The sequence below is a fragment of the Streptomyces sp. PSU-S4-23 genome, assembly GCF_055632315.1.
The window spans coordinates 6,435,156-6,550,498 of record NZ_JBVMUU010000002.1; the positions used below are offsets into that span (position 1 = coordinate 6,435,156).

The 115,343-nt window shown below is 71.0% G+C and carries 90 protein-coding genes, 1 tRNA gene and 3 rRNA genes (2 of these 94 cut by a window edge); 65 read left to right on the forward strand and 29 right to left on the reverse strand.

All coding sequences use genetic code 11. The annotated features are described in order from the left end of the window. A protein-coding gene (locus ACZ79I_RS29375; RefSeq protein ID WP_471501043.1) for a hypothetical protein crosses the window boundary here: on the forward strand, nucleotides 1-194 show its 3' portion. 259 nt of this gene lie to the left of the window's left edge; only the last 194 of its 453 coding nucleotides appear in the window; its start codon lies beyond the left edge, outside the window; the stop codon is at nucleotides 192-194. Between the two features lie 183 nt (nucleotides 195-377). Here ACZ79I_RS29375 and ACZ79I_RS29380 read toward each other — a convergent pair whose 3' ends face one another. Both ACZ79I_RS29380 and ACZ79I_RS29385 read right to left on the reverse strand, forming a co-directional pair. Beyond that, nucleotides 378-935 carry a PH domain-containing protein gene (locus ACZ79I_RS29380; RefSeq protein ID WP_471501045.1) on the reverse strand — a complete coding sequence of 186 codons (558 nt, stop codon included), beginning with the start codon at nucleotides 933-935 and terminating at the stop codon, nucleotides 378-380. Nucleotides 936-1,070: 135 nt separating this feature from the next. After that, nucleotides 1,071-1,307, reverse strand: a complete 237-nt coding sequence (locus tag ACZ79I_RS29385) for a hypothetical protein (RefSeq protein ID WP_471501047.1) — start codon at nucleotides 1,305-1,307, stop codon at nucleotides 1,071-1,073. A 234-nt stretch (nucleotides 1,308-1,541) separates the two neighbouring features. Here ACZ79I_RS29385 and thyX point away from each other — a divergent pair, with 234 nt between their 5' ends. The 8 genes from thyX (at nucleotide 1,542) to ACZ79I_RS29425 (ending at nucleotide 11,780) form a co-directional block, all read left to right on the forward strand. Further along, the gene (gene thyX / locus ACZ79I_RS29390; RefSeq protein ID WP_471501049.1) at nucleotides 1,542-2,282 is read left to right on the forward strand and encodes an FAD-dependent thymidylate synthase; all 741 of its coding nucleotides are present in this window, start codon (nucleotides 1,542-1,544) and stop codon (nucleotides 2,280-2,282) included. 209 nt (nucleotides 2,283-2,491) lie between these two features. Then, nucleotides 2,492-3,391, forward strand: a complete 900-nt coding sequence (gene dapA / locus ACZ79I_RS29395) for a 4-hydroxy-tetrahydrodipicolinate synthase (RefSeq protein ID WP_471501051.1) — start codon at nucleotides 2,492-2,494, stop codon at nucleotides 3,389-3,391. A gap of 127 nt (nucleotides 3,392-3,518) precedes the next feature. Continuing rightward, nucleotides 3,519-5,204, forward strand: a complete 1,686-nt coding sequence (locus tag ACZ79I_RS29400) for a ribonuclease J (protein ID WP_471501053.1) — start codon at nucleotides 3,519-3,521, stop codon at nucleotides 5,202-5,204. Nucleotides 5,205-5,729: 525 nt separating this feature from the next. Next, nucleotides 5,730-7,254: ribosomal RNA gene (locus ACZ79I_RS29405) — 16S ribosomal RNA — on the forward strand. Between the two features lie 275 nt (nucleotides 7,255-7,529). Then, nucleotides 7,530-10,652 (forward strand): 23S ribosomal RNA (locus tag ACZ79I_RS29410). Between the two features lie 80 nt (nucleotides 10,653-10,732). Next, nucleotides 10,733-10,849 (forward strand): 5S ribosomal RNA (gene rrf / locus ACZ79I_RS29415). Together the 16S, 23S and 5S rRNA genes form the textbook arrangement of a ribosomal RNA operon. 112 nt (nucleotides 10,850-10,961) lie before the next feature. Next, nucleotides 10,962-11,624 (forward strand): DegT/DnrJ/EryC1/StrS family aminotransferase, encoded by a 663-nt coding sequence (locus ACZ79I_RS29420; RefSeq protein ID WP_471505308.1) that lies wholly within the window; start codon nucleotides 10,962-10,964, stop codon nucleotides 11,622-11,624. Between the two features lie 83 nt (nucleotides 11,625-11,707). Further along, nucleotides 11,708-11,780 (forward strand) — tRNA-Thr (locus ACZ79I_RS29425). A 78-nt stretch (nucleotides 11,781-11,858) separates the two neighbouring features. Here ACZ79I_RS29425 and ACZ79I_RS29430 read toward each other — a convergent pair. After that, nucleotides 11,859-14,606: a SpoIIE family protein phosphatase gene (locus ACZ79I_RS29430; protein WP_471505310.1), complete on the reverse strand. Its 2,748-nt coding sequence runs from the start codon at nucleotides 14,604-14,606 to the stop codon at nucleotides 11,859-11,861. A 378-nt stretch (nucleotides 14,607-14,984) separates the two neighbouring features. On the opposite strand from ACZ79I_RS29430, the gene ACZ79I_RS29435 reads away from it, so the two are divergent. The 10 genes from ACZ79I_RS29435 (at nucleotide 14,985) to ACZ79I_RS29480 (ending at nucleotide 30,045) form a co-directional block, all read left to right on the forward strand. After that, nucleotides 14,985-20,465, forward strand: coding sequence for a HAMP domain-containing protein (locus ACZ79I_RS29435; protein WP_471501055.1), 5,481 nt, complete (start codon nucleotides 14,985-14,987; stop codon nucleotides 20,463-20,465). 277 nt (nucleotides 20,466-20,742) lie between these two features. After that, nucleotides 20,743-21,423, forward strand: a complete 681-nt coding sequence (locus ACZ79I_RS29440) for a response regulator (RefSeq protein WP_381077078.1) — start codon at nucleotides 20,743-20,745, stop codon at nucleotides 21,421-21,423. Between the two features lie 134 nt (nucleotides 21,424-21,557). Continuing rightward, nucleotides 21,558-24,296, forward strand: a complete 2,739-nt coding sequence (locus ACZ79I_RS29445; protein WP_471501057.1) for a DNA translocase FtsK — start codon at nucleotides 21,558-21,560, stop codon at nucleotides 24,294-24,296. 302 nt (nucleotides 24,297-24,598) lie between these two features. Next, on the forward strand, nucleotides 24,599-25,468 hold the full coding sequence (locus ACZ79I_RS29450; protein ID WP_471501059.1) for a helix-turn-helix domain-containing protein: 870 nt from the start codon (nucleotides 24,599-24,601) through the stop codon (nucleotides 25,466-25,468). Nucleotides 25,469-25,591: 123 nt separating this feature from the next. Continuing rightward, nucleotides 25,592-27,064, forward strand: a complete 1,473-nt coding sequence (gene rimO / locus ACZ79I_RS29455; protein WP_471501061.1) for a 30S ribosomal protein S12 methylthiotransferase RimO — start codon at nucleotides 25,592-25,594, stop codon at nucleotides 27,062-27,064. Further along, nucleotides 27,061-27,834 carry a CDP-diacylglycerol--glycerol-3-phosphate 3-phosphatidyltransferase gene (gene pgsA, locus ACZ79I_RS29460; RefSeq protein ID WP_471501063.1) on the forward strand — a complete coding sequence of 258 codons (774 nt, stop codon included), beginning with the start codon at nucleotides 27,061-27,063 and terminating at the stop codon, nucleotides 27,832-27,834. Before rimO ends, pgsA begins: the two co-directional genes overlap by 4 nt. Then, the gene (locus ACZ79I_RS29465) at nucleotides 27,831-28,376 is read left to right on the forward strand and encodes a CinA family protein (protein ID WP_471501065.1); all 546 of its coding nucleotides are present in this window, start codon (nucleotides 27,831-27,833) and stop codon (nucleotides 28,374-28,376) included. Before pgsA ends, ACZ79I_RS29465 begins: the two co-directional genes overlap by 4 nt. 109 nt (nucleotides 28,377-28,485) lie before the next feature. Beyond that, nucleotides 28,486-28,863, forward strand: a complete 378-nt coding sequence (locus ACZ79I_RS29470) for a helix-turn-helix domain-containing protein (protein WP_468243172.1) — start codon at nucleotides 28,486-28,488, stop codon at nucleotides 28,861-28,863. Between the two features lie 246 nt (nucleotides 28,864-29,109). Beyond that, a complete protein-coding gene (locus ACZ79I_RS29475; RefSeq protein WP_471501067.1) occupies nucleotides 29,110-29,580 on the forward strand; it encodes a Dps family protein in 471 nt (156 codons plus the stop codon). A 201-nt stretch (nucleotides 29,581-29,781) separates the two neighbouring features. Continuing rightward, entirely contained in the window at nucleotides 29,782-30,045 is a 264-nt protein-coding gene (locus tag ACZ79I_RS29480) for a hypothetical protein (RefSeq protein ID WP_381077096.1), read from the forward strand. Between the two features lie 183 nt (nucleotides 30,046-30,228). On the opposite strand, the gene ACZ79I_RS29485 is transcribed toward ACZ79I_RS29480, so the two are convergent. From ACZ79I_RS29485 to ACZ79I_RS29495, 3 genes are read right to left on the reverse strand one after another with little or no spacing between them, the layout of a single operon-like run. Further along, nucleotides 30,229-30,990, reverse strand: coding sequence for an SDR family NAD(P)-dependent oxidoreductase (locus ACZ79I_RS29485; RefSeq protein WP_471501069.1), 762 nt, complete (start codon nucleotides 30,988-30,990; stop codon nucleotides 30,229-30,231). Nucleotides 30,991-31,023: 33 nt separating this feature from the next. After that, the gene (locus ACZ79I_RS29490) at nucleotides 31,024-31,866 is read right to left on the reverse strand and encodes an Fpg/Nei family DNA glycosylase (RefSeq protein ID WP_471501071.1); all 843 of its coding nucleotides are present in this window, start codon (nucleotides 31,864-31,866) and stop codon (nucleotides 31,024-31,026) included. A 31-nt stretch (nucleotides 31,867-31,897) separates the two neighbouring features. Beyond that, nucleotides 31,898-36,862, reverse strand: coding sequence for an ATP-dependent helicase (locus tag ACZ79I_RS29495; protein WP_471501073.1), 4,965 nt, complete (start codon nucleotides 36,860-36,862; stop codon nucleotides 31,898-31,900). A 109-nt stretch (nucleotides 36,863-36,971) separates the two neighbouring features. Between ACZ79I_RS29495 and ACZ79I_RS29500 the strand changes: the two genes are divergently transcribed. The 3 genes from ACZ79I_RS29500 to ACZ79I_RS29510 are packed head-to-tail and all read left to right on the forward strand — an operon-like array spanning nucleotide 36,972 to nucleotide 38,964. After that, nucleotides 36,972-37,964, forward strand: a complete 993-nt coding sequence (locus tag ACZ79I_RS29500; protein WP_471501075.1) for an AraC family transcriptional regulator — start codon at nucleotides 36,972-36,974, stop codon at nucleotides 37,962-37,964. After that, on the forward strand, nucleotides 37,865-38,638 hold the full coding sequence (locus tag ACZ79I_RS29505) for an AzlC family ABC transporter permease (protein ID WP_471501077.1): 774 nt from the start codon (nucleotides 37,865-37,867) through the stop codon (nucleotides 38,636-38,638). The genes ACZ79I_RS29500 and ACZ79I_RS29505 overlap by 100 nt, the downstream gene beginning before the upstream one ends. A gap of 17 nt (nucleotides 38,639-38,655) precedes the next feature. After that, the gene (locus ACZ79I_RS29510; RefSeq protein WP_471501079.1) at nucleotides 38,656-38,964 is read left to right on the forward strand and encodes an AzlD domain-containing protein; all 309 of its coding nucleotides are present in this window, start codon (nucleotides 38,656-38,658) and stop codon (nucleotides 38,962-38,964) included. A gap of 93 nt (nucleotides 38,965-39,057) precedes the next feature. On the opposite strand, the gene ACZ79I_RS29515 is transcribed toward ACZ79I_RS29510, so the two are convergent. Next, nucleotides 39,058-40,011, reverse strand: coding sequence for a hypothetical protein (locus ACZ79I_RS29515; RefSeq protein WP_471501081.1), 954 nt, complete (start codon nucleotides 40,009-40,011; stop codon nucleotides 39,058-39,060). A gap of 80 nt (nucleotides 40,012-40,091) precedes the next feature. Between ACZ79I_RS29515 and ACZ79I_RS29520 the strand changes: the two genes are divergently transcribed. Beyond that, entirely contained in the window at nucleotides 40,092-40,286 is a 195-nt protein-coding gene (locus tag ACZ79I_RS29520; protein WP_471501083.1) for a DUF3046 domain-containing protein, read from the forward strand. A 59-nt stretch (nucleotides 40,287-40,345) separates the two neighbouring features. Continuing rightward, nucleotides 40,346-41,560, forward strand: coding sequence for an AI-2E family transporter (locus ACZ79I_RS29525; RefSeq protein WP_471501085.1), 1,215 nt, complete (start codon nucleotides 40,346-40,348; stop codon nucleotides 41,558-41,560). An 18-nt stretch (nucleotides 41,561-41,578) separates the two neighbouring features. Here ACZ79I_RS29525 and ACZ79I_RS29530 read toward each other — a convergent pair whose 3' ends face one another. Further along, nucleotides 41,579-42,379, reverse strand: coding sequence for a hypothetical protein (locus ACZ79I_RS29530; protein ID WP_471501087.1), 801 nt, complete (start codon nucleotides 42,377-42,379; stop codon nucleotides 41,579-41,581). Next, nucleotides 42,379-42,636 carry a hypothetical protein gene (locus ACZ79I_RS29535; RefSeq protein ID WP_471501089.1) on the reverse strand — a complete coding sequence of 86 codons (258 nt, stop codon included), beginning with the start codon at nucleotides 42,634-42,636 and terminating at the stop codon, nucleotides 42,379-42,381. The genes ACZ79I_RS29530 and ACZ79I_RS29535 overlap by 1 nt, the downstream gene beginning before the upstream one ends. A 333-nt stretch (nucleotides 42,637-42,969) precedes the next feature. On the opposite strand from ACZ79I_RS29535, the gene recA reads away from it, so the two are divergent. The 3 genes from recA to ACZ79I_RS29550 all read left to right on the forward strand — a co-directional run bounded on the left by recA (nucleotide 42,970) and on the right by ACZ79I_RS29550 (nucleotide 45,897). Next, nucleotides 42,970-44,094, forward strand: coding sequence for a recombinase RecA (gene recA, locus ACZ79I_RS29540; protein WP_471501091.1), 1,125 nt, complete (start codon nucleotides 42,970-42,972; stop codon nucleotides 44,092-44,094). 3 nt (nucleotides 44,095-44,097) lie between these two features. After that, nucleotides 44,098-44,862: a recombination regulator RecX gene (gene recX, locus ACZ79I_RS29545; protein ID WP_471501093.1), complete on the forward strand. Its 765-nt coding sequence runs from the start codon at nucleotides 44,098-44,100 to the stop codon at nucleotides 44,860-44,862. Nucleotides 44,863-45,225: 363 nt separating this feature from the next. Then, the gene (locus ACZ79I_RS29550) at nucleotides 45,226-45,897 is read left to right on the forward strand and encodes a hypothetical protein (protein WP_471501095.1); all 672 of its coding nucleotides are present in this window, start codon (nucleotides 45,226-45,228) and stop codon (nucleotides 45,895-45,897) included. A 10-nt stretch (nucleotides 45,898-45,907) separates the two neighbouring features. Here the strand turns inward: ACZ79I_RS29550 and ACZ79I_RS29555 are convergent, their stop codons facing one another. From ACZ79I_RS29555 to ACZ79I_RS29575, 5 genes are all read right to left on the reverse strand, one after another. Further along, nucleotides 45,908-47,623, reverse strand: coding sequence for an FAD-dependent monooxygenase (locus tag ACZ79I_RS29555; protein WP_471501097.1), 1,716 nt, complete (start codon nucleotides 47,621-47,623; stop codon nucleotides 45,908-45,910). A 175-nt stretch (nucleotides 47,624-47,798) separates the two neighbouring features. After that, complete coding sequence (locus ACZ79I_RS29560; protein WP_471501099.1) at nucleotides 47,799-48,695, reverse strand: amino acid ABC transporter permease; 897 nt, start codon at nucleotides 48,693-48,695, stop codon at nucleotides 47,799-47,801. Beyond that, a complete protein-coding gene (locus tag ACZ79I_RS29565) occupies nucleotides 48,692-49,357 on the reverse strand; it encodes an amino acid ABC transporter permease (RefSeq protein ID WP_471501101.1) in 666 nt (221 codons plus the stop codon). Before ACZ79I_RS29565 ends, ACZ79I_RS29560 begins: the two co-directional genes overlap by 4 nt. A gap of 78 nt (nucleotides 49,358-49,435) precedes the next feature. Next, nucleotides 49,436-50,281 (reverse strand): glutamate ABC transporter substrate-binding protein, encoded by an 846-nt coding sequence (locus ACZ79I_RS29570; protein WP_471501103.1) that lies wholly within the window; start codon nucleotides 50,279-50,281, stop codon nucleotides 49,436-49,438. A 228-nt stretch (nucleotides 50,282-50,509) separates the two neighbouring features. After that, a complete protein-coding gene (locus ACZ79I_RS29575) occupies nucleotides 50,510-51,286 on the reverse strand; it encodes an amino acid ABC transporter ATP-binding protein (RefSeq protein ID WP_381077137.1) in 777 nt (258 codons plus the stop codon). A gap of 268 nt (nucleotides 51,287-51,554) precedes the next feature. On the opposite strand from ACZ79I_RS29575, the gene ACZ79I_RS29580 reads away from it, so the two are divergent. Both ACZ79I_RS29580 and ACZ79I_RS29585 read left to right on the forward strand, forming a co-directional pair. After that, nucleotides 51,555-52,241, forward strand: coding sequence for a response regulator transcription factor (locus ACZ79I_RS29580; RefSeq protein ID WP_471501105.1), 687 nt, complete (start codon nucleotides 51,555-51,557; stop codon nucleotides 52,239-52,241). Between the two features lie 10 nt (nucleotides 52,242-52,251). Continuing rightward, nucleotides 52,252-53,679 (forward strand): sensor histidine kinase, encoded by a 1,428-nt coding sequence (locus tag ACZ79I_RS29585; RefSeq protein ID WP_471501107.1) that lies wholly within the window; start codon nucleotides 52,252-52,254, stop codon nucleotides 53,677-53,679. Here ACZ79I_RS29585 and ACZ79I_RS29590 read toward each other — a convergent pair. Next, entirely contained in the window at nucleotides 53,658-54,656 is a 999-nt protein-coding gene (locus ACZ79I_RS29590; protein WP_471501109.1) for a TAXI family TRAP transporter solute-binding subunit, read from the reverse strand. The genes ACZ79I_RS29585 and ACZ79I_RS29590 overlap by 22 nt on opposite strands. A gap of 106 nt (nucleotides 54,657-54,762) precedes the next feature. Between ACZ79I_RS29590 and ACZ79I_RS29595 the strand changes: the two genes are divergently transcribed. Then, a complete protein-coding gene (locus tag ACZ79I_RS29595) occupies nucleotides 54,763-55,167 on the forward strand; it encodes a pyrophosphohydrolase domain-containing protein (protein ID WP_471501111.1) in 405 nt (134 codons plus the stop codon). 28 nt (nucleotides 55,168-55,195) lie between these two features. On the opposite strand, the gene ACZ79I_RS29600 is transcribed toward ACZ79I_RS29595, so the two are convergent. Further along, nucleotides 55,196-55,423: a hypothetical protein gene (locus tag ACZ79I_RS29600; RefSeq protein WP_381077150.1), complete on the reverse strand. Its 228-nt coding sequence runs from the start codon at nucleotides 55,421-55,423 to the stop codon at nucleotides 55,196-55,198. 170 nt (nucleotides 55,424-55,593) lie between these two features. Here ACZ79I_RS29600 and miaB point away from each other — a divergent pair, with 170 nt between their 5' ends. Both miaB and ACZ79I_RS29610 read left to right on the forward strand, forming a co-directional pair. Next, complete coding sequence (gene miaB, locus ACZ79I_RS29605; protein ID WP_471501113.1) at nucleotides 55,594-57,123, forward strand: tRNA (N6-isopentenyl adenosine(37)-C2)-methylthiotransferase MiaB; 1,530 nt, start codon at nucleotides 55,594-55,596, stop codon at nucleotides 57,121-57,123. A gap of 142 nt (nucleotides 57,124-57,265) precedes the next feature. Then, entirely contained in the window at nucleotides 57,266-57,985 is a 720-nt protein-coding gene (locus tag ACZ79I_RS29610; protein ID WP_471501115.1) for a class III extradiol dioxygenase subunit B-like domain-containing protein, read from the forward strand. 207 nt (nucleotides 57,986-58,192) lie between these two features. On the opposite strand, the gene ACZ79I_RS29615 is transcribed toward ACZ79I_RS29610, so the two are convergent. After that, the gene (locus ACZ79I_RS29615; RefSeq protein WP_471501117.1) at nucleotides 58,193-58,462 is read right to left on the reverse strand and encodes an antitoxin; all 270 of its coding nucleotides are present in this window, start codon (nucleotides 58,460-58,462) and stop codon (nucleotides 58,193-58,195) included. A 26-nt stretch (nucleotides 58,463-58,488) separates the two neighbouring features. Further along, nucleotides 58,489-58,779 (reverse strand): hypothetical protein, encoded by a 291-nt coding sequence (locus tag ACZ79I_RS29620; protein ID WP_471501119.1) that lies wholly within the window; start codon nucleotides 58,777-58,779, stop codon nucleotides 58,489-58,491. A gap of 182 nt (nucleotides 58,780-58,961) precedes the next feature. On the opposite strand from ACZ79I_RS29620, the gene miaA reads away from it, so the two are divergent. From miaA to ACZ79I_RS29655, 7 genes are all read left to right on the forward strand, one after another. Continuing rightward, nucleotides 58,962-59,900: a tRNA (adenosine(37)-N6)-dimethylallyltransferase MiaA gene (miaA, locus tag ACZ79I_RS29625; protein ID WP_471501121.1), complete on the forward strand. Its 939-nt coding sequence runs from the start codon at nucleotides 58,962-58,964 to the stop codon at nucleotides 59,898-59,900. 102 nt (nucleotides 59,901-60,002) lie between these two features. After that, a complete protein-coding gene (locus ACZ79I_RS29630; protein ID WP_471501123.1) occupies nucleotides 60,003-60,497 on the forward strand; it encodes a hypothetical protein in 495 nt (164 codons plus the stop codon). 120 nt (nucleotides 60,498-60,617) lie between these two features. After that, complete coding sequence (gene dapF / locus ACZ79I_RS29635; protein ID WP_471501125.1) at nucleotides 60,618-61,487, forward strand: diaminopimelate epimerase; 870 nt, start codon at nucleotides 60,618-60,620, stop codon at nucleotides 61,485-61,487. A 428-nt stretch (nucleotides 61,488-61,915) separates the two neighbouring features. After that, on the forward strand, nucleotides 61,916-64,102 hold the full coding sequence (locus ACZ79I_RS29640) for a RelA/SpoT family protein (protein ID WP_471501127.1): 2,187 nt from the start codon (nucleotides 61,916-61,918) through the stop codon (nucleotides 64,100-64,102). A gap of 176 nt (nucleotides 64,103-64,278) precedes the next feature. Beyond that, nucleotides 64,279-64,995, forward strand: coding sequence for a nucleotidyltransferase family protein (locus ACZ79I_RS29645; protein ID WP_471501129.1), 717 nt, complete (start codon nucleotides 64,279-64,281; stop codon nucleotides 64,993-64,995). Continuing rightward, entirely contained in the window at nucleotides 64,992-65,279 is a 288-nt protein-coding gene (locus ACZ79I_RS29650) for a BON domain-containing protein (protein ID WP_471501131.1), read from the forward strand. The genes ACZ79I_RS29645 and ACZ79I_RS29650 overlap by 4 nt, the downstream gene beginning before the upstream one ends. Further along, nucleotides 65,276-66,043 carry a metallophosphoesterase family protein gene (locus tag ACZ79I_RS29655; protein WP_471501133.1) on the forward strand — a complete coding sequence of 256 codons (768 nt, stop codon included), beginning with the start codon at nucleotides 65,276-65,278 and terminating at the stop codon, nucleotides 66,041-66,043. The genes ACZ79I_RS29650 and ACZ79I_RS29655 overlap by 4 nt, the downstream gene beginning before the upstream one ends. 260 nt (nucleotides 66,044-66,303) lie before the next feature. On the opposite strand, the gene ACZ79I_RS29660 is transcribed toward ACZ79I_RS29655, so the two are convergent. After that, entirely contained in the window at nucleotides 66,304-66,762 is a 459-nt protein-coding gene (locus tag ACZ79I_RS29660; protein WP_471501135.1) for an SRPBCC family protein, read from the reverse strand. Between the two features lie 177 nt (nucleotides 66,763-66,939). Between ACZ79I_RS29660 and ACZ79I_RS29665 the strand changes: the two genes are divergently transcribed. Next, nucleotides 66,940-68,442, forward strand: coding sequence for a M1 family metallopeptidase (locus tag ACZ79I_RS29665; RefSeq protein ID WP_471501137.1), 1,503 nt, complete (start codon nucleotides 66,940-66,942; stop codon nucleotides 68,440-68,442). Between the two features lie 170 nt (nucleotides 68,443-68,612). Then, nucleotides 68,613-70,103 (forward strand): GTPase HflX, encoded by a 1,491-nt coding sequence (hflX, locus tag ACZ79I_RS29670; protein ID WP_471501139.1) that lies wholly within the window; start codon nucleotides 68,613-68,615, stop codon nucleotides 70,101-70,103. A gap of 216 nt (nucleotides 70,104-70,319) precedes the next feature. Here the strand turns inward: hflX and ACZ79I_RS29675 are convergent, their stop codons facing one another. Both ACZ79I_RS29675 and ACZ79I_RS29680 read right to left on the reverse strand, forming a co-directional pair. After that, on the reverse strand, nucleotides 70,320-71,525 hold the full coding sequence (locus tag ACZ79I_RS29675) for a trypsin-like serine peptidase (protein WP_471501141.1): 1,206 nt from the start codon (nucleotides 71,523-71,525) through the stop codon (nucleotides 70,320-70,322). A 206-nt stretch (nucleotides 71,526-71,731) separates the two neighbouring features. Then, complete coding sequence (locus ACZ79I_RS29680) at nucleotides 71,732-72,958, reverse strand: trypsin-like serine peptidase (protein ID WP_471501143.1); 1,227 nt, start codon at nucleotides 72,956-72,958, stop codon at nucleotides 71,732-71,734. 345 nt (nucleotides 72,959-73,303) lie between these two features. Here ACZ79I_RS29680 and ACZ79I_RS29685 point away from each other — a divergent pair, with 345 nt between their 5' ends. The 4 genes from ACZ79I_RS29685 to ACZ79I_RS29700 all read left to right on the forward strand — a co-directional run bounded on the left by ACZ79I_RS29685 (nucleotide 73,304) and on the right by ACZ79I_RS29700 (nucleotide 79,857). Next, nucleotides 73,304-74,773 carry a diaminobutyrate--2-oxoglutarate transaminase family protein gene (locus ACZ79I_RS29685; protein WP_471501145.1) on the forward strand — a complete coding sequence of 490 codons (1,470 nt, stop codon included), beginning with the start codon at nucleotides 73,304-73,306 and terminating at the stop codon, nucleotides 74,771-74,773. A 122-nt stretch (nucleotides 74,774-74,895) separates the two neighbouring features. Beyond that, on the forward strand, nucleotides 74,896-76,854 hold the full coding sequence (locus ACZ79I_RS29690; RefSeq protein WP_471501147.1) for an IucA/IucC family protein: 1,959 nt from the start codon (nucleotides 74,896-74,898) through the stop codon (nucleotides 76,852-76,854). A 26-nt stretch (nucleotides 76,855-76,880) separates the two neighbouring features. Further along, nucleotides 76,881-77,732, forward strand: a complete 852-nt coding sequence (locus tag ACZ79I_RS29695; RefSeq protein WP_471501149.1) for a GNAT family N-acetyltransferase — start codon at nucleotides 76,881-76,883, stop codon at nucleotides 77,730-77,732. Nucleotides 77,733-77,883: 151 nt separating this feature from the next. Continuing rightward, a complete protein-coding gene (locus ACZ79I_RS29700) occupies nucleotides 77,884-79,857 on the forward strand; it encodes an ATP-dependent DNA helicase (protein ID WP_471501151.1) in 1,974 nt (657 codons plus the stop codon). A gap of 138 nt (nucleotides 79,858-79,995) precedes the next feature. On the opposite strand, the gene lexA is transcribed toward ACZ79I_RS29700, so the two are convergent. Further along, nucleotides 79,996-80,775: a transcriptional repressor LexA gene (gene lexA, locus ACZ79I_RS29705; protein WP_388379209.1), complete on the reverse strand. Its 780-nt coding sequence runs from the start codon at nucleotides 80,773-80,775 to the stop codon at nucleotides 79,996-79,998. 518 nt (nucleotides 80,776-81,293) lie between these two features. On the opposite strand from lexA, the gene nrdR reads away from it, so the two are divergent. Both nrdR and ACZ79I_RS29715 read left to right on the forward strand, forming a co-directional pair. Further along, nucleotides 81,294-81,857 (forward strand): transcriptional regulator NrdR, encoded by a 564-nt coding sequence (gene nrdR / locus ACZ79I_RS29710; protein ID WP_471501153.1) that lies wholly within the window; start codon nucleotides 81,294-81,296, stop codon nucleotides 81,855-81,857. A 150-nt stretch (nucleotides 81,858-82,007) separates the two neighbouring features. Beyond that, on the forward strand, nucleotides 82,008-84,890 hold the full coding sequence (locus ACZ79I_RS29715; RefSeq protein ID WP_471501155.1) for a vitamin B12-dependent ribonucleotide reductase: 2,883 nt from the start codon (nucleotides 82,008-82,010) through the stop codon (nucleotides 84,888-84,890). A gap of 216 nt (nucleotides 84,891-85,106) precedes the next feature. Here the strand turns inward: ACZ79I_RS29715 and ACZ79I_RS29720 are convergent, their stop codons facing one another. Both ACZ79I_RS29720 and ACZ79I_RS29725 read right to left on the reverse strand, forming a co-directional pair. Continuing rightward, nucleotides 85,107-86,186, reverse strand: coding sequence for an endonuclease/exonuclease/phosphatase family protein (locus ACZ79I_RS29720; RefSeq protein WP_471501157.1), 1,080 nt, complete (start codon nucleotides 86,184-86,186; stop codon nucleotides 85,107-85,109). A 23-nt stretch (nucleotides 86,187-86,209) separates the two neighbouring features. Continuing rightward, complete coding sequence (locus tag ACZ79I_RS29725) at nucleotides 86,210-86,644, reverse strand: M15 family metallopeptidase domain-containing protein (protein ID WP_471501159.1); 435 nt, start codon at nucleotides 86,642-86,644, stop codon at nucleotides 86,210-86,212. 351 nt (nucleotides 86,645-86,995) lie between these two features. On the opposite strand from ACZ79I_RS29725, the gene ACZ79I_RS29730 reads away from it, so the two are divergent. Together ACZ79I_RS29730 and ACZ79I_RS29735 are read left to right on the forward strand one after the other, a co-directional pair. Then, a complete protein-coding gene (locus ACZ79I_RS29730) occupies nucleotides 86,996-87,700 on the forward strand; it encodes a response regulator transcription factor (RefSeq protein ID WP_471501161.1) in 705 nt (234 codons plus the stop codon). Further along, complete coding sequence (locus ACZ79I_RS29735) at nucleotides 87,693-88,811, forward strand: sensor histidine kinase (protein WP_471501163.1); 1,119 nt, start codon at nucleotides 87,693-87,695, stop codon at nucleotides 88,809-88,811. Before ACZ79I_RS29730 ends, ACZ79I_RS29735 begins: the two co-directional genes overlap by 8 nt. 224 nt (nucleotides 88,812-89,035) lie before the next feature. Here the strand turns inward: ACZ79I_RS29735 and ACZ79I_RS29740 are convergent, their stop codons facing one another. Beyond that, a complete protein-coding gene (locus ACZ79I_RS29740) occupies nucleotides 89,036-89,569 on the reverse strand; it encodes a TerD family protein (RefSeq protein ID WP_471501165.1) in 534 nt (177 codons plus the stop codon). A gap of 152 nt (nucleotides 89,570-89,721) precedes the next feature. On the opposite strand from ACZ79I_RS29740, the gene ACZ79I_RS29745 reads away from it, so the two are divergent. The 3 genes from ACZ79I_RS29745 (at nucleotide 89,722) to ACZ79I_RS29755 (ending at nucleotide 92,011) form a co-directional block, all read left to right on the forward strand. Continuing rightward, nucleotides 89,722-90,327, forward strand: a complete 606-nt coding sequence (locus tag ACZ79I_RS29745) for a YdbC family protein (protein WP_471501167.1) — start codon at nucleotides 89,722-89,724, stop codon at nucleotides 90,325-90,327. Nucleotides 90,328-90,433: 106 nt separating this feature from the next. Beyond that, nucleotides 90,434-91,093 carry a histidine phosphatase family protein gene (locus ACZ79I_RS29750; protein ID WP_471501169.1) on the forward strand — a complete coding sequence of 220 codons (660 nt, stop codon included), beginning with the start codon at nucleotides 90,434-90,436 and terminating at the stop codon, nucleotides 91,091-91,093. Between the two features lie 12 nt (nucleotides 91,094-91,105). Continuing rightward, entirely contained in the window at nucleotides 91,106-92,011 is a 906-nt protein-coding gene (locus tag ACZ79I_RS29755; RefSeq protein ID WP_471501171.1) for an ADP-ribosylglycohydrolase family protein, read from the forward strand. Between the two features lie 270 nt (nucleotides 92,012-92,281). Here the strand turns inward: ACZ79I_RS29755 and ACZ79I_RS29760 are convergent, their stop codons facing one another. Then, nucleotides 92,282-93,829 carry an MFS transporter gene (locus ACZ79I_RS29760; RefSeq protein ID WP_471501173.1) on the reverse strand — a complete coding sequence of 516 codons (1,548 nt, stop codon included), beginning with the start codon at nucleotides 93,827-93,829 and terminating at the stop codon, nucleotides 92,282-92,284. A gap of 196 nt (nucleotides 93,830-94,025) precedes the next feature. On the opposite strand from ACZ79I_RS29760, the gene ACZ79I_RS29765 reads away from it, so the two are divergent. The 3 genes from ACZ79I_RS29765 to ACZ79I_RS29775 all read left to right on the forward strand — a co-directional run bounded on the left by ACZ79I_RS29765 (nucleotide 94,026) and on the right by ACZ79I_RS29775 (nucleotide 96,161). Further along, complete coding sequence (locus tag ACZ79I_RS29765) at nucleotides 94,026-94,622, forward strand: TetR/AcrR family transcriptional regulator (RefSeq protein ID WP_471501175.1); 597 nt, start codon at nucleotides 94,026-94,028, stop codon at nucleotides 94,620-94,622. Nucleotides 94,623-94,781: 159 nt separating this feature from the next. Further along, nucleotides 94,782-95,483: a ribonuclease HII gene (locus ACZ79I_RS29770; protein ID WP_471501177.1), complete on the forward strand. Its 702-nt coding sequence runs from the start codon at nucleotides 94,782-94,784 to the stop codon at nucleotides 95,481-95,483. A gap of 69 nt (nucleotides 95,484-95,552) precedes the next feature. Beyond that, nucleotides 95,553-96,161: a hypothetical protein gene (locus tag ACZ79I_RS29775; protein ID WP_471501179.1), complete on the forward strand. Its 609-nt coding sequence runs from the start codon at nucleotides 95,553-95,555 to the stop codon at nucleotides 96,159-96,161. 419 nt (nucleotides 96,162-96,580) lie between these two features. On the opposite strand, the gene ACZ79I_RS29780 is transcribed toward ACZ79I_RS29775, so the two are convergent. Continuing rightward, nucleotides 96,581-97,216: a hypothetical protein gene (locus tag ACZ79I_RS29780; RefSeq protein ID WP_471501181.1), complete on the reverse strand. Its 636-nt coding sequence runs from the start codon at nucleotides 97,214-97,216 to the stop codon at nucleotides 96,581-96,583. A gap of 231 nt (nucleotides 97,217-97,447) precedes the next feature. After that, entirely contained in the window at nucleotides 97,448-99,862 is a 2,415-nt protein-coding gene (locus tag ACZ79I_RS29785; protein WP_471501183.1) for a RecQ family ATP-dependent DNA helicase, read from the reverse strand. A 133-nt stretch (nucleotides 99,863-99,995) separates the two neighbouring features. Here ACZ79I_RS29785 and ACZ79I_RS29790 point away from each other — a divergent pair, with 133 nt between their 5' ends. The 7 genes from ACZ79I_RS29790 to ACZ79I_RS29820 all read left to right on the forward strand — a co-directional run bounded on the left by ACZ79I_RS29790 (nucleotide 99,996) and on the right by ACZ79I_RS29820 (nucleotide 110,904). Beyond that, nucleotides 99,996-101,642, forward strand: coding sequence for a DUF4192 domain-containing protein (locus tag ACZ79I_RS29790; protein WP_471501185.1), 1,647 nt, complete (start codon nucleotides 99,996-99,998; stop codon nucleotides 101,640-101,642). Nucleotides 101,643-101,987: 345 nt separating this feature from the next. Continuing rightward, a complete protein-coding gene (locus ACZ79I_RS29795; protein ID WP_471501187.1) occupies nucleotides 101,988-103,997 on the forward strand; it encodes a glycogen debranching N-terminal domain-containing protein in 2,010 nt (669 codons plus the stop codon). Between the two features lie 131 nt (nucleotides 103,998-104,128). Further along, nucleotides 104,129-104,887, forward strand: coding sequence for an NUDIX hydrolase (locus tag ACZ79I_RS29800; protein WP_471501189.1), 759 nt, complete (start codon nucleotides 104,129-104,131; stop codon nucleotides 104,885-104,887). Nucleotides 104,888-105,021: 134 nt separating this feature from the next. Beyond that, on the forward strand, nucleotides 105,022-106,761 hold the full coding sequence (locus ACZ79I_RS29805) for an ATP-binding cassette domain-containing protein (protein ID WP_471501191.1): 1,740 nt from the start codon (nucleotides 105,022-105,024) through the stop codon (nucleotides 106,759-106,761). Between the two features lie 162 nt (nucleotides 106,762-106,923). Then, nucleotides 106,924-107,811: a FadR/GntR family transcriptional regulator gene (locus ACZ79I_RS29810; RefSeq protein WP_471501193.1), complete on the forward strand. Its 888-nt coding sequence runs from the start codon at nucleotides 106,924-106,926 to the stop codon at nucleotides 107,809-107,811. 618 nt (nucleotides 107,812-108,429) lie between these two features. Then, the gene (locus ACZ79I_RS29815) at nucleotides 108,430-109,962 is read left to right on the forward strand and encodes an RNA polymerase sigma factor (protein ID WP_471501195.1); all 1,533 of its coding nucleotides are present in this window, start codon (nucleotides 108,430-108,432) and stop codon (nucleotides 109,960-109,962) included. A 123-nt stretch (nucleotides 109,963-110,085) separates the two neighbouring features. Continuing rightward, nucleotides 110,086-110,904 (forward strand): serine protease, encoded by an 819-nt coding sequence (locus tag ACZ79I_RS29820; protein WP_471501197.1) that lies wholly within the window; start codon nucleotides 110,086-110,088, stop codon nucleotides 110,902-110,904. A gap of 217 nt (nucleotides 110,905-111,121) precedes the next feature. Here the strand turns inward: ACZ79I_RS29820 and ACZ79I_RS29825 are convergent, their stop codons facing one another. Beyond that, nucleotides 111,122-111,352, reverse strand: a complete 231-nt coding sequence (locus ACZ79I_RS29825; protein ID WP_471501199.1) for a DUF7455 domain-containing protein — start codon at nucleotides 111,350-111,352, stop codon at nucleotides 111,122-111,124. Nucleotides 111,353-111,790: 438 nt separating this feature from the next. Between ACZ79I_RS29825 and ACZ79I_RS29830 the strand changes: the two genes are divergently transcribed. The 3 genes from ACZ79I_RS29830 to ACZ79I_RS29840 form a co-directional block, all read left to right on the forward strand. After that, nucleotides 111,791-113,914, forward strand: a complete 2,124-nt coding sequence (locus ACZ79I_RS29830; RefSeq protein WP_471501201.1) for a DNA gyrase/topoisomerase IV subunit B — start codon at nucleotides 111,791-111,793, stop codon at nucleotides 113,912-113,914. Nucleotides 113,915-114,571: 657 nt separating this feature from the next. Further along, complete coding sequence (locus ACZ79I_RS29835; RefSeq protein WP_471501203.1) at nucleotides 114,572-115,096, forward strand: DUF1453 domain-containing protein; 525 nt, start codon at nucleotides 114,572-114,574, stop codon at nucleotides 115,094-115,096. Further along, on the forward strand, nucleotides 115,093-115,343 hold the beginning of the coding sequence (locus tag ACZ79I_RS29840) for a sensor histidine kinase (protein ID WP_471501205.1). It continues 901 nt past the right edge of the window; 251 of the gene's 1,152 nt are visible here — the first part of the coding sequence; it begins with the start codon at nucleotides 115,093-115,095; the stop codon falls past the right edge of the window. The genes ACZ79I_RS29835 and ACZ79I_RS29840 overlap by 4 nt, the downstream gene beginning before the upstream one ends.

Below are 115,343 nucleotides of genomic sequence, written 5' to 3' on the forward strand. Positions count from 1 at the left end.
GCGGCCGGATCGACCGCGACTCGGCCGACGAGGTCTTCGCCAGGCGCAAGGCGGAGACGGAGGCGGCCCCGGACGACTGGCGCAGCTGGTTCCGGCTGGCGATCGCCTACCACGACGCCCGCGACACGCCTCGCGCCCGCAAGGCGATGCAGCGGGCGATCGCCCTGCACGACGGCAAGACGGCCGAGGCGTGAGCGGCACCGGACCGGGTACCGCTCATCGGGCCCCCGGTCCGTAGGACGCCCCGCACGGGCACCGGGCCCGCGGGCGGCGAGGGCGCCCGAGGGGCGCCCGGGAGGGTGCTCCGACGAAGGGACCGTCGGCACGCTCGGGCCTCCCGGCGGCTTCGGCGGCCCGGCCCCTTCTCGCCGGACGTGTCAGCCCCTGCGGTACTCCGCGGCCCACGCCTCGACCGTGTCCGCCGCGCGGTCGAAGGCCTGCGGACGCGCCAGGAAGTCGGCGCCGTGCGTGGTCAGCAGCGGCGGCACGTCCTCGGGAGAACGGCTCCTGCGCACGAGGACCAGGGCCTGGCCCTGCACCGTGCGCGGCAGACCGAGCCAGCGCACCGGCTGCTGCACCGTCCGTACCGAGACGACCTGCGCCCAGGGCGCCGTACGCGTGGCGAAGAAGCCCACGCGGCGCAGCCCCCGTGCGCTCACCCAGACGCCCATGCGCAGCAGCCGCAGGGCGCCCGCGATGACGACGAGAGCTATGCCGAGAACCATGCCGGCGCCGCTCGGTGTGCCCGTGAGCGCGATGATGACCGCCGCGAACAGCACGAAGGAGGCGAGGAGCAGCAGCAGCGCGGCCGCGCCCACCCGCCAGGGGCCGGGGCGGTAGGGGCGCCGCCAGCGGTCGCGGTCGTCGTAGGGCAGCGGGAGATCGTCCGCTGCCGGGTCGGAAGCACGGTCGGCCGTCAGGAAAGGCAGGGGCACGACTGATCCTCACTCGGTCCATGGGGCGGCTGTGCCTGGTGAGGCTATCGAGCCGTGTCCGCCCCCACCACCCTCGGGGGTCCAAGGGGGTACCGGAGGGGGCCGCCTCCGGCGCCGGCCCGGCGGCGGGGTGCCTCAGCGTCCGTGGGAGGCCACGGAGCGCTGCGTCGCCGCGGGCGACTCGTGCGACATGGAGGGCAGGCCGATCACCAGGGCGCCCACGAGCCCCGCGACGACGGTGAGCCCCAGCAGCCACCGCCCGGCCGTCTCACCGGCGGACGCGCGTCGGCGGGGCGGGGGAGCGACATTGCTGCGGAACGAGTCGGCTTCGGCGAGGAAGGCGAACGGTACGTGCTCGCGCCGACGGGACATGGGAGCGCTTCTCCTTCGAGGGTCGTGGGATCCGGTGTACCTGAAGAGCGACGGATGCGAACAAACAGCCGTCACTTACACGGACGAGCGAGTATCGCAAAAGGTGCCCTCTTTCGCCGATTTCGCTGATGTTCGCCGGTGAATGTCGCGGCCCGGTACCGATCGCCCCGTTGTCGGTGACGGGCCGTAGAGTGGGCGCCGCCCGAGCTTGTGATGGGAAGGACCCTCTACGCCGTGACCGACACCCCCGCCGACGACCTCAAGCCCAGCTTCCGCAGCGACGTCACCGTCGAGCTGGTCAAGCACAGCGCGGCCGACTCCGACGTGCTGTGGGCCGCCCGCGTCTCCACCGCCGGCGAGCAGTCCCTGGAGGAGCTGAGCAAGGACCCCGAGCGCTCCAAGGGCCTGATCAACTTCCTGATGCGGGACCGGCACGGCAGCCCCTTCGAGCACAACTCGATGACGTTCTTCGTCAGCGCCCCGATCTTCGTCTTCCGCGAGTTCATGCGGCACCGGGTGGGCTGGTCCTACAACGAGGAGTCGGGCCGCTACCGGGAGCTCCAGCCGGTCTTCTACGTCCCCGGAGAGGACCGCAAGCTCGTCCAGCAGGGTCGCCCGGGCAAGTACGAGTTCGTGTCGGGCACCGAGGTGCAGCACGAGGTCATGCAGCGTTCGATGCAGGAGTCGTACATCCAGGCGTACGAGCGCTACCAGGAGATGCTCGCGGCCGGCATCGCCCGCGAGGTCGCCCGTTCGGTCCTCCCGGTGGGCCTGTTCTCCTCGATGTACGCGACCTGCAACGCCCGCTCGCTGATGCACTTCCTCGGCCTGCGGACCCAGCACGAGCTGGCCAGGGTGCCCTCCTTCCCGCAGCGGGAGATCGAGATGGTGGGCGAGAGGATGGAGGCGGAGTGGGCCGGGCTCATGCCGCTCACGCACGCCGCCTTCAACGCCAACGGGCGCGTGGCCCCGTAGCGCGCCCCGAGCCCGGCCGAGGACAGATGTACGGATCAGCCGAGCGAAGTGTCCGTATTGCGGCATTTCGAGAAGTTCATCTAGCCTGATCAAACGGACCCGGCACTGCCTGAACCCCCGAGCAGGCAGTGCCGGGTTCCATCTTTGTCCGGACTTTTGCCGCAACCCGAGGGAGGACCGCGCCCGGGGCAGCGAGTAGCGTGTTACCCATGGCTCCGACCTCCACTCCGCAGATCCCCTTCGGGCGGATCCTCACCGCCATGGTCACGCCCTTCACGGCGGACGGCGCACTCGACCTCGACGGCGCCCAGCGGCTCGCCGCCCATCTGGTGGACGCAGGCAACGACGGCCTGATCATCAACGGCACCACCGGCGAGTCCCCCACCACCAGCGACGCGGAGAAATCGGATCTTGTACGAGCCGTTCTGGAGGCGGTCGGCGACCGCGCCCACGTCGTGGCCGGGGTCGGCACGAACGACACCCACCACAGCGTCGAGCTGGCGCGCGCGGCGCAGAAGACCGGAGCGCACGGCCTGCTGACCGTCACGCCCTACTACAACAAGCCCCCTCAGGAAGGTCTCTACCGGCACTTCAAGGCCATCGCCGACGCGACCGACCTGCCGGTCATGCTCTACGACATCCCGGGCCGCAGCGGCGTGCCGATCAACACGGAGACCATCGTCCGTCTCGCCGAGCATCCGCGGATCGTCGCCAACAAGGACGCCAAGGGCGACCTCGGCCGCGCCAGCTGGGCCATCGCGCGGTCCGGCATCGCCTGGTACTCCGGTGACGACATGCTCAACCTGCCGCTGCTCTCCGTGGGCGCGGTCGGTTTCGTCTCGGTCGTCGGCCACGTCGTCACACCCGAGCTGCGCGCCATGGCCGACGCCTATGCGAGCGGTGACGTCCAGAAGGCGCTGGAGATCCACCAGAAGCTGCTCCCGGTCTTCACCGGCATGTTCCGCACCCAGGGCGTCATGACCACCAAGGCCGCGCTCGCCCTCCAGGGCCTGCCCGCCGGACCGCTGCGTCTGCCCATGGTCGAGCTCACGGCCGATGAGACCGCCCAGCTCAAGATCGATCTTGCCGCCGGCGGGGTACAGCTCTGACACGGACTTCACAACTGAATAGGCAGGGCACACGCGCCTGCACCCCACACCGACAACTGCTTTTGCACGAACGTCACGCGCGCCACGTGCCCTACAGGGACGTGGCGCGCGTGGTGAGGAGAGTCTTTTGAGTCATCCGCATCCTGAACTCGGCCCGCCGCCGAAGCTCCCCGAAGGCGGTCTGAGGGTCACCCCGCTCGGCGGCCTCGGGGAAATCGGCCGGAACATGACCGTGTTCGAATACGGGGGCCGCCTGCTGATCGTCGACTGCGGAGTGCTCTTCCCCGAGGAGGAGCAGCCCGGGATCGACCTGATCCTGCCCGACTTCTCGTCCATCCGCTCCCGCCTGGACGATGTCGAGGGCATCGTGCTCACGCACGGCCACGAGGACCACATCGGCGGCGTCCCGTACCTGCTGAGGGAGAAGCCCGACATCCCGCTGATCGGCTCCAAGCTGACCCTCGCCCTGATCGAGGCGAAGCTCCAGGAGCACCGCATCCGCCCGTACACGCTCGAGGTCGCCGAGGGCCGGCGCGAGCGCATCGGCCCCTTCGACTGCGAGTTCGTCGCGGTCAACCACTCCATTCCGGACGCTCTCGCGGTGGCCATCCGCACCCCGGCCGGCATGGTCGTCCACACGGGCGACTTCAAGATGGACCAGCTGCCGCTGGACAACCGTCTGACGGACCTCCACGCGTTCGCACGGCTGAGCGAAGAAGGCATCGACCTCCTCCTCGCCGATTCCACCAACGCCGAGGTCCCGGGCTTCACCCCGCACGAACGCGACATCTCCAACGTCCTGCGCCAGGTCTTCGCGGGCGCCCGCAAGCGGATCATCGTGGCGAGCTTCGCCAGCCACGTCCACCGCATCCAGCAGATCCTGGACGCGGCACACGAGTACGGCCGCCGGGTCGCCTTCGTCGGCCGCTCCATGGTCCGCAACATGGGCATCGCACGGGACCTGGGCTATCTGAAGGTGGCGCCGGGACTGGTGGTGGACGTCAAGACCCTGGACGACCTGCCGGACAGCGAGGTCGTCCTGGTCTGCACGGGCTCGCAGGGCGAGCCGATGGCGGCCCTGTCGAGGATGGCGAACCGGGACCACCAGATCCGCATCGTCGGGGGCGACACCGTGATCCTCGCGTCGTCGCTCATCCCCGGCAACGAGAACGCGGTGTACCGCGTGATCAACGGCCTCACCCGCTGGGGTGCGAACGTCGTGCACAAGGGCAACGCCAAGGTGCACGTCTCGGGCCATGCGTCCGCGGGCGAGCTGCTGTACTTCTACAACATCTGCCGGCCGAAGAACCTGATGCCGGTCCACGGCGAGTGGCGCCACCTGAGGGCGAACGCCGAGCTGGGCGCGCTGACGGGCGTGCCGCACGACCGCATCGTCATCGCCGAGGACGGCATCGCCGTCGACCTCGTCGAGGGCAAGGCGAGGATCTCCGGCAAGGTCCAGGCGGGCTACGTGTACGTCGACGGCCTCTCCGTCGGCGGCGTCGGCGAGCCCGCGCTCAAGGACCGCAAGATCCTCGGGGACGAGGGCATCATCTCCGTCTTCGTGGTGGTGGACTCGTCGACGGGCAAGATCACCGGCGGACCCCACGTCCATGCGCGAGGCTCGGGCATCGAGGACTCGGCCTTCAACGATGTGATCCCGAGGATCACGGAGACGCTCGAACGGTCGGCGCAGGACGGGGTCGTCGAACCCCACCAGCTGCAGCAACTGGTGCGCCGGGTCCTGGGCAAGTGGGTCTCGGACACCTACCGGCGCAGGCCGATGATCCTGCCCGTGGTCGTAGAGGTCTGACACCTCGTCACGACGCCGCGCGGGTGAACTCGGAGCGGGGCGCCTCGATTTGCATCGAGGCGCCCCGCTCCAGTACGTTTACGACTCCGCCACCAGGGGAACCCGGCGCAGTCGTGCGTCCGGGACCCGACCCTGCGGGGCGGAAATCCCGACTCAGAACCTCTGATAAAGTCGGGATCGCCGGAAAGGGAAACGCGAATGCGGGAACCTGGAAAGCGCCGAGGAAATCGGATCGAGAGAGATCTGATAGAGTCGGAAACACCGAAGGGAAGCGCCCGGAGGAAAGCCGTGAGAGTGGTTCTCGTGGTGAGTACGAAGGAAGCGTCCGTTCCTTGAGAACTCAACAGCGTGCCAAAAGTCAACGCCAGATATGTTGATGCCCCGTCTGTCGGAGCGTTGTGTTCCGATGGTCGAGGTTCCTTTGAAACAACACAGCGAGGACGCTGTGAACCACTGGGTTATTCCTCTGGTGGTTCCGCTCTCGTGGTGTCGACCGGTGGTATTCATTTACCGGCCGGGTAAGCATTCACGGAGAGTTTGATCCTGGCTCAGGACGAACGCTGGCGGCGTGCTTAACACATGCAAGTCGAACGATGAAGCCCTTCGGGGTGGATTAGTGGCGAACGGGTGAGTAACACGTGGGCAATCTGCCCTGCACTCTGGGACAAGCCCTGGAAACGGGGTCTAATACCGGATACGACCCGGGGAGGCATCTCCTTGGGTGGAAAGCTCCGGCGGTGCAGGATGAGCCCGCGGCCTATCAGCTTGTTGGTGAGGTAACGGCTCACCAAGGCGACGACGGGTAGCCGGCCTGAGAGGGCGACCGGCCACACTGGGACTGAGACACGGCCCAGACTCCTACGGGAGGCAGCAGTGGGGAATATTGCACAATGGGCGCAAGCCTGATGCAGCGACGCCGCGTGAGGGATGACGGCCTTCGGGTTGTAAACCTCTTTCAGCAGGGAAGAAGCGCAAGTGACGGTACCTGCAGAAGAAGCGCCGGCTAACTACGTGCCAGCAGCCGCGGTAATACGTAGGGCGCAAGCGTTGTCCGGAATTATTGGGCGTAAAGAGCTCGTAGGCGGCTTGTCGCGTCGGTTGTGAAAGCCCGGGGCTTAACCCCGGGTCTGCAGTCGATACGGGCAGGCTAGAGTTCGGTAGGGGAGATCGGAATTCCTGGTGTAGCGGTGAAATGCGCAGATATCAGGAGGAACACCGGTGGCGAAGGCGGATCTCTGGGCCGATACTGACGCTGAGGAGCGAAAGCGTGGGGAGCGAACAGGATTAGATACCCTGGTAGTCCACGCCGTAAACGGTGGGCACTAGGTGTGGGCCACATTCCACGTGGTCCGTGCCGCAGCTAACGCATTAAGTGCCCCGCCTGGGGAGTACGGCCGCAAGGCTAAAACTCAAAGGAATTGACGGGGGCCCGCACAAGCGGCGGAGCATGTGGCTTAATTCGACGCAACGCGAAGAACCTTACCAAGGCTTGACATACACCGGAAACATCCAGAGATGGGTGCCCCCTTGTGGTCGGTGTACAGGTGGTGCATGGCTGTCGTCAGCTCGTGTCGTGAGATGTTGGGTTAAGTCCCGCAACGAGCGCAACCCTTGTCCCGTGTTGCCAGCAGGCCCTTGTGGTGCTGGGGACTCACGGGAGACCGCCGGGGTCAACTCGGAGGAAGGTGGGGACGACGTCAAGTCATCATGCCCCTTATGTCTTGGGCTGCACACGTGCTACAATGGCCGGTACAATGAGCTGCGATACCGCAAGGTGGAGCGAATCTCAAAAAGCCGGTCTCAGTTCGGATTGGGGTCTGCAACTCGACCCCATGAAGTCGGAGTCGCTAGTAATCGCAGATCAGCAGTGCTGCGGTGAATACGTTCCCGGGCCTTGTACACACCGCCCGTCACGTCACGAAAGTCGGTAACACCCGAAGCCGGTGGCCCAACCCCTTGTGGGAGGGAGCTGTCGAAGGTGGGACTGGCGATTGGGACGAAGTCGTAACAAGGTAGCCGTACCGGAAGGTGCGGCTGGATCACCTCCTTTCTAAGGAGCACATAGCCGACTGCAGGCAAATGTCCTGCACGGTTGCTCATGGGTGGAACGTTGACTACTCGGCACACTCGGTCTGCTCTTCTTCCTAGTACTGCTTCGGCGTGGAACGGAAGGTGGAGGGGTGAGGGTGTCGGGCACGCTGTTGGGTGTCTGAGGGAATGGATTTCTCCTCAGTCGCCGGCCCCAGTGAACTCGGACCGTGGTGGTTCGGGGTGGTGGGTGGTTGGTCGTTGTTTGAGAACTGCACAGTGGACGCGAGCATCTGTGGCCAAGTTTTTAAGGGCGCACGGTGGATGCCTTGGCACCAGGAACCGATGAAGGACGTGGGAGGCCGCGATAGTCCCCGGGGAGTCGTCAACCAGGCTTTGATCCGGGGGTTTCCGAATGGGGAAACCCGGCAGTCGTCATGGGCTGTCACCCACTGCTGAACACATAGGCAGTGTGGAGGGAACGAGGGGAAGTGAAACATCTCAGTACCCTCAGGAAGAGAAAACAACCGTGATTCCGGGAGTAGTGGCGAGCGAAACCGGATGAGGCCAAACCGTATGTGTGTGAGACCCGGCAGGGGTTGCGCATGCGGGGTTGTGGGTTCTTTCTTCTGCGGTCTGCCGGCCGTGGGACGAGTCAGAAACCGTTGATGTAGGCGAAGGACATGCGAAAGGTCCGGCGTAGAGGGTAAGACCCCCGTAGTCGAAACGTCAGCGGCTCGTTTGGAAGATACCCAAGTAGCACGGGGCCCGAGAAATCCCGTGTGAATCTGGCGGGACCACCCGCTAAGCCTAAATATTCCCTGGTGACCGATAGCGGATAGTACCGTGAGGGAATGGTGAAAAGTACCCCGGGAGGGGAGTGAAATAGTACCTGAAACCGTGTGCCTACAAGCCGTGGGAGCGTCGGGCATCAGCTTGCTGGTGTCTCGTGACTGCGTGCCTTTTGAAGAATGAGCCTGCGAGTTTGCGGTGTGTTGCGAGGTTAACCCGGGTGGGGTAGCCGTAGCGAAAGCGAGTCCGAAGAGGGCGTTTTTAGTAGCACGCTCAAGACCCGAAGCGGAGTGATCTAGCCATGGGCAGGTTGAAGCGGAGGTAAGACTTCGTGGAGGACCGAACCCACCAGGGTTGAAAACCTGGGGGATGACCTGTGGTTAGGGGTGAAAGGCCAATCAAACTCCGTGATAGCTGGTTCTCCCCGAAATGCATTTAGGTGCAGCGTCGTGTGTTTCTTGCCGGAGGTAGAGCACTGGATAGGCGATGGGCCCTACCGGGTTACTGACCTTAGCCAAACTCCGAATGCCGGTAAGTGAGAGCGCGGCAGTGAGACTGTGGGGGATAAGCTCCATGGTCGAGAGGGAAACAGCCCAGAGCATCGACTAAGGCCCCTAAGCGTACGCTAAGTGGGAAAGGATGTGGAGTCGCACAGACAACCAGGAGGTTGGCTTAGAAGCAGCCACCCTTGAAAGAGTGCGTAATAGCTCACTGGTCTAGTGATTCCGCGCCGACAATGTAGCGGGGCTCAAGCGTACCGCCGAAGTCGTGTCATTGCAGCATGAGGGTTAACGCCTGTTGTGATGGGTAGGGGAGCGTCGTCTGCCGGGTGAAGCGGCACTGGAAGGTAGTCGTGGACGGTTGACGAGTGAGAATGCAGGCATGAGTAGCGATTCACACGTGGGAAACGTGTGCGCCGATTGACTAAGGGTTCCTGGGTCAAGCTGATCTGCCCAGGGTAAGTCGGGACCTAAGGCGAGGCCGACAGGCGTAGTCGATGGATAACCGGTTGATATTCCGGTACCCGCTGTGGAGCGTCAAACATCGAGCATCGTGATGCTAAGGCCGTGAAGCCGCCGGGTGCGTCTTCGGACAATCTCGGAGTGGTGGAGCCGCCGGACCAAGCGGTTAGTAGGTGAGTGATGGGGTGACGCAGGAAGGTAGTCCATCCCGGGCGGTGGTTGTCCCGGGGTAAGGGTGTAGGCCGCAAGGTAGGTAAATCCGCCTTGTGTGTGGCTGAGACCTGATGCCGAGCCGATTGTGGTGAAGTGGATGATCCTATGCTGTCGAGAAAAGCCTCTAGCGAGTTTCATGGCGGCCCGTACCCTAAACCGACTCAGGTGGTCAGGTAGAGAATACCGAGGCGTTCGGGTGAACTATGGTTAAGGAATTCGGCAAAATGCCCCCGTAACTTCGGGAGAAGGGGGGCCATGCCTGGTGATCGGATTTACTCCGTGAGCTGGGGGTGGCCGCAGAGACCAGCGAGAAGCGACTGTTTACTAAAAACACAGGTCCGTGCGAAGCCGTAAGGCGATGTATACGGACTGACGCCTGCCCGGTGCTGGAACGTTAAGGGGACCGGTTAGCTCACTTTCGGGTGGGCGAAGCTGAGAACTTAAGCGCCAGTAAACGGCGGTGGTAACTATAACCATCCTAAGGTAGCGAAATTCCTTGTCGGGTAAGTTCCGACCTGCACGAATGGCGTAACGACTTCTCGACTGTCTCAACCATAGGCCCGGTGAAATTGCACTACGAGTAAAGATGCTCGTTTCGCGCAGCAGGACGGAAAGACCCCGGGACCTTTACTACAGTTTGATATTGGTGTTCGGTTCGGCTTGTGTAGGATAGCTGGGAGACTGTGAAGCTCCAACGCCAGTTGGGGTGGAGTCGTCGTTGAAATACCAGTCTGGTCGTGCTGGATGTCTAACCCGGGTCCGTGATCCGGATCGGGGACAGTGTCTGATGGGTAGTTTAACTGGGGCGGTTGCCTCCTAAAGGGTAACGGAGGCGCCCAAAGGTTCCCTCAGCCTGGTTGGCAATCAGGTGTTGAGTGTAAGTGCACAAGGGAGCTTGACTGTGAGACCGACGGGTCGAGCAGGGACGAAAGTCGGGACTAGTGATCCGGTGGTGGCTTGTGGAAGCGCCGTCGCTCAACGGATAAAAGGTACCCCGGGGATAACAGGCTGATCTTCCCCAAGAGTCCATATCGACGGGATGGTTTGGCACCTCGATGTCGGCTCGTCGCATCCTGGGGCTGGAGTCGGTCCCAAGGGTTGGGCTGTTCGCCCATTAAAGCGGTACGCGAGCTGGGTTTAGAACGTCGTGAGACAGTTCGGTCCCTATCCGCTGTGCGCGTAGGAGTCTTGAGAAGGGCTGTCCCTAGTACGAGAGGACCGGGACGGACGAACCTCTGGTGTGCCAGTTGTTCTGCCAAGGGCATGGCTGGTTGGCTACGTTCGGGAGGGATAACCGCTGAAAGCATCTAAGCGGGAAGCCTGCTTCGAGATGAGGACTCCCACCCACTTGATGGGGTAAGGCTCCCAGTAGACGACTGGGTTGATAGGCCGGATCTGGAAGCCTGGTAACAGGTGGAGGTGACCGGTACTAATAGGCCGAGGGCTTGTCCTCAGTTGCTCGCGTCCACTGTGTTGGTTCTGAAACCACGAACAATCCCGCTGTCACGCGGTGGGTTGTGTGTTTCGTAGTGTTTCGGTGGTCATAGCGTGAGGGAAACGCCCGGTTACATTCCGAACCCGGAAGCTAAGCCTTACAGCGCCGATGGTACTGCAGGGGGGACCCTGTGGGAGAGTAGGACGCCGCCGAACGAATAGTGAGAGCTGGTCCCTGAACTTCGGTTCGGGGACCAGCTTTTTTGCGTTGCGCGTCACTTTGCGTTCACTTTGCCGTATCAGCATCCGAGCCATGGGTACAGCTGGAATGCTCGGGGCCGCGGGCGTGGGTCCCGGTGACGAGGTCATCGTGCCGGCCTTCGGGACCATCGAGGTGGCGGAGGCCGTGACCCTGGCCGGTGCGACAGCGGTCTTCGCCGACATCGACCCCTTGACGTACTGCCTCGACCCCGCCGCCGTCGAGGCCGTGGTGACCCCGCGGACCGCCGCTGTCGTGGTGGTCCACCGATTCGGGCGGCCAGCCGACGTCACGGGGCTGCACGAGGTCGGGCAGCGGCACGGGCTTCTGGTGCTGGAGCAGGGGGAGTCCGAGACGCCGTACGCCGAGGTGGCGCAGCGCCGCGAGCGGGCCGCCTATCTCGACCGGCGGCTGCGGGGCGTGCGGACGCCTGAGAGTGCGGGTGGGCACACCTACCAGCAGTACGTCGTGCGCGTACCGGGCAACGGGCGACCCGACCGGGACGCCTTCGCCGGGGCCGTGAGAGCCAGGGGAGTCGCGTGCGGGGTGCCGGTGAAGACACCCGTGCACCGTATGCCGGGCTTCCGTCGCGATGTCTGTCTGCCCGAGACCGAGCGGGCCGCCGGCGAGACGCTCTCGCTGCCGGTGGACGGCTCGCTGACGAAGCGTGAAATGCAGCGGATCGTCTCCGTGTGCAACGCGCTGGGCGGACTGCTGCAACCCGCCTTCTGAGACGTTGCCAGCGGTTGGGAGCACACGTCTGTTCGGGGTATGCTCTCTTCCGTTGCCGCCGGGAATCCCCGAAAAGGCGACAGGCCCCTATAGCTCAGTCGGCAGAGCGTCTCCATGGTAAGGAGAAGGTCAACGGTTCGATTCCGTTTGGGGGCTCCGGCAGAAACGGCCTCGCCCGGCAGGGCGGGGCCGTTTTCCATGTGAGGACCGGGTCACCCGGTCCGGGACTTTCCCTCAGTCCTTCGGAAGGCCCGGAACGCGCATCGCGAGAATGGCCATGTCGTCCGAGGGGGCGTCGGAGGCGAAGCGCTCCACCGCACGCATGATGCGGGCGGCCACCGCGCCCGCCGTGAGGCCCGTGCAGGTCGTCAGGACGTCCGCGAGACCGTCGTCGCCCAGCATGCGCGTGCCCTCCCGGCGTTCGGTGACGCCGTCCGTGACGCACAGCAGGACATCACCCGGATCGAGCGTCACCGTCTGCTCGTACAGTTCGAGGTCCTCCATGACACCGAGCAGCGGCTGCGGTTCGGCGGCCGGCTCCACCGTGCCGTCCTGGCGCAGCCGCAGGGGGAGCGGATGGCCCGCGCAGACCACCTTCAGGAGCGCGCTGCCGTCCTCTTGCGGCCACAGCTCGCCGTAGAGCAGCGTCAGGAAGCGGCTGCGGGCGCCCTCGTCGAGGATGGCGGAGTTGAGGCGCTCCAGGACCGCCGGGCCGCCGAAGCCCTCGCGGGCCAGCAGACGCAGGGCGTGGCGGGCGAGGCCCGTTACGGCGGCCGCCTCCGGTCCCGTACCGCAGACGTCGCCGATGGCGAAGCCGTACGCACCGTCGCGGATCGGGAACAGGTCGTAGAAGTCGCCGCCGACCTCGTTGCCCTCGCCGGCCGCGCGGTAGATGACCTCGACCTCGACCCCGTCGACGCGCGGCAGCTCGGGCGGCAGCAGGCTGCGCTGGAGGGACTGGCTGATGGCCGTGCGCTCCGAGTAGAGCCGGGCGTTGTCCAGTGCCAGGGCGGCCCGGCGGCTCAGGTCCTCGGCCAACTCCAGGATCTCCTGGCGGAAGTGTTCGTCCGTCGGCTTGCCCAGCGTCAGCATGCCGATGACGCGGTTGCGGGCGACGAGAGGCAGGACGACGGTTTCCCCGCCCACCGCCGAGGCCGTCGACAACGTCGTGCCGATGCCGGAGCTGACCGTCGTGGGCTCGCCCAGGCCCAGGCTGCGCATGGAGGTGCGGAGCGCCGCCCGGTGCGCGGCCTCCGCGGGCGCCGTCCACACCCGGGCACCCGGCGTGGGGATCGGCTCCGGCGGCGGAATCTTCGCCAGGAGGGCCTTGAGGCCGTCGATGCGCTCCTCGTCCTCGTGCAGGACGTACGAGAGGTAGGGCTCGGACGCCTGGTCCGCGATGGTGTAGACCGCGCACCAGGTGGCCAGGGTCGGGATCGTCATCTGGGCCATGAGCGCCAGCGTCTGGTCGCGGTCCAGGGTGCCCGCGAGGAGGTCGGACGCCTCGACGAGGAAACTCAGGGAGCCGCGGCGCAGCCGCTCCAGTTCGCCGAGGCGCGCCGATTCCACGGCGAGGGCGATGCGGTCGGCCGCGAACTGCAGGCGCAGCGCCTCCTCGTTGGAGTAGCGGGTGGGCGCCTCGGCGGCCACGCCGAGGGAACCGGTGAGGCGGCCCTCCACCTTCAGGGGCACCGTCACCACCGAACGCATGCCCGTGCCGGACAGCAGCGGGACGGCACCCGGGACGGCCGTCAGGTCGTCGTGGACGGCCGGCATGCGGGCCGAGCCGTAGCGGCCGGGGCCGGCCTCGACCGGGACGCGGGCGAAGCGCTGGCGGGCGGAGGGCAGGCCGGTGGAGGCGCGGACCTCAAGCTCCGTCTCGTCGTCGGTGGCCAGGAGGAGGAAGGCGGCGTCGCCGTCGAGCATGTCGCGGGCGCGTTCCACCGTGCGCTGCAGCAGGCCGTCGAGGTCGTCCGGTGCGGGGGAGCCGATGAAGACCTCGAAGGGGTCCGTTGCCTGGCCGTCCGAGGAGGTCGTCGGGTCGGGGGCGGGTCCGCGCAACGGGGTCTGCAGGACGGCGCGTTCGTGGTCTCGTACGAGCAGGCAGACCGTGGACGGTTCGCCGGCCGTGTCCCGGACGCGCAGATGCGAGGCGTAGACGGGGATGACACGGCCGTCGGCGCCGCGGACGCCGTAGCTGCCCTCCCAGCGCGAGAGCTGGAGTGCCTCGGCGATGCCGGTGCCGGTGCCGGGGGTGTGCGGCCACGCCGCGAGGTCGGTGAGCGGTTTGCCGGTGACCTGCTCGGCCACGTACCCGAACAGGTCCTCCGCGTCCTCGCTCCAGGAGGTGAGGCAGCCGGCGCGGTCGATCTGGAGGACGGCGACGCGGACCCGGCCGTCGGCGAGCGGCAGCAGGTCGGCGGGCAGCGAGGGACCCGCCGCGCGTGTGCCCACCGGGCGTTCGGGGAGATCGAGTTGGAACCAGACCTGCTTGTGCGTGGGCGTGTACTCGACGCCCCAGCGGCCGGCCAGGGCGGCGCACAGCTGCAGGCCGCGGCCGCCCTCGCGGTCGGGGCTGCCCATGTTGACTGCGGTCGACTGCAGTGGGATCTCGCGTTCCGGATACCGGTCGGCCACCTCGATGCGGACGCCGTCGTCGCTGCGCAGGCACAGCACGTCCGCGGAGGTGCCCGCATGGACGACGGCATTGGTGACCAACTCGCTGGTGAGGACCACCGCGTCGTCGACGATGTCGGCGAAGCCCCAGCCCTGGAGTGTGTCGCGGACGAAGGAGCGGGCGGTCGCGACCGATCGTCCGACGGGCTCGAAGCTGGCGGCCGCGCGCGCGGTGATCACAGAACTCCTCGTCCGGTTGTCGACGTGCAGGGCTCCCGTGCCGACCCGTTCCTGCCGAGGCAGCTGCTGGTCTCCTGTCTGCCGGGGATCCTGGGGTGGTCCCCCGGGACGCAGTCCGGTGGTCATGGTGCGGTGCCCCTCCGATGCCTGCCCGCTCGTGCTCGTGCCACCGCCCAGACCGGTCGGACCGGTGCGGCTGGACAGCCGCATGCAAGGTTACTTACCTTCGCGGTCCATGCGGATGCCGGTCGCGGGTGTTTACGTCCGTAGGGTGTGCGGAGCGTGTGCGAAGCTGCCGAACTGTTATGGCCTGGTTCGGGCATGGTGAAACACTGGGCAAGCTTGAGGTGTGGGTCCGGGCAGGCCGAGTGACTTCTGTCAGGCCGGGCAGGAGCACGCGCGTGCGCCTGGTACATGTGGGGCGGCGCTACGCGTCGGTGACCGGTATGTCCAGCGGTAACTCTGAGCACAGCAGTGAAGGTCGACCCCTGCGGGAGGGACACAGTGGAGTCTGGCGCAGCGACGCGGGCCACGAAGACGCGCGCAAAAGGCGGACAGTCCCTGAGCAACCAGCGCAAACAGCGCAATGGAACCACCGCGGTGGACACGGCGGCCCTCAACCGGCTGCTGGCGGCCCTCGTGTCGATGAGGGACGGCAATTTCCGGAAGCGGCTGACGGTCTCCGGCGACGGGGTGATGGCCGAGATCGCCGCAGTCTTCAACGAGGTGGCCGACCGGAACCTGCATCTGACCGGCGAGCTGGCGCGGGTGCGGCGTATGGTGGGGCGCGAGGGCAAGCTCACGGAGCGGCTGGAGACGGGGGCCAGCGAGGGTTCCTGGGCGGCCGCCATCGACGCCTCCAACGCCCTCGTGGACGATCTCGTACGCCCCGTCTCCGAGGTCGGCCGGGTGCTGACCGCGGTGGCCGAGGGTGATCTGTCGCCGCGCATGGAGCTGCGGACGGCGGGGCCGGACGGGACCGGGCATCCGCTGCGCGGCGAGTTCCTGAAGGTCGGCCGCACCGTCAACAATCTCGTCGACCAGCTGTCGACGTTCACCGACGAGGTCACCCGGGTGGCCAGCGAGGTGGGCACCGAGGGCAAGCTGGGCGGGCAGGCGCGGGTGCGCGGGATGTCCGGTTCCTGGAAGGACCTCACGGACTCCGTCAACACGATGGCCTACCGGCTGACCGCGCAGGTGCGCGACATCGCTCTGGTGACCACGGCCGTCGCCAAGGGCGACCTGTCGCGGAAGGTCACGGTCCACGTGGCCGGCGAGATGCTGGAGCTGAAGAACACCGTCAACACGATGGTGGACCAGCTGTCCTCGTTCTCCTCCGAGGTGACGCGGGTCGCCCGTGAGGTGGGCACCGAGGGCGAGCTGGGCGGCCAGGCGCAGGTGCCCGGGGTGGCCGGCGTGTGGAAGGACCTCACCGACTCGGTGAACCTGATGGCGGGCAATCTGACCGCTCAGGTACGCGGGATCGCGGAGGTGACGACCGCGGTCGCCAACGGCGACCTGTCCCGGAAGGTGACCGTCTCGGCGCGCGGCGAGGTCGCCCAGCTCGCCGAGACGATCAATCAGATGACCGAGACGCTGCGCACCTTCGCGGACGAGGTCACCCGCGTCGCCAACGAGGTCGGCGGCGAGGGCCGGCTCGGCGGCCAGGCGAATGTGCCGGGTGCGGCGGGGACGTGGAAGGACCTCACCGATTCGGTGAACACGGTCTTCCGGAATCTGACCACCCAGGTGCGGGACATCGCCGCCGTGACGACGGCCGTCGCCAGCGGCGATCTGTCGCAGAAGGTCACCGTCGACGTGGCCGGCGAGATGCTGGAGCTGAAGAACACCGTCAACGGGATGGTGGACCAGCTGTCCGCCTTCGGTTCCGAGGTCACCCGGGTGGCGCGGGAGATCGGCGTCGAGGGCGAGCTGGGCGGCCAGGCGCAGGTGCCCGGCGCCGCCGGCACCTGGAAGGACCTCACCGACTCGGTGAACACCGCCTTCCGCAACCTGACGGGCCAGGTCCGCAACATCGCCCAGGTGACGACGGCGGTGGCCAACGGCGATCTGTCGCAGAAGGTCACCGTGGACGTCTCCGGCGAGATGCTCCAGCTGAAGAACACCGTGAACACGATGGTGGACCAGCTCTCCGCGTTCGCCGACCAGGTCACGCGCATGGCCCGGGACGTCGGCACGGAGGGCCGCCTGGGCGGCCAGGCCGTGGTGCCGGGCGTCAGCGGCACGTGGAAGGAACTCACCGACTCCGTCAACTTCATGGCGGGCAACCTCACCTCCCAGGTGCGGCAGATCGCCCAGGTCACCACGGCGGTGGCCCGCGGTGACCTGTCGCAGAAGATCGACGTGGACGCGCGCGGCGAGATCCAGGAGTTGAAGAACACCGTCAACAACCTGGTGGACCAGCTCTCCGCCTTCGCGGAGCAGGTCACGCGGGTGGCCCGTGAGGTGGGCACCGAGGGCCGGCTCGGAGGTCAGGCGCAGGTGCCGGGCGTCGCCGGCGTGTGGCGAGATCTGACCGACTCCGTCAACGGCATGGCGGGCAACCTCACCACCCAGGTGCGCAACATCGCCCAGGTGGCGACCGCGGTGGCCCGGGGCGATCTGTCGCAGAAGATCGATGTGGACGCGCGCGGCGAGATCCTGGAGCTGAAGAACACCATCAACACGATGGTCGACCAGCTCTCGAACTTCGCGGAGCAGGTCACGCGGGTGGCCCGCGAGGTGGGCACCGAGGGCATCCTGGGCGGTCAGGCCGAGGTCCAGGGTGTCTCGGGCACATGGAAGGACCTCACCCAGTCCGTGAACTTCATGGCGAACAACCTGACCATCCAGGTGCGCAACATCGCCGAGGTCACGACCGCCGTCGCCAAGGGCGACCTCTCCAAGAAGATCACCGTGGACGCCAGGGGCGAGATCCTGGAACTGGTCACCACCGTCAACACGATGGTCGACCAGCTCTCGTCCTTCGCCGAGCAGGTGACCCGGGTGGCCCGCGAGGTGGGCACCGAGGGCATCCTCGGCGGCCAGGCGCACGTGCCGGGTGTCACGGGCATCTGGGAGGACCTCAGCGACAACGTCAACCTGATGGCCAACAACCTGACCATGCAGGTGCGCAACATCTCCCAGGTGGCGGCCGCCGTCGCCAACGGCGACCTGACGCGGACGGTGACGATCGAGGCGCGCGGCGAGGTCGCGCAGCTCGCCGACACCTTCAACACCATGGTGAAGACGCTGAGTTCGTTCGCCGACCAGGTCACCAAGGTGGCCCGTGAGGTGGGCACGGACGGCATCCTCGGAGGCCAGGCGTACGTGCCGGGCGTGGCCGGTACGTGGAAGGACCTCACCGAGTCCGTGAACCAGATGGCGTCCAACCTCACCGGCCAGGTGCGCAACATCGCCATGGTGACCACCGCCATCGCCAAGGGTGATCTGACCAAGAAGATCGACATCGACGCGCGCGGCGAGATCCTGGAGCTCAAGACGACCATCAACACGATGGTCGACCAGCTCTCCTCCTTCGCCGAGGAGGTCACCCGGGTCGCCCGCGAGGTGGGCACGGAGGGCCAGCTCGGCGGCCAGGCGCGGGTGCGGGACGTCGACGGCACCTGGCGCGACCTGACGGAGTCGGTGAACGAGATGGCCGGGAACCTGACCCGGCAGGTGCGCGCCATCGCGCGCGTGGCGACCGCGGTGACCCGCGGTGATCTCAACCTGAAGATCGACGTGGACGCCTCCGGCGAGATCCAGGAGCTGCAGGACTACATCAACAAGATGATCGCCAACCTGCGCGACACCACGATCGCCAACAAGGAGCAGGACTGGCTCAAGGGCAACCTGGCCCGTATCTCCGCGCTGATGCAGGGCCGCCGCGACCTGGAGGACGTGGCCTCCCTGATCATGAGCGAGCTGACGCCCGTGGTCTCCGCGCAGCACGGCGCGTTCTTCCTGGCCATGCCGCTCGTCGACGGCAAGGACCTGGCCGCGGACGCGGCCGACGCGTACGAGCTGCGCATGCTGGGGTCCTACGGCTACTCCATGGGCTCCATGCCGACGTCGTTCCGGCCGGGTGAGGCCCTGATCGGCACCGCGGCCAAGGAGAAGCGCACCATCCTGGTGGAGAACGCGCCGAGCGGCTACCTGAAGATCTCCTCCGGACTCGGGGAGGCGCCGCCCGCGCAGGTCATCGTCCTTCCGGTGCTCTTCGAGGGGAAGGTGCTCGGCGTCATCGAGCTGGCGTCCTTCACCCCGTTCACACAGATCCAGAAGGACTTCCTCAACCAGATCGCCGAGATGATCGCGACGAGCGTCAACACCATCTCCGTCAACACCAAGACGGAGGTGCTGCTGAAGCAGTCGCAGGAGCTGACCGAGCAACTCAGGCTCAGGTCGGAGGAGTTGGAGCAGCGGCAGAAGGCCCTGCAGGCGTCCAACGCCGAACTGGAGGAGAAGGCCGAGCTGCTGGCCCAGCAGAACCGCGACATCGAGGTCAAGAACACCGAGATCGAGGAAGCCCGGCAGGTCCTGGAGGAGCGCGCCGAGCAGCTCGCGGTCTCCATGCGCTACAAGAGCGAGTTCCTGGCCAACATGTCGCACGAGCTGCGCACCCCGCTCAACTCGCTGCTGATCCTGGCCAAGCTGCTCGCCGACAACGCGGAGGGGAACCTCTCCCCGAAGCAGGTGGAGTTCGCCGAGACCATCCACGGCGCCGGCTCCGACCTGCTGCAGCTGATCAACGACATCCTCGACCTGTCGAAGGTCGAGGCGGGCAAGATGGACGTCTCCCCGACCCGCATCGCGCTGGTCCAGCTCGTCGACTACGTGGAGGCCACCTTCCGGCCGCTGACCGCGGAGAAGGGCCTCGACTTCTCCGTACGGGTCTCGCCGGAGCTTCCCGCCACGCTGCACACCGACGAACAGCGCCTGCTGCAGGTGCTGCGCAATCTGCTGTCCAACGCGGTCAAGTTCACGGACACCGGGGCCGTCGAGCTGGTCATCCGGCCCGCGGGCGGCGACGTCCCGATGGCGATCAGGGAGCAGCTGCTGGAGGCCGGTTCGCTGCGGGACCCGGACGGGGACCTGATCGCGTTCTCCGTGGCCGACACCGGCATCGGCATCGCGGCCAGCAAGATGCGGGTGATCTTCGAGGCGTTCAAGCAGGCCGACGGCACCACCAGCCGCAAGTACGGCGGCACGGGCCTGGGGCTGTCCATCTCGCGGGAGATCGCGCGGCTGCTCGGCGGCGAGATCCACGCGCAGAGCGAGCCCGGGCGCGGCTCGACGTTCACCCTGTACCTGCCGCTGCACCCGAGCGAACTGCCGCCGCAGGGCTACGCGCAGCTCGCGCCCCCCATGGAGGCCGAGGAACTGCTGGCGTCCGAGGCGGAGCTGTCCGCGCCGGACATCGAGACCCCGGCGGAGGTGAAGTCGTACCACGAGACCCAGAACGGGCCCGCGGCGCTCTTCAGGCGCCGCCGCAGGGCGGCCTCCGCGGGCGCCCACCGGGGCACCGGCACGGGCACCGGAGCGGTCCAGGAGCAGTGGCCCGGCGAGCAGCAGCAGGCGGCCCGGCCGCGGCAGGGCGCCCGGTTCGACAGCGAGAAGGTGCTGATCGTCGACGACGACATCCGCAACGTCTTCGCGCTCACCAGCGTCCTTGAACAGCACGGCCTGTCGGTGCTGTACGCCGAGAACGGGCGTGAGGGCATCGAGGTCCTGGAGCAGCACGACGACGTCGCGGTCGTCCTGATGGACATCATGATGCCGGAGATGGACGGGTACGCGACGACCACGGCGATCCGGCGGATGCCGCAGTTCGCCGGGCTGCCGATCATCGCGCTCACGGCGAAGGCGATGAAGGGCGACCGGGAGAAGGCCATCGAGTCGGGCGCCTCCGACTACGTGACCAAGCCGGTCGACCCCGACCATCTGCTGTCCGTGATGGAAAAGTGGATGCGTGAGCAGTGACGGGGGCCCCTAATGTTCATGTGGAGTGCCTGACGGAGCGTGGTGGGAGCCGTGTAGAAGTGCGGTGTGCGGGGAACCTTCTGGTCTCCCGTCGCGTTTCTGCTATGTGCACAGTGACATCGCGGTGACAGGGTGTGGCGACAGGCGGGGTACGGCTACGATGACCGGCACAAGGACGGGCGGCGCAAGGGAGTCGTCCCCTGGGGCGGCGCCGGGTGGCGTCATCCAGAGTCCTGCGGACAGGGGAGGCCCCAAGCCGGGGCGAGGAGGGCGGGCCATGGTGCAGAAGGCCAAGATCCTCCTGGTCGATGACCGGCCGGAGAATCTGCTGGCGCTGGAGGCCATCCTCTCCGCGCTCGATCAGACGCTGGTCAGGGCATCGTCCGGGGAGGAAGCACTCAAGGCGCTGCTGACGGACGACTTCGCGGTCATTCTGCTGGACGTCCAGATGCCGGGTATGGATGGCTTCGAGACCGCCGCGCACATCAAGCGCCGGGAGCGGACCCGTGACATTCCGATCATCTTCCTGACCGCCATCAACCACGGCCCGCACCACACCTTCCGGGGATACGCGGCGGGCGCGGTGGACTACATCTCCAAGCCCTTCGACCCGTGGGTGCTGCGCGCCAAGGTCTCGGTGTTCGTCGAGCTCTACATGAAGAACTGCCAGCTGCGCGAGCAGGCGGCGCTGCTCCGGCTGCAGTTGGAGGGCGGCAAGTCCGCGGGCGGCGAGAACAAGGAGGCGGCCGGGCTCCTGGCCGAGCTCTCCGCGCGGCTCGCGGCGGTCGAGGAGCAGGCCGAGGCGCTGTCCAAGCAGCTCGACGACGACTCGGCGGACGCTGCGGCGGTGGCCACCGCGGCCCATCTCGAACGCAAACTGACGGGGCTGCGCAGGGCGCTGGACGCCCTGGAGCCGGGCGCGGGCAGCGGGACACCGCCGGTGGCGTCGCAGAACTGACGCGTCGCCGGGTCCAGCGGGCGCACGGCCCTGCCGTCTGTCGGCCCGTCGGCCGGGCGTGGCACCTTGGTTGATCCCGCGTCAGTTTCGTGCCTCCTATAAGGCGACACGAACGGGTGAAACAGTGGGCACGCGTGTCCACCGTCGTCTCCACCGGTAACCTCACACTCATGGCCCCACGTCCCGCAGCCAAGAAGTCGCCGGCGAAGAAGGCGGCCGCTCCGCAGAAGGCTCCGGCGAGGAAGGCCCCCGCGAAGAAGGCCGCCGCGAAGAAGGCGCCCGCCAGGAAGGCCGCGGCGAAGAAGCCGGCCCCCGCGCCGGCGCCCAACCCGACCGCGGGCGTGTACAGACTCGTGCGCGCCCTGTGGCTCGGCGTCGCGCACGCCGTCGGAGCCATGCTGCGCGGTGTAGGGCGGGGCGCGAAGGGACTCGACCCGGCGCACCGCAAGGACGGGCTCGCGCTCCTGCTGCTCGGTCTGTCGCTGGTCGTCGCCGCGGGCACCTGGGCCGATCTGCGCGGCCCTGTCGGAGACCTCGTCGAGATGCTGGTGACGGGCGCCTTCGGCCGCCTGGACCTGCTCGTGCCGATCCTGCTCGGCGCGATCGCCGTGCGCCTCATCCTGCATCCGGAGCGGCCCGACGCCAACGGGCGCATCGTCATCGGGCTGTCCGCTCTGGTCATCGGCGTGCTCGGCCAGGTGCACATCGCCTGCGGCGGCCCGGCGCGCAGCGACGGCATGCAGGCGATAAGGGACGCCGGCGGGCTCATCGGCTGGGGCGCGGCCACCCCGCTGACGTACACCATGGGGGCCGTCCTCGCCGTACCGCTGCTCGCGCTGCTCACGTTCTTCGGCCTGCTCGTGGTCACCGCCACGCCCGTCACCGCCATCCCGCAGCGGCTGCGGCTGCTCGGCGTGAAGCTCGGGATCCTGCACGACACCGAGGACGACCTGCACACCGGGGACGACGAACGCTACGAGGAGCAGTGGCGCGAGGCGCTGCCCCGCTCGCGGCGGCGCGGTCCCGCCCCCGACGCGTACGACCCGGACGGAGCCGAGCGGGAGGCCCTGTCCAGGCGCCGGAACCGTCCGCGGCGCCCCGCCGCGCAGCAGCCGGCCCTGGGCCGGCGGATGGACGCCGTGGATGTCGCGGCCGCCGCCGCTGCCGCCCTCGACGGCGCCGTTCTGCACGGCATGCCGCCGTCCCCGATCGTCGCCGACCTCACCCAGGGCGTCAGCGTGGGCGACCGCGTGGAGACGACGCCCACGCCCGTGCCGGCCGCGCGTCCCCAGCCGGAGAAGCTCCCGGCCGTGTCCGCGGTGCCCGACCTGACCAAGGACGCCCCGCAGGAGCCCCGCGCCCTTCCGCCGCGCGCCGAGCAGCTCCAGCTCTCCGGTGACATCACCTACGCGCTGCCGTCCCTTGACCTGCTGGAGCGCGGCGGGCCGGGCAAGGCGCGCAGCGCCGCCAACGACGCCGTCGTCGCCTCGCTCACGAACGTCTTCACCGAGTTCAAGGTCGACGCGGCCGTCACCGGCTTCACCCGGGGCCCCACGGTCACCCGCTACGAGGTGGAGCTGGGCCCCGCCGTCAAGGTCGAGCGGATCACCGCCCTCACCAAGAACATCGCGTACGCCGTCGCCAGCCCCGATGTCCGGATCATCAGCCCGATCCCCGGAAAGTCCGCGGTCGGCATCGAGATCCCGAACACCGACCGCGAGATGGTCAACCTCGGTGATGTGCTCCGCCTGGCGGAGGCCGCCGAGGACGACCACCCGATGCTGGTCGCGCTCGGCAAGGACGTCGAGGGCGGCTACGTGATGGCGAACATCGCGAAGATGCCGCACGTGCTCGTCGCCGGCGCCACCGGCTCCGGCAAGTCGTCCTGCATCAACTGCCTGATCACCTCCGTCATGATCCGGGCGACCCCGGAGGACGTGCGCATGGTCCTCGTCGACCCCAAGCGCGTCGAGCTGACCGCGTACGAGGGCATCCCGCATCTGATCACGCCGATCATCACCAACCCGAAAAGGGCCGCCGAGGCGCTGCAGTGGGTCGTACGGGAGATGGACCTGCGGTACGACGACCTGGCGGCGTACGGCTTCCGGCACATCGACGACTTCAACGAGGCCATCAGGAACGGCAAGGCCAAGCCGCCCGAGGGCAGTGAGCGCGAGCTGCAGCCGTACCCGTACCTGCTGGTGATCGTCGACGAGCTGGCCGACCTGATGATGGTCGCGCCGCGCGACGTCGAGGACGCGATCGTGCGCATCACGCAGCTCGCGCGGGCGGCCGGCATCCACCTGGTGCTCGCCACGCAGCGGCCGTCCGTGGACGTCGTCACCGGCCTGATCAAGGCGAACGTCCCCTCCCGCCTCGCCTTCGCCACCTCGTCCCTGGCCGACTCGCGCGTCATCCTCGACCAGCCCGGTGCCGAGAAGCTGATCGGCAAGGGCGACGGGCTCTTCCTGCCGATGGGCGCGAACAAACCGGTGCGCCTGCAGGGCGCGTTCGTCACCGAGGACGAGATCGCGGCCGTCGTCCGGCACTGCAAGGACCAGATGGCGCCGGTCTTCCGCGACGACGTCACCGTCGGCTCCAAGCAGAAGAAGGAGATCGACGAGGACATCGGCGACGACCTCGACCTGCTGTGCCAGGCGGCCGAACTGGTCGTCTCCACGCAGTTCGGCTCCACCTCCATGCTCCAGCGGAAACTGCGCGTCGGGTTCGCCAAGGCCGGTCGGCTGATGGACCTCATGGAGTCGCGGAACATCGTCGGCCCCAGCGAGGGCTCCAAGGCACGTGACGTCCTGGTGAAGCCCGACGAACTGGACGGCGTGCTCGCCGTGATCCGCGGAGAGCCCGGGCCGTAGCGGGATCCGTACGGCCGCGCACCGCCGTACGGGTGGGCGGCTGGGCCGTCCGGGTGCGGCCGTACGGAGTCCGCGCCGCACCCGGACGCCCGACCGTGACCCACTCGTAAGTGATCCGTGAGCAACCGTTTCCCTTTGTCGCACGTCAAGTTGGGGGAAGGATCAGATATATGTCTTAGCATCAGGATGACCGGCCATTCTGATGGCGTACAAAGTCCTACCGCCGGGTTGCCCCACCCTTTCGTACCACCCCTAGACTGAACTTCCAGCACAGGTGGCTACACGCTCGAAAGGCGCCCCCCGTGTCCATCGGCAACTCCCCTGACGGCAACTCCCCTGAGGACGCACGTCCGTTCGAAGAACACCGTGAAGGCGCCGGTTCGTCGGACCGGCCCTCCATCGGCCGCGCTCTGCAACAGGCGCGCATCGCGGCCGGGCTGACCGTCGACGACGTCAGCAACGCCACCCGGGTCCGTATCGCCATCGTGCACGCGATCGAACACGACGACTTCGCCCCCTGCGGCGGTGACGTCTACGCCCGCGGCCACCTCCGCACGCTCGCGCGGGCGGTGCACCTCGATCCGGCCCCGCTGCTGGAGCAGTACGCCGCCGAGCACGGCGGACGGCTCGCCCCGACCCCGACGACCCCGATCTTCGAGGCGGAACGCATCCGCCCCGAGCGCCGCGGGCCCAACTGGACCGCGGCCATGGTCGCGGCGATCGTCGTGGTCATCGGCTTCGTCGGGTTCACCCTGATCGACGGGGGCGGCAGCGGGGACGGCACGAAGACACAGGTCGCCAAGGGCTCCACACCGAGCGCCGGCAAGTCCGCCTCGCCCTCGCCCAAGGGCAGCAAGCCCGCCGGCCAGAAGCCCGAGCCGTCCGACAGCGCAATCGCGGCCGCGCCCCGGGACAAGGTCACCGTCCAGGTGAGCGCCGCCGACGGCCGCAGCTGGATCTCCGCCAAGGACCACAACGGCCGGACCCTCTTCGACGGACTGCTCAAGCAGGGCGACTCGCAGACCTTCCAGGACAAGGAGAAGATCGACCTCGTCCTCGGCGACGCGGGCGCCATCGAGCTGTACGTCAACGGGAAGAAGATCCAGGACGACTTCCAGCCCGGTCAGGTCGAGCGCCTGACCTACACGAAGGGCGACCCCGTCTCCGGCTGACGGACGCCCGCGGCACCCGCAGGTGCCCAGGCGGTACTCAAGGAGCAGGGACACACGGGGTTGGCCAAGATCGGCCAACCCCGTCGACGTGGGCCGTCAGCGGGACGAAGTAGTCTTGAGCCCATGCCTGAACGCCGTACCGTCGCACTCGTCACCCTTGGCTGCGCCCGTAACGAGGTGGACTCGGAGGAGCTCGCGGGCCGTCTGGAGGCGGACGGCTGGCAGCTCGTGGAGGACGCCGCGGAGGCGGACGTCGCCGTCGTGAACACGTGCGGCTTCGTCGAGGCCGCGAAGAAGGACTCGGTCGACGCCCTGCTGGAGGCCAACGACCTCAAGGACCACGGCAGAACCCAGGCCGTCGTGGCGGTGGGCTGCATGGCCGAGCGGTACGGCAAGGAGCTCGCCGAGGCCCTGCCGGAGGCGGACGGCGTGCTCGGCTTCGACGACTACGCGGACATCTCCGACCGCCTCCGGACCATCCTGTCCGGCGGCATCCACGCCTCCCACACCCCGCGCGACCGGCGCAAGCTGCTGCCGGTCAGCCCGGTGGAGCGGCAGTCCGTCTCCGGTGTGGCCCTCCCGGGGCACGGCACGCCCTCCGACCTGCCGGAAGGCGTGGCTCCGCAGTCCGGCCCCCGTGCGCCCCTGCGCCGCCGGCTCGACGGTTCACCCGTCGCCTCGGTGAAGCTCGCCTCCGGCTGCGACCGGCGCTGCTCCTTCTGCGCCATCCCGTCCTTCCGCGGTTCCTTCGTCTCGCGCCGCCCGAGCGACGTGCTGAACGAGACGCGGTGGCTGGCCGAGCAGGGCGTCAAGGAGATCATGCTGGTCTCCGAGAACAACACCTCCTACGGCAAGGACCTGGGTGACATCCGCCTCCTGGAGTCACTGCTGCCCGACCTGTGCGAGGTGGACGGGATCGAGCGCGTCCGTGTCAGCTATCTGCAGCCCGCCGAGATGCGCCCCGGGCTCGTCGACGTGCTGACCTCCACCCCGAAGGTGGCGCCCTACTTCGACCTGTCCTTCCAGCACTCCGCGCCCGGCGTGCTGCGCGCGATGCGGCGCTTCGGCGACACCGTCCGCTTCCTGGAGCTGCTGGACACCATCCGCGGCAGGGTCCCGCAGGCCGGGGTGCGCTCCAACTTCATCGTGGGCTTCCCCGGCGAGAGCGAGGCCGACCTGGCCGAACTGGAGCGCTTCCTGAACGGTGCCCGGCTGGACGCGATCGGTGTCTTCGGCTACTCCGACGAGGAGGGGACGGAAGCGGCGACGTACGACGGCAAGCTCGACGAGGACGCCGTCGCCGAGCGGCTGGCCCGCGTCTCCCGGCTCGCCGAGCAACTGGTGTCGCAGCGCGCCGAGGAGCGCGTCGGCGAGACCGTGCACGTGCTCGTGGAGTCCCTGGACGAGGAGGAGGGCGCCTGCGGCCGCGCCGCCCACCAGGCGCCCGAGACGGACGGCCAGGTGCTGTTCACCATGGCGGAAGGTCTCGCCGTCGGCCGTATGGTCGAGGCGAAGGTGGTCGGTACGGAGGGTGTCGACCTGGTGGCCGAGCCCCTCGCGGGTTCAGCCGGGTGTGCTGAGGAGGCGGGCAGATGACCGGAATCCCGGCATCCGCGGCGGGCGGCTCCTCCTCCGGTGCGCGGGGAGCGGCGTCCGCGGCGGGCGCCGCGGCCCAGGGCGAGGCCGCCCAGAGCGGCTCCGGCGTCGCGGACGCGGCCCGGGCCGAGCAGGGCGCGCGGTCGGTGCGGGGCGGCAAGCTGACGGCCGCCGCGGTCAACCAGGCCAGCGTCTGGAACGTGGCCAACCTCCTGACGATGCTCCGCCTGCTCCTTGTGCCGGGCTTCGTCGCACTGATGCTGGCGGGGGGCGGATACGACCCGGCGTGGCGCGCGCTCGCCTGGGCGGCCTTCGCCATCGCCATGATCACCGACCTGTTCGACGGACATCTGGCCCGCACGTACAACCTCGTCACGGACTTCGGGAAGATCGCCGACCCCATCGCCGACAAGGCGATCATGGGCGCGGCGCTGATCTGCCTGTCCGCGCTCGGTGACCTGCCCTGGTGGGTGACGGTGGTGATCCTGGGCCGGGAGCTGGGCATCACCCTGCTGCGCTTCCTGGTGATCCGTTACGGCGTCATCCCGGCGAGCCGCGGCGGCAAGCTGAAGACGCTGACGCAGGGCGTGGCCGTCGGAATGTACGTCCTGGCGCTGACGGGGTGGCTTGCGACGCTGCGTTTCTGGGTGATGGGTGTGGCGATCGTCCTGACGGTCGTCAGCGGTCTCGACTATGTGAGACAGGCCATTGTGCTGCGCAGGCGCGGAATCGCCGAGCGCCGAGCCGCGGCGGAGGAGGCGGAAGGGTGAATCCCGTGGCCGCCGACGTGCTGCGACTACTCACGGTGAGGGGCGAGACGCTCGCCGTCGCCGAGTCGCTGACCGGTGGCCTGGTGGCCGCGGAGATCACGGCGGTGCCCGGCGCCTCCAAGGTCTTCCGTGGTTCCGTCACCGCGTACGCCACAGATCTGAAGCGGGACGTGCTGGGTGTCGACGGCGCTCTGCTGGCCGCGCGCGGAGCGGTGGATCCGCAGGTCGCGGCCCAGATGGCGGCCGGTGTGCGCACGGCGCTCGGCGCGGACTGGGGCCTCGCGACGACCGGCGTGGCCGGGCCCGAACCGCAGGACGGGCAGCCGGTCGGCACGGTCTTCGTGGCCGTCGACGGGCCGTTCGAAGAGGTTTCCGGCGAACACGCTGGCGGAAAAGTGGCCTCGTTGCGGTTGAACGGCGACCGTGCGGAAATCCGTATGGAGAGTGTACGGAGCGTACTCACACTGCTCCTGAAAGAGCTTACGGGCGAACAGGCCGGGAATGAGCGGGCACAGGATACGGAACAGAACGGGGGGACTTGATGTTTGCAGCCCTTAGTGAACACAACAGCGCTCCCCGCACGGCCGCGGCGCAAGGCGGTACGGTGGGGCGTGAAGGATGCGGTTTCGCGGTCCGAGGAGGGAGCCACCGATGATTCTGCTCCGTCGCCTGCTGGGTGACGTGCTGCGTCGGCAGCGCCAGCGCCAGGGCCGTACTCTGCGCGAAGTCTCCTCGACCGCCCGGGTTTCGCTCGGCTATCTCTCCGAGGTGGAGCGGGGGCAGAAGGAGGCGTCCTCCGAGCTGCTCTCCGCGATCTGCGACGCGCTGGACGTACGGATGTCCGAGCTCATGCGGGAAGTGAGCGACGAGCTCGCGCTCGCCGAGCTGGCGCAGTCTGCGGCGGCCACCGAGCCGGTGCCCGCACCGGTGCGTCGTCCCATGCTCAATTCCGTGTCCGTCACCGGTGTCCCACCGGAGCGGGTCACGATCAAGGCGCCCACCGAGGCAGTGGACGTGGTCGCCGCCTGATCCTCGCACACGTGGGCGGGTGAGGCGGTGACATGTGCGAGAGCCCCGGCCGGGGCCACTCCGGGAAGGCCCGGAGCGGCGCGGCCGGGGCTCTCGCGTGTCCGGGGGCGGCCGGCGCCCCGGCCCCGCGAGCGGCGGGCGCCCGGGGGGCCTCTGCCGCGCCGTCGCCCGTTTGCCGCGCCCATCCGGGGCCGTCATGGTGGAAGGGCGGGGGCTCGGGGCCGTACGAGGATCGCGGAGGAGCCGATGTACGTCGTGAAGAGCCCGCTGGCCGACACGGATCTCAAGACGGTCTCCGAGGCGCTGCAGGGCGCCCTGCTGGACCTGGTGGACCTCTCCCTCGTGGCGAAGCAGGTGCACTGGAACGTCATCGGGCCCCGCTTCCGCTCCATCCACCTGCAGCTCGACGAGGTCGTCGACACCGCGCGCCGGCACTCCGACACGGTGGCGGAACGGGCCTCGGCGCTGGGTGTCCCGCCTGACGCGCGCGCCGCGACCGTGGCCCAGGGCAGCGGCATAGGCTCCGTGCCCCAGGGATGGGTCAAGGACACGGACGCGGTGGGCACGCTGGTGTCGGCGCTCGGCTCGGTGATCGCGCGCATGCGGGAGCGGGTGGTGGCGACCGCCGAGGCGGATCCGGTGAGCCAGGACATCTTCCTGGGGATCACCGCGGACCTGGAGAAGCACCACTGGATGTTCCAGGCGGAGAACGGCTGAGTGCACGGCGCCATGAGGGGCTTCGGTGCGCCGGTGTCCGGGCGTGGCCGCAGGCAGGAGAGGGTGCGCGCGGGGTGCGCCGGGTACGGCGGACGCCGTGGGCATGCGCTGGTTCCGGTGCGCCTGTGTGCCGCTGGTGCGCCCTCCCTGGTGGTGACGGTGCGGTCTAGGGTCTGGTTCCTCGGGTTGGAGGTGACGGCCATGGCGGGGCGCACGGCGCGCTGGGGGATGGCGCTGGCGCTGGGAGCGCTGTGGTGGTGGGGGGTACTCCGGCTCGTGCTGGCACCCGATGCGGGGGTGCTGGAGGGGGCGGTCGCGACCGGGGGGTGGGGACTGAGCCTGTTGCCGGTGCACTGTGTGCCGAAGACCCGGGCCGTGGGGGCGGCCGGGTCGGACCGGTGGGGGCAGTCCTGGCGGCGGTGGCGGGCCGCGAGGGGGCGCGAGAGGGGCGCGCACCCGGGGTGAGGGGCTGACGGGGGGAAGCGGGCGGGGTCGGCGGGCACGGCGTCCCGGGGTGTTCAGGGGACTCCCGGGAGCGGTCGGACGGCCGCCCCGGCCGCGAGCGGCTCTGCGGGCGGCGCCGGATGCCGGCGCCGCACCACCTCGTGGTGGCCCTGGACGCCGTTCCCTCCGCGCCGGGCGGAGGGTTCACCAGGGCATCGCCACGCCGCCGTTCGGGCGGAGGATCTGGCCCGTGGTGAAGGACGCGGCGTCGGACGCCAGGTGCAGCACGGCATGGGCGACGTCCTCCGGTTCGCCGACCCGGCCCAGCGGTGACAGCCGGGCCATGAACGCCTCCGTCTGCGCCTGCCTCTGACCGTGGTGATCGGTCATCGGCGTCCGCGTCCAGCCGGGCGCCACCGCGTTGACCCGGATGCCGTGCGGTCCCACCTCGGTCGCCAGGGTCTTCGTCAGCTGGACCACGGCCGCCTTGGCCGCGCCGTAACAGAGCAGACCCGGACCACCGGTGTCGACGGCGCCGGACGCCATCGTGACGATGCTGCCGCGCGTACCGTCCTCGATCATGCGGCGGGCCGCCTCCTGGCAGGCGTGGAGGACTCCCTTGAAGTTGACGGCCAGCACGCGGTCCAGATCCTCGTCCCGCGTCTCCAGGACGGGGCTGCTGTGCATGATCCCGGCGACCGCCGCCATCGCGTCGAGGCGCTCGCAGGTCCCGACCGCCTGTCTGACCTGCGACCGGTCGGTCACGTCGAGGTGGTGGGTGTGCGCCAGGCCGCCCCGGTCCTTGATCAGGGTCGCCGTCGCGTGCAGGCCCTGCGCGTCGATGTCCGCGCAGTGCACGGTCGCGCCCGCCTCCGCGAGCAGCAGGGCCGAGGCGCGGCCGATGCCGCTGGCGGCACCGGTGACGAATGCGGTGCGTCCGGTGAGGTCGTACGCCGTGACGGGCATGACAGCGACGGTACGAGAGTTTCTGACGGGTCGTCAATTAGTTGCGCGGCGGCGGATACCGCGGTGGTCCGCCGTCCCCGGTGCCGGAGCCGGGCCGTGCTGGCAGGACGGGCACCAGTAGGTGGGGCGCTCGCGGGCGCCGTCGCCCTGGCCGGCGGCCCGGACCGGGGTGCCGCAGCGCAGACAGGGGCGGGGCGCGCGGCCGTACACGAAGAGGTTCTGCTCCCGCCGTCCCGTGGTGTTGCGGGCCGGGCGGTCGCGGTTCGCCTCCAGGAGCCGCCTGGCGAGAGCCGGGAGCCGGGCGGCGTGCTCGGCAGGGAGGGCGCCGACGGGCAGCCACGGGGTCACCCGCAGCAGAAAGCACAGCTCGCTCTTGTAGACATTGCCGATGCCCGCGAGGTTCCGCTGGTCGAGGAGGGCCTCACCGACGGGCCGGGCGAGGTCGCGCAACAGGTTCTCCAACGCCGTACCGGCGTCCCAGTCGGGGCCCAGCAGGTCGGGGCCGAGGTGGCCGACGGCGCGGTGCTCGTCGGCGGTGCGGAGCAGTTCCAGGACGGGCAGGCGGTAGCCGACGGCCGTGCGGTCGGCCGTGCCGAGGATCGCCCGGATCTGGTGGCCCGGACCGCCGCTCCACCGCTGACCCTCCGCGTAGATCTTCCACGCACCGTCCATCCTGAGGTGCGAGTGCAGCGTGAGTCCGCCCTCGACACGGGCGAGGAGGTGCTTGCCGCGCGGGGTGACGTCCAGGACGGTACGGCCGGTGAGATCGGCCGTGGCGTACTTCGGCACCCGGAGGTCGGAGCGGGTCAGCACCTTGCCAGCGAGTGCCCCGTGCAGACGCTTCGCGGCTTGGTGGACGGTGTCGCCTTCAGGCATGCGTCCAGGGTGACACGCCGGGCGCCGGGGCTCAGGCGCGTATGCGCAGACCCCGCGGGGTCGCGATGAAGCCCGCTCCTTCCAGGAGGACGCCGAACGGGGACGAGAGGGCGGAGGCGCCGTTGACGCGCTCCACCGTGATCGTGCCGAGGGAGCCGGCCCGGGCGGCGGCGCCGAGGGCGTCGGCGGCCGCGCGCAGGCGGGCGTCCTGGGCCGGCGCGGCCTGCTGGTCCAAGGGCCAGGCCAGCAGGGTCTTGCCGCCGCGCTCCATGTAGAGCGTCAGCTCTCCGTCGACCAGGACCACCAGGGAACCCGCCTTCCGCCCCGGCTTGTGCCCGGCACCCGTAGGCGGCTCGGGCCAGGGGAGCGCCGAGCCGTACGCGTTCGCCGGGTCGGCGGCCGCCAGGACCACGACCCGGGAGGGGCCGCCGGAGCGGGTCCGGTGCGGCGGGAGGGCCCCTCGGGACGAGGGCCCGGATCCTGGTTCCCGGACGGAGAAGCCCGAACCGGACCGCGGACCTCCGAAACCGGGGGCGGACAGCGTGTCCGGCAGGGCACGGCCCGAGTCGAAGGCATCGGCCGGGCCGGCGCCGAACAGGCCGTCCTCGTCCTGCGGGTCGTCGAACGCGGCATGCCCGGTGCCCGGGGCCCCGGTCGGTGCGTACGGGTGGGCCTGGTCCCCGGTGAAGGAATTCCCCGCGCCGGGCCCCGTACCCGCCCCCGCGCCCGGCAGCGGCTCGCCCCGTTCGCGCGCGTTCGCCACGGCGCGCAGCCTGTCCACCGCGCCGTCCATCGCGAACTGCGCCGCGCCCAGTCCCTCGACCACATAGCCGCGCCGGGCCTGACCGCTCTCCTCGAAGGCGGAGAGGATGCGGTACGTGGCCGAGAAACCGCCCTCCACGCCCTCCGTGGCCACCGCGCCACGCGTCACCACCCCGTGCCGGTCCAGCAGCGTCCGGGCCACGGCGTGGGCACGCACCGTGGGATCGCTCTCGCGGGCGGGGAGCAGCGACCAGCGGCCCGCCACGGTCGGAGGGCCCGTACGGGACTGGGGGCGGGCGGCGGACGTCAGGGAGCCGTACCGCCCGCGGGGGACGGCACGCTTGGCGCGGTGTGCCGTGGAACCGGCGGTGCGGCCCGAGCCGAGCAGCGAGCGCATCGGTGCGAGCGTGTCGTTCGTCAGCCGTCCCGACCAGGCGAGGTCCCAGACCGCGTCGGCCAGCTGGGAGTCGGTGGCGTCCGGGTGCGTCGTGGCGCGGACCTGGTCGGCGATCTGGCGGAAGAACAGTCCGTATCCCCCCGAGAGGGCGTCCAGGACCGACTGGTGGAGCGCCGTGGGCTCCAAGGGGTGCGGCGCGGGCAGCAGCAGGGGGGCCGCGTCCGCCAGGTAGAGGGAGACCCAGCCGTCCTTGCCGGGGAGCGCGCCCGCGCCCGCCCACACCACCTCGCCGGCGGCCGTGAGCTCGTCCAGCATCGCGGGCGTGTAGTTCGAGACACGGGACGGCAGGACGAGCTTCTCCAGCGCGGACGCGGGCACGGACGCGCCCTGCAGCTGTTCGACGGCGCGCACCAGTCCGTCGACGCCCCTGAGCCCGTGACCGTTGCCGATGTGCTGCCACTGGGGGAGGAACTGCGCCAGCGCGGCCGGAGGAACCGGCTCCAGCTCGTGCCGCAGCGCTGCCAGCGACCGGCGGCGCAGTCTGCGCAGCACCCCCGCGTCGCACCACTCCTGGCCGATGCCCGCCGGATGGAACTCCCCCTGGACGATCCGCCCGGATGCCGCCAGCCGCTGCAGGGCGCCCTCGGTGACGGCCACGCCGAGCCCGAACCGCGCGGCCGCGGTCACCGACGTGAAGGGGCCGTGCGTGCGCGCGTACCGTGCGAGGAGGTCGCCCAGCGGGTCCTTGACCGGCTCGGTGAACGCCTCCGGGACGCCCACCGGCAGCGCCGTGCCGAGCGCGTCCCGCAGCCGCCCCGCGTCCTCGACCGCGGCCCAGTGGTCGGCACCCGCGACACGGACCCTGATCGCGCGGCGGGCGGCGGCCAGCTCCGGCGCCCAGTGCGGCTCGGCACCCCGCTCCGCCAGCTCGGCCCCGGTGAGCGGGCCCAGCAACCGCAGTACGTCCGCGACCCCCTCCACGTCCTTGACGCGCCGGTCCTCGGTGAGCCACTGCAGCTCCCGCTCCAGCTCGGTCAGGACCTCGGCGTCGAGCAGCTCGCGCAGTTCCGCCTGGCCCAGCAGCTCGGCCAGCAGCCGGGAGTCCAGGGACAACGCGGCGGCGCGCCGCTCGGCGAGCGGCGAGTCCCCCTCGTAGAGGAACTGCGCGACGTACCCGAACAGGAGCGAGCGGGCGAACGGGGAGGGCTCCGGGGTGGTGACCTCGACGAGCCGCACCGTCCGGGACTCGACGTCGCCCATCAGCTCGGTGAGCCCCGGGACGTCGAACACGTCCTGCAGACATTCCCGGACGGCCTCCAGGACGATCGGGAACGAGCCGAACTCGCTCGCCACCTGCAGCAGCTGCGCCGCGCGCTGGCGCTGCTGCCACAGCGGGGTGCGCTTGCCGGGGTTGCGGCGCGGCAGCAGCAGCGCGCGGGCCGCGCACTCACGGAACCGGGACGCGAACAGCGCCGAGCCGCCGACCTGGTCGGTGACGATCTGGCCGACCTCGCCCTTGTCGAAGACGACGTCCGCGGCGCCGACGGGCGGCTGCTCGGCGCCCGCCGCCGCACCCAGGAGGGCGCCCGCCGGCACCGGCTCCTGGTCGAGCAGGTCCAGGCCCATCAGATCGGCGTCCGGCAGGCGCAGCACGATGCCGTCGTCGGCATGCATGACCTGGGCGTCCATGCCGTACCGCTCCGCGAGCCGCGCGCCCAGCGCGAGCGCCCACGGGGCATGCACCTGGGCGCCGAACGGGGAATGCACCACGACCCGCCAGTCGCCCAGCTCGTCGCGGAAGCGCTCGACCACGATGGTGCGGTCGTCCGGGATGTGGCCGCACGCCTCGCGCTGCTCCTCCAGGTACGACAGCACGTTGTCCGCGGCCCAGGCGTCCAGCCCCGCGGCCAGCAGCCTCAGCCGCGCGTCCTGCCGGTCCAGCGAGCCCACCTCGCGCAGGAACGCGCCCACCGCGCGCCCCAGCTCCAGTGGGCGCCCCAGCTGGTCGCCCTTCCAGAAGGGCAGCCGGCCGGGCACGCCGGGCGCGGGGGAGACCAGGACACGGTCCCGTGTGATGTCCTCGATCCGCCAGGAGCTGGTGCCGAGCGTGAAGACGTCCCCGACCCGGGACTCGTACACCATCTCCTCGTCCAGCTCGCCGACCCGGCCGCCGCCCTTCTTCGGGTCGGCACCGGCGAGGAAGACCCCGAACAGCCCGCGGTCCGGGATCGTGCCCCCGGAGGTGACGGCGAGGCGCTGGGCGCCGGGCCGGCCGGTGATCGTGCCCGCGACCCGGTCCCACACCACGCGCGGACGCAGCTCCGCGAAGGCGTCGGAGGGATAGCGGCCGGCGAGCATGTCCAGCACCGCCGTGAACGCCGACTCCGGGAGCGAGGCGAAGGGCGCCGCCCGCCGGACCGTGGCCAGGAGTTCGTCGAACTGCCAGGTGTCGAGCGCCGTCATGGCGACGAGCTGCTGAGCCAGCACGTCCAGTGGGTTGGCCGGGACCCTCAGCGACTCGATGGCGCCCGTGCGCATCCGCTCGGTGACGACGGCGGCCTGCACGAGGTCGCCGCGGTACTTGGGGAAGACGACACCCGTGGAGACCGCTCCGACCTGATGTCCCGCGCGGCCCACGCGCTGCAGCCCGGAGGCCACGGACGGCGGCGACTCGACCTGGACGACGAGGTCCACCGCGCCCATGTCGATGCCCAGCTCGAGGCTGGAGGTGGCGACCACGGCGGGCAGCCGGCCCGCCTTGAGGTCCTCCTCCACGAGCGCGCGCTGCTCCTTGGAGACGGAACCGTGGTGGGCGCGGGCGAGCACCTGGGGCGCCCCCCGGGCCGCGCCCGAGCCGCCCATCAGCTCCGCGGGGGCGTGGTGCTCCTCCAGCGTCTCGCCGGTCGCCCTCTCGTAGGCGATCTCGTTGAGCCGGTTGCACAGCCGCTCCGCGAGACGGCGCGAGTTGGCGAACACGATGGTGGACCGGTGGGCCTGCACCAGGTCGGCGATCCGCTCCTCGACGTGGGGCCAGATGGACGGACGCTCCGTGCCCTCGGTGCCGTCGGCCACCGGGGAGCCGCCCAGTTCGCCGAGGTCCTCCACGGGGACGACGACGGAGAGGTCGAACTCCTTGCCGGACGGGGGCTGGACGATCTCCACCTTGCGGCGCGGGGAGAGGAAGCGGGCGACCTCGTCCACCGGGCGCACGGTGGCGGACAGGCCGATACGGCGGGCGGGCTGCGGCAGCAGCTCGTCCAGCCGCTCCAGGGTCAGCGCCAGATGCGCGCCCCGCTTGGTGCCGGCCACCGCGTGCACCTCGTCGAGGATCACCGTCTCCACGCCCGTCAGCGCGTCGCGCGTGGCGGACGTCAGCATCAGGAACAGCGATTCCGGGGTGGTGATGAGGATGTCCGGCGGGCGCGTCGCCAGGGCGCGGCGCTCGGCGGCCGGGGTGTCGCCGGAGCGGATGCCCACCTTCACCTCAGGCTCGGGCAGGCCGAGCCGGACCGACTCGTGGCGGATGCCGGTGAGCGGACTGCGCAGGTTCCGCTCGACGTCGACCGCGAGCGCCTTCAGCGGGGACACGTACAGGACGCGGCAGCGCTTCCTGGGGTCGGCCGGTGGCGGGGCCGACGCCAGCTGGTCGAGGGCGGCGAGGAACGCGGCCAGCGTCTTGCCCGACCCGGTCGGGGCGACCACCAGCACGTCCGAGCCCTCGGCGATGGCGCGCCACGCGCCGGCCTGGGCCGCGGTGGGCGCGGAGAACGCCCCCGTGAACCAGCCGCGGGTCGCGGGTGAGAAGCCGTCGAGGGCCCGGTGCGCGGAGCTGACCATGCGTCCATCCTGCACCCGCCCACTGACAATGCCCCCGACCTGCGCGGACGTCCCGCGAAGGTCGGGCGGGCGGGGCCGGGCCGCCCCGGGCTTCGGTCAGAATGGGGCCATGGCAGGTTCCGGGGAGCGGGCACGGCACTGGCGGTACGAGGAACTGCCCGGCGTCGATCTGCTGCGCGCCCGGTACATCCGCAAGACCTTTGTGCGGCACACCCACGAGAACTTCGTGATCGCGGCCATCGCCGACGGCGTCGAGATCTTCCACCACGGCGGCGCCGACCAGTACGCGGGCCCCGGAGCCCTGGCGCTGGTCAACCCCGACACCCCGCACACGGGCCGGGCCGGCGGACCCGAGGGCTGGCGGTACGGGGCCGTCTACCCCTCGCCGGAGCTGGTGGCCGAGATCGCCGCCGAGACCACGGCCATCCGCGGCACCCCCTCCTTCGCCGGACCCGTGTTCGAGGACCCGTACACCGTGGGACTGGTCCACGAGGTGCTCCGGGCCGCGGACGAGGGCAACGCGCTCGCCGCCGACACCGTGCTGCGGGTGGCCGTGACCCGGCTGCTGCGGCTCAACGGCACGCCGATGCCGCAGCGTGCCGTGCGCACCGCCGGTGCCCGCGTCGCCGCACGCGCGCGTGCCGTGCTCGAGGGGAGCATGGCCTGCCCTCCGACACTGGAACGGCTCGCCGCCGAGCTCGGCACCAGCCCCTTCGCCCTGCTGCGGGCCTTCCGCGAGGCCTACGGCATGCCGCCGCACACCTGGCTGACCGACGCCCGCGTCCGCCGGGCCCGGCGCCTCCTGGACGCCGGCACCGCACCCGCCGAGGCGGCCGTCGCGGTCGGTTTCACCGACCAGCCGCACCTCAACCGCCACTTCACCCGCATCGTGGGCGTGCCTCCGGGGGCGTACCGGCGCGAGCGACTGGGCGATGGTGCGCGCGCCCCGCGGCGCAAGAACGTACAAGACGCGCGGGGGCGGACGCCCGTACCGTCCGGGGCGTGGCAGAACAGACCGCTCTCACAGACATACGCGGGGACGGCGGCGGAAAGCCGGACGCCGCCGTCGTCCGGGACGCCCTCGGAGTCGGGGTCGCCGTAGGGCTGTCCGGCATCGCCTTCGGGGTGACCTCGGCCGGCAGCGGGCTCACGCTCCTGCAGACCTGCGCGCTCAGCCTCCTGGTGTTCACCGGCGCCTCACAGTTCGCCCTCGTGGGCGCCCTCGCGGCCGGAGGCAATCCGTTCACCGCGGCCGCGGGCGCCTTCTTCCTGGGCGTGCGGAACGCGTTCTACGGGCTGCGTCTGTCGCAGGTGCTGGCCCTCCCGCGTGCGGTACGGCCCCTGGCCGCGCAGTGGGTCATCGACGAGACCGCCGCCGTCGCGCTCGCCCAGCCCACGCGGCGCAGCGTCCGCATCGGCTTCACCGTCACCGGACTCGCCCTCTACGTGCTGTGGAACCTGACCACGCTCCTGGGGGCCGTCGGCGCGCAGGCCGCCGGAGACACCGACGCCTGGGGTCTGGACGCCGCCGGTCCCGCGGTCTTCCTGGCGCTGCTCGCGCCGATGCTGAAGACGGCCACGGAGCGGGCCGCGGCGGGCGGCGCCGTGGTGCTGGGGCTCGGCCTGCTGCCGGTCCTGCCGGCCGGAGTGCCCGTCCTGGCGGCGGCGCTGGCGGCTCCGGCCGTGCTCTGGGCGGAGGGCCGGCGCAGGGGAGCGGCCGGCCGGGGCCACGGCACGGGCACGACCGCCGGTGACGCCCGGGGGGAGGACCGTTGACCACGGGGGCAGGAACGTTGGGCATCTGGATCGCGATCAGCGTCACCGCGGCCGGCTGCTACGCGGTCAAGCTCATCGGCCTGCTGGTGCCCGCCCGGGTCCTGGAGCGGGCGCGCGTGCAGCGGCTCGCGGCGCTGCTGCCGGTGGCCCTCCTGGCCGCCCTCACGGCCCAGCAGACCTTCGCCGACGGCCGCGCCCTGGTGCTGGACGCCAGGGCCGCTGGACTCGCCGCGGCCACCGTCGCGCTGGTCCTGCGCGCTCCCTTCCTGCTCGTCGTCGCCGCGGCCGTGGTGGTGACGGCGGGGGTGCGCGCGACGGCGGGCTGAGTCCCGGGCCGGCCGGTACCGCGCACCGGGGGAGCGGGCCGGGTGCCGGCCGGCCCGGGACCGCCGGTGCGTGCGGGCGTGCGGGCGTGCGGGTCAGCCGACGGCCCTTCCGTACGCCCGGAGCGTGCGCAGCGCCTCGATGGTCACGATGGGGCGGCACTCCAGGGCCGTGCCCGGGGCCCACTGGCGCCAGCCGATGGGCCAGCCCCCGTCCTCGCGCTGCTCGGCCGTGAGGAAGTCCAGGGCGCGCGCCATCTCCTCGTCGGTGAACCACGCGCGCGCGAGGGAGCCGGGGGTGGGCGCGAAGTGGTGGGGGAAGTGGTGCTCGCCCGGCGCGTATCCGGGTGCGACCGGAAACGCGTCGAGGCGCTCCGGATCCAGGACCGCGAGCCGCTGTTCGCGCACCAGGCGGCCGAGCCGGGCGGCGGCCGCCTCCGCGCGGGGACGGTCGGGCGCCGAGTCCAGGAACGCCACGGCCGCCTCGATCTCGTACGGATGCGACGTCTCCAGGGACTCGACCGTCTGCCAGCAGAAGTCCGTGGCCCGGAACAGCCAGGCGTGCCACACCTCGTTGCGGTGCAGCAGACCCACCACGGGCCCGGTCGCGAGGAGGTCGCTCGGCGGATCGTCGACGATCGGCACGAAGGGGGCCGCCGGGTAGCCGCGCTGGGCGGGACGGATCGTCGGCAGGGCGCCGTCCGGCAGCGACACGGCGGTCAGATAGCGGCACACGCGTTCCACCCGCTGCCCGCCGCAGCGCCCGATCGAGTCCAGGACACGCAGTGCGTGCGCGGTGTGCAGGGGCTGGCTGACCGGTCCGCGCAGGTCGGGTTCGAGGGCGTGACCGTACCCCTCGTCCTCGGTGCGGTAGGCGGCCAGCGCGGTCTCGACGGGGTCGGCGCCGCCACCCAGGAAGTGGTATGCGAAGCGGTGCTGTTCGAGCACGCGTGCGGTGAGCCAGACGAACTGCTCGGCGCGGGAGAGCGGGGAGAGCGGGGAGCGCGCGGGGGGCGCGACGGGGGGTGGGGAAGCTCCGGATTCGGCCATGGGTCAGACCGTAGGACGAAAAGGGCTCCCGGCAAGTGGTCCCGCCTCCGGCCCACCCTCAGGGGCGGGATACTGGGGTCATGCGGTTGACGGTCTTCTGGCAGCGGATGGCGGATCACTTCGGTGAGGCGTACGCCGAAACCTTCGCGCGCGATCACGTGATGTCGGAGCTCGGCGGGCGCACGGTGCGCGAGGCGCTGGACGCCGGCTGGGAGGCCAAGGACGTGTGGCGCGCGGTGTGCACGGCCGTGGACGTTCCGCGGGAGAAGCGCTGAAAGGCCGAGAGGATCCCCAGGCGCTCCGCGGATCCGGCGACGTGGGTGAGACTTGCCCCGTGGCCCCGACAGACGAGACCTCGCAGGTCCCCCGGCAGGAACCGCCGCCCGGCACGGCACCGCACACCCGCCCTCCGGCCGACGAGCGCGCGGTGCCGGGCGCCCGCATGCCGCGCTGGCTGCCGCGCGCCATGGTGCTGGCCCTCGCCCTCATCGCCGCGTTCCAGCTGGGCAGCTGGGCGTTCCACCAGCTCACCGGCCTGTTGATCAACGTGCTCATCGCGTTCTTCCTGGCCCTGGCCATCGAGCCCGCGGTGAGCCGGATGGCCGCCCACGGCATGCGCCGCGGGCTGGCCACCTTCCTGGTCTTCCTCGGCCTGATGGTCGTCGCCGCCGGGTTCGTCACGCTGCTCAGCTCGATGCTCGCGGGCCAGATCATCAAGATGGCCGAGGGCTTCCCGGACTACCTCGACTCCGTCATCAGCTGGATCAACACGACGTTCCACACCGACCTCAGGCGGGTGGACGTGCAGGACAGCCTGATCCACTCCGCCTGGCTCAAGAAGTACGTCCAGAACAGCGCCACCGGGGTCCTGGACGTCTCCGCGCAGGTGCTGGGCGGCCTCTTCCGGCTGCTGACGGTCGCGCTGTTCTCGTTCTACTTCGCCGCCGACGGGCCGCGGCTGCGGCGGGCGCTGTGCTCCGTGCTGCCGCCCGCACGCCAGGCCGAGGTGCTGCGCGCGTGGGAGATCGCCGTCGACAAGACGGGCGGCTACCTCTACTCGCGCGGCCTGATGGCGCTGGTCTCCGGCGTGGCGCACTACGTCCTGCTGGCGTCGCTGGACATCCCGTACGCGCCCGTGCTCGCCGTCTGGGTCGGTCTGGTCTCGCAGTTCATCCCCACCATCGGCACCTACCTCGCGGGCGCGCTGCCGATGCTGATCGCCTTCACCGTGGAGCCCTGGTACGCGGTGTGGGTGCTCGTCTTCGTGGTGGTCTACCAGCAGTTCGAGAACTACATGCTGCAGCCCAAGCTGACCGCGAGGTCCGTGGACATCCATCCCGCGGTCGCTTTCGGGTCGGTCGTCGCGGGCACCGCGCTTCTCGGCGCGGTCGGCGCGCTGATCGCGATCCCCGCGGTCGCCACCCTGCAGGCGTTCCTGGGGGCGTACGTGAAGCGGTACGACGTCACGGACGACCCCCGTGTCCACGGGCACCGGACGGGCGCCCCCGGCGGGCTCACCGCGCGCCTGCGACGGCTGTTCCCCGGATGAGGGAGGCGCCCGCAGGACTCACCAGGTGAGGGCCGCCCGGATCGCGGCGCCGGCCACGGCGGCCGCGTAGCAGCCGACCGCCCCGTACACGATCCGCTGCTTCGCGACGTCGCTCCAGGAAGTGCGCGACAGCAGCCAGGCCAGGGCGGGCAGCACCAGCACGGCGTGCAGACTCACCCCGTGCAGCGGCTTGAGCGGCGCCGTGGAGTGGTACGCCGCCTGCTGGTGCCCGGCGCGCGAGAGCAGGACCCCGCGCGCGATCATCGCGGCCCCCGACAGCAGCCCGACGGCCAGGATCGCGAACCCGGAGCGCAGCGCGGGCGCCATGCCCGGGGGCCCATCGGGCCGGTGCCGGAAGGCGGCGGCGGTGAACACCGAGAGCACGACGACCAGGACACCGCCGCCCAGCGCGAGCGTCGTCGCGACCGCGGCGTCGAACGGCGTCCCCCTGTTGAGGTGCGAGGGCACGTGGCGCCACGCCTGGAGGGTGATCCCGGCCACCTCCACGACGCAGTCAGCGGCGAACACGACGAGCAGGACGGTCCGTGGCCGCGCGCCGATGCGCAGGTACGACGTCACCCAGGCGACCGCGCTCAGCGTCAGCCCGAAGGAGAGCCCGAAGGTGACGGGCTTGCGCCAGGAGACCGGGCCGTCCCAGGGGCCGCCGTCGACGAAGAAGACCACCAGATGCAGCAGTCCGGACAGCACCAGGAGGGCGCCGGTCGTGTGGCAGAGCCGCTCGGCGGCGCGCACCCGGGGCCCGGCCGCCGGCGTGGGCGAGGGCCGTTGTGGGGCGACGGAGGTGAGGGATCCGTCCATCAGGTCCGTGCCCCATGCCGCAGCAGGGCCGCTCCCGCGGCGACGATCAGCCCGGACGGGGCGGCGAGCCGGGCGACGGCCGGGGCGACGAGCCGGGCGTCACCCGACGAGAGCGTCCGGTGGTTCGCGCGCACGCCGGGCGGGCCGGCCGCCACGGGCGGGATGACGGTGCCGGGCGGTACGGGCGGTACCGGCGGGTGGTCGCAGCCGGCGGGGGCGGCTGCGCGGCCGCCCCGGGCGATCCTCTCGTTGTCCATGGGGTCAAGCCTGGCGGGAGCGGTCCGTGCCGTCGTCCTCCGGCCGAAGACACCGCTCGTACGCCGGGGGGAGCAGTGCGTCGCGCGGGCCGCCGCCAGATCCCGAAGGCAGCGAACGCGGTCTCGGCGGTACCCGTGATGCGCTTGACACATAAATCGAACATCCATTCTTATGGAAGCTCCGGCGAGGCCAACGGCGGGGATTTCGTTCCGTTTTCGCGGAGAAGTGCCCGAGTTATCCACAGGCCGGACGGGCGTCGGGGCGCAATGTCAGTGGCAGGCGTTAGCGTCTTTGACGTGAAGCGATCGACTCAAGCAAACCGGGTGGAACCCATGGCAGGAACCGACCGCGAGAAGGCGCTCGACGCCGCGCTCGCGCAGATTGAACGACAGTTCGGCAAGGGCGCGGTCATGCGCATGGGCGAGCGGTCGAAGGAGCCCATCGAGGTCATCCCGACCGGGTCGACCGCGCTCGACGTGGCCCTCGGTGTCGGTGGTCTGCCGCGCGGCCGTGTCGTGGAGATCTACGGCCCGGAGTCCTCCGGCAAGACGACCCTGACCCTGCACGCCGTGGCCAACGCGCAGAAGGCCGGCGGCCAGGTGGCCTTCGTGGACGCCGAGCACGCCCTCGACCCCGAGTACGCGCGCAAGCTGGGCGTCGACATCGACAACCTGATCCTCTCCCAGCCCGACAACGGTGAGCAGGCCCTGGAGATCGTGGACATGCTGGTCCGCTCCGGCGCGCTCGACCTCATCGTCATCGACTCCGTCGCCGCGCTCGTCCCGCGCGCGGAGATCGAGGGCGAGATGGGCGACAGCCACGTGGGTCTGCAGGCCCGTCTGATGAGCCAGGCCCTCCGGAAGATCACCAGCGCGCTCAACCAGTCGAAGACCACGGCGATCTTCATCAACCAGCTCCGCGAGAAGATCGGCGTGATGTTCGGCTCACCGGAGACCACGACCGGTGGCCGGGCCCTGAAGTTCTACGCCTCGGTGCGCATCGACATCCGCCGTATCGAGACCCTGAAGGACGGCACGGAGGCGGTCGGCAACCGCACGCGCTGCAAGGTCGTCAAGAACAAGGTCGCGCCGCCCTTCAAGCAGGCCGAGTTCGACATCCTCTACGGGCAGGGCATCAGCCGTGAGGGCGGCCTGATCGACATGGGCGTCGAGCACGGCTTCGTCCGCAAGGCCGGCGCCTGGTACACGTACGAGGGCGACCAGCTCGGCCAGGGCAAGGAGAACGCGCGCAACTTCCTGAAGGACAACCCCGACCTGGCCAACGAGATCGAGAAGAAGATCAAGGAGAAGCTGGGCGTCGGCGTGCGCCCCGAGGAGCCCACCCCCGAGCCGGGTGCGGACGCGGCGAGCACCGTGCCCGCGGCCGGGGACGCGAAGACGGCGTCCGCCCCGGCGGCCAAGGCGGCCAGGTCCAAGGCGCCGTCGGCCAAGAGCTAGCCCATGACACGACGAACCGACTGGGCCGAGTACGTCCACCCCGTGGTCCCGCAGGAGCGGGGCGGCCGGGACGCCGGGGGGTTTGTCGGGGACGGCGACGGGGCGTGCGGAGACGGGGGCGCGTACGACGGGGGCACGTCACGCGGCGACGGCCGGGCACGCGGGGGACGTGGACGAGGGCGGCGGCGCGGTGCCGGGGAACCGGCCGACGACCCACAGGGTGGAGGTTCCTCTTTCTCGTCGAGGGCCGAGAAGGGAGAGCCCCCAGGGGACCCGGCTGAGCGGGCGCGGGCGATCTGTCTGCGCCTGCTCACCGGGACCCCGCGCACGCGGAAACAGCTCGCGGACGCCCTGCGCAAGCATGAGGTCCCCGAGGACGTGGCGGACGAGGTGCTGTCGCGGTTTCAGGAGGCCGGCCTGATCGACGACAGCGCATTCGCGGACGCCTGGGTGGAGTCCCGGCACCACGGCCGGGGTCTGGCCCGGCGGGCGCTCGCGCGGGAGCTGCGGACGAAGGGCGTGGACTCCGCGCTCATCGACGAGGCGGTGGGGCAGCTCGACGCGGAGCAGGAGGAGGCGACGGCGCGCGAACTCGTCGCCCGCAAGCTGCGCGCGACGCGAGGTCTCGACCGCGACAAACGACTGCGCCGCCTCGCGGGGATGCTTGCCCGCAAGGGCTACTCCGAGGGCATGGCCCTCCGGGTGGTCCGTCAGGCGCTGGAGACCGAGGGCGAGGACACGGAAGGGCTGGACGAGGGGGGCTGCTGAAGCGGCGGGGCCGCTTCGGCGTTCGGTGACGTCGGCATCGGAGCAACGGAATCCCAAGACGGGTTCCGGGACCGTCGGGTCGGGCCGCCCGGCGCGGTCCGCACAAACGCGGGCCCTGGACACGGTGGACGCGCGGGGGCGCCGATCGCGTTCAGGGCTCGGATGCATTACGGGCGGCGCATCGCCGTCGCATCCGGATGAGCGGTGGACAAGGGGTATTTCTTCCCACGCCGTCGGTTGTTCTGCCTCTTGATGGGCGAAATGCGTGGACGGAGTCTTGAACAAGGAGGCGTCCGGCTGTTCACTGCGCGACGCCTCACGACGGGAATGGTCCAGCCCAATCCGAGCCCTGAGGTGAGGAACATGAGTAAGAGGCTCTTCCGGAGCATAGGCGTCGCAGTGGCAGCCTCCTCCCTGGTCGCCGGCGCACTGGGGATATCCGCCACGTCCGCTTCCGCGTCACCGCAGAAGCCCGAACTGACGCCGAGTCTGATCCGTTGCTACCGGACTTACCACGATCCGCGGGTGATCATCTGTTACCGGATTCACCACAGGCGCCATTACATAGACGGTCGGATCATCTATGTACCGGTTGTCATTCGGGTGGCCACGCCCCTGAATTACCCGCGGCCCATCTTTGTGAACAACGTCCCGGGCATCAATGTGATTCAGCGGCAGGAGCAGCTGCGGCTGCAGCAGACCCCGCAGCAGCAACAGGAGCAGACCCCGCAGCAGCAGCCCGAACAGCAACAGCAGCAGCCCGAACAGCAGCAACAGCAGCAACAGCAGCAGCCCGAGCAGCAACAGCAGCAGCCCGAACAGCAGCAACAGCAGCAACAGCAGCAGCCGGAGCAACAGCAGCAGCAGCCGGAGCAGCAGCCCGAACAGCAGCAACAGCAGCAGCCGGAGCAACAGCAGCAGCCCGAGCAGCAGCAGGCGCAGCCGGAGCAGCAACAGCAGATGCCCGAGCAGCAGCCGGAGCAGCAGATGCCCGAGCAGACCTCGCCGGACGTCGGCGGCGTCGGGATGCAGTAGTCGCGTTCCCTCAGCCCGCGTTCGCGGCCGCCTGCTCCATCGCCGGACCGCCCAGCGCCGCTTCGGCCGCCTCGTAGAGCTCGGCCGGGCGCACCCCGCTCAGCGCCGTGACGAGGTGGCCGTCCGGACGGATCAGCAGCACGGTGTGGGCGGCGGCGCCCGGGTAGCCCTCGGCGACCAGCAGCTCCGCGGTGTGCGGCAGGGCCATCACCGCCGCCGCCAGCCGGGGCATGATTCCCGCCGACACCCAGTGCTTGCGCTCCCAGACACCGGTACCGGGCGCGATCAGCACCACAAGCAGTGCTCCGCGCCCCAGCCGGTCCCGCAGCCGTACGAACGAGCCGTCCTCCGCCGTCACCCGTACGTCCACGACCTGGGTTCCGGGCTCGGTGTCCACCGGCGTCGTGGACTCGCTGTGCGGGGGCATGAGCGGCGAGCCGGCGTACGACCCCGGCGCGCCCAGCACGCCGCGCCCCAGGTGGCCGTCCGTGAACAGCACATCATGGCCACGTGCGGATCCGGGCACGTACGACCGCAGTCCCCCTCCGCCGCGCAGCAGCGGCAGCGCCTGGTCGGCAGCGCGCAGCCGGGCCGCGACCACCGCGCGGCGCTCCGTCTGATAGCTGTCGAGCAGCGCCTCGCGCGGCCCGTGGTGCCAGGCCAGCGCCAGCTTCCAGGCGAGGTTGTCGACGTCCCTGAGTCCCTCGTCCAGGCCCTGTGTGCCCAGTGCGCCGAGCAGATGCGCGGCGTCTCCGGCGAGGAAGACACGGCCGGCGCGCCAGCGGCGGGCGAGCCGGTGATGGACGAGATGGACGCCCGTGTCGAGCAGGTCGTAGGCGGGGGTGGCGCCCCCGTTCCAGCCCGCGAGGGTCTCCCGGACACGGGTCACCAGCAGCTCGGGCGTGACCAGGTCCTTGCCGGGCGGCAGCAGCCAGTCCAGGCGCCACACACCGTCGGGCAGGGGACGCGCCATGACCTCCGCGCCCGAGGGACCCGACGTCCGCCACGGTGGCATGCGGTGCAGCAACGCCTCACCGGTCCAGGGCAGTTCGGTGCGCAGCGCCGCCACGGCGTGGCGTTCCACGGCCGTGCGGCCCGGGAAGCGGATGTCGAGCAGCTTGCGCACCGTCGAGCGCGGTCCGTCGCAGCCGACCAGATGACTGCCGCGCCACCACGTGCCCCGGGGGCCGCGCGTGTGCGCCGTGACACCCGACGGCTCCTGCTCAAGGGAGTCCAGCCGGCTCTCCACGGCGACTTTGACCAGCCGCTCGCCGGCGATGGCGTGTCGCAGCGCGCCGGTGAGCACGTGCTGGGCGATGTGCAGCGGGGCCGGCCCCCCGGCGGCGACGGGCCCTCCGTCCGTGTCCTTCGGGCCCTCGGCGAGCCGTGCCGCGACACCGCCGTATCCGCCGCCGTTGCCCCCCGCGTATCCGCGGGCGGGCTCCTCGACGGCGCTGGCGCGCTCGAACACGACCTCCCGCATCACCTGCCTGCGCCGCATCGACCGCCATCCGCTCCAGCGCAGTCCGGCGTCGGCGAGGGGCATTCCGGTCAGCCGTTCCAACAGGGCGGTGGTGTCCTCGCGCAGCACGACGGTGCGCGCGGCCCGATGCTCGTCCTTGCCCGGGCCCTCGTCGAGGACCACGGACGGGACCTCCTGGCGTGCGAGTGCGAGCGCGAGCGTGAGTCCGACGGGCCCCGCTCCGACGATGATCACCGGATCCACGGCGTGGCGCCCCCTGCCCTGAGCGGTGTGCTGGGAGACGTACGGAAACGGGCAGTTGGAGCGAGGTGCACGATCACAGAACGTATGCAACCCACTGCCGCTGCTTGCGTCAAGCGACGAGGGGCAGTGGCGATCATGCCACTGCCCCTCGGAGAGCAGGAGGAACGGGAATCCCTCACACGGTCAGGGAATCCGCGGTTCCGGCCGACTCCGTCCCGGCGACCGCCGCCGGAGGCAGTACCGCCCCGGTCGACCTCTTGCCACGCCGCAGCCGCTTCTCCAGCCAGCCGGCGAACGTCGTCAGGGAGAAGTTGATGACGATGTAGACGAGCGCCACGATCGTGAAGCTGGCGATGGTGTTGGCACCGTAGTACGAGCTCATCGGCGAGACGGAGGCCAGCAGCTCGGGGAAGGTGAGGACCGCGCCGCCCAGCGCCGTGTCCTTGACGATGACCACGAGCTGGCTGACGAGCGCCGGGAGCATCGCGGTGACCGCCTGCGGCAGCAGGATGAACCGCATCACCTGGTTCTTGCGCAGCCCTATCGCCAGCGCGGCCTCGGACTGGCCCTTCGGCAGCGAGAGGATGCCCGCCCGGACGATCTCGGCGAGCACCGAGGCGTTGTACAGGACGAGTCCCGTGACCACGGCGTACAGCGGGCGGTCGTCCGAGCCGACGCTCGTGTACTGGGCGAACAGGGCGAGGCCGAAGATCATCAGCACAAGCACCGGAACGGCCCTGAAGAACTCCACCACGACGGTGACCGGTACGCGTATCCAGGCGTGGTCGGAGAGGCGGGCGATGCCCAGCACCGCACCGAGCGGCAGCGCGATGACCATCGACAGGGCCGCCGCTTCCAGGGTGTTCTGCAGACCCGGCCAGATGTACGTCGACCACGCCTCCGTACCGCCGAGGAACGGCTTCCACTTGTCCCAGGCGAGCTGGTCCTTGTCGTTGAGGCTGGTGAACACCCACCACAGGACCGCGGCCATGGCGAGCAGGAACAGCACCGTGTAGACGACGTTGCGCCGCCTGGCCCGGGGGCCCTGGGCGTCGTACAGCACGGAACTCATCGCTTCACCGCCACCTTCTTGCCCACCCAGCCGAGGATCAGGCCGGTCGGCAGGGTCAGACACACGAATCCGAAGGCGATCACCGCGGAGATCAGCAGGAGCTGGGCCTCGTTCTCGATCATCTCCTTCATCAGGAGGGCCGCTTCGGTGACGCCGATGGCGGCCGCCACCGTGGTGTTCTTGGTCAGTGCGATCAGGACGTTCGCGAGCGGGCCCACGACCGAGCGGAACGCCTGCGGCAGCACAACCAGCGTGAGCACCTGGGTGAAGCCGAGCCCGAGCGCACGGGCCGCCTCCGCCTGTCCGACGGGCACCGTGTTGATGCCTGCCCGCAGCGCCTCGCACACGAACGCCGAGGTGTAGGCGACCAGACCGAGCACGGCGAGCTTGAAGTTGAGGGCCGCGAAGTCGGTCGAGCCGCTGCCGACGCCCAGGGTCTGGTTGAGCCCGAGCGAGGTGAACAGGATGATCACGGTCAGCGGGATGTTCCGCACGATGTTCACGTAGGCGGCCCCGAAACCGCGCATCAGCGGCACCGGACCGACCCGCATGGCGGCCAGGACGGTGCCCCAGATCAGGGAGCCGATCGCGGAGAGGACGGTGAGCTGCACCGTCGTCCAGAACGCTCCCAGCAGGTCGTAGCGATCAAGAAAGTCGAACATGAGGTCCCGCGCTCCCGCGTGTCGGACAGGCCCGGGGAGCGTCGCCCTCCGAGGGCGGCGCTCCCCGTCGGGCCCTGCTTACTGGACGATGTTGCCGATCTTCGGCGCGGGCTCGTTCTTGTAGTTCGCGGGGCCGAAGTTCTTCTCCACGGCCTTCTGCCACGAACCGTCCGAGACCATCTTCTCCAGGGCGCTGTTGATCTTCGCCTTGAGGTCGCTGCCCTTCTTGACACCGATGCCGTAGTTCTCGTTGGTCATCTTGAAGCCGCCGAGCTTGAACTTGCCCTTGAAGGCGGCCTGCGAGGCGTAACCGGCGAGGATCGAGTCGTCGGTCGTCAGGGCGTCGACGGCGCCGCTCTGCAGGCCCGTCAGGCAGGCCGAGTACGTGGGGTACTGCAGGAGGTTGGCCTTCGGGGCGAGCTTGTCGTGGACGTTCTGCGCCGAGGTCGAGCCCGTCACCGAACACAGCTTCTTCGAGTTCAGGTCCGAGGGCGCCTTGACGGCGTCGTCGTCGGCGCGCAGCAGCACGTCCTGGTGGGCGAGCAGGTACGGGCCGGCGAAGTCGACCTTCTCCTGGCGCTTGGGGGTGATCGAGTAGGACGCGGCGATGAAGTCGACGTCACCGCGCTGCAGCATGGTCTCGCGGTCGGCGCTCTTCGACTCCTTCCACTCGATCTGGTCCGCGTCGTAGCCGAGCTGCTTGGCGACGTACGTGGCGACGTCCACGTCGAAGCCGGCGTACCCCTGCGGCGTCTTCTGGCCGATGCCGGGCTGGTCGAACTTGATGCCGATCTTGATGGTCTTGCCGCCGCCGCTCCCGGAGGAGGAACCGCCGTCGCTTTTGTTGTCGGAGCCGCAGGCGGTGGCGGCGGTGGCGAGGGCGAGCACGGCGGCCGTGGCCGCGGTGACCTTGCGGAGCTTCATGGTGAACGTCCTTTGCGTGGTGAGGAGATACGGGCCGGGGAGCCGGGACACGGCCGGGGACCGGAAGGAGGGGCGTTGCCGACCGTCCGTGGCGGGTCGCGGACCGTCGGTCACGAGCGGCGGGTGGCAGATGGTGCGTGGTGCGTGGCGCGTGGTGTGCGGCGGGTTGCCGGGTGCGGGCTGCGGGTGGCGCAGACCGCCGGGCGCGGCGGGGCGAGGGTCCAGGGGTCAGTGGTGCAGGATCTTCGACAGGAAGTCCTTGGCGCGGTCACTGCGCGGATTGCTGAAGAACTGCTCCGGGGCGGCTTCTTCGACGATGCGGCCGTCGGCCATGAACACCACCCGGTTGGCGGCCGACCGGGCGAAGCCCATCTCATGGGTGACGACGACCATGGTCATGCCGTCCCGGGCGAGCTGCTGCATGACCTCCAGCACCTCGTTGATCATCTCGGGGTCCAGGGCCGAGGTCGGCTCGTCGAAGAGCATGACCTTGGGGTTCATCGCCAGTGCGCGGGCGATCGCGACGCGCTGCTGCTGGCCGCCGGAGAGCTGTGCGGGGTACTTGTCCGCCTGGGCGCCGACGCCCACCCGGTCGAGCAGGCCGCGCGCCTTCTCCTCGGCCTCCCGCTTGCCCGTTCTGCGGACCTTGACCTGCCCCAGCATCACGTTCTCGAGCACCGTCTTGTGCGCGAAGAGGTTGAAGGACTGGAAGACCATGCCGACGTCGGCGCGCAGCCGGGCCAGCTCCTTGCCCTCCTCGGGCAGCGGCCTGCCGTCGATCAGGATCTCGCCCGAGTCGATGGTCTCCAGGCGGTTGACGGTGCGGCACAGGGTCGACTTCCCCGACCCCGAGGGACCGATGACCACGACGACCTCACCGCGGGCGATGGTCAGGTCGATGTCCTGGAGCACGTGCAACGCGCCGAAGTGCTTGTTGACGCTCTTCAGGACGACCAGCTCGTCGGTCGTGGCCACCGAGTCCTTGGCCACCGATACTTCGGTCATTGCTGACTGGCTCCGTCCTCACTCGGTTTCGGAGGACAGTAGTTTCGGCGTACGACCAGCGTCATTACATCTGAGGGAGATCTGAGCATCACAATCCGGTAGCAGCCGGACACCTGTCGTAGCTGCCGCGCGCGGGGAGCGTACCGGCTGGGTAACGGAAGCCGTCCGCAACCCGAACCCTCTTGACGTCGTCCTTGTTCATCGGCGTGACTTCTACGGACTGGGAACGCACAGGAACGGCAGGAGAGAGGAACCGGAGGGGGCCGGCATGAGACTGCTTCTCGTCGAGGACGACAACCATGTCGCGGCCGCCCTGTCCGCCGTACTGGCCCGGCACGGCTTCGACGTCACCCACGCCCGCAGTGGCGAGGAGGCCCTGCAGGCGCTCGTTCCCGAGGGCTCCGGCTTCGGCGTCGTCCTGCTCGACCTGGGGCTGCCCGACCAGGACGGCTACGAGGTCTGCGGCAAGATCCGCAAGCGCACCAGCACCCCGGTGATCATGGTCACCGCGCGTTCCGACGTGCGCTCCCGGATCCACGGCCTCAATCTCGGCGCGGACGACTACGTCGTCAAGCCGTACGACACCGGGGAGCTGCTCGCCCGCATCCACGCCGTCAGCCGGCGCACCCCGCACCCGGACGACACCGGCAGCACCGGGACCGCGCTGCGCCTCGGCCCCGTGCACATCGAACTGCCCACCCGCAGGGTCAGCGTGGACGGTTCGGTGATCCCGCTGACCCGCAAGGAGTTCGATCTGCTCGCCCTGCTGGCCCAGCGCCCCGGCGTGGTGTTCCGCCGCGAGCAGATCATCAGCGAGGTGTGGCGCACCAGCTGGGAGGGGACCGGGCGCACCCTGGAGGTGCACGTCGCCTCCCTGCGCTCCAAGCTGCGCATGCCCGCGCTGATCGAGACCGTGCGCGGCGTCGGGTACCGGCTCGTCGCCCCCGCCGCCTAGCGGGTCACGGGTGCGCGCACGTCTGCTTCCGCTGCTCATCGTCCTGATGGCGGCCGTGCTGCTCGCCCTGGGCCTGCCGCTCGCGGTGAGCCTCGCGGCCGCGGAGCAGCAGCGTGTCGTCGTCGACCGCATCGACGACACCGCGCGCTTCGCGGCCCTCGCGCAGTTCGTCACCGACCGGCCCAGCGGCTCCCGGACGGGTGACCGGGACGAGCGCGGCGAGACCCTCCGCAAGGAGCTCGCCATGTACTACAGCGTGTACGGCATCCGGGCCGGCGTCTTCTACCGCGACGGCCTGCCCATGGCCAACGCGCCCGAGAACTGGTACCTGCCCGAGGAGGGCGAGGGCCGCGACGCGTTCAACGAGGCGCTCCTGGGACGCCGCAGCCACGATCCCGAACAGGTGTGGCCCTGGCAGCGCTCCGGGCTCGTCGTCGCCTCCCCCGTCATCCGCGACGGCGACGTCGTCGCGGTCGTCGTGACCGACTCGCCCACCGGGCAGATGCGCTCGAAGACCCTGCGCGGCTGGCTGCTCATCGGCGCCGGCGAGATCGCCGCGATGCTGCTCGCCGTCGGCGCGGCGCTGCGCCTGACCGGCTGGGTGCTCAGGCCCGTACGCATCCTGGACGCGACGACCCACGACATCGCGACCGGACGCCTCAAGTCCCGTGTCGCGGCCGCCGGCGGGCCGCCGGAACTCAGGCGCCTGGCCCACTCGTTCAACGAGATGGCGGACAACGTCGAGAGCGTCCTGGAGCAGCAGCGCGCCTTCGTCGCCGATGCCTCCCACCAGCTGCGCAACCCGCTCTCCGCGCTGCTGCTGCGCATCGAGCTGCTCGCCCTGGAACTGCCCGAGGACAACGAGGAGATCGCGTCGGTCCGCACCGAGGGAAAGCGCCTGGCCCAGGTCCTCGACGATCTGCTCGACCTGGCGCTCGCCGAGCACGCCGAGGCGGACCTCCAGATCACGGACATCGGCGCGCTGGCCGCCGAGCGCGTCGAGGCATGGAGCCCGGCGGCGGAGGCCAAGGGCGTACGGCTCACGGGGAACTGCCCGGCCACCACCGCCTGGGCCGACCCCGTCACGCTGTCCAGCGCGCTGGACGCGGTCATCGACAACGCGGTGAAGTTCACGCCCGAGGGCGAGAGCGTCGGGGTGGAGGTGGCGGCGGTCGGCGAGAGCGCCACCGTTGTGGTCACCGACGGCGGCCCGGGACTCGGGGACGACGAACTGGCCCGCGTCGGCGACCGCTTCTGGCGCAGCGCCGCACACCAGAACATCAAGGGCTCCGGGCTCGGGCTGTCCATCTCGCGTGCCCTGCTGGCGGCGGGCGGCGGATCGATCTCCTACGGGCACCAAGAGCCGCACGGGCTGAAGGTGACGGTCACCGTCCCGCGGACCGCGGCGCAAGGGACCTACGGCTTGACCGACCGGTAGTAGCGCCGTGCGCCTTCGTGCAGCTCCAGCGGATCCGTGTAGATCGCGGTGCGCAGGTCGACCAGCTGGGCCGCATGCACCCGGGCGCCGATGCCGTCGCGGCTGTCGATCACCGTGCGGGTGAGCTTCTCGGTGAGGTCCGCGTTCATGTCCTCGCGGGTCATCAGCAGGTTCGCCACCGCCACGGTCTGCACGGAGGAGCCGTGCTCGGCCTGCGGGTAGGCGTCGGCGGGCATCACCGCGGCCCGGTAGTAGCGGGAGGCGCCGCCCTGAGCGTGCAGCTTCGCCACCAGGTCGCTGCCGATCGGCACCAGGCGGACGGGGAAGCGTTTCGACAGCTCCGTGACCGCGCCGGTGGGCAGCCCGCCCGACCAGAAGAACGCGTCGATCCGGCGGCCTTCCATCAGCCCGGGCACGGTTCCGATGCCGTCGGACACCGGCCTGATGTCCTTGTGCGGGTCCAGCCCGGCCGCCTTGAGCACGTGCTCCGCGATCAGTCGCACCCCCGAACCGCCCGGCCCCACGGCGACCGTGCGGCCCTTGAGATCCGCCACGGACTGCACGGTGGACGAGCGCGGCACCACCAGATGCACATAGTCGTCGTACAGCCGTGCGCAGCCGCGCAGCCGATCGGCGCCCGGCTCGTTCGCCAGCTTGTACGTCTCCACCGCGTCGGCCGCCGCGATGGTGAAGTCCGCCTTCCCCGTGGCCACCCGCCGCACGTTCTCCTGCGACCCGTCGCTGTTCAGCAGCCGTACGTCCAGCCGCGGCATGTCCTTGGCGATGGCGTGCCGCAGCAGGGTGCCGTACTTCTCGTAGACGCCGCTCGGGGAGCCGGTACTGAAGGTGACCGTGCCGCCCGGGGACTCCTCGCCGAGCGGCAGCAGCCACCACAGCAGCAGCCCGACGACCGCGCACACGGCCGTCGAGCCCAGCAGCGCGCGGCGCCCTCGGGTACGAAGGAGTGCCTGGACCATGCGCGCGATCCTGCCAGGCCGTGCGCGTCGCTGACCAGGGCAGGGGTCACAAGAGGACGACAAGGGGACCGCTGGGGCCCGGGGCGGGTGACGGTAGGGTCGCCGGATGCACGCTTCTCCCGCCTCGCTCGTCCGTGAATTCCACCTGGCCTTCGGACTCGACGCCCGGTCCGTGCCGACGGAGGTCTCCCGGGAGCTGGCCGCGCACCGCGGCGAGTTGCTCGCGGAGGAGGCCGCGGAGGTCGCCGAGGTGTCGGTCACCGGCCCCCTCGACCGGCTGGCACACGAGCTCGCGGACCTCGTGTACGTGGCGTACGGCACCGCCCTCGTGCACGGCATCGACCTCGACGCCGTGATCGCCGAGATCCACCGCGCCAACATGACCAAGATCGGCCCCGACGGCACGGTCTCCCGCCGGTCCGACGGCAAGGTCCTCAAGGGCGACCACTACCGCGCCCCGGACGTCCCGGCGGTCCTGCGCCGCCAGGGCTGGACGCCGCCGGGCGCGTAGCGGACCCCGGGTCCGGCCACGCCTTCCGTCAGGGGCTGGCGCCGTCGAAGCCGTATGTCAAGGGCTCGCGGGCGCCGAGCTGGCGCCGGTAGACGTACAGGGCCTCGACCCGGACACCGTCCGCCGGGCTCTCCACCCGGCAGGGGTAGGTGACCTGCAGCACCGGCGGCCGGCCCGCGACCTGCATGCGCAGGCCGTCGGCCGGTCCTCCGGCGAGCACCGCGGTCTCCCACTTCGTGGCGACATGAAGATCCATGTCCGTACTTTAGAGTTGCGCATTCTGTAAACCGTTGTGACCTGCGCCACGTCGGTCCGGGGTGCCGGGTTGGGGGACGGTGGCGGCGTCCGTGGCGGCGGCCGTCCGGAGCGCCTGCCCCAGGCGCCGATGCGGGCCGGTGGCGTTCCCGAACCGCCTACCCTTGAGCCATGACCACCAGCAGCGACCGGAGCCCGGCAGTGGACGCCCAAGCACCCAAGAGCTACGAGATCCGCACCTACGGGTGTCAGATGAACGTCCACGACTCCGAGCGATTGGCGGGGCTGCTCGAAGGCGCCGGATACGTGCGGGCGCCCGAGGGGTCGGACGGCGACGCGGACATCGTCGTCTTCAACACCTGCGCCGTCCGGGAGAACGCCGACAACCGGCTCTACGGCAACCTCGGCCGCCTCGCGCCGAAGAAGGCCCGACGGCCCGGCATGCAGATCGCCGTCGGCGGCTGTCTGGCGCAGAAGGACCGCGACACCATCGTGAAGAAGGCGCCCTGGGTGGACGTCGTCTTCGGCACCCACAACATCGGCAAGCTGCCCGTCCTGCTCGAGCGCGCCCGCGTCCAGGAGGAGGCGCAGGTCGAGATCGCCGAGTCGCTCGAGGCGTTTCCGTCGACGCTGCCGACGCGGCGGGAGAGCGCGTACGCGGCGTGGGTGTCGATCTCCGTCGGCTGCAACAACACCTGCACCTTCTGCATCGTCCCGGCCCTGCGCGGCAAGGAGAAGGACCGCCGCCCCGGCGACATCCTCGCCGAGGTCGAGGCCCTGGTCGCCGAGGGCGTCTCCGAGATCACCCTGCTGGGGCAGAACGTCAACGCGTACGGCTCCGACATCGGCGACCGCGAGGCGTTCAGCAAGCTGCTGCGCGCCTGCGGGGCGATCGAGGGCCTGGAGCGCGTGCGGTTCACCTCGCCGCACCCGCGCGACTTCACCGACGACGTCATCGCGGCCATGGCCGAGACGCCGAACGTGATGCCGCAGCTGCACATGCCGCTGCAGTCCGGCTCGGACACGGTCCTGAAGGCGATGCGCCGTTCCTACCGCCAGGAGCGCTACCTGGGGATCATCGAGAAGGTGCGGGCCGCCATCCCGCACGCCGCGATCACCACGGACATCATCGTCGGCTTCCCCGGGGAGACCGAGGAGGACTTCGAGCAGACGCTGCACGTGGTGCGCGAGGCGCGGTTCGCGCAGGCGTTCACCTTCCAGTACTCCAAGCGGCCCGGCACGCCGGCCGCCACCATGGACGGCCAGATCCCCAAGGAGGTCGTCCAGGCGCGCTACGAGCGGCTCGTCGCCCTCCAGGAGGAGATCTCCTGGGAGGAGAACAAGAAGCAGGTCGGCCGCACCCTGGAGCTGATGGCCGCCGAGGGCGAGGGCCGCAAGGACGGTGCCACCCACCGCCTCTCGGGCCGCGCCCCCGACAACCGCCTGGTGCACTTCACCAAGCCGGACGGGGAGGTCCGCCCGGGGGACGTGGTCACGGTCGAGGTCACGTACGCCGCCCCCCACCATCTGCTCGCGGAGGGCCCCGCCCTCGGGGTGCGCCGCACGCGCGCGGGCGACGCCTGGGCGAAGCGGAACGCCGAGGAGGCCGCCAAGCCGGCCGGTGTCATGCTCGGGCTGCCGTCGATCGGCGCCCCGGAACCCCTGTCGGCGGCGACCGCAGGCGCGTGCGGCTGCGACTGACGCACCCACCTTCGCCGGAGTGCGAACAAGGCCCGTCGGCCTCGCCGTCACCGCGATCGACCTCACGGACGTGCCGACCGGGCAGTGACCGCGGTCGCCCCGGCCTCACACGCCGCCGCCCGACGGGATTACGCTGCGGATCATGCTTGTCGCCGCCGCCGTCTGCCCCTGTCCGCCGCTGCTGGTGCCCGAGGTCGCCGCCGGCGCCGCGCCCGAACTGGACGGCGCCCGTGCCGCCTGCGCCGACGCCCTGGGCGTGCTCGCCGCCGCGCGGCCCGGCCGGCTGGTGGTCGTCGGTCCCGCCGGGGAGAGCGCGCCGTGCCCGTACCCGGAGGGGAGCCGGGGGTCGTTCCGCGGCTTCGGTGTGGATGTCGGCGTACGGCTGGGCGCGCGCCCGGCGGACCAGGCGGCGGCGTGGCGCGAGCTGCCGCCGTCGCTCGCCGTCGCCGCGTGGCTGCTGGAGCGGACGGGCTGGGCCGACGCGCCCGTGGAAGGGCTCGGTGTCCCGGAGTCCCTGCCGCCCGAGGGGTGCGCCGAGGCCGGAGCCGGCCTCGCCGGGCGGGACGAACGGGTGGCCCTGCTGGTCATGGGAGACGCCAGCGCGTGCCGCACGCTGAAGGCGCCCGGCTACCTGGACGAGCGCGCGGCCGGGTTCGACGCGCAGGTCGCGCGGGCGCTGGCGGCGGCGGACGTGGCGGCCCTGAAGGCGCTGGACGCGGCACTGGCCCACGAGCTGAAGGCCGGCGGCCGGGCGTCCTGGCAGGTACTGGCCGGCGCGGCCGAGGGCGCGGGCCTGTCGGGTGCGCTTCTGTACGACGACGCGCCGTACGGGGTCGGGTACCTGGTGGCGGCCTGGTCGTAGCCGGTCCGGACACCGCGCTGCCCAGGCCACCACGTCCTCGTCGCAGGCATGGCGCTGGCGCGCCGCCGGCCCCGCATGTCCGTGCACGCCCCCGCGGGCCCTGTGCGCCCTCGGACGCCCGGGACCGCCTCCCGGACACGCCGACGGCCGGGAGGCGGTGCGCCCCGCGGCCGTCCGCCGAGGTGCTCCTCCGTGGTCGCAGCGCGGTCAGGATGCCGAGGGCGGCCGGGTGCCGCCCGGCGGCGTCTCCCCGCCCGTCGTGCCGGTGTCCCGGTGCCCGAGGCGCTCCACCGCGTGCTTCGCCTTGTCGGCGCCCGTGTGGATCTTGTCGCTGTACTTGCCCTTGGTCTTCTCGTCGACCAGCTTCGCGGCCTTGTCCAGGCCCCGCTCCACCTTTCCCCCGTGCTGGTCCGCGAGGTGTGCGGCCTTCTCCCTGGCGGGGGAGAGCTTGGCTTTCATCCTGTCCATGAGACCCATGGGTGCACCCTTCCTCGCGACGGCGGTCATGTGCGGGCGCTCTCGTCGGACTCGCTGTCGGCGACGTCCTTGGCGGACTGCTGCCCGGGGATCGCGACGCCCCCGTCGGCGGTGGGCCGTGCGGTCTCCGCCGCCGTCGGCCGCGGCCCGGACTCAGCGTCGGCCTCGGCCGTACCCTCGGCGGCAGCCGCCGCGTCCGTGGCCTCCGCTGCCGCCGTCGTTGCCGCGGTGGCCGCCGGCTGTGGGATCTCCGCCTCGGCGGACTGCGCCTCCTCGGCCGTCCTCGACCTCCGAAAAAGCCGTGCAAAAACGCCCATATCAACTCCATACGTTACTCGTGCGGGCGAAATACCGCGTGGTCCGGTGTGTCCGTTTGCGTCGTCCGAGTCACCTGTTCTCGAACCGGCGGCCGGGAACCTCGCATCTGGCAACGACCTCGCGCACGGGGCGTCACGTAACTCGTTCGAGGTGAGGCCGGGAGGTTTGCGAGACTGTTGCGGTGAGTAGTGCAGCTCCCGCGCCGCGGGTCATCGCCGTCGTCGGGCCGACCGCGGCCGGAAAGTCCGATCTGGGCGTGTTCCTGGCGCAGCGTCTCGGCGGTGAGGTCGTCAACGCCGACTCCATGCAGCTCTACCGGGGGATGGACATCGGCACGGCCAAGCTGACGCATGAGGAGCGCGGCGGCGTCCCGCACCACCTGCTCGGCATCTGGGACGTGACGGTCACGGCGTCCGTCGCCGAGTACCAGCGGCTCGCCCGCGCCCGCATCGACGCGCTGCTGGCCGAGGGCCGCTGGCCCGTCCTGGTGGGCGGTTCGGGGCTGTACGTGCGCGGCGCCGTGGACAACCTGGAGTTCCCCGGGACCGACCCCGAGGTGCGCGCCCGGCTCGAGGAGGAGCTCGCGGTGCGCGGCTCCGGAGCGCTGCACGCCCGTCTGGCCGCCGCCGACCCGGAGGCCGCGCACGCGATCCTGCCCAGCAACGGCCGCCGCATCGTGCGCGCCCTGGAGGTCATCGAGATCACCGGGAAGCCCTTCACCGCCAACCTCCCGGGCCACGACTCGGTGTACGACACCATCCAGATCGGCGTCGACGTGGCGCGCCCCGAACTCGACGAGCGCATCGCCCGCCGGGTCGACCGGATGTGGGAGGCGGGGCTCGTCGACGAGGTGCGCGCGCTGGAGACACGGGGTCTGCGCCACGGGCGCACGGCGTCGCGCGCGCTCGGGTACCAGCAGGTCCTCGCGGCGCTCGCGCGGGAGTGCACGATGGAGGAGGCGCGCGCCGAAACCGTACGCGCCACCAAGCGCTTCGCGCGCCGTCAGGATTCATGGTTCCGGCGCGACCCGCGTGTGCACTGGCTCAGCGGCGCGGCGGCGGACCGCACGGAACTTCCGCGCCTCGCGCTGGCGTTGGTCGAACGACCGGTTACAGCCTGATCACGTGATGGCATCGGGACGCCCCGGCCGCCATCCGGGCCTCCGGCGGCATGCCATCATCGTGCTTCGATCGACCAAGTGGAGTCCGAGTTGGGAGGGCGCGTGGCGATGGAGGCCGGCCCTCGCGACACCGCACACGGCGCGGTGCACGACACCGCGGAGGACGGGGATCACACCCTCAGTTCCGACGGTCCCGACGACCAGCCGCCGGGCGGTGTGACCGCCGACGGGCCGGAGATGGACGAGCTGTCCGGCGGGCCCGAGGTCGAGGTGGAGCTGCGCCCGCAGCGCCGGCTGCGCATCTGGCAGCTCGCCCCCATCGTGGCGCTGGCGGCGGTCGGCTCTCTGATGTTCGCCTTCCCGCTGGCCTTCGAGTTCGGCGACGGCGGTGCCGTGGTCGCCATGCTCGGCCTGCTGATCTGCTCCTGCGCGGCCGGCTGGGGCATGATGGCCGCCCGCCGGGTCGGCTACACCTGGCCGGGCCTGCCGCAGCGCGGCTCCGGGCGGCGCCCGGACTGGCGTGTCGTCGCCGGGTACGCCGTGGTGGTCGCCGCGGTGGTCGTGCTGGCCGTGTGGCGCGTCGCCCGGCTGCGCTGAGCCCGCGGTTCGCGTGCCCCCGCGTGCGCCGGGGCGTGCGCCGGAGGGCGTGCCCCCGGCCGTGATCCGCGGGACGGACCGTCCGACCGGAGTGCCGCGCCGAACCCGTACGATCGAGGAATGAGCACGCGGATCGCCTTCCTCAAGGGTCACGGCACCGAGAACGACTTCGTGATCGTCCCGGACCCGGAGAACGTCATCGACCTGCCCCCGGCCGCCGTCGCCGCCCTGTGCGACCGCCGCGCGGGCATCGGCGGCGACGGTCTGCTGCACGTCGTGCGCTCCGCCGCGCACCCCGAGGCCCGGGGGATGGCCGCCGAGGCGGAGTGGTTCATGGACTACCGCAACGCGGACGGCTCGATCGCGGAGATGTGCGGCAACGGCGTACGGGTGTTCGCCCGCTACCTCCAGCGTTCCGGCCACGCGGGCGAGGGGGACCTCACGGTCGCCACGCGCGGCGGTGTGAAGACCGTGCACATCGCGAAGAACGGCGACATCACCGTCGGCATGGGCAGGGCGCTCCTCCCCGAAGGGGACGTCACGGTCGGGGCCGGTGAGCGCAGCTGGCCCGCGCGCAACGTGAACATGGGCAATCCGCACGCCGTCGCCTTCGTCGACGACCTGGCGCACGCGGGCGACCTGCTGACTCCGCCTCCGTTCAGCCCGGCCGCGGCCTATCCGGACGGGGTGAACGTCGAGTTCGTCGCCGACCGCGGCCCCCGGCACGTCGCGATGCGCGTCCATGAGCGCGGCTCCGGCGAGACCCGCTCGTGCGGCACGGGCGCGTGCGCGGTGGCGGTCGCCGCGGCCCGCCGCGACGGCGCCGACCCGGCCGTGACGGGCACTCCGGCGACGTACACCGTCGATGTCCTCGGCGGCACCCTGGTGATCACCGAGCAGCCGGACGGCCGGATCGAGATGACCGGCCCGGCGGTGATCGTCGCCGAGGGCGAGATCGACGCCCAGTGGCTGGAGTCGGCCGTCCGCTGAGCCGCCGAACGCGCGAACAGGGGCCCGGGAGCGGCCCCTTGGGGGCGAACGGGCAGCGCGTCGAAGCACGGTGTGGCACGCGGACGCCCATGCTCCGCGGCGCCGGGTGGCCGGAAACAGCAGTCGGCCGAACCGTCGTCCGTCCTCATATCACAGCTCGGGCCGCCCCTGACGCTCCGATCCGCAGCCCGGGATGTGCGAGAAGGCTCGAATCCACGGCGTGGGTCTCTGCCCATGGCTCGAAACCGTAAACCTTCAGACCTTCGCTCGAATGGGTGATCCGTTTCACGCTCGGCGAGAGCCGGTCAGGTGCGTGTGATGGGCTCGGTAGCATCAAGCACCGGCCCGGACGGGGGACCGCTGCCATCCCCTGCGCCGCGTATGCCATGGGGCACCCGTCCGCCGGTCCACGCAGCCGGAGGTGCCCAATGAGTGCGGAGGCCAGCAACCCTGCCACCCCCGCCCCCGCGACGCCCGGGGCGTACCGCAGGAAGAGCCGCGCCCGGATCGACCTGCGCCGTCTGGGCCGTGCCGCGCTGCTCGGATCCGCCACCCGCGACAGGCTCCCCGACGCCATCGGCCACGTCGCCGAGGCGCACCGCGCCCATTACCCCGACGCCGACCTCGAACTCCTGCGGCGCGCCTACCTGTTGGCCGAGTCCTCGCACCGCGGACAGATGCGCAAGAGCGGTGAGCCGTACATCACCCACCCCCTCGCCGTGACCCTGATCCTCGCCGAACTCGGCGCGGAGACCACGACCTTGACCGCAAGCCTGCTGCACGACACCGTCGAGGACACGGACGTGACGCTCGATCAGGTGCGCGAGGAGTTCGGCGAGGAGGTGCGCTACCTCGTCGACGGCGTCACCAAGCTGGAGAAGGTCGACTACGGTGCCGCGGCCGAACCCGAGACGTTCCGCAAGATGCTCGTCGCCACCGGCAACGACGTCCGGGTGATGTCCATCAAACTCGCCGACCGGCTGCACAACATGCGCACCCTGGGCGTGATGCGCCCCGAGAAGCAGGAACGCATCGCCAAGGTCACCAGGGACGTGCTCATCCCGCTCGCCGAACGGCTCGGCGTCCAGGCGCTGAAGACCGAACTCGAGGACCTCGTCTTCGCGATCCTGCACCCCGAGGAGTACGAGCACACCAGAGAGCTGATCGCCGAGAACGCGGCGCACGGCGACGACCCGCTCGCCGAGATGGCCGACCAGGTGCGCACGGTGCTGCGCGGGTCCGGGATCCAGGCGGACGTCCTCATCAGGCCACGGCACTTCGTCTCCGTCCACCGGATCTCCCGCAGACGGGGCCGGCTGCGCGGCGCCGACTTCGGGCGCCTCCTGGTGCTCGTGAACGAGGACGCCGACTGCTACGGGGTCCTCGGCGAACTGCACACGTGCATGACCCCGGTGGTCTCGGAGTTCAAGGACTTCATCGCCGTCCCCAAGTTCAACCTGTACCAGTCGCTGCACACCGCGCTGGCGCGCGAGGACGGCGAGGTCGCCGAGGTCCTCATCCGCACCCACCAGATGCACAAGGTCGCCGAGGCCGGTGTGATCGCGCTCGGCAACCCCTACGCTCCCGCGTCCGACGACCCCGCCGACGGCGAGCGCGTCGACCCCACCCGCCCCGGCTGGCTCTCCCGGCTCCTGGAGTGGCAGGAGGCGGCCCCCGACACCGACATCTTCTGGTCGACGCTGCGCGAGGACCTCGCCCAGGACCGGGAGATCACCGTGTTCCGGCCCGACGGCGGTGCGCTGGGCCTTCCGGAGGGCGCGAGCTGCGTGGACGCCGCGTACGCGCAGTACGGCGAGGATGCCCACGCGTGCATGGGCGCCCGCGTCAACGGGCGGCTGGCGACGCTGAGCACGGTTCTCAGGGACGGCGACACCGTGGAACTCCTCATGGGCCAGGATCCGGCCTCGGAGCCCTCCAGGGAGTGGCTGGAGCACGCGCACACCCCTGCCGCGCGGATCGCCATCCAGCGCCGGCTGGCGGCGCATCCGGCGCACGGGGACCCGTCCGGCGGCGCGCCGGAGCCGGGCGACCTGCGGCCGGGCGCCGCAGCGCCGGCCGAAGGCGCCGCCATGCTCGGGCCCGCCGCCCGCCCGCCCGCGCTCCCCGCGAGACCCACCGTGGAGGCGCCCGGCGAGCGCGCCGCCAACGCCGTCGTCGACCTGCCCGGCGCCTCCGTACGCCTCGCGGGCTGCTGCACGCCCGTGCCGCCCGACGAGGTCACCGCTTTCGCCGTGCGTGGGGGCGTGGTGACCGTCCACCGCGTCGGATGCGCCGGAGCGGCGCGCATGAAGAGCGCCGGGCGCGCGGAGGTCGGTGTGCGCTGGGGCGACACCACCGAGTGCCGGGTCACCCTCGTGGCCGAGTCCTTCGGGCGCCCGCACCTCCTCGCGGACCTCACCGAGGCCATCGCCCTGGAAGGCGTCGCGATCGTCTCCGCCACCGTCGAACCGCCCAGCCAGCAGCGCGTGCGCCACACCTACACGCTCCAGCTCCCGGACGCCGCGCGTCTGCCGGCCCTGATGCGGGCGATGCGGAACGTGCCCGGCGTGTACGACGTGAGCCGGGCGCAGCACTCCGCGGCGGCCGCCCCCTAGGACCCGTCCGGCCGTCCACCGGGGCCTGCCGTCCGTTCCACGGGCCCGGCGAGACGAGCGGCGGCCCGGCACCCGGGCACCGTGTCGAAGCCGACGCCCCGGGTACTCGCAGCCCGTACGGGCGCCGTTCATCGCGCCGCGTGACGGACCGACCTCGGCAGGTAGACGGTATGGCAATGACGCCGAACGCGGACGACGCAGCTGTGGGCGCGAGTGGGCGCGTTCCCGATCTGCGTGTCGCCGGAGAACACCTTGAGCATCCACCACCGCGCGCCCTCCGGGACCAGGAGCAGGAGCAGGATCTGCCGCGGGACCGGAACCAGGCGATTCTGGAGGCGGCGAAACAGGTCGGCACCCTCCTGAAGCGGAAGGGGCACGCCTTCGCCCTGGCGGGCAGTGTCGCCGTCTACGCCCACGGCGGAAGCGAGAACCTCCAGCACGACGCGGACTTCTGCGTCAGACCCGACGACGTGGACGCGGTCGCGGCCACACTGCGGGAAGCCGGCCTGCAGGTGCACACGCCCCCGGAGGACTGGCTGCTGAAGGCCAAGTGCTTCGGCCAGGACGTCGACATCATCTTCACCCTCGCGCACCGGCCCGTCACCACGGCCATGCTGGAGCGGGCGGCGGAACTGCCGGTCGACTCGGTGCGCATGCCGGTGCTGGCGCCGACCGACCTCATGGAGAGCCTGCTCGCGGCCTTCTCGGAGCACTACTGCGACTTCGGCGCGGTCCTGCCCATCGCGCGTTCCCTGCGCGAGAAGATCGACTGGGAACAGGTACGACGCGCCACCGGGAAGGCGCCGATGCCCGCCGCCTTCCTGTTCCTCCTGGAGCGTCTGAACGTCATCCCCCGGCGGCAGCCGAGCCCTCCGCAGCAGGAGCAGCCATGAGCGAGCACGGCGCAGAGCACCGGGGCGGAACTCCGGCCGCCTGGAACACCGACTACCGCATCGCCCACCTCCAGGACCGGCTCGCCGTCGGGGACCTCGCCGAGCTGGGCGTCCGCATCGAGGCGCGCGGCGGGGCGGTGATGCTCACCGGCACCGTTCCCTCCGCGCAGTGCCGGGAGGAGGTGCTGCGCATCGTCCACGAGGAACTGGCCGGACTCGCCGTCCACAGCGACATCGTGGTCGCGGAGACCTCCTCCCCGGACCACGCGGAGGAGGTGACATGATCCGGGTCGCGGCCGTCGGGGACATCCACATGGGACCCGACAGCCAGGGCCTGCTCAGGCCGGCGTTCGAGACGCTGCCGGACTGCGCCGACGTCCTGCTCCTGGCCGGCGACCTCACCCGGCACGGCACGCCGGAGGAGGCCCGTGTGGTGGCCAAGGAGGTCCAGGAGCTGGGTGTGCCGGTCGTCGCGGTCCTCGGCAACCACGATCACCACGCCGAGCGCCCCGAGGAGGTCACCGCGGTCCTCCAGGACGCCGGCGTCCGGGTGCTCGAGGGGCGGGCGACGGTGGTGGACGGCAACGGCGCGCGCATCGGCGTCGCCGGCACGAAGGGGTTCGGAGGCGGCTTCGTGGGCCGCAGTGCGGGGGAGTTCGGGGAACCGCTCATGAAGGAGTTCGTCCGGTACTCCCGGCGCTGCGCGGACGGCCTGCGGACGTCGCTGGACGAACTGGAGCGCCGCGGCTGCGATGTGCGCATCGCCCTGACCCACTTCTCACCGGTGCCGGAGACGCTCGCCGGCGAGCCGCTGGAGATCTACCCGTTCCTCGGCAGCTATCTGCTGGCTGAGGCCATCGACACCTCCGGCGCCGACCTCGCCGTCCACGGGCACGCCCACGCCGGCACGGAACACGGCATGACGAGCGGCGGCGTCAGGGTGCGCAACGTGGCACAACCGGTCATCCGGCGGGCGTTCAACGTGTACCACCTGCACGCCCACGAACCGGCGGCGGCGACCGTCGCGGCGGGCGACGGCCCCGGCTGAACACCCCGGGCCGCCGCGGCCGAACACCCCGGCCGGCTCCTGCGGGACGGCCGGGGGCGGCTCCCGCCGGAGAGGCCGGACTCCGCCGGACATGCTGACTCCGCCCGACACGCCGACTCCCCGACTCCGCCCGACACGCCGACTCGCCGGACACCCCGACTCCGCCCGACACCCCGACTCCGCCCGAAGACGGCCGGAGAGGCCCGGCCCGCCCGTGGAGGCCGGGCCGGGACACCCGGACACCCGTGGTCCGGCCCGCGTCAACCGGGTGTGATACGGCCGCGCCAGGATCCGGATTCGCCTCCGCGGTGCTCGATGAACTCCTTGAAGCGCCGCATGTCCCCCTTGATGCGCCGGTCGACCATCCCCAGCATGTCCGCGGTCTTCTCCATCACCCCGCTCGGTTCGACGTCCATCACGAGCTCGACACGGGTGTGCGTGTCATCCACGCGCTGGAAGCGGACCATGCCCTTCTGCCGGGCGTCGCCGCCGGTGGTGCGCCAGGTGATCCGCTCATCGGGAAGCTGGTCGACGATCTCGGTGTCGAACTCCCGCCGTACTCCGCCCAGCTTGGTGGTCCAGTGATTGTGCCGGTCGTCGAGCTGCCTGACCTCCTCGACGCCCTCCATGAAGTTCGGGAACTCCTCGAACTGCGTCCACTGGTTGTACGCGGTGCGGACCGGCACCTCCACCTCGACCGATTCCTTGACGGTGCTCATCACTGCGCCTCCTTGTCACTGACCGACTGCGGACGGCCGGGTCTGCCGTGCAGATCCGGCACCCTGCGCCGAGTACCCGGCAATCACCCGCTTACGGCCGCTCGGCGGCGACCCCGTTCGGGTGGGACCGGCGCGCGCCGTCACCGTGCGGCCCGCACGCGCTGGTAGCCGTGGTCCATGCCGCACAGCCTCCGCTCCGTCGTCCCGCGTGCCCGTCGTGCCCGGGCGGCCGTGCTCGCCTCCGCCCTCTCCGGCTGCCTCGTCGCCGCGAGCGCCCCGGCGCCCGCGGTGCCCCTGGGCGTCGGCGACCGGCTCTACCCGACGCTCGGCAACCCCGGGTACGACGTCCGCTCGTACGACCTGTCCTTCACCTATCCCGGCGGCAACAGCGAGCCGCTCACCGCGGTCACCACGATCCGCGCGCGCACCACCGAGCGTCTGGACCGTGTCAACCTCGACTTCGCGCACGGCACGGTGCAGTCCGTCGCCGTCAACGGGGCGCCCGCGGACTTCGCCACCGCGGGGGAGGACCTGGTGGTCACACCGGCCACCCCGATCCCCAGGAGAAGCACCCTGCGCATCACGGTGCGGCACACCAGCGACCCCGCGTCGCCGGACGGCCACGACGGCGGCTGGGTGCGGACCGACGACGGGCTCGCGATGGCCAACCAGGCCGACGCCGCCCACCTGGTCTTCCCGTGCAACGACCATCCGTCCGACAAGGCGATGTTCACCATCCGCGTGACCACGCCGGAGGGCTTCACCGCCGTGGCGAACGGTCTGCCGGCGGGCAGGGCGCGGGCCGGCCGGACCACCACCTGGACCTACCGCACCGCGCACCCCATGGCCACCGAACTCGCCCAGGTCTCCATCGGCCGCACCACCGTGCTGCACCGCGCAGGGCCCCACGGCCTGGCCCTCCGCGACGTCGTCCCCGCCGCGGACCGGGCCGTCCTCGAACCGTGGCTGGAGAAGACCCCCGCGCAGATCGCCTGGCTGGAGAAGAAGCTCGGGCCGTATCCCTTCGAGACCTACGGGATGCTGATCGCCTCGGCGCAGACCGGCTTCGAACTCGAGACGCAGACGCTCTCCCTCTTCGAGAAAGGGCTGTTCACCGAGCCCGCCTACCCCTCGTGGTACGTCGAGTCCGTCATGGTGCACGAGCTGTCCCACCAGTGGCTCGGCGACAGCGTCACCCCCCGTACGTGGTCCGACCTGTGGCTGAACGAGGGACACGCCACCTGGTACGAGGCCCTGTACGCGGAGGAGACCGCCGGCAGGTCCCTTCAGACGCGTATGAAGGCGGCGTACGCCGTCTCGGACCAGTGGCGCGCCGACGGGGGCCCACCGGCCGCACCCAGGGCGCCGAAGCCCGGCCTGAAGATCGGCATCTTCCGGCCGAGCGTCTACGACGGTGCCGCGCTCGTGCTGTACGCGCTGCGCCAGGAGATCGGGCGTCCCGCCTTCGAGCGCCTGGAACGGCTCTGGGCGAGCCGGTACCGCGACCGTACGGTGACCACGGCGGACTTCGAACGCCTGGCGTCCGCCGTCGCGGGACGCGACCTGAGCGGGTTCCTCCGCGCCTGGCTGCACGGGCAGAAGACCCCGCCGATGCCGGGACACCCGGACTGGAAGAGCGGCCCCGTCCAGGCCGCGGGGGCGGCGCGACAAGTCGGATGACGAGACGGGCCGTGCCGTGCGACCATCGTCAGGTCCGCGGCGCGGCCCCAGGGCGGGTGACCGGGAATCTCCCGGGGTACCCCAGCGTTGTGACCGGTGACGAGTCATGGGGCCGTGAAAGGCCCGCGCTCCGTCGCCGCCATCGGAATCCCCAACGACGTAAGGACCCAATGACCTCCTCTTCTTCCCCTTCCCAGGACACCAAGCGCAGTGCGCACGCCTACCCCGAAGGTCTTCGGGCCGATGCCCTGATGGAAGAGGACGTCGCCTGGAGCCACGAGATCGACGGAGGGCGGGACGGCGACCAGTTCGACCGCTCCGACCGCGCGGCCCTGCGCCGTGTCGCGGGCCTCTCCACCGAGCTCGAGGACGTCACCGAGGTCGAGTACCGGCAGCTGCGCCTGGAGCGCGTCGTGCTCGTCGGCGTGTGGACCTCGGGGACCGCGCGGGACGCGGAGAACTCGCTCGCCGAGCTGGGAGCGCTTGCGGAGACCGCGGGCGCGCTCGTCCTCGACGGCGTGATCCAGCGCCGCAACGAACCGGACGCGGCGACCTACATCGGCTCCGGCAAGGCCACCGAGCTGCGGGACATCGTCCTCGATACGGGCGCCGACACCGTCATCTGCGACGGAGAGCTCAGCCCGGGCCAGCTGATCCACCTCGAGGACGTCGTCAAGGTCAAGGTCATCGACCGCACGGCCCTGATCCTGGACATCTTCGCCCAGCACGCCAAGTCCCGCGAGGGCAAGGCGCAGGTCGCGCTCGCGCAGATGCAGTACATGCTGCCGAGGCTGCGGGGCTGGGGTCAGTCGCTGTCCCGGCAGATGGGCGGCGGCAGCGGCGGCCTGGCCACCCGTGGTCCCGGTGAGACCAAGATCGAAACGGACCGGCGGCGGATCCGCGAGAAGATGGCGCGCATGCGCCGGGAGATCGCGCAGATGAAGACCGGCCGCGAGATCAAGCGCCAGGAGCGCAGGCGACACAAGGTTCCCTCGGTCGCCATCGCGGGGTACACGAACGCGGGCAAGTCCTCCCTCCTCAACCGCCTCACGGGCGCCGGCGTCCTGGTCGAGAACGCGCTGTTCGCGACCCTGGACCCGACCGTGCGCCGGGCCGAGACCCCGAGCGGGCGGCTGTACACGCTGGCCGACACGGTCGGTTTCGTCCGGCACCTGCCGCACCACCTCGTCGAGGCGTTCCGCTCCACGATGGAGGAGGTCGGCGACGCCGACCTGATCCTGCACGTCGTGGACGGCTCGCACCCGGCGCCGGAGGAGCAGCTGGCCGCCGTGCGCGAGGTGATCAGGGACGTCGGCGCCACCGGTGTCCCCGAGATCGTCGTGATCAACAAGGCGGACGCGGCCGACCCGCTGACGCTCCAGCGGCTGCTGCGGGTCGAGAAGCGCTCCATCGCCGTCTCCGCCCGCACCGGCCGGGGCATCGAGGAACTGCGGGCGCTCATCGACAACGAGCTGCCCAGGCCGTCCGTCGAGATCGAGGCGCTCGTACCGTACACGCACGGCAGGCTGGTGGCGCGCGCCCACTCCGAGGGCGAGGTGATCTCCGAGGAGCACACCCCGGAGGGCACGCTGCTCAAGGCGCGGGTGCACGAGGAACTGGCGGCGGAGCTGGCGCCGTACATGCCGGCCTCCGCGCTCTGACCCGCGGTCATGACCACATCGGAAGGGCGCGCTCCCCGTCGCGGGGAGCGCGCCCTTCCGGCGTCTTCCGGCGTCTTCCGGCGTCTTCCGGCGTCTTCCGGCGTCTTCCGGCGTGCGCCGCGGCAGGGCCGCCCGCGCCACATGGCGCGGGCGGCCGGGAGACCGCTCCAGCGGAGCCGACGCGCTGACGCGCCGGACGCGCCCGACGGCGACGGGTCACTGACCGCCGTACTGGCGGCTCATGTTCTGGTACAGCGCCTCGGCCTCCTGGCCCAGCTGCGGACCCGCGAGCCAGGTGTTGTCGGACGGGCCGATCGAGGTGTTCGAGACGAGTTCGGTCTTGCCGTCGACGACCCGGAACCAGCCGCCGCCGGAGGAGCCGCCGGTCATCGTGCAGCCGATGCGGTACATCGTCGGCAGGCTCGGTGACAGCGACAGACGGCCGGGCCGGTCGATGCACTTGAACATCTTCTGGCCGTCGTACGGCGGAGCGGCCGGGTAACCCCAGGCGCCCATCTTGCCGGCCTCCGTCGCGGACGGGGCGGAGAAGTCCACGTCCAGGGCGGCGCCGACCGTCTCCTCCAGGGACTTGGTGCCGGACTCGGGCTTCACATGCAGGATCGAGTAGTCGTACGGGGCGCCGGCGCCGCCGGACTCGGAGCCGCCCTGGATCCACTCGCTGGTCGTGGAGGCCCAGTCCGCCCACCACTGGCCGTACGGTGCGATCTCGGACGCGGAGGCGTTGTTCAGCTCGGAGGCGGGCCTGCCCCGGTCGTTGTAGGCGGGCACGAACGCGATGTTGCGGTACCAGCCCCCGCCGCCGCCCGCGTGCACGCAGTGGCCCGCTGTCCACACCAGGTTGGACTTGCCGGGGTGGTTCACGTCCTTGATGACCGTGCCGGAGCAGACCATCGAGCCCTCGGGGGAGTCGAAGAAGACCTTGCCCACCGGGGCGGCGTAGTCGTGGTACGGGGTCTTCTCGGCCGCGGCCTGCACCGGCGCCGGATCCGGGTCACTCACACCCTGGTCGGCCGACGCGTCCTTCGCCGAGATCGTCTTGTCCGGGTCCTTCGCGGACTTCATCCGCTCGGGCTTCCACAACCCCTTGATGACGGGGTTGACGAAGTCCTTGGCGGCGCTGAGCCACTTGTCCTTGTCCCAGTCCTTCCAGCCGCCGTTCGCCCACTGGTCGACGTCGATCCCGTGCTTCTTGAGCTTGTCGGCTATGTCACGGGGTACATGGAGCTTGTCCTGGCCCGGCGACGACGGAGAGGCGGCCGAGCCGGGCTTGTCGCTCGCACCGGTGTCATCGCCGTTGCAGGCGGAGGCGGTCAGCGCCAGCGCCGCTACGGTGGCGGCGAGAACGGTCCGCCTCCCGCGCCGGTGCGCGAAGGGCGTGGATGGCGTGGATAGGGAACGCATGCTGCTGTGACCCCCGTGAAAACGTGGTGATGTTCTGTCAGATGCCGGCGGGGCCGCTGGGCGCGGGGTCCGCTCGGGCGCGAGCCCCCACTATGCCCGTGCGGGCGAGGACGAACGGCGGCGAGGCGGTGAAGATTCCCGTGAGCCGCCGCGCCGCCGGCCGTCCCGTCCGTCAGGCGGGGCGCGTCACTGGTTCGCGAAGCGCCTCACTGGTTCGCGAACTTCTTGCTGACCGCCTGGTAGACGCTCTTGGCCACCGCCCCCAGCCGCGGACCGGCCAGCCAGCCCGATGTCACCGGGCCGATGGAGGTGTTGGAGACCAGCGCGGGCCGGCCGTCCGAGCCCGTCTCCACCCAGCCGCCGCCGGAGGAGCCGCCCGTCATGGTGCAGCCGATGCGGTACATCGTCGGATCCGCCTTCGCGAGCGAGAGCCGGCCCGGCTTGTCCTGGCACTGGTACAGCTTCTGCCCGTCGTACGGCGCCGCGGCCGGGTAGCCGATCGCCTTCATGCTGTCGACCTTCGGCACGGCAGGCGCGCTGAAGTTGACGGGAAGGGCCGAACCGACCGTCTCCTCCAGGGACTTGCCGCCGTTGCCCTTCTCCGGGGTCACATGGATGACGGCGAAGTCGTACGACGCGCCCTGGCCGCCCGTCTCCCCACCCTGCTCGATCCACTGGTCCGAGGTCTGCGCCCAGTCACCCCACCAGACGCCGTACGGCGCGAGCTGCTGCTTCGTCGCGTTCTGCAGCTCGGGCGCCGTCTTCCCGGCGTTGTTGTACGCCGGCACGAACGCGATGTTGCGGTACCAGCCGCCCTCCTTGCCCGCGTGCACGCAGTGCCCCGCGGTCCACACCAGGTTGGACTTGCCGGGATGGGCGGGGTCCTCGACCACGGTCGCCGAGCAGACCATGGTGCCCCCGGGAGCGTCGAAGAAGACCTTGCCGGCCGTGGGCGCGCTGTCGTGGTACACGGCCGGTACCGCCTGCGCCTTCACCGGCGCCGGAGTGGGGTCCGTGACGCCCTGGTCGCCCGAGAGGTCGTTGTCGCTCACGCCCCTGTCGGGATCGTTGGCGTCGCGCATCCGGCCCGGGTCCCACAGCCCCTTGATGATGGGATTGATGAAGTCGTCGGCCTCGCGCAGCCAGTCGTCCTTGTTCCAGTTCTTCCAGGCGCCGTTCTTCCACTTGTCGATGTCGATCCCGTGCTCCTTGAGCTTCCGCCTGATGTCGTCCGGGATCTTGATCTTGTCGTCGCCGGCCGAGGACGCGGACGCGCTCGCCTGGCCGCTCGCCTTGGTGTCCTCGCCCGGGCCGCACGCGGTCGCGGTCAGCGCCAGCGCCGCGACGAGGCCGAGAGCCGCCGGTACGGGGGAGATTGCGCGGCGCGCGCCTCTTCCTCGGGCGGGGGCGAAGAACGGGCGTATGGGTCGCATGGTGTGAACTCCCCCTGGAACGAACCTGTGTGAAGGCAGCGGCGCACGGCCGTGGAGCACGGCGCTCTCGTACGTGATCACCGCTTCCACCGAACGGCACCACACACTATGCGGTCGCTGTGGGGGAGTTCCGACGGAACGGCAACGGTTCCGTCACGGCACTGATCACCGATGCACTCCTCCCCGGGCGGCGGCATCACCGTTTCCGCGTCCGCGATCACGCGACAGGGATCTCCCGTTCACCCGCTTCCCCGGGCCTCCCGCGTCGTTGGTACGTACGGGCGACCTGCCGTCGGTGCTCAGGCCCTCGCCCATCGCCTCGGGACAGCGGGAGGAACTGACGTCGTGGCCGTGACGGAGACTGCGGTGGTGCCGGTGGACGGCGAGCCGGAAGGGCGCGGGGACGCGGAGGGGGAGCGCTCGGCGCGTGAGGGCGCGCGCGGAACCGTGGGAGCGGATGCCGCACACGAGGGCATTCTGCGGCGGCAGTCGGTGCGCGAGTCCGCCGCGCGCACCTATGCGCGCGCCCTGCCGATCGTGCCCGTGCGGGCGCGCGGGCTCATCGTCGAGGGCGCGGACGGGCGCCGCTACCTCGACTGCCTCTCCGGCGCGGGCACGCTGGCCCTCGGCCACAACCACCCGGTCGTCCTGGAGGCGATCCGGAAGGTCCTCGACTCCGGTGCGCCCCTGCACGTCCTGGACCTGGCCACGCCCGTCAAGGACGCCTTCACCACCGAGCTGTTCCGCACGCTCCCGTCCGGCCTCGCCGAGCGCGCCCGCGTGCAGTTCTGCGGACCGGCCGGCACGGACGCCGTCGAGGCGGCGCTCAAGCTGGTACGGGCGGCGACCGGCCGGACGGGGATCCTCGCCTTCACCGGCGCGTACCACGGGATGACGGCGGGCGCCCTCGAGGTGTCCGGGGGCGCGACCGACGTACGCGTGACACGCCTGCCCTATCCACAGGACTACCGCTGCCCGTTCGGCATCGGCGGCGGCCGCGGCGCCGAACTCTCCGCACGCTGGACGGAATCCCTCCTCGACGACGACAGGTCCGGTGTCCCGCAGCCCGCCGGGATGATCCTCGAACCCGTCCAGGGCGAGGGCGGGGTCCACCCCGCGCCGGACGCGTGGATGCGCCGTATGCGGCGCATCACCGAGGCCCGGTCGATCCCGTTGGTCGTGGACGAGGTGCAGACCGGGGTGGGCCGCACCGGACGCTTCTGGGCGGTCGAGCACAGCGGTGTGGTGCCCGATGTGATGATCCTCTCCAAAGCGATCGGCGGGAGCATGCCGCTCGCCGTGGTGGTGTACCGCGACGAGCTCGACGTCTGGCGCCCCGGCGCCCACGCCGGCACGTTCCGCGGCAACCAGCTCGCCATGGCCGCCGGCACCGCGACCCTCGCCCACGTACGGGAGAACCGCCTCGCCGAGCGCGCCGCCACGCTCGGCGCCCGCATACTGGACCAGTTGCGTTCGCTGGCCGCCGAGTTCCCGTGCATCGGGGACGTACGCGGCCGGGGACTGATGCTCGGCGTCGAGCTGGTGGACCCCGAGGCCGTGCCCGGACAGGCGCCCCCGGCCCCCTCGACCGCCGTCCCCCGGGGCACCGGGCCCCGCCCCGCCGCGCCCGCACTGGCCGCCGCCGTCCAGCGGGAGTGCCTGCGGCGCGGCCTGATCGTGGAACTCGGCGGACGGGACGCGAGCGTGGTCCGCCTGCTGCCGCCGCTGACGATCAGTGACGAGCAGACGAACGCCGTGCTGGACCGGCTCGCCGACGCGGTGGCCGAGGTGGCCCGGGGGCCTGTCCGCCCCTGAGACCGCGCACGCCACGTCCTCCGACCGCCCCCTGAGCACGATTCCACCGAGCCTCCGCCCGCGTGCCCCGCCGCACCGCCGGAACAGGCGGGCGAGCCGGAACGACCTCCCGAGGAACGCCCTTGAACGCCACCCCCACCCCCGACCGCGGCTCCCATGCCCTCCAGCGGGAGACCGGCGCGCTCCCGCGGCAGAAGGCGGCACCACCGCAGGGGGAAGCACCGCACGGCACCGGCGCCGACCCGCTGGACCACCCGGATCCGTACGCGGCGGCCGAGGCCGCCACCGCCGAGAACCTGTTGCGCTGCTGGGTCCGCGAGAACGACCTCCCCGCTCCCGGCGACGGCATGCTGTGCATCCCGCTCCCCGCCAGCGGTACGGCGCTCCTCGTGCCGGTCCGCCACTGGTCCCCGGCCGGCTGGCACCGCTTCGGCCCGCCGTACCTGTCCGGCGCGCCTGGGGCGGCCCCGCCGGTGGACGCCGTGACCGTGGCGGCCCTGCTGGCGCGGGAGGCGACGGGAGCCCGCCCCCCGCAGGAATCCGCGCCGGACTGCGGGCGGGGCTCCGCGCCGGTCTCCGCGCGGCGCTCTGCGCAGGGCCCGGCGGCAGACCTCGCCCCGGGCCGCGGCGCCGACCTGGTGGGCCGCGTCGCCGACTCCGTGCTGCGCACCGCGACCTTCATCGCGCAACGCCGCGCGCACCCCACGGACGAGGGAACGGACCTCTTCCTCACCGCCGAGCAGGCGCTGCTGCTCGGGCACCCCCTGCACCCCACGGCGAAGAGCCGTGAGGGCCTCTCCGACTCCGAGACCCTGCTCTACTCGCCCGAAACACGTGGTTCCTTCCCGCTGCAATGGCTGGCGGTCGCGCCCTCGGTCCTCGCCGCCGACTCGGCGTGGACGGAAGGGGGCCGGCCCGTGCCGGCCGTCCGGCTGACCGCACGGCTCGCCGGCCCCGGGCTGCCGCTGCCCGAGGGCTTCGCCGCACTGCCCCTGCACCCCTGGCAGGCCCGCGAGGTCCGGCACCGCCCCGAGGTCGCGGCCCTGCTGGACGCCGGACTGCTGCGCGACCTCGGCCCGCACGGCGAGCGCTGGTGTCCCACGTCCTCCGTCCGCACCGTCCGCCGCCCGGGAGCCCCCGCGATGCTGAAGCTGTCGCTGGGCCTGCGCATCACCAACTCCCGCCGCGAGAACCTCCGCAAGGAACTCCACCGGGGCGTCGAGGTGCACCGTCTGCTGCGCGGCGGCCTCGGCAGGCGGTGGCAGTCCGCGCACCCCTGCTTCGACATCGTGCGCGACCCCGCCTGGGTCGCCGTCGACGACCGGGACGGCAGGCCCGTCCCCGGGCTGGACGTCGTGATCCGCCACAACCCGTTCGCCCCGTCCGACGACGCCTCCTGCGTCGCCGGGCTCGTCGCGCTCCGCCCCTGCGCGCCGGCGGCCGGAGAACGCTGCCCCGCCCTGCGCTCCCGGCTCGCCGAGATCATCACCCGCCTCGCCGGGCACACCGGACACTCGCGCGGCGCCGTCGCCACCGAGTGGTTCCTGCGCTACCTCGAACGGGTGGTGCGTCCGGTGCTCTGGCTGGACGGCGAGGCCGGTATCGCCCTGGAGGCACACCAGCAGAACACCGTGCTCCTGCTGGACCGCGAGGGCTGGCCCGCGGGCGGCCGCTACCGCGACAACCAGGGGTACTACTTCCGTGAGTCCCGCCGCGCCGAACTCGACGCCCTGCTGCCCGGCATCGGCGAGCACAGCGACACGTTCGTCTCCGACGAGGTCACCGACGAACGCTTCGCCTACTACCTCGGCATCAACAACGTGCTCGGTCTCATCGGCGCGTTCGGCTCCCAGCGCCTCGCCGACGAGCGGCTGCTGCTCGCCGCGTTCCGGGGCTTCCTCGCCGACGCCGTACTCGGACCCGACCGGCTGCGCACGCCGCTGCCGGCACGCCTGCTCGACTCTCCCGTCCTGCGCTGCAAGGCCAACCTCCTCACCAGACTGCACGGCCTCGACGAACTCGCCGGCCCGGTCGACACCCAGTCCGTCTACGTCACCATCACCAACCCCCTTCGTTCCTGAAGAACTCTTCCGAGAGGAGCGTCGCCGTGCCTCCCACCGATGCGAGCACCGACGCCGGCATCGTCTCCGCCCTCGAAGGCGCCGGCACCGACCGGGGTTCCGGAACCGGTCCCCGGCCCGGCCCCCACCGGGGGTCCGGCCAGCACCACGGGGCCGGCCCCGGCCGCGGTGGTGGCCCGGACGTCGAGGACACCCTCGACCTACGGCTGCCCGACCGGTTCATGGCGCTCGGCCCGGCCGACGGGGCGGGCCGGACCAGGGCGGACGACGCCGCTCCGGCCGAGGCGGCAGCCACCCGACGGGACGCCGGCCTCCTCGACCACGTCGCCCGCTGGGGCGCGACCACCACCCCCGCCGGTGACTTCCGCCTCGTCCCCGTGCACCCCGGCCGTGATCTCCCGCTCATCACCCGCTGGATGAACGACCCCGCCGTCGCGGCGTTCTGGGACCTGGCCGGAGACGGGTCGGTGACCGAGCGGCACCTGCGCGCCCAACTCGCCGGCGACGGACGCAGCGTCCCCTGCCTCGGCCTGCTGGACGGCACCCCCATGAGCTACTGGGAGATCTACCGAGCAGACCTCGACCTGCTGGCCCGCCACTACCCCGCCCGTCCTCATGACACCGGGATCCACCTCCTCATCGGCGGTGTCCCCGACCGCGGTCACGGCCTCGGCGCCACACTGCTGCGTGCCGTCGCCGATCTCGTCCTCGACCGGCGTCCTTCCTGCGCGCGCGTCGTCGCCGAACCCGACCTTCGCAACACGCCCTCCGTCGCCGCCTTCCTCAGCGCCGGTTTCCGGTACGCCGCCGAGGTCGACCTGCCCGGGAAACGGGCCGCCCTCATGGTCCGGGACCGGAGCCTGCGCCATCTGCTCTAGATCCATCACTCTGCGTAACGAAGCGGGCCTTGCGCGGGTTCCCGCCGGCAACCAGAGAAACCGGGCCCGCTCCCGCACCACCCATCAGCGCGCCAGGTGCCACCGCTTCCATCCCCCCGTTGTCACTGACGAGCCGTAGGGTGGTCGCGCTATGACGAAGCCCTCACTCCCCGAACTCCTGCATGCAGCCGTCGCAGCCGTCGGCGGCACGGAGCGCCCCGGCCAGGTGACCATGGCCCAAGCCGTCGCGGAGGCCATCGACGACGGCTCCCATCTGCTCGTCCAGGCCGGCACCGGCACCGGAAAGTCGCTGGGCTATCTGGTCCCCGCGCTCGCACACGGCCAGCCCGTCGTCGTGGCGACGGCCACCCTGGCGCTGCAGCGCCAGCTCGTCGAGCGGGACCTGCCGCGCACGGTCGAGGCACTGCACCCGCTGCTGCGCCGCCGGCCGGAGTTCGCGATGCTCAAGGGCCGCTCGAACTACCTGTGCCTGCACCGCCTGCACGAGGGCGTGCCGCAGGACGAGGAGGACGGCCTTTTCGACCAGTTCGAGGCCGCCGCGCCCACCAGCAAGCTGGGTCAGGACCTGCTGCGGCTGCGTGACTGGTCCCAGGAGACGGAGACCGGTGACCGGGACGACCTCACACCCGGCGTCTCCGACCGGGCCTGGGCCCAGATCTCGGTGTCGTCGCGGGAGTGCCTGGGCGCCTCGAAGTGCGCGTACGGCGCCGAGTGCTTCGCCGAGACGGCCCGCGAGCGCGCCAAGCTCGCCGAGGTCGTCGTCACCAACCACGCGCTGCTCGCGATCGACGCCATCGAGGGCGCGCCGGTCCTTCCGCAGCACGAGGTGCTGATCGTCGACGAGGCCCACGAGCTGGTCTCCCGGGTCACCGGCGTGGCCACCGGCGAGCTCGCTCCCGGCCAGGTCAACCGTGCGGTGCGCCGCGCGGCGAAGCTCGTCAACGAGAAGGCCGCCGACCAGCTCCAGACGGCCGCCGAGGGCTTCGAGCGGCTGATGGAGCTGGCCCTTCCCGGCCGCCTGGAGGAGATTCCGGAGGACCTCGGATACGCCCTCATGGCGTTGCGTGACGCCGCCCGCACGGTGATCTCCGCGCTCGGCGCCACCCGCGACAAGTCGGTCCAGGACGAGGACGCGGTCCGCAAGCAGGCGCTGGCGTCCGTGGAGAGCGTGCACGACGTGGCGGAGCGCATCACCAACGGCTCCGAATGGGACGTCGTCTGGTACGAGCGGCACGACCGCTTCGGCGCGTCCCTGCGTGTCGCCCCGATGTCCGTGTCGGGGCTCCTCAGGGAGAAGCTCTTCGCGGACCGCTCGGTGATCCTGACGTCGGCCACGCTGAAACTGGGCGGCGACTTCAACGGCGTCGGCGCGTCCCTCGGCCTCGCCCCCGAGGGCACGGAGGGCGAGGACGTCCCGCAGTGGAAGGGCGCCGACGTCGGCTCGCCCTTCGACTATCCCAAGCAGGGCATCCTGTACGTGGCGAAGCATCTGTCGCGCCCCGCTCGTGACGGTGACCGGGCGGACATGCTGGACGAGCTGACGGAGCTGATCCAGGCGGCCGGCGGTCGCACGCTGGGCCTCTTCTCGTCGATGCGGGCCGCCCAGCTCGCCGCCGAGGAACTGCGCACCCGCATCCCCGAGTTCCCGATCCTTCTCCAGGGCGAGGAGACGCTGGGGGAGCTGATCAAGAACTTCGCGGCCGACCCGAGGACCTGCCTCTTCGGCACGCTGTCGCTCTGGCAGGGCGTCGACGTGCCCGGCCCCAGCTGCCAGCTGGTCGTCATGGACAAGATCCCCTTCCCGCGCCCCGACGACCCGCTGATGAGCGCTCGGCAGAAGGCGGTGGAGGACGCCGGGGGCAACGGCTTCATGGCCGTCGCCGCGACGCACGCGGCGCTCCTGATGGCACAGGGCGCGGGTCGTCTCGTACGGGCGTCGGGGGACCGGGGTGTGGTCGCCGTACTGGACCAGCGGCTTGCCACGGCCCGGTACGGCAGCTATCTGAAGGCGTCGCTGCCCGACTTCTGGTACACGACGGACCGCAACCAGGTGCGGAAGTCGCTGGCCGCGATCGACGCGGCCGCCAAGGCCGGCGAAGCCTGACCGGCTCCCGGGCTCTTTCGGGCAGCCGACCGTCATACGGCGAGGACCCCCGGACAGCATGGGGCCCCGGAACCGGCGCAGGGGTCCCGGGGCCCGGATCAGGGGCGGGCGTCGCACGGCCCGCCCGCCGCGGCGGGGTCACACCCGTCGCAGCACCGCCACCACCTTGCCGAGGATCGTCGCCTCGTCGCCGGGGATCGGCTGGTACGCGGAGTTGTGCGGCAGCAGCCAGACGTGGCCGTCCTCGCGCTTGAAGCGCTTGACCGTGGCCTCGCCGTCGAGCATCGCGGCGACGATGTCGCCGTTCTCGGCTACGGGCTGGCGGCGGACCGTGACCCAGTCGCCGTCGCAGATGGCGGCCTCGATCATGGAGTCGCCGACGACCTTCAGGACGAAGAGCTCACCGTCGCCGACGAGCTGCCGGGGGAGCGGGAAGACGTCCTCCACCGACTCCTCGGCGAGGATGGGGCCACCGGCCGCGATGCGGCCGACGAGCGGGACGTACGACGCGGCGGGCTTGCCCGCGGTGTCGGTGGGCTGCACGGAGGACGACTGGTCCGAGCCGCGCACCTCGTACGCACGGGGCCGGTGCGGGTCGCGCCGCAGGAAGCCCTTGCGCTCCAGTGCCATCAGCTGGTGTGCCACGGAGGACGTGCTGGAGAGGCCCACGGCCTGGCCGATCTCCCGCATCGACGGTGGGTAGCCGCGTCGCTGCACTGAGTCCCGGATGACCTCGATCACCCGGCGCTGCCGGTCGGTCAGCCCGGAGCTGTCCGCCCGGATGCCTGGAGGTCGGCCGGGCAGGGACCTCTTGGGCCCTGCGGGGTTCGTGGCTTCGTTCATGGCATGCACCGGCTCGAGTCGGCCCTGGGAGCGGTCCTGGGCAGTGATGGTGGCACTGTCTGCGGTGGTGGTCACGTCGGCCCCTCTCGATGGTCTCCCGTGCAGCACAACGGTAGTTGCTTTCGAAAGGTTGCGCCAAACACACGTTCGAGTGAAATTCCGCGAATTACCTGACGCGATCACGTGTCCGGGTGTATTGGCTGACGTCTCGCCGACGGGCGGAGGTGCTCATTGCTGTACTCTGCACCGCCGGGGAGAAGGCCTTGTGGGCCGCCGTGTCCGGCGCCCAGTCTGCCACCCGACGCCCCCCGGGCGGGGTATCGGCCCCCGTCTTCATGCCGCGTCCACCGAATCCGCGCATGACCCGATCGGGTGTGGCCGCACGGCACATGCCAATCCGCCTGACGTGGGCGTGTCGTCGGCGAATGTACGAGCCAATCGCTAGATGTAGTGGTTGGATGACGGTAGCAGCCCAGAAGTTGTGGTCCCCCGGACTTTCGCGGTCCCGTCGATCGCCTATGCTTGGGGCTGCTTCGAGGGGCCCATGGGGCCCACGAGGTCAATGAGTCGTGCTGAAAAGGAGGGTTGGAGCCATGCACTGCCCCTTCTGCAGGCACCCTGACAGCCGCGTCGTCGACAGCCGTACGACCGACGACGGCACGTCCATCCGCAGGCGCCGCCAGTGCCCCGACTGCTCCCGTCGTTTCACGACCGTGGAGACGTGCTCGCTGATGGTGGTCAAGCGGTCCGGGGTCACCGAACCGTTCAGCCGCACCAAGATCATCAATGGTGTGCGCAAGGCGTGCCAGGGGCGGCCCGTCACCGAGGACGCACTCGCCCAGCTCGGCCAGCGGGTCGAAGAGGCGGTGCGGGCCACCGGGAGCGCCGAGCTGACCACCCACGACGTGGGGCTGGCCATACTGGGCCCCCTGCAGGAACTCGACCTCGTCGCCTACCTGCGGTTCGCGTCCGTGTACCGGGCGTTCGACTCGCTGGAGGACTTCGAGGCCGCCATCGCGGAACTCAGGGAACACCAGGCGGAGCACCCGGCCGTGGACGGCGGCGGGCACGAGAACGCCGCCGCGGAGCGCCGGGGAACCGATCGCGGGTCCGGAGGGACGGCCGACGTCCCCGTGCCCGCCACCGCCGCCGACTGACGGGCGGCCGGCCCGGACCGGCCCCGTCGGTGGCGCACACAGACCCGTCACGCGTGCTCCCGCACGACGCGCGTGACAAGCAGACACAACACCGTGCCATGGGAAGAAAAGGGCACTTCAGGGCGTTTTCGCCCGATACAGGGAGGCGGCATGACAGAGACGGCGAGCGGTCCGGCACGAGGTTCCCGGGCGAAGGGCACCAAGGCCAGGGGACTGCGGATCGAGCGCATCCACACGACCCCCGGCGTGCACCCGTACGACGAGGTCGAGTGGGCGCGCCGTGACGTCGTCATGACCAACTGGCGCGACGGCTCGGTCAACTTCGAGCAGCGTGGCGTCGAGTTCCCCGAGTTCTGGTCGGTGAACGCGGTCAACATCGTCACCAGCAAGTACTTCCGCGGTGCCGTCGGCACCCCGCAGCGCGAGACCAGCCTCAAGCAGCTGATCGACCGCATCGTGAAGACGTACCGGAAGGCCGGTGAGGACTACAAGTACTTCACCTCGCCCGCCGACGCGGAGATCTTCGAGCACGAACTGGCGTACGCCCTCCTGCACCAGATCTTCAGCTTCAACAGCCCCGTCTGGTTCAACGTCGGCACTCCGCAGCCCCAGCAGGTCTCCGCCTGCTTCATCCTGTCCGTCGACGACTCCATGGAGTCGATCCTCGACTGGTACAAGGAAGAGGGCATGATCTTCAAGGGCGGCTCCGGAGCCGGCCTGAACCTCTCCCGCATCCGCTCCTCCAAGGAGCTGCTCTCCTCCGGCGGCAACGCCTCCGGCCCCGTCTCCTTCATGCGCGGCGCCGACGCCTCCGCGGGAACGATCAAGTCGGGCGGCGCGACCCGCCGCGCCGCCAAGATGGTCATCCTGGACGTCGACCACCCGGACGTCGAGGACTTCATCGAGACCAAGGTCAAGGAGGAGGAGAAGATCCGCGCCCTGCGCGACGCGGGCTTCGACATGGACCTGGGCGGCGACGACATCACCTCCGTCCAGTACCAGAACGCCAACAACTCGGTCCGCGTCAACGACACCTTCATGAAGGCCGTCGAGAACGGCGGGAAGTTCGGCCTGCGCGCCCGCATGACCGGTGAGGTCATCGAGGAGGTCGACGCCAAGGCGCTCTTCCGCAAGATGGCCGAGGCCGCCTGGGCCTGCGCCGACCCCGGCATCCAGTACGACGACACCATCAACCACTGGCACACGTGCCCGGAGTCCGGCCGCATCAACGGCTCGAACCCCTGCAGCGAGTACATGCACCTGGACAACACGTCCTGCAACCTCGCCTCGCTGAACCTGATGAAGTTCCTCAAGGACGACGGCAAGGGCAACCAGTCCTTCGACGTCGAGCGCTTCGCCAAGGTCGTCGAGCTGATCATCACCGCGATGGACATCTCGATCTGCTTCGCGGACTTCCCGACCCAGAAGATCGGCGAGAACACCCGTGCCTTCCGCCAGCTCGGCATCGGGTACGCCAACCTCGGCGCCCTGCTGATGGCCACCGGCCACGCCTACGACTCCGACGGCGGCCGGGCCCTGGCCGGCGCCATCACCTCCCTGATGACCGGCACCGCGTACAAGCGCTCCGCCGAACTGGCCTCGGTCGTCGGCCCGTACGACGGCTACGCCCGCAACGAGCAGCCGCACCTGCGCGTCATGAAGCAGCACGCCGACGCCAACGCCCGCGCCGTGCGCATGGACGACCTGGACACCCCGGTGTGGGCCGCCGCCACGGAGGCATGGCAGGACGTGCTCCGCCTCGGCGAGAAGAACGGCTTCCGCAACTCCCAGGCGTCCGTCCTCGCGCCGACCGGCACCATCGGTCTCGCCATGGGCTGCGACACCACCGGCGTCGAGCCGGACCTCGCCCTGGTCAAGTTCAAGAAGCTGGTCGGCGGCGGCTCCATGCAGATTGTCAACGGCACCGTGCCGCAGGCGCTGCGCCGCCTGGGCTACCAGGAGGAGCAGATCGAGGCGATCGTCGCCCACATCGCCGAGCACGGCAATGTGATCGACGCGCCGGGCCTCAAGCACCAGCACTACGAGGTCTTCGACTGCGCCATGGGCGAGCGCGCGATCTCCCCGATGGGCCACGTCCGCATGATGGCCGCGATCCAGCCGTGGATCTCCGGGGCCATCTCCAAGACGGTCAACATGCCGGAGTCGGCGACCGTCGAGGAGGTCGAGGAGATCTACTTCGAGGCGTGGAAGATGGGCATCAAGGCGCTCGCGATCTACCGCGACAACTGCAAGGTCGGCCAGCCGCTCTCCGCCAAGAAGAAGGAGCCCGCCGAGAAGCAGGCGCAGGAGGCGGCCACGGAGACCAAGGTCGAGAAGGTCGTCGAGTACCGCCCGGTCCGCAAGCGCCTCCCGAAGGGCCGTCCCGGCATCACCACGTCGTTCACCGTCGGCGGCGCCGAGGGCTACATGACCGCCAACTCCTACCCGGACGACGGGCTCGGCGAGGTCTTCCTCAAGATGTCCAAGCAGGGTTCGACCCTCGCGGGCATGATGGACGCCTTCTCGATCGCCGTCTCGGTGGGTCTGCAGTACGGGGTGCCGCTGGAGACGTACGTCTCGAAGTTCACCAACATGCGCTTCGAGCCGGCCGGTATGACGGACGACCCGGACGTGCGGATGGCGCAGTCGATCGTCGACTACATCTTCCGCCGGCTGGCGCTGGACTTCCTGCCCTTCGAGACGCGCTCCGCGCTCGGCATCCACTCCGCCGAGGAGCGCCAGCGCCACCTGGAGACCGGTTCGTACGAGCCGGCCGACGACGAGGTCGATGTGGAGGGCCTGGCCCAGTCGGCCCCGCGCGCCCAGGAGCTGAAGGCGATCGCCACCCCGAAGGCCGACACCGCGGCGGCCAAGCCGGCCCCGCAGCAGGCGCACACCAGCGCCGAACTGGTGGAGATGCAGCTGGGCATCCAGGCGGACGCCCCGCTGTGCTTCTCCTGCGGCACGAAGATGCAGCGAGCGGGCTCCTGCTACATCTGCGAGGGCTGCGGCTCGACGAGCGGCTGCAGCTGAGAATGAGCGGAATCGCGTTGGCTGCACCATTCGACGCGGTTCGCTGAACACCGACGACAGGAGGGGCGTCAGCCCGGTGGCCGGCGCCCCTCACTGCAGTCGTTCTCCCGGAGCTTCCAGCCGCGATCGCTGCTGGAGAACGACGAGCGCCCGGCCCTGCGGGGGCCGGTCGCCCGATTACGGGCGGCAGGTGGAGCGCCGGCCCTCATGCGGTGTTCACCAGCTGATTCCGGCCGCCACCGGCAGGTGGTCACTGCCCGTGGCCGGCAGCACCCACGAACTCTCCGGCGTCACACCGCGGACCAGGATCTGGTCGATACGCACCACCGGGAACTTCGCCGGCCAGCTGAAGCCGAAGCCGTTCCCGGCCGCGTCCTGGGCCGAGCGCAGCTGCGAGGCGATGCCGGCGAACGCGCGGTCGTCCATGGTGCCGTTCAGGTCGCCGAGCAGCACCACCCGCTCATTCCGCTCGGCGGCGACGGCCTCGCCGAGCGCCCGCGCGCCTCTGTCCCGTGAGTCCGTCCAGAAGCCCGCCCGGGGATTCACCCGCGCGGACCCCAGGTGGGCCACATACACCGCCAGCGGACCCTGGTGCGTGGCCACCGTGGTGCGCAGCGCCCGGGTGTAGGCCATCTTGACGCCGGCCGGCTTGGTGTCCGCCAGCGGCCCGTAGTCCATCTTGACGTCGACCGGCCGGGTGTCCGCCAGCGGCAGCCTGCTCCACAGCCCGACCGTGCCCTGCACCGTGTGGTACGGGTACGCCTTCGCCAGTTCCTTCTCGTACAGCGGCTTCGACTGCGGGGTGATCTCCTCCAGGGCCAGCACGTCCGCGCCGCAGGCGGCCAGGGCTCGGGCGGTGCCGGCCGGGTCGGGGTTGTCGGCGCCGACATTGTGGCTGACCACGGTGAGGTCGCCGCCCGGACGGGACTTGTCACCGAGCAGCCCGCCGAAGAGGTTCAGCCACACCACGACCGGCAGCAGCAGTGCGGCCACCGCGGAGGCGGAGCGGCGCCACAGCGCCCCGGCCAGCAGCACCGGGACGAACAGGCCGAACCACGGCAGGACGGTCTCCGTCAGGCTGCCTAGGTTTCCGATCCGGTTCGGGATCTCCGCGTGCAGCAGCATGAGCAGGCCGAGCAGCAGCGCCAGCACCGCGAGCACCGGGCCACGCTTCCACGGCTCCGGCCGCGAGACGATGCGGACCGCCCGGCGGATGCGCGCGTCCCGGACCCCGGAGCCGGTGTCCCGGCGGCCGGCGCTGCCCTGTCCGGCCTCCGCCGTGTCCACCTGCGTCATCGTCCGTCCTCGCGCACTGCCGGTCACTGCTGCATCCTCGGGTCCTGGGTGGGGTTGGCATACATGCGCGGGCAGCCACGACCGATCGCTTCGGGGCGCAGTTCGCAGTGCCAGGGTTCGTTCCTGCAGATCTGGCACCGCCCGTACCCGGCAGCATGTCCGGACAGCCAGGCCGTCGCATCGGAGCGCCCGATGTCGACCGCGTCCCCTTCCACATGAGGAGGCGTCACCGCGGTGGCCACCCGTCGGGCGGCCTCGTCTGCGGACCCGTACTCGGCGATGGCCTGGCGAAGAAGCCGCTTCTGGTACTCCGGGGAACGCCCGCCGCTGTCGACGTAGAACTCGACCTTGTCGTCCGCTGCGTCATCCGCTGCGTCCGTTGCGGCCTGACGGAGGGCCCTGAGGAGATCTGGATCGAGGTCGGCCACAGCCGGAATCGCGTCGTCGAAGACGGTCACGCCGGCGGGGACGACACCGTCGGCCTCGCCAGGCGCACCACGGTGCCCCCAGCGATGAGCACGGGGTGACGGGGCCGAGGGCGGCTTCGACGGCGGTGCGGCCGAGGAGGGCTGCACGGGCGGTGCGGCCGAGGAGCCGGGGGGATTCTGCCCTGGGTGGCCGAAGGCTGCGCTGACCGCTGCGATGACGACTGCCAGGCCGATGGCGAGGGGCCGGTGAATCCGGCGGGCCGTCGTCCGTGCTGATGGTGGGGTTCTGGCCATGCGGCCAGTCAAGGCGGCGCGGTGTTGCCGGCACATATGGGATTTTCGATACGCCGACGATATGCGCCCGCTCGTAGCATCACCGGCATGCGTGTGTTGATCGTCGAGGACGAGCCCTATCTGGCAGAAGCCATCCGCGACGGCCTGCGCCTGGAAGCGATCGCGGCCGACATCGCAGGTGACGGCGACACCGCTCTGGAACTGCTGGGCGTCAACGCCTACGACATCGCCGTCCTCGACCGGGACATTCCCGGACCTTCCGGTGACGAGATCGCCGGACGCATCGTCGCCTCCGGCAGCGGCATGCCGATCCTCATGCTCACCGCGGCCGACCGTCTCGACGACAAGGCCTCCGGGTTCGGACTCGGCGCCGACGACTACCTCACAAAACCCTTCGAACTCCGTGAGCTCGCGCTCCGGCTCAGAGCACTCGACCGCAGGCGCGCACACGACAGGCCACCCGTGCGGGAGATCGCAGGCCTGCGGCTGGACCCGTTCCGCAGAGAGGTCTACCGGGACGGCCGCTACGTGGCGCTGACCAGGAAGCAGTTCGCCGTGCTCGAAGTCCTCGCCGCCGCCGAGGGCGGTGTCGTCAGCGCCGAGGAACTCCTGGAACGCGCGTGGGACGAGAACGCAGACCCGTTCACCAACGCCGTGCGCATCACCGTCTCGGCACTGCGCAAGCGGCTCGGTGAACCCTGGATCATCGCCACCGTGCCGGGCGTCGGCTACCGCATCGGCCCGCACGGCCCGCAACCAGAGGCCGGACACGAGGGAGGCGGGCGTGGATAGAACACCCGGGCTGAGCGTTCGCCTCAAACTCACCCTCAGCTATGCCGGCTTCCTCACGCTGGCCGGTGTCCTGCTGCTCGCGGCGGTGTGGGTGTTCCTCCTGCGTTACGTGCCCGACCGTGCGCTCATCGTCCCCGGCTCCACCGGCACCACCCACGGTGTCTTTCCCATCCGGTCCAACCTCTTGCGCGTTTTCGCTCCAAGGGCAGCCGCAGTGCTGGCATTGCTGCTGGTGTTCGGCCTCGTGGGAGGGTGGATCCTCGCCGGCCGGATGCTCGACCCGCTGACCCGCATCACCGCTGCCACCCGTCTGGCCTCGACCGGATCGCTCTCCCACCGAATCCGGCTACCGGGCCGCAAGGACGAGTTCCGTGAGCTCGCCGACGCCTTCGACACGATGCTCGCACGGCTCGAAGCACACGTCGCCGAACAGCGGAGATTCGCAGCCAACGCCTCTCACGAGTTGCGCACCCCGCTGGCCATCTCGAAGGCGCTTCTCGACGTAGCCCGCAGCGATCCGGACCACGACGCCGGCGAAGTCATCGACCGTCTCCACGCCGTCAACACCCGAGCGATCGACCTCACTGAAGCACTGCTCCTGCTCAGCCGTGCTGACCAGCGGTCCTTCAACCGCGACCCTGACCCTGTCGACCTGTCCCTGCTCGTGGATGAGGTCACCGAAACCCTTCTCCCCCTCGCGGAAAAGCACGGCGTCACCATCGAGACCTCCGGCGACATCACCCCCACACCCGGATCGCAAGCCCTCCTGCTGCAGCTGACCACGAACCTCGTGCACAACGCGATCGTCCACAACCTGCCGGGACAGGGGACCGTATGGGTCGGTACCAGCCTCCGCCCCGAGACCGTGGTGCTCACGGTCGAGAACACCGGCGAGAAGCTCACTCCAGAGCTGGTCTCCACACTCACCGAACCATTCCAGCGCGGCACCGAGCGCATGCACGCCGACCACGCGGGCGTCGGCCTCGGCCTGGCGATCGTGAAGACGATCGCCCACGCGCACGACGGGACACTCGCCCTCACCCCGCGTTCTGCCGGGGGGATGCGCATCACCGTGGAGCTGCCCGCGATGGCCCGGCACACCGACAGGTAGCGAATCAGGGAATGGAGGCGCCGCCGCTGTTGCGAGCGCGCGGTCACCGGCCGCAGCCCGGTGCGTCGCTTTCGGCGGGCCCGGCGCAGGCGGCGCATCGAGACAACCCCCTGCGCCAGTACCCGGACCCCTGGAGGGCGGCACGGCCACCGGCCGTGCCGCCCTCCAGCGTCGAGCGCCCTTACCGGGAGGACGCGCCGGCGGCGCTCCCCCAGGGAGGGCGTTCAGGCGTCCTGCGGGCTGCCCATCACGCGGACGAAGCCCGACGGGTCGGTGTCGTAGCCGTGGATGCCCGGGCGGTAGGCCCACTCGCCCGAGGCGTCGCGCACGAACTCGGCCACGGTCGCCGCCGTCGAGCCCAGGACGCCGCCGAAGTCGTCCTCGGCCAGGACCGTGTAGCCCTCGCGCAGGCGCAGCCCGGGGTTCAGGACGCCGACGAACGTCTTGCGGCCGGTGCGCTGCTGGATGACGACGCCGGCCACCACGCGCACGTAACCGCTGTCGAGCCGGTGGAGTTCGAGGGTCATGACCTCGTCCCAGCCGAACCCCTTGCCGTCCACGCTGTCGCGGTTCAGGTAGATCGTGCCGTCGGGGGAGCGGTGGTCGAAGTGCACGACATAGGCCGGATCCCCGTACGGATCTTCCGCCCGGTACGTCGCGGCCACGATGTCGAGATCGGTGGGCGGCTGCCCGGCCGGACTGGGGTCCCATTTCACCGCCAGTTCCACCTTGCGGATGCCCTTGTTGAGACCGCTCACCCCATCCCCTCCCCGTTGTCATGTGCCCTCCGTATGAACTTGCGTGCTGTGAGGGCCAGTTGTCCATTGTGCCTCCTGCGTGGGGGCGCTCGCGCGGGTGCACTCCACCAGAGCGTGACCAACGCCACGCACAGGGGCCTTACGATGGCGCGGTGCTGGTCAAGTGGATTCGCTGCACCGTGGTGGACCGCCGCGGTTTCGAGCGGGGGCAGCGAAAGTGGGCGGGGCTTCTGGGGGAGCCGGGCTTCCGGGGACAGGGCGGGGGCTGGAGCCGGGCGAGGCCCGGTGTGGCGCACATCTTCGCGTTCTGGGAGAGCCGTGCGTTCTACGACTCGTTCATGGCCCGTTCCCACGACCGGCTGGCCGCGTCGCAGTCGGGCACCTTCAAGGACCAGCAGGTCAGGCTGTTCGACCACCGGTTCGACGTGAAGACCGGATTCGAGCCGCGCTTCACGGACGCCGACCTGGTCCGCGTCGCGCACTGCCGGGTCCACGAGGAGCGGGCCGAGCACTTCGCGCTGATGCAGGAGAAGGTCTGGAACCCGGCCATGGCCGGCTCACCGGGCATGGTCCGCGGACTGTTCGGCGAGGCGCCGGGCCATGAGTTCATGATCCTTTCGATGTGGCAGTCGGCCGCCGAGCACGGCAAGTACCGCGAGGAGCGTGTGGAGCGCCTGGCTCTGAGGGCGCAGACGGAGGCGGACGTCGCGGCGCTCACGGGCGACATCGTGGACCTGGAGCCCACCTGGATCGTGTGAGTCCGGAAACCGGATGGAGCCGGTGGGGAGCGGCTCAGGTGTGAGCTGCGCCGTATGGGCGTCCCTCGAGTGCTCGTTCGGGCGTCACCCGATCTAGGGTTTTGGCATGGCACGACCACGGCGCATCGTCCTTGTCCGGCACGGCGAGTCGGTGGGCAATGCCGATGACTCCGTGTACGAACGCGAACCCGACCACGCCCTGCCGCTCACCGAGAGGGGATGGCGGCAGGCGGAGGAGACGGGAAAGCGACTGCGGGAGCTCTTCGGCCGGGAGCGCGTCAGCGTGTACGTCTCCCCGTACCGCCGTACCCATGAGACGCTCCACGCCTTTCGCCTGGACCCCGGGCGCGTCCGGGTGCGGGAGGAGCCCCGGCTGCGCGAGCAGGACTGGGGCAACTGGCAGGACCGCGACGACGTACAGCTCCAGAAGGCGTACCGCGACGCGTACGGACACTTCTTCTACCGTTTCGCCCAGGGCGAGTCCGGTGCCGACGTGTACGACCGGGTGGGCGGCTTCCTGGAGAGCCTGTACCGCAGTTTCGAGGCCCCGGACCACCCGCCGAACGTGCTCCTGGTGACCCACGGCCTGGCCATGCGGCTGTTCTGCATGCGCTGGTTCCACTGGACCGTCGCGGAGTTCGAATCGCTCTCGAACCCCGGGAACGGCGAGACGCGCATGCTCGTCCTCGGAGAGGACGGCAAGTACAGCCTCGACCGACCGTTCGAACGCTGGCGCGACCCGGAGCCCTACTGGATCACCGGATAGAGTGGCAGGGCGATGACCAGTGACTTCTCCTCCGCCGGCCGCCTGGAGCGCGCCCTGGCCGTCCTGCGCGGGCTGGCGGTGGGGGACGCGCTCGGAGCACGGTTCCTCGCGCCCGAGAGCCATGTGCTGCTCACACGCCGCGAGCTGCCGCCGCACCCCTGGCAGTGGACGGACGACACGGAGATGGCCTGCTCCGTCGTGGCCGTCCTGGCCGCGCACCACCGCATCGACCAGGATGTGCTTGCCCGCTCCCTCGCCGAGCACCACGATGCGGGGCGCGGCTACGAGCCCCCGATCGACCGCCTCCTCGAGAGCGTCCACCGCGGCGGCGACTGGCGCGAGCAGGCCGCGGCCCTGTTCAAGGGCCACGGATCGTGGGGCAACGGCGCGGCGGCGCGCACCGTGCCTCTGGGCGCCTGGTACGCCGACGACCCGGAGCACGCCACGTATCAGGCGGAGATCTCCGCGTACCCCACCCACCAGCATCGCGAGGCCGTGGTCGGCGCCATGGCGGTCGCCGCGGCGGCGGCCCTCGTCGCGGATCCCGCCGGCCCGCCCAGCCCCGGGGCACTTCTCGACGGCGTCGTCGCGCTCATCCCGAAGAGCGCGGTCGGAGCGGGGCTGCGCCGGGCGCGGGACATGCTCGACTACGGCGACACGGGGACCGTCGCGGCGGTCCTCGGCTGCGGACGGCGCCGGACGGCGCACGACACGGTGCCGTTCGCCCTCTGGTCGGCGGCGCGCGCCCTCGGTGACTATGAACCGGGCTTCTGGACGACCGCGCGGGCCGGTGGTGACGTGTCCGCGACCTGCGCCATCGTCGGCGGAGTGATCGCCTCGGGGAAGGCGGGGCAGCCCCCGGCGGAATGGCTGGAGCGGACGGAGCCCCTGCCGGACTGGGTGTCGCCGTCGGCGTAGGCGGTGGGTACGGCCGCGCCTGACGCGGCCGTACCGCGGATGGCCGTGGATGGCCGTGGATGGATGGCCGTGGATAGCCGCGGATGGATGGCCGTGGACGGATGGCCGGAGCGCGGCCCCCGTGACGTGACCGGTGATGTGACGGGTACGGCGGGCGTCGTGTCGCCGGCTTCCCCGCCGACGCCCTCGCCGTCGGTCCCCATGCGGGCTCTCGGGTGGCCGGCCCCTGCCTCCGCTCGATGGGCCAGAGGCAGGGGCGGGACGGGATCCTCAGCCGCCGGCCGGTCCCGCCGTGCCGGACAGTGCCTCCAGGTCGCTCCTGCGGACCCGGATGACCACCGCGGCCGTGACCAGCGCCAGTGCGGCCATCGCGGCGGCCGGGACGAACGCCGTCGAGATGCCCTGGGCGAGGACCTCGTGGCCCCAGGGGGCCGGCAGCTGGTGGGCCCTGGCGAACTCCGCCTTCTGCTCGGCCGTGCCGTTCGCCAGGAACTTCGGTATCTGCTTGTCGGCCTCGTTCCGGCTGGCCGTTCCGAAGACCGTGGTCAGGATGGACAGGCCGAGCGATCCGCCCACCTGCTGGGTGGTGTTCAGCAGACCCGACGCCGCACCCGCCTCGTGCTGGGCGACGCCCGAGACCGCGGTGAGCGTGAGCGTCACGAAGTTCAGGCCCATGCCGAAGCCGAACACCAGCATCGGGCCGAGAACTCCTCCGACGTAGGAGCTGTCGGGTGCGATGAACGTCAGCCAGCCGAGTCCGAGCACGACAAGGCTCGCCCCGACCAGCATGAACGGTTTGGGGCCGAGGACCGGCAGGAACCGCTGCGACAGTCCGGCGCCGATCACGATCGCGACCGTCACCGGCAGGAAGGCCACGCCGGCCGAGATCGGGCTGTACCCCAGTACGTTCTGCACGAAGAGCACGATGTAGAAGAACATGCCGAACATCGCCGCTGCCAGGCTCAGCATGATCACGTACGTGCCGGACCGGTTGCGGTCGGCGAACATGCGCAGGGGTGTGATCGGCTCCTTGGCCCGCGTCTCGATGAAGGCGAACGCCAGCAGCAGCACCACGGCCGCACCGAAGGCCCCGATCGTGATGCTGTCGCGCCAGCCCTCCCCGGCGGCGCGGATGAAGCCGTACACGAGGGACGCCATGCCGGTCGTCGACGTGAGCGCGCCCGCGATGTCGAAGCGCCCGGGATGGCGTTCGGACTCGTTGATGTACCGGGGGGTGAGCGAGGCGATCAGCACACCGATGGGCACGTTGACGAAGAGGACCCAGCGCCAGTCGAGCCACTCCGTGAGCATGCCGCCGGCCAGCAGACCGATCGCGCCGCCACCGGCCGAAACGGCGGCGAAGACTCCGAATGCCCGGTTGCGCTCCGGGCCTTCGGGGAAGGTGGTGGTGATGAGCGCCAGCGAGGTGGGCGACGCGATCGCGCCACCCATCCCCTGCAAGGCGCGCGCGGTGAGCAACTGCCAGGGTTCCTGGGCCAGTCCCCCGAGCAGCGAGGCGAAGGTGAACAGCAGGATGCCCGTCATGAAGACCCGGCGCCGGCCGAGGATGTCGCCGGCCCGGCCGCCGAGAAGCAGCAGGCCACCGAAGGTGAGCGTGTACGCGCTGACCACCCATGTCAGGTCGGTCGTGCTGAACTTCAGCGCGTCTTGAATGTGCGGGAGGGCGATGTTCACAATCGTCGCGTCGAGTACCACCATGAGTTGGCAGGCCGCGATGACGGTGAGCGCGATGCCGGGATGCCCCTCCCGGCGGGCGGCTCCCGGCTTCTGTTCCTGGATCAACGGAGAGGTTGTCACTATGGGTCCCCCACAAGTGTGTTAGTGAACGCTTGCGTTCACTGTCGCGTCAAACGGTAGTGAGTCCCCTTCAGTGAACGCAAGCGTTCACTGGCTTCGTTGCCGTGCGGCTCCGCTCGACCGCTCACCAACTTCCCCGCAACCCCCCCGCTTCCCCATGCCCAACGGAGATACACAGATGGGTACTTCGTCCCCGATGGCCCCCTCGACGCAGTCGGCGTCCCTGCGCCGGCGCGGTGCCGTGCTCGAGCGCGCGATCCTCGACGCCGCGCTGGAACAACTCAGTACGGTCGGGTGGAACGGCCTCACGATGGAGGGTGTCGCCGCCGGCGCCCAGACCGGCAAGGCCGCGGTCTACCGCCGCTGGCAGTCCAAGGAGGATCTTGTCGCGGACGCGCTGCAGGCCGGCCTGCCGCGCTTCGACGAGGCGCCCGACCTCGGAGGTGTGCGGGAGGATCTGCTCGCGCTGTGCCGGCGGGCGCGCGAGGCGATGTACTCGCGCCCCGGGTTCGCGCTCCGCTCGGTTATTCACGAATGCGACACCATGCAGGCCGAGCGCTTCCATGGCGTGATCTACCAGGGAGTCGTGGAGCCCACCATAAAGCTGCTGCGGGAAGTCATCGACCGTGGAATCCAACGGGGAGAGGTGCGCCGCGACGCTGCGAACGGATACGTCTACGACGCCATCCCGGCGATGATGATGTACCGCGCGAAAATGTGCGGAAGTGAATGGAGCGACCAGGATATCGAGGAGATGGTCGACCAGTTGATGGTCCCGCTGCTTCGGCCGTAGCGAGGCCGCCCGGGGCTCGAAGGCCCCGGCCGACGCGGGCTGGGGCGGCGAGCGGCCCACCCCGGGAACGGGCGTCGCAGGCGGCGTCGCGGGATGTGCCGTTGCCCCGGGAAACCGGGGTGTCGCACGGTCATCCCGGCGGCGTACGCTAGGGGCGCCATGCCGTACGAACCCCCTACCCACACCGTCGAGCGCTCCCTGCGCGCAACGACCGGAGCGAAGGTCGTCGCCGGTGTCGACGAGGTGGGGCGCGGTGCGTGGGCCGGACCCGTCACCGTCTGCGCGGCGGTTACGGGCCTGCGCCGACCGCCCGAAGGCCTCACCGACTCCAAGCTGCTCACCGTCAAGCGGCGCACCGAGCTCGCCGGGCGACTGGAGAACTGGGTGACGGCCTACAGGCTCGGTCATGCCTCCCCCGAGGAGATCGACGACCTCGGGATGACGGCCGCGCTGCGGCTCGCCGCGGTGCGTGCCCTGGAGGCGCTGCCCGTCCGGCCCGACGCGGTCATCCTCGACGGGAAGCACGACTATCTGGGGGCGCCCTGGACGGTCCGTACGGTGATCAAGGGCGACCAGTCGTGCGTGGTGGTCGCGGCGGCCTCGGTGATCGCCAAGGTTCACCGCGACAAAATGATGGCCGAACTGGGTATCGACCATGCAGACTTCGGTTTTGCGGCCAACGCCGGGTATCCGTCACCCGTGCACAAGGCCGCGCTGGAGGAGCGGGGCCCCACCCCGTACCACCGCTTGTCGTGGGCGTATCTTGATGCGCTGCCCCAGTGGCGGCACCTCAAGAAGGTCCGCAACCGGGCGGACGGAAGCGTGCCGGAAATCGAGGGCCAGCTCGGCTTCGACTTCTGACCGGTTCCGGTCGCACTCGTGTGCCACCCGCCGACACGCGTCGCACCGGCGTTTGATAAACATCAGCTCATGCCTCTCATTCCCGAGGAGCCTCAGATTCACGAGAGTGCCCAGGGTCCCCGCGCCACCCCGGCCAGCGGCCGTACCGCGCCGACCCCTCGTCCCGTACCCGGCCCGCGCCCCGCGGCCCCCGCGCGTCCCGGCCGTCCGGGGCCCCGGCCGATGCCGGCCCAGCGCACCACGCGCGAACCGGCCACGCCCAAGCCCGGTCCGTCCGCTCCCTCCGCGACTCCGCAGATCCAGCTGATCCCGGCCTCGCTCGAGGGTGCCCTGGACGCCGCCGAGGAAGCCGTCGACCTGCTGCTGGAGTCCGGCCGTGCCCCGGGCGACGTGCTGGTGATCACCACCGGCGCGCCGCACCCATGGGCCGCGCACGAACTGTCCTTCGGCGAGGCCGCCTACTGGGCGCAGCACGACGCCGGCGACGACATCTTCTATGCCGATGCCTCCGTCGCGTCCCGTGCCGCCGCCCGCTCGGTGGTCGTGGTCGCCGTCAATGGCGGCCCGGACTCCACCGTCGCCGCCACGCTTCCCCTGGCGCTCGCCAGGGCCGGTGCCCTGCTGATCGTCTGCGGCGACCCGCAGCAGATCAACTCGGTGCTCGGCGCGGGCGTCTGAGCGATCCGGACCCGGTTCCGGTTTCGCTCCCGCCGCCCGCTGCGCCGGAGGCCCTGTCCGGCTGTGCGGTCCGGGCACCGACAGCCGATGTGGTGCCGCCGCGGCGGCACCGGTACGGCGGTCGCTTCCGCGTGCCCTTCCACGAGGCGGCCGGCCCGGTTCCGGTGCCTCGGGGCGGCGCGGACGCGGCTGCTCGGCTTCCCGGCCGATCCTCCATGGACGCACGGCGCCTGCGCGGGACCGCCAGGGCGACGGCGTCGGCGTGCCCGCGCCGCGTTCGCCCCGGATCCTGCTCCTGCTCCTGCCGTGGGGCGCTGCCATGGCGTGCGCCGTCGTACGTCGCTGAATCATGGCCTCCCCCGCGTGCACTGCGTCGCTGAGCCGGCCATGACGCCGCACCGTTCAGCGGGCGGCGGCGTTCAGCGGGCGGCGGCCCGGCGCAGTACCTCGGAAGTCACGCCTCCCGTGCGCGGCTGAGGCGGCGGAGCTCCTGCCAGACCGAACGCCTCCGGCGGCGAGTCCGCGTTGGGGCGGCGTCCGCCCCGGCCCTCGCCCAGTACCTGCCAGCCGTCACGCGTCAGCGTGATGTACGCACCGCAGCGCAGCCCGTGCAGCGTGCACGCATCGCGCAGGCCCCACATCCATGCCCCGTCCTCCTCCGTCCACCGCGTGTCGCCCTCTCGGCAGTAGAGCAGCACGGCCGTCCGCACGGGGGTACGGCGCCGCAGGTCGTGCGGGATGACCCGGCGCAGCTGGGCGAGCAGCGCGTTGCGCAGCACCCAGCCGTCCGCCGGCGCCGGACGCCGGGTGAACGAGGCGCTCGCCCGCAGCCGTTCGTCCGGATCCAGGACGGCCACGATGGCGGTGGAAGGCCGCGGCCGGTGCCGGGAGTGCAGTCCGCTCACGATGTCCCGGGGATTGCGCAGCAGCGGGATTCCCGCGGCGGCCCATTCCGCGGGTTCGAGCATCCGGGCCATGGGATTGGCAGACACGGCGGACGATTCGGCCGAGGCCGACATGGATGCCGCTGAGGACGGAGCGAATCCGAAGGTCACGATCCTCCCTTCGGCTACACGCCCACACTGCGGGCGGGGTCTGACTTGGGGAGCCCACACCGCAGAGAGCCCTACCGGATCACGGACGAGCCGCGCGGGGAGCGGAACTCAATTGTTCCCGCCGAACTGGAATGCGGCAACGAGCAATTGGTGGGGCCGACCGGTTCCTGGTGATGCGTGACCTATATCCCCTGCCGTCACTGCCCAGTGTGTTCCCCGGGAACGGACGGGTCACGCCTGCACGGCGAGGACCAGCGGCAACACCCCCTCCGCTCCGGCACGTCGGAGTATGCGGGCGGCCACCGACAGTGTCCAGCCCGTCTCCGTCGCGTCGTCCACGAGCAGCACCGGTCCGTGCGCCTCCCGGAGGGCTGCAGCCAGCGCGGGCGGCACGGTCAGCGCCCCGTCGAGTGCCTTCAGCCGCTGCGCGCTGTTGCTTCTGGGCACCCGCGGTACATCGCCCGCGTATTCCACGGATCCCAGCAGCGGCAGCCGTCCGACCTCGGCGACACGCTCACCCAGGGTCTGGATCAGCCGCGGACGGCTGTGCGAGGCCATGGTGACCACGCCGACCGGGCGTGGCTGGGCACCGGGCTCGCCCGAGGCCCAGCCGCCAGGTCCCTTCGCCCAGTCGGCCAGCACGTCGACCACGGCACGCGCCACATCGTCCGGCACGGGCCCGTCCGGGCCCTGGGGCGCGAGCAGCGGCCGCAACCGGTTGCCCCAGCCGATGTCCGAGAGCCGGCCGAGGGCCCGCCCCGGCGCCGCCAGCTCCCCGCCCGGGATGCGACCCTTCAGATCCACACCTATCGCCGGCAGGCCCGTCGGCCACATCTTCCGCGGCTCGACCACGACGCCCGCGCGGCCCAGCTCACCCCGCGCCGCGTCCAGGGCGGCGGGGGAGACAGCGTCCGTGAACCGCGGTCCGGCACAGATGTCGCAGCGCCCGCAGGGCGCCGCTGCCTCGTCGTCCAGCTGCCGTCGCAGGAACTCCATCCGGCACCCTGACGTCGTCACGTAGTCGCGCATCGCCTGCTGCTCGGCCTCCCTCTGTTTGGCCACCCAGGCGTACCGCTCGGCGTCGTACGTCCACGGAGCCCCCGTCGCGACCCAGCCGCCCTGGACACGGCGCACCGCCCCGTCCACGTCGAGGACCTTGAGCATCGTCTCCAGCCGGGACCGGCGCAGTTCGACCAGCGGTTCGAGGGCCGGCAGCGACAGGGGGCGGCCCGCCTCGGCCAGGGCCTCCAGAGTGCGCCGCACCTGTTCCTCGGGAGGAAACGCGATCGAGGCGAAGTAGTCCCAGATCGCCTGGTCCTCCCTGCCCGGCAACAGCAGCACCTCCGCGTGTTTCACACCGCGTCCCGCGCGTCCCACCTGCTGGTAGTAGGCGATCGGGGACGAGGGCGAGCCGAGATGCACCACGAAGCCGAGGTCCGGCTTGTCGAAACCCATGCCGAGGGCGGACGTGGCGACCAGCGCCTTGACCCGGTTGGCCAGCAAGTCCTCTTCTGCCTGCCGGCGGTCCGCGTTCTCCGTCTTCCCGGTGTAGGAGGCCACGGTGTGCCCGCACTGCCGGAGGAACGCGGTGACCTCCTCGGCGGCCGCCACCGTGAGCGTGTAGACGATCCCGGACCCGGGCAGCTCACCGAGGTGATCGGCGAGCCAGGCCAACCGGTGGGCGGCGTCCGGAAGCCGGAGCACGCCGAGCCTCAGGCTCTCCCGGTCCAGAGATCCGCGCAGCACCAGAGCGTCCGCCCCCGCCCCGGTGCCGAGCTGCTCCGCCACGTCGGCCGTCACGCGTGCGTTGGCCGTGGCCGTCGTCGCCAGGACGGGCACGCCGGACGGGAGGTCCGCGAGCATCGTGCGCAGCCGCCGGTAGTCGGGGCGGAAGTCATGACCCCAGTCCGAGATGCAGTGGGCCTCGTCGACCACGAGCAGACCGGTCGTGGCCGTCAGCCGGGGGAGCACCCGGTCGCGGAAGTCGGGGTTGTTGAGCCGTTCCGGGCTCACCAGCAGTACGTCCACCTCACCCGCGGCCACCTCGGCCTGGACGGTCTCCCACTCCTCCGTGTTGGACGAGTTGATGGTCCGCGCGTGGATACCGGCGCGGGCGGCGGCCTCGACCTGATTGCGCATGAGGGCGAGCAGCGGCGAGACGATGACTGTGGGACCCGCGCCGCGCTCGCGCAGCAGCGCGGTCGCGACGAAGTACACCGCCGACTTGCCCCAGCCGGTGCGCTGGACGACCAGGGCTCTGCGCCGGTCCGCCACCAGGGCTTGGATGGCACGCCACTGGTCCTCGCGCAGCCGCGCACCGCCCGCTCGCGCGCCGACGAGCCGGGCGAGCACGGCGTCGGCCGCGGCGCGCAGGCCGCCGGCCCCGGCCGCGGCGCGCAGGCCGCCGGCCCCGGCCGCGGCGCGCAGGCCGCCGGCCCCGGCCGCGGCGCGCAGGCCGCCGGCCCCGGCCGCGGCGCTCGGGTTCCCGGCCGGGGCAGGCAGGTCCCCGGACGCGGCGTGCGGGCCGTCCGCTGTGGCGCGCGGATCCTCCGGCGGGACGGGCAGGCCCTGCGCGGTGGCGCGCGGATCCTCCGCCGCGATGGGCCCGGTGTCGTCCGTCGTGGGACGCGGGTGTTCATCGGTCATGGCGTCCATGCAACCCGATCGGTCGGACATCGTGCGAGCGGGCCCCGTGACCTGTGGAGAACTCCTGGCGTGCTCATGGCTGGGGTTATCCACAGACCAAGCGGAATTCCAAGATCCGCGAGATGGTCACGGCATGACGAACCACGACGAAGCGGCCGGTTCCTCCGGCATCGGTGACACGGGCGGATCCGCGCCCGACAGCAGTGAGCCCACAGTGCGCGGCGGACACGATCCCTCCGCCGGACTCCGCGACGAGCCCCAGGTCACGCTGCGCACGCCGACCGAGCTGGCAGACGCCCTGCCCTACCTTCTCGGCTACCGCCCCGAGGACAGCATCGTGCTGGTCGCGCTGCACGACGGGGAAAAGCGGGGGAGGTTCGGCGGGCGCGCACGACTCGGCATCCCCGCCCACCCCGGCGACTGGTCGTCGGTGGCCGAGCAGCTGGCGCACGGGCTGGTGACCGGCAGCGAGCGCAGAGGCTTCCGGCCGGAGCACATGGTCGCCTACCTCGTACAGGAACCGGCGAACGGCGAGACAGGACGCGACGTGATGGAGCGTCTGCGACCACTCGCCCAGCTGCTGCGCACGGCATGCGGTCGCCTCGACGTTCCCGTGGTGGAGGCCCTCTGCATCTCCGACGGCCGCTTCTGGTCGTACTGCTGCCCGAGCCCGGGGTGCTGTCCACCCGAAGGACGGCCGATGGGCCTGCCCGGCACCTCGGTCCTGGCCGCGGCCGCGACCTACGCCGGCCTTCAGGTGCGCGGCAGCCTCAAGGAGTTCAGGGCGAGACTCACGCCCCGGGAAACGTCGGCCGCTCTCGACCAGGAGGCCGCGCTGGACGCCGCGAGCCTGGCACTCGTCCCGAGGATCCTGGGCGACCGCAGCCGTGAGGAGGTCGCCGCGGAAACGCTCGAACTGGCGGAGCGCGTCATGGCGCGCTTCGCCGAGGCCCCGCCCGTGTCCGGCACCCTGCCGGCGGACCTCCGCGACGACGACCTGCTCGCGCACGACGAGGCCGCGGCTTTGATCCTCGGTCTCCAGGACCGCACGACCCGCGACCGCGCCGCGGAGTGGATGGAAGGGGCGGAGGCCCCCCTGGCCCTGAGACTGTGGCGCGCCCTGGCCCGCCGCTGCGTCGCCTCCTACGGCGAGCACGCCGCCGCGCCCCTGACGCTCGCCGGGTGGGTCGCCTGGTCGACGGGAGACGAGCTCGAAGCCCGCGAAGCCTTCGCCATGGCCCTGGGCGCCGACCCGGACTACCTCTTCGCCCGTCTTCTGCACCAGGCATGCAACGAGGGCCTGGACCCGGAGACCGTCCGCCGCTGCCTGCGGTCGGAGAGGGCCGGCCGCGGGACGAAGGAGTCCGAGGAGGCGACCGCGGCGGAGGAGTCCGAGGAGGCGGCCGTGGCGGAGGAGACGATGGAGGGGTCGGTCACGACGCCGTCGGGTGACACCCCCCTGTCGTTTGACACCTCCTTGCCGTCCCGTGGCTCGGGGTGCGGCGCGGACCCGGAGCGCCTTGGGGGACACGACGGTCCTGCGGCGGCGCGTCCGATGAGCGGCGGCAACCGGCCGCCGCGCCGTTCCCCCGGCATCCCCACGGCGGCCGAGGCGCGTCACCGGCGTCCGTCCGACGGCCCGGGCCGCGGCGGCGGGCCGCGGCGCCGGGCCGAGGGCGCGACCAGCCGGCTCACTCGGCCCACTCGCCCCACTCGGTCCAGCCGGCCCGGAACCCCGCGCCGTGGCGCCACTCCACATTCGGGTGAGGAGGGCACATGAGAACTCCGTGCTCCCCGACGCACCGCCATTCGGTCGTCATCCCTGCCCCCGGGCGTGACCCGGAGCAAGCCCGAACCGTTCACCTGAGTGGCCGAACCCGTGATCGGGTCGTGCCACCGCACCGTGCACGGCCCTCCGGAGCCCCTCACCCGGCGCCGGGCGCGCCAAAGGCGTACCGAGTGCAGAGGAAACCGCATCATGACCTTGCCCAGGCCGCCCCTCTCCCCGGACGGCGACAGACCTCCCCGACACGATCCCCCGGCACCCCCGTTGGCGAGGGGCGGCGCACCGCCGGCCCTCATCGGGTGTGGGCGGACGCCTGTTCCCGCCACGCCTGTTCCCGCCATGCAGGCCGGTGGGCGGAAGGGATCCGCCCCGGTCCGGCCCCTGCCGTCCCCGCACGGTCTGATCGTCCTCCCACCCGTTCACAGCGTCCTGATCTGCCTCGCCCTCCCCGGACTGGCCATCTCCACCGAGCAGGGACAGCTGACGGGGCACGGTCTGGAGGGGTTCTACCGAGCGGGCCGGCGTCTGCTCTCCCGCTGTCAGGTGCGGGTGGCGGGGCGGGAACCGCTCGCCGTGCAGGCCCGGATGGTGGCGGCCGACCGAGCCCGGTTTGTGGGGACCCTTCACGCGGCTCCCGAGGCCGGACCGGACCCGGACGTCGTCGTGGAGCGCATCAGGTCCGCGGAGGGCACCGAGCGGATCATTCTGCGCAGTGCGGCCCCGCGGGTCCTGCGCCTGCCCGTGGAGGTGGCCCTCGGCACGGACCTTGCGGACCTGCGCGCGATCGCCTCGGGCAGGAAGGGGCACGAGCTCCCCGCCACCGTTCACGGCTCGGGGCTGCGCTGGTCCTGCCGGAAGGGCGACTGTGCTGTCACGGCCGATCCGCCGCCGACCGACGCCCTCGCCTCCGCCGGGCTGCTGCGCTGGGAGCTGGAACTGCCGCCGGGTGGGACACGGAGCGTGGAGCTGCGGGTACGGCAGGGCGGTGCCGGACCCGTCAGGGCCGTAGGACGTGGCACATCGAATCTGCTCGCGAGGGCCGAAGCCACCGGCGACGACCCCCGGGTCCAGCCGCTGCTGCGCACCTGCGTCGAGGATCTCCAGGCCCTGCTCCTGCGCGATCCGGCCCACCCTGCCGACATCCAGCTTGCGGCGGGAGCGCCCTGGCGCTGCGGCCCGTCGCCCGCCGAGTCACTGGCGGCGGCCCGGATGGCCCTCCCGCTCGGCACCCGGCTCGCCGCGGGCACGCTGCGGATCCTGGCCCGCACCCAATTCCGCGGCCCCGGCGTCCGCTCGGGCATGATCCCGGGTCCGCGGCGGAACGCGGGGGCACACCTCCCCCCGCGCTGCACCGGCACCGAAGCCACACTGCTGTTCCCCGTACTCCTCGCGGAGGCCCGGCGCTGGGGGCTTCCGGACCGGGAGACCGAGGAACTGCTGCCTGCGGCCGAGCACTGCCTGCGGTGGCTGCGCACCACGGCCGGGGACGGCGTGTACGTCCCCGACCCGCAACCGGATGGTCCCCTGCGCTGCGAGACACAGGCGTACGCCCACCGGGCGGCGCTTCTCGGCGCGGACCTGCTCGACGCCTGTGGGCGCCCGGGCGGACCGGAGCTGTGCCAGTGGGCCGAGACGCTGCGCGACGCGTTCTCGGAGGGCTTCTGGACCGAGGACCGGTCGGGCGGCAGGCCGGCGGCCGTCCGCACCCGGGACGGGCGCCTCGTGCCCCACCTCGGCGCGGGCGCCGCCCATCTCCTCGACACCGGCCTGCTCGGATCCGGTGCCCTGGCACCCGGACTGCTCGACAAGGCGCGGACGGAGCAGCTCGCGCGGCTGCTCTGCGACCCGGCCGTGGACTCGGGGTGGGGGCTGCGCGGCCTGGCCACCGAGGCCGCGGTGTACAACCCGTTCGGGCACCGCGGTGGAGCCGTACAGGTCCAGGAGACGGCGGTGGCGGTCGCGGGACTGGCCGCCGCCGGCCATGAGGAGGAGGCGAGCGGCCTGTTGCTCGGGCTGCTGGCGGCGGCGGAGGCGTTCGGCTACCGGCTGCCCGAGATGTTCGCGGGCGAGCCGCGTACGGAGGGGAGTGCTCCGCTGCCGCACCCGGTGGCCTGCCGTCCCGCCGCCGTGGCGGCCGCGGCGGGGGTCCTGCTCCTGACCGCGCTCGCCGGTGTCCGCCCGGACGTCCCGGCCAGGACGGTGACCCTGCGCCCGGTCCGCAGCGCCCCGCTCGGCGAGATCGTTCTGACGGGCCTGAGGCTCGCCGGCGCCCCCTTCTCCGTGCGCGTCGGGCGACTCGGACTCGCCATGGTGGAGGAGGCTGCCGACGGGTTGCAGCTAGGCGTGTGACCTCGGATGACGTGGATGCGGACCGTGGACGGAGGGCGTCGGTGAGAGCCGTACCGGACAGATGTGGATCAGTCGTCGAAGCGGTTCAAGAAAGGAGTGTTTATCGTCAGGCAGACGACTATGATCGCGACATGCCCTACGACCCGTCAGCCTTTCCACCTTTCGCCGTCACTGTGGACCTGGTCGTGCTGACCGTGCGCCGCCATGCCCTGTGCGCGCTGGCGGTGCGAAGGGGCGAGCCCCCGTTTCAGGGGCGGTGGGCGCTGCCGGGCGGCTTCGTACGGGCCGACGAGGACCTCGCGCAGGCCGCTGCCCGCGAGCTGGCCGAGGAGACGGGGCTGCACGCCCACGACCCGTCCGCGCCGGCGCAGGACAACGGCGCCCACCTGGAGCAGCTGGCCACCTACGGGGACCCGAAGCGCGACCCGCGGATGAGAGTGGTCAGCGTCGCCCACCTCGCGCTCGCTCCCGACCTGCCCGCGCCCCGTCCCGGCGGTGACGCCAACAGCGTGCGCTGGGCCCCGGTGGAGGAACTGCTGCAGCAGGGCGGCCACGGCAGGGACGGGGAGCAGACGGCGCCCCTCGCCTTCGATCACGCGCAGATCCTGGCGGACGGTGTCGAGCGCGCCCGTTCCAAGATCGAGTATTCATCGCTGGCCACTGCCTTCTGCCCGCCCGAGTTCACCGTCGGCGAGCTACGCCGGGTCTATGAGGCGGTGTGGGGCGTGGCGCTCGACCCGCGCAACTTCCACCGCAAGGTGACCGGCACGCCCGGCTTCCTCGTCCCCGCGGGCGGCACGACGACCCGGCAGGGGGGACGCCCGGCACAGCTCTTCCGTGCGGGTGGTGCCACCCTGCTCAACCCGCCGATGCTGCGCCCCGAAGTCTGACCGCCGAGCGGACACCGCCCGGACGACGGGCCTCGTGCAAATGGCCGAGCAAGAATGGCCGAGGAGGCGGGTCTGTGCCGCACCACTCCTCACGCTGCCCGAAAAACCGGACAAATCGGGCTATCTTGCTTCGGGTGATCCAGGCGATCGGACTGACCAGCACAACCCACAAGGACCTTCCGCCCGCCGTCGACGACGTGTGCTTCGAGGCGCACCCAGGCCGTGTCACCGCCCTCCTCGGAGCCGCCGGTGCGGGCAAGACGACGGTGCTCCGGCTCATGCTCGAACTCCAACCGGGTCGCGGCATCACCTACTTCCGGGGCCGTCCGCTGCGCCGCATCGCCCACCCCTCCCGAGAAGTGGGTGTCCTCCTCGGTGATGTCCCAGGTCATCCGGCGCGGACGGTCCGCGGCCAGCTGCGCATGCTGTGCGCGGCGGCGGGAGTAGCCGGCCGCCGTGCCGACGAGGTTCTCGAACTCGTCGGGCTCGCCGGCCTGCGCGACGAGCGGCTCGGCACCCTCTCGCGTGGCATGGACCGGCGCCTCGGCATTGCCTGCGCCCTGCTCGCCGACCCGCACGCGCTGGTGCTCGACGACCCCGTCGACGGGATCTCCGCGCGCGAGGGGCGCTGGCTGCACGGCGTTCTGCGTGCCCACGCGGACCGGGGCGGCACCGTTCTGTTCGCCACGGGAGATCCCAGAGAGGCCGCGCGCACCGCCGACCACGTCATCACGCTGGACCGGGGACAGGTGGTCGCCGATCAGGCAGGGGTGGACTTCGCCCGCACCCGTCTGCGGCCCCGCGTGGCCGTCAACAGCCCGCACGCCACCCGCCTCGGCGCCCTGCTCGCCAAGGAGGCCAGAATGACGCGGCGTTCCGTGGAAATCGTCCACGAGGGCGGCAACCGGCTGTCCGTGTACGGCAGTACCTGTGCCGACATCGGCGACACCGCGTTCCGGCACGGTGTCCTCCTCCACCAACTGGCTGACGAAACCGGGGACATGGGGCCGACGGTGGGTGCCGAGACCATCCCGGCACCGCGGTCCGAGGAATGGGAGCCGGACGGTCTGCCCCCGGTCCCGCCACCCATCAGCGTGCGGCCTTCCGCCGGTCCCCTGCGGCCGCTGCGGTACGAACTGCGCCGCGCCGCGGGAATCGGCACCGGTTACGCCACCGCGGCCGCCGTGCTCGTTTCCTCCGCCCTCATCTGCCTCCTCCTCGCGCGCGGTGGGCACACTCCCCAGGACCGGCTGCTGGCCGCCTGGCCCCTGCAGTTCCCGCTGCCGCCGGCGGCACTCGGTGCGGGACTGCTCGGCGCCGTCGCCTTCGGCGACGAGTTCCGGCACCCCACCCTGGCCGCGGATCGCGGAACGGTCCCCCGCCGCCTGGGGCTGCTTGCCGCGAAACTCCTCGTCACCGGGGCCACGGCGCTGATGCTGGCCCTCCTCGCCGTCGGCGTCGACATCGAGCTGCTCTACCTCGTCCACGGGCGGGAGCTCACCGAGCTTCCCGCCGACTGGCTCTCCCTGACCACGAGTTGGATCGGCCTGATCGTGGGGTGCGCCTGGGCCGGCGTGCTGGCAGCCGGCATCTTCCGCTCCACGACCGCCGGCCTCGCCGCGGTGCTCGCGGTGCCCGTCGCCGTCGTACCGCTCCTGCAGAAGGCACTGGAGGGGCCGTCCGTCCGGGCCGCGGCCGGTTTCACCGCGCGCATGCGCGAGCTGATGCTGCTGCAGTGGCCCTTCGGCGGCGAGCGCTACGTGGCCGCGATGGCGCGCGTGATCACGCAACCCGTGGGCGGTGCACTGGCTTTGTCCCTGACCGTGCTGCTCTGTGCGTATCTGTTCACCACGCTGCGCAGCAGGGTCCGATGACCACCCGCGTGCCCATCTGTTCTCCCTGTGTGCACAACTTCCCCGAGAAGCGCCCATTTCTTTCCGATAAGGCGTCAATTGCGACGGTGTGAGCGATCACCCTTTCGTGTGCTTTTCACCAAAGACCTCAAGGGAGTTGGAGAGGGCGCCGACAAAGGATCCGTGAGTACCCTTGCGCACACCATGATGACCGCCGCCCGCTCCGCAGACTCCGGCCTTGCCGGACCGGGCGAACTCGACCGTTACCCCTACGCCGAGGCGTCCCCCGCCGACCGCGTCGGCACACCCGCATGGGAGGGCTCGGATCCGGAGCTGGGCCGTGTCGGCCGGCGCGCCGCGGGCAGCCGCGGACGCGGCCTGCACGGCCAACTCGTCCAGCAGCTCGGCCAGATGATCGTCTCCGGTGACCTGGGCGCGGATCGCCCGCTGGTGCCCGAGGAGATCGGCCAGCGCTTCGAGGTGTCCCGTACCGTCGTCCGTGAGTCGCTGCGCGTCCTGGAGGCCAAGGGCCTGGTCAGCGCCCGTCCGAACGTCGGCACGCGCGTGCGCCCCGTGAGCGACTGGAACCTCCTGGACCCGGACATCATCGAGTGGCGGGCCTTCGGGCCGCAGCGCGACGACCAGCGCCGTGAGCTCAGCGAGCTGCGCTGGACCATCGAGCCGCTCGCCGCGCGCCTGGCTGCCGGGCACGGGCGCGAGGAGGTGCAGCAGCGGCTCGCCGACATGGTGGAGATCATGGGCCATGCCCTGGGACAGGGCGACTCCCTGACCTTCTCGCGTGCCGACGCGGAGTTCCACTCGCTGCTCATCCAGGTCGCCGGCAACCGCATGCTGGAGCACCTCTCCGGGATCGTCTCGGCGGCCCTTCAGGTCTCCGGCGGCCCGGTCACGGGGTGCGAGCGCCCGAACGAGACCGCCCTGGCCCAGCACGCCCGCATCGTCGACGCGCTCGCCTCGGGTGACGGCGCGGCCGCCGAGGGGGCCATGCGTCAACTGCTCACCGTCCACCCCGAGGTGGAGCGCGTGGTGCCCGCGCCGCGCGAGCACTGACCGCACGGCGCGAGCGGTGCGACCGGCAGTGGGCAGCCTCTTCGGTCGACGCCCGGTCCGCGCGGTCGACGGCCGCCTCCGGGGGCCCTCGCCCGCCGCCGGACTCCGTCGGATCCTCCCGGGACCCGGCGGAGCCCGGCGGAGCCCGGCGGAGCCCGGCGGAGACCCCTGGTGTCGTCGTCCGGCGCGCGCGGCCGACGCGGTCACGGACGGACGTCGTCACCATGGCCGGTGCCGGCCGTGGGTACGGCGGTGCCGGCCCGGAGAATCCCGGGTGCCCGGCACTGGCTCCACGACATCGGTTCCACGGCGTGGCGAGTCGTGAAGCGTCGTACGTCTGGCCTGACCATGACGCCGGTTGAACGCTTCTGCCCGCATCTGGACGCCTTTGGGTGGTTGCGGGGTGTGACTCGGGCCACGCGGATTGGGCGTAACGCTCTACGGGACTGCGCGATGACCTAAGAGGTGACAGCCGAGGAGGGAATACGGACGCCGTTCACGGCGCTGTGCATCCTCCAGGCCCCGCCCGCGCCGTCGGCCCATCCCCAAGCCGGCGGTCGGCCCCTGTCCGCTGTGGACGGGGCCGGAAGCCGTTTCCAACGTTCCGAGAGGTTGTTCGTGTCGGCCAGCACATCCCGTACGCTCCCGCCGGAGATCGCCGAGTCCGTCTCTGTCATGGCTCTCATTGAGCGGGGAAAGGCTGAGGGGCAGATCGCCGGCGACGATGTGCGTCGGGCCTTCGAAGCTGACCAGATTCCGGCCACTCAGTGGAAGAACGTACTGCGCAGCCTCAACCAGATCCTCGAGGAAGAGGGTGTGACGCTGATGGTCAGTGCCGCAGAACCGAAGCGCACCCGAAAGAGCGTCGCAGCGAAGAGTCCGGCCAAGCGCACCGCCACCAAGACCGTCGCGGCGAAGACGGTGACGGCCAAGAAGGCCGCCGCCCCCGCCGCTCCGGCCGTACCGGTCGCCGACGACCCGGCTGAGGAGGCGCCCGTCAAGAAGGCCGCTGCCAAGAAGGCGACCGCCAAGAAGACGGTCGCGAAGAAGGCCGTCGCCAAGAAGACGGCGGCGAAGAAGACGACCACCAAGAAGGACGACGTCGAGCTGCTCGAGGAGGACGTGCTCGAGGAGACCCCCGGCAAGGCCGGTGAGGAGCCCGAGGGCGCAGAGAGCGCCGGCTTCGTGCTCTCCGACGAGGACGAGGACGACGCGCCCGCGCAGCAGGTGGCCGCCGCCGGCGCCACCGCCGACCCGGTCAAGGACTACCTCAAGCAGATCGGCAAGGTCCCCCTCCTCAACGCCGAGCAGGAGGTCGAGCTCGCCAAGCGCATCGAGGCCGGCCTCTTCGCGGAGGACAAGCTGGCCAACGCCGACAAGCTCGCCCCGAAGCTCAAGCGTGAGCTGGAGATCATCGCCGAGGACGGCCGCCGCGCCAAGAACCACCTCCTGGAGGCCAACCTCCGTCTCGTGGTCTCCCTCGCCAAGCGCTACACCGGTCGCGGGATGCTCTTCCTGGACCTCATCCAGGAGGGCAACCTCGGTCTGATCCGCGCGGTCGAGAAGTTCGACTACACCAAGGGCTACAAGTTCTCCACGTACGCCACCTGGTGGATCCGTCAGGCGATCACCCGCGCCATGGCCGACCAGGCCCGCACCATCCGCATCCCGGTGCACATGGTCGAGGTCATCAACAAGCTGGCTCGCGTGCAGCGCCAGATGCTCCAGGACCTGGGCCGCGAGCCCACCCCGGAGGAGCTGGCCAAGGAGCTCGACATGACCCCGGAGAAGGTCATCGAGGTCCAGAAGTACGGCCGCGAGCCCATCTCGCTGCACACTCCGCTGGGCGAGGACGGCGACAGCGAGTTCGGTGACCTCATCGAGGACTCCGAGGCCGTGGTCCCGGCCGACGCGGTCAGCTTCACGCTCCTCCAGGAGCAGCTGCACTCCGTCCTCGACACCCTGTCCGAGCGTGAGGCGGGCGTCGTCTCCATGCGCTTCGGTCTCACCGACGGTCAGCCGAAGACCCTCGACGAGATCGGCAAGGTGTACGGGGTCACCCGCGAGCGCATCCGTCAGATCGAGTCCAAGACGATGTCGAAACTGCGTCACCCGTCGCGCTCCCAGGTGCTGCGCGACTACCTCGACTAAGTTTCGGTCCGTGTACGCCGAAGGGCCCGGCTCCTGAGCGGAGTCGGGCCTTCTGCGTGTGCGCGATGGGGCGAGCTGGATCACTGTAGGTGTTCTACGAACACCTCACAGTAAGGAGTGCCCATGCGTCGTCCCTTCACCCGAGCCCTGGCCCTCGGAGCCGCGGCCGCCCTGATAATGCTGACATCCCCCGCGCCCGCGACGGCGGACAGCGTCGTCATCGGAGGCTTTCCGGTCGACATCTCGCAGAGTCCGTGGACGGTCGCCCTCTCCAGTCGTGACCGGTTCGGGGGTACGCGGGCGGGACAGTTCTGCGGGGGAGTGGTGGTCGGCCAGTCCAAGATCCTGACCGCGGCCCACTGTCTGAGCATGGCCGTCCTGGGGGTGCCGCCCGGCCAGGTGCGGGACCTCAAGGTCATCGCGGGGCGGACCGACCTGACGTCAAGTCAGGGCCAGGAGATCCCCGTGACCGCCACATGGGTCAATCCCCAGTACAACAGCTATACGAACGCCGGGGACTTCGCCGTGCTGACCCTAGCGTCGCCGCTGCCCGCCAGCTCGGTCATCCCCATGGCGGCGGCCGGCGACGGTGGCTACGCGTCGGGCACGGCCGCGACGGTGTACGGCTGGGGTGACACCACGGGGGGCGGAGAATACGCCCACAGCCTGTGGGGCACGAACGTCAAGGTTCTGCCGGACGCGACCTGTGAACAGGCGTATCCCGGCGGAGCGGACGGACAGTACGTGGCCGCTTCCATGCTGTGCGCCGGGGAGCCGGAGGGGGGCCGCGACGCCTGCCAGGGCGACAGCGGCGGCCCGCTGATCGCCGGGGGGCGCCTGATCGGCCTGGTGTCATGGGGCGACGGCTGCGGACAGCCCGGCAGGCCCGGGGTCTATACGAGGGTGTCGGCTGCCGTCGGCGCGCTGGGCGATGGCCGCTGAGATTCGGCCTTCCTCGTACCGCAAGCGCCGTACGGGTGCCGGAGGGCGCCCTGCGGCGGGGCCGCGAGGAGCGGCACCGCGCATATGGGCCGTGCACACGTCATGAGGATACCGACCGGCCGAGACGCAGAAATGCGGGCGGTCACCCCGTGTGATCGGGGTGACCGCCCGTTCCCCGGCCTCGGTGCCGGTGCAGGCTCGTCGTCGACGTGAAGTGTCAGCGCTCCTCGTTGGAAGCGCTTACCGGAACGGAGGTGAGTCGCTCCGTCTCGTCCTGTATCTCAGCGGCGATCTTCTTGAGTTCTGGCTCGAACTTGCGGCCGTGGTGGGCGCAGAAGAGCAGTTCTCCACCGCTCAGGAGGACGACGCGCACGTACGCCTGGGCGCCGCAGCGGTCGCAGCGGTCAGCGGCCGTCAGCGGGCTCGCGGGGGTCAGAACAGTAGTCACGTCGCCTCTTCTCTAGCTCGACGAGCTGTCGTACCAGGGTCAACATCCAACCAGGCCGAAAACGTTCCCGCTCGCGGCTCTTCCTCGAAAAATTCTTTCCGGGCCGGCTGTCTGCTGCCGGTTGGCGGCGAATGTGCCGTATTACGTGGTGTGTGTCGTACGGGTTCGCGCTGTCTGTCGGTTGTCCGTCCTCCCGGCGGGTTGCCGGTTGTGGATGAGGACGTGCCCCGAGGCTAAATGGTTCATGCCTCGAAGGGAACGTGATATGTACTTCACCCTGTCGAGGGATCGAACGCCCGTGCGAGTCTGGACTAGTCTGAGTGCGGACGAGGGTGGCGTTACAACGGCTCTACCTGGCCTCGGTACCCTCGGACCGCAACCGAAGCCGGCCCCTTACCCCAGAGGGCCCCATCTGAAATTCAGCGAGGAGCGAACCGCGTGACCGCCGACACGTCCGTGCCGTCCACCGCGTTGCTGACCGGAGCAGACCGGGACGGTTCCAACTACACCGCGCGGCACCTGCTCGTCCTCGAGGGCCTCGAGGCCGTGCGCAAGCGCCCCGGTATGTACATCGGCTCGACCGACAGCCGCGGCCTGATGCACTGCCTGTGGGAGATCATCGACAACTCCGTCGACGAGGCCCTGGGCGGCTACTGCGACCACATCGAGGTGATCCTGCACGACGACGGCTCGGTGGAGGTGCGCGACAACGGGCGCGGCATCCCGGTCGACGTCGAGCCCAAGACCCGCCTTTCCGGCGTCGAGGTCGTGATGACCAAGCTGCACGCGGGCGGCAAGTTCGGCGGCGGCTCGTACGCGGCCTCCGGCGGTCTGCACGGTGTGGGCGCGTCCGTGGTGAATGCGCTCTCCGCGCGCCTGGACGTCGAGGTGGACCGCAGCGGCCACACGCACGCCATCAGCTTCCGGCGCGGCATGCCGGGCGTCTTCGCGGCCGACGGTCCGGACGCGAAGTTCGAGGCGGCGAGCGGTCTGCGGAAGACCAAGAGGATCCCCAAGACCCGCACCGGCACGCGCGTGCGCTACTGGGCCGACCGCCAGATCTTCCTGAAGGACGCCAAGCTCTCCCTGGAGACGCTCCACCAGCGTGCCCGCCAGACCGCGTTCCTGGTCCCCGGCCTGACCATCGTCGTCCGCGACGAGTGCGGGCTCGGCGAGGGCGGCAGCAAGGGGGAGGAGTCCTTCCGCTTCGACGGCGGTATCAGCGAGTTCTGCGAGTTCCTGGCGAGCGACAAGCCGGTGTGCGACGTCCTCCGTTTCTCCGGGCAGGGCACCTTCAAGGAGACGGTCCCCGTCCTGGACGAGCACGGCCAGATGACGCCCACCGAGGTCACCCGTGAGCTGGGCGTCGATGTCGCGCTGCGTTGGGGAACCGGCTACGACACCACCCTCAGGTCGTTCGTCAACATCATCGCCACCCCCAAGGGCGGCACCCACGTCGCCGGCTTCGAGCAGGCCGTCACCCGCACGATGAACGAGGTGCTGCGCGCCAAGAAGATGCTGCGGGTCGCCGAGGACGACATCGTCAAGGACGACGCGCTCGAGGGCCTCACCGCGGTCGTCACCGTGCGCCTGGCCGAACCGCAGTTCGAGGGTCAGACCAAGGAGGTCCTCGGCACCTCCGCGGCCCGCCGCATCGTCACGAACGTGGTCTCCAAGGAGCTCAAGGCGTTCCTGACCTCCAGCAAGCGGGACGCGGTCCAGCAGGCGCGCGTCGTCCTGGAGAAGGCCGTCGCCGCCGCCCGTACGCGCATCGCCGCCCGCCAGCACAAGGACGCGCAGCGCCGCAAGACGGCCCTCGAGTCCTCGTCGCTGCCCGCCAAGCTCGCCGACTGCCGCAGCGACGATGTGGAGCGCAGCGAGCTGTTCATCGTCGAGGGGGACTCCGCGCTCGGTACGGCGAAGCTCGCCCGCAATTCTGAGTTCCAGGCGCTGCTGCCGATCCGCGGCAAGATCCTGAACGTCCAGAAGTCGTCCGTCACGGACATGCTCAAGAACGCCGAGTGCGGGGCGATCATCCAGGTCATAGGGGCCGGCTCGGGCCGGACCTTCGACATCGACACGGCCCGCTACGGCAAGATCATCATGATGACCGACGCCGATGTGGACGGCTCGCACATCCGCTGTCTGCTGCTGACGCTGTTCCAGCGCTACATGCGGCCCATGGTCGAGGCCGGCCGGGTGTTCGCCGCCGTGCCGCCGCTGCACCGCATCGAACTCGTCCAGCCGAAGAAGGGCCAGGACAAGTACGTCTACACCTATTCGGACCGCGAGCTGCGCGACAAGCTGCTGGAGTTCCAGAGCAAGGGCGTCCGGTACAAGGACTCCATCCAGCGCTACAAGGGTCTCGGTGAGATGGACGCCGACCAGCTGGCCGAGACCACGATGGACCCGCGCCACCGCACCCTGCGCCGGATCAACCTCTCCGACCTGGAGGCCGCCGAACAGGTCTTCGACCTGCTGATGGGCAACGAAGTGGCGCCGCGCAAGGAGTTCATCTCCGGCTCGGCGGCGACGCTGGACCGGTCGCGCATCGACGCGTAGACCGTGCCCCGCGGGGCCGGTCCGCGGGAAGGGGAGGGCCGCCGCTGGTCGGGTGGCCCGCCCTGCGTGTTGCGCGGCCGGCTGTGCCGTGTCGCCCTCCTGCCGCCCGGATGGCCGGGGATCGCCGCGGCGTGGGCCGCGCGACTGATTGCGCGCGATGGCGTGCGCGCGGTTACGCGTGACCGGTTGTGTGTGACCGGTGTCGCCCGGCAGAGTGTCGGCGGCGGGCCCGGGGGCGGGCGGTGACACCGCGGGTGCCGGCTGGCGAGGCCCCGCACGTCGGCGACAGGGCAGGGCACGCACGCGCCCCGACGGCGGCCGAGCCGAGGTCAGTACCGTATGGCTGGTGGGCCCGCGCGGCCGGTGCGCCCGTACAGCCGGTGCGCCCGAACAGCCGGTGCGCCCGACGGCGGGTACGTCCGCAGGGCCTGCGCGCCGGGACGGGTGACCGCGGCCGCGCCCACCCGCGCCGCGTAGCCGGTACACGCGCGGCCACGCCGGTGGTTTCTCCACCCGCGGGTGGACGTGCGGGCCGTCACGGATCCACCCGGGATCCACCCAGGCTCCGATCTCCCGGATCACCGATGTCCGTAGCGTCGAAGGCGTCGACGGCACCCGCCGCCGGCATCCGCTTTTACCCGCCACCGGAGGTCCCAGATGTCCGGGCTCGCCGATGCCCTGCTGCTCACTGCGGCGGTCGTCCTGATCGTCGTGCGCCAGTTCCGTGCGCGCCGCATCACCGCGGACCGGCGCTGGTGGAGCATCCCCCTCGTCCTGGGCCTCCTTGCCCTGCGCAAGCCCGGCGTCCTCGACCACCACCACCCCGCGGAGTCCGCCCTCCTGCTCGGGGCCGAGCTGCTGACAGGACTGGCCACCGGAGCGGGCTGGGCCTGGACCACGCGCATATGGACGGAGCCGGACGGCACGGTCTGGAGCCGGAGCACCAAGGCCAGCGTCGCCGTGTGGCTCGGCGGGGTGGCCCTGCGCGTCGGTCTCTTCGGCGTCGGCGCGGCACTCGGCGTGCATCAGGACAGTTCCGCACTGGTCCTCGCCCTGGCCGCCACCCTGCTGGTGCGCGGCGGGATCCTGGTCCGGCGGTCCCGGTCCGTGGCCCCTGCGATCGTGCGGAGCGCGGCGTACGGTGACCGCGTGCCCCAGCCCTCGTGGAAGGAGCCGGTGTGACGGACAACGTGTGGACGCGCTGGCCCTCCCGAGAGGCACTCTCCCGCGCGGGAGTCTCCGGCGCCCGGCGCGCACTCGCCTGGTCCGGCCGGCTCTCCGCCCTCGCCATGCTCCTGTGGACGACCTTCACGGGTGGCGGCCTGCCGGAGTGGGGGATCGCCCCGGCGGCCTTCGGGCTCCTGGTGTGCGCAGGGGCGGTGTGGGCCTTCTTCCGGACCACGCTGCACCACCGGCTGCTGCCCTCGGT

What these genes read in the sequence shown, in the direction of transcription:
- ACZ79I_RS29770 (WP_471501177.1), top strand. Translation starts at nt 94,782, where the DNA reads ATGCCGTACGAACCCCCTACCCACACCGTCGAGCGCTCCCTGCGCGCA.
- ACZ79I_RS29535 (WP_471501089.1), bottom strand. Translation starts at nt 42,636, where the DNA reads ATGGACAACGAGAGGATCGCCCGGGGCGGCCGCGCAGCCGCCCCCGCC.
- ACZ79I_RS29595 (WP_471501111.1), top strand. Translation starts at nt 54,763, where the DNA reads ATGCACGCTTCTCCCGCCTCGCTCGTCCGTGAATTCCACCTGGCCTTC.
- ACZ79I_RS29835 (WP_471501203.1), top strand. Translation starts at nt 114,572, where the DNA reads ATGTCCGGGCTCGCCGATGCCCTGCTGCTCACTGCGGCGGTCGTCCTG.
- ACZ79I_RS29720 (WP_471501157.1), bottom strand. Translation starts at nt 86,186, where the DNA reads ATGACGCAGGTGGACACGGCGGAGGCCGGACAGGGCAGCGCCGGCCGC.
- ACZ79I_RS29600 (WP_381077150.1), bottom strand. Translation starts at nt 55,423, where the DNA reads ATGGATCTTCATGTCGCCACGAAGTGGGAGACCGCGGTGCTCGCCGGA.
- ACZ79I_RS29430 (WP_471505310.1), bottom strand. Translation starts at nt 14,606, where the DNA reads ATGACCACCGGACTGCGTCCCGGGGGACCACCCCAGGATCCCCGGCAG.
- ACZ79I_RS29500 (WP_471501075.1), top strand. Translation starts at nt 36,972, where the DNA reads ATGGCAGGTTCCGGGGAGCGGGCACGGCACTGGCGGTACGAGGAACTG.
- ACZ79I_RS29440 (WP_381077078.1), top strand. Translation starts at nt 20,743, where the DNA reads ATGGTGCAGAAGGCCAAGATCCTCCTGGTCGATGACCGGCCGGAGAAT.
- ACZ79I_RS29645 (WP_471501129.1), top strand. Translation starts at nt 64,279, where the DNA reads ATGACGCCGAACGCGGACGACGCAGCTGTGGGCGCGAGTGGGCGCGTT.
- hflX (WP_471501139.1), top strand. Translation starts at nt 68,613, where the DNA reads ATGACCTCCTCTTCTTCCCCTTCCCAGGACACCAAGCGCAGTGCGCAC.
- ACZ79I_RS29680 (WP_471501143.1), bottom strand. Translation starts at nt 72,958, where the DNA reads ATGCGACCCATACGCCCGTTCTTCGCCCCCGCCCGAGGAAGAGGCGCG.
- ACZ79I_RS29730 (WP_471501161.1), top strand. Translation starts at nt 86,996, where the DNA reads ATGCGTGTGTTGATCGTCGAGGACGAGCCCTATCTGGCAGAAGCCATC.
- ACZ79I_RS29530 (WP_471501087.1), bottom strand. Translation starts at nt 42,379, where the DNA reads ATGGACGGATCCCTCACCTCCGTCGCCCCACAACGGCCCTCGCCCACG.
- dapA (WP_471501051.1), top strand. Translation starts at nt 2,492, where the DNA reads ATGGCTCCGACCTCCACTCCGCAGATCCCCTTCGGGCGGATCCTCACC.
- ACZ79I_RS29700 (WP_471501151.1), top strand. Translation starts at nt 77,884, where the DNA reads ATGACGAAGCCCTCACTCCCCGAACTCCTGCATGCAGCCGTCGCAGCC.
- ACZ79I_RS29490 (WP_471501071.1), bottom strand. Translation starts at nt 31,866, where the DNA reads ATGCCTGAAGGCGACACCGTCCACCAAGCCGCGAAGCGTCTGCACGGG.
- ACZ79I_RS29785 (WP_471501183.1), bottom strand. Translation starts at nt 99,862, where the DNA reads ATGACCGATGAACACCCGCGTCCCACGACGGACGACACCGGGCCCATC.
- ACZ79I_RS29470 (WP_468243172.1), top strand. Translation starts at nt 28,486, where the DNA reads ATGATTCTGCTCCGTCGCCTGCTGGGTGACGTGCTGCGTCGGCAGCGC.
- miaB (WP_471501113.1), top strand. Translation starts at nt 55,594, where the DNA reads ATGACCACCAGCAGCGACCGGAGCCCGGCAGTGGACGCCCAAGCACCC.
- ACZ79I_RS29515 (WP_471501081.1), bottom strand. Translation starts at nt 40,011, where the DNA reads ATGGCCGAATCCGGAGCTTCCCCACCCCCCGTCGCGCCCCCCGCGCGC.
- ACZ79I_RS29565 (WP_471501101.1), bottom strand. Translation starts at nt 49,357, where the DNA reads ATGTTCGACTTTCTTGATCGCTACGACCTGCTGGGAGCGTTCTGGACG.
- ACZ79I_RS29665 (WP_471501137.1), top strand. Translation starts at nt 66,940, where the DNA reads ATGCCGCACAGCCTCCGCTCCGTCGTCCCGCGTGCCCGTCGTGCCCGG.
- ACZ79I_RS29580 (WP_471501105.1), top strand. Translation starts at nt 51,555, where the DNA reads ATGAGACTGCTTCTCGTCGAGGACGACAACCATGTCGCGGCCGCCCTG.
- ACZ79I_RS29575 (WP_381077137.1), bottom strand. Translation starts at nt 51,286, where the DNA reads ATGACCGAAGTATCGGTGGCCAAGGACTCGGTGGCCACGACCGACGAG.
- ACZ79I_RS29620 (WP_471501119.1), bottom strand. Translation starts at nt 58,779, where the DNA reads ATGGGCGTTTTTGCACGGCTTTTTCGGAGGTCGAGGACGGCCGAGGAG.
- nrdR (WP_471501153.1), top strand. Translation starts at nt 81,294, where the DNA reads ATGCACTGCCCCTTCTGCAGGCACCCTGACAGCCGCGTCGTCGACAGC.
- ACZ79I_RS29485 (WP_471501069.1), bottom strand. Translation starts at nt 30,990, where the DNA reads ATGCCCGTCACGGCGTACGACCTCACCGGACGCACCGCATTCGTCACC.
- rimO (WP_471501061.1), top strand. Translation starts at nt 25,592, where the DNA reads ATGCCTGAACGCCGTACCGTCGCACTCGTCACCCTTGGCTGCGCCCGT.
- dapF (WP_471501125.1), top strand. Translation starts at nt 60,618, where the DNA reads ATGAGCACGCGGATCGCCTTCCTCAAGGGTCACGGCACCGAGAACGAC.
- ACZ79I_RS29590 (WP_471501109.1), bottom strand. Translation starts at nt 54,656, where the DNA reads ATGGTCCAGGCACTCCTTCGTACCCGAGGGCGCCGCGCGCTGCTGGGC.
- ACZ79I_RS29610 (WP_471501115.1), top strand. Translation starts at nt 57,266, where the DNA reads ATGCTTGTCGCCGCCGCCGTCTGCCCCTGTCCGCCGCTGCTGGTGCCC.
- ACZ79I_RS29570 (WP_471501103.1), bottom strand. Translation starts at nt 50,281, where the DNA reads ATGAAGCTCCGCAAGGTCACCGCGGCCACGGCCGCCGTGCTCGCCCTC.
- ACZ79I_RS29765 (WP_471501175.1), top strand. Translation starts at nt 94,026, where the DNA reads ATGGCCCCCTCGACGCAGTCGGCGTCCCTGCGCCGGCGCGGTGCCGTG.
- ACZ79I_RS29560 (WP_471501099.1), bottom strand. Translation starts at nt 48,695, where the DNA reads ATGAGTTCCGTGCTGTACGACGCCCAGGGCCCCCGGGCCAGGCGGCGC.
- ACZ79I_RS29480 (WP_381077096.1), top strand. Translation starts at nt 29,782, where the DNA reads ATGGCGGGGCGCACGGCGCGCTGGGGGATGGCGCTGGCGCTGGGAGCG.
- ACZ79I_RS29755 (WP_471501171.1), top strand. Translation starts at nt 91,106, where the DNA reads ATGACCAGTGACTTCTCCTCCGCCGGCCGCCTGGAGCGCGCCCTGGCC.
- ACZ79I_RS29655 (WP_471501133.1), top strand. Translation starts at nt 65,276, where the DNA reads ATGATCCGGGTCGCGGCCGTCGGGGACATCCACATGGGACCCGACAGC.
- ACZ79I_RS29795 (WP_471501187.1), top strand. Translation starts at nt 101,988, where the DNA reads ATGCAGGCCGGTGGGCGGAAGGGATCCGCCCCGGTCCGGCCCCTGCCG.
- ACZ79I_RS29660 (WP_471501135.1), bottom strand. Translation starts at nt 66,762, where the DNA reads ATGAGCACCGTCAAGGAATCGGTCGAGGTGGAGGTGCCGGTCCGCACC.
- ACZ79I_RS29750 (WP_471501169.1), top strand. Translation starts at nt 90,434, where the DNA reads ATGGCACGACCACGGCGCATCGTCCTTGTCCGGCACGGCGAGTCGGTG.
- ACZ79I_RS29775 (WP_471501179.1), top strand. Translation starts at nt 95,553, where the DNA reads ATGCCTCTCATTCCCGAGGAGCCTCAGATTCACGAGAGTGCCCAGGGT.
- ACZ79I_RS29550 (WP_471501095.1), top strand. Translation starts at nt 45,226, where the DNA reads ATGAGTAAGAGGCTCTTCCGGAGCATAGGCGTCGCAGTGGCAGCCTCC.
- ACZ79I_RS29420 (WP_471505308.1), top strand. Translation starts at nt 10,962, where the DNA reads ATGCTCGGGGCCGCGGGCGTGGGTCCCGGTGACGAGGTCATCGTGCCG.
- pgsA (WP_471501063.1), top strand. Translation starts at nt 27,061, where the DNA reads ATGACCGGAATCCCGGCATCCGCGGCGGGCGGCTCCTCCTCCGGTGCG.
- ACZ79I_RS29475 (WP_471501067.1), top strand. Translation starts at nt 29,110, where the DNA reads ATGTACGTCGTGAAGAGCCCGCTGGCCGACACGGATCTCAAGACGGTC.
- ACZ79I_RS29675 (WP_471501141.1), bottom strand. Translation starts at nt 71,525, where the DNA reads ATGCGTTCCCTATCCACGCCATCCACGCCCTTCGCGCACCGGCGCGGG.
- ACZ79I_RS29800 (WP_471501189.1), top strand. Translation starts at nt 104,129, where the DNA reads ATGCCCTACGACCCGTCAGCCTTTCCACCTTTCGCCGTCACTGTGGAC.
- ACZ79I_RS29650 (WP_471501131.1), top strand. Translation starts at nt 64,992, where the DNA reads ATGAGCGAGCACGGCGCAGAGCACCGGGGCGGAACTCCGGCCGCCTGG.
- ACZ79I_RS29640 (WP_471501127.1), top strand. Translation starts at nt 61,916, where the DNA reads ATGAGTGCGGAGGCCAGCAACCCTGCCACCCCCGCCCCCGCGACGCCC.
- ACZ79I_RS29790 (WP_471501185.1), top strand. Translation starts at nt 99,996, where the DNA reads ATGACGAACCACGACGAAGCGGCCGGTTCCTCCGGCATCGGTGACACG.
- ACZ79I_RS29615 (WP_471501117.1), bottom strand. Translation starts at nt 58,462, where the DNA reads ATGGGTCTCATGGACAGGATGAAAGCCAAGCTCTCCCCCGCCAGGGAG.
- ACZ79I_RS29820 (WP_471501197.1), top strand. Translation starts at nt 110,086, where the DNA reads ATGCGTCGTCCCTTCACCCGAGCCCTGGCCCTCGGAGCCGCGGCCGCC.
- ACZ79I_RS29495 (WP_471501073.1), bottom strand. Translation starts at nt 36,862, where the DNA reads ATGGTCAGCTCCGCGCACCGGGCCCTCGACGGCTTCTCACCCGCGACC.
- recA (WP_471501091.1), top strand. Translation starts at nt 42,970, where the DNA reads ATGGCAGGAACCGACCGCGAGAAGGCGCTCGACGCCGCGCTCGCGCAG.
- ACZ79I_RS29715 (WP_471501155.1), top strand. Translation starts at nt 82,008, where the DNA reads ATGACAGAGACGGCGAGCGGTCCGGCACGAGGTTCCCGGGCGAAGGGC.
- ACZ79I_RS29520 (WP_471501083.1), top strand. Translation starts at nt 40,092, where the DNA reads ATGCGGTTGACGGTCTTCTGGCAGCGGATGGCGGATCACTTCGGTGAG.
- ACZ79I_RS29385 (WP_471501047.1), bottom strand. Translation starts at nt 1,307, where the DNA reads ATGTCCCGTCGGCGCGAGCACGTACCGTTCGCCTTCCTCGCCGAAGCC.
- recX (WP_471501093.1), top strand. Translation starts at nt 44,098, where the DNA reads ATGACACGACGAACCGACTGGGCCGAGTACGTCCACCCCGTGGTCCCG.